The organism is Flagellimonas sp., assembly GCF_965215805.1.
Taxonomy (GTDB): Bacteria; Bacteroidota; Bacteroidia; order Flavobacteriales; family Flavobacteriaceae; genus Flagellimonas.
Genome location: NZ_OZ244124.1, coordinates 3,291,886 through 3,407,228, shown reverse-complemented (window position 1 = coordinate 3,407,228; position 115,343 = coordinate 3,291,886). Strand labels below are relative to the sequence as shown.

Genomic DNA, 115,343 nt, shown 5'->3' with positions numbered 1-115,343 from the left:
CCCCGCCCAGCATTTTTCGGGTCGAAAGATGAACAATGGTCAAAGTACCTTATGGGCTTCTTGGGTAATTAAGTCAGAGACAGAACGGATTTTCTTTAGTGGAGACAGTGGTTATTCCACCCATTTTAAGGAAATAGGGGAGGCCTACGGCCCGTTTGATTTTGCCATGCTGGAATGTGGGCAGTACAACAAAATGTGGCCGGATATCCACATGTTTCCTGAGGAGACCGCCCAGGCAGGAATAGACTTAAGAGCTGAAACCATAATGCCCATTCATTGGGGTGGATTTAAATTGGCTTTGCACTCGTGGACAGATCCCATTGAGCGTGTCACTAAAAAGGCCAAAAGTTTGGGTATTCCGTTGATTGCTCCGGAAATCGGTTCTATGATTGAGCTGGATTTGATTAAAAACCAGGAAGTTAAGCAGTGGTGGTAGAGCAAAATTGTGTGGATTGAGTTAAAATCCAAAAGTCGCAATCCAAAGTAGCTTCACTTCACGTATATAGGGCATCGCGCTTTATGGGAAATAGATCGCGAGAACACTAAACAACAAAATACCTATTCGCGTGAAACCAACCAGACAACCAAAATTCTTGGCGGTTTTACTTTTGGGGCTATTGTTTTCTTGGTCGATTCAAGCTCAAGAAAAACTGAGGTATACAGGCCCTTTTCAAGTAGCCAGCTTTGTAGGTGAGGTAGATTACACCTATCAGATTATTGACGGGGACACCTTACTCCAAGGTCCTTTTAGCATGAAGCGTTCCAATTTGGACGCCCTTTTGGACCAAAAAGACAAAACCTTCTCTTTTACCGGCGCTTTTGAAAACGGATTTCCCAACGGTCCATGGAACTTCCAGTTTGGAGAATTTGAATCAGACCAAAAAACCGAAGTGGTCGGATTTCAATATCGGGTCAATGTGGATGGGATCCAGCATCAGGCCCAAGGAGATATTCAAATGGGAAGACCAGATGGGCTTTGGATTATTTCCGAACAGCAAATTGAAGATTCAGAAGTTAAGGAAACCCTGTTCCGAAGCCAGATAACCTATAATAACGGTGTACCACAACAGAGTTTTAGAATTGAGGGCAAGCAAAGTACCTTGGTCGGTCGCTTTTTAAGGGATGGGCTGGCGCACGATAGCTGGACCTTGTTTGGGGATGAAAGCACAGAGACTTGGTCTTTTAACGAGGGCGTGCTTACCCAAATACGATTGGATGACACTACGATTGCTGTTTTCCAAGGTCCGTTCAAGGCCGCTAGAACCATTAATCTGGATAAGCGGTTCTCCAAAATTTTAAAGCTTCAATTGGAAAGGGAACAAGCTGAAGGATTAAGGGATGGAATCAACAAACTCCTGGCGGAAAATGCTGCGCACTATAAAAAATTGGATGATATCCTATCACAATTGGGCAAGTCCCAATTTTTACCCCTGTTTAAGGTAAAGGTTCCCTACTTTCCCTTGGATTCCTTGGAAAGAAATGGACTTGAGGCTATCCAAAAAGAGTATGGACATTCTTCCAAAGTGGCTAAGGGGTTATTGGAAAACACCCAGCTGAATCTGCTAAGGCGTTCGGATAGCGAAGCCCAGTTCTTGTATTCGGCAGTGGAAAAAATCAAGGCATCTTTCTTAGATCCACTGGATAAGGTTGTTCACTTTAGTGAGTTGGGAATCTTGGATTATTTGGATCGGGATTTACTTGCACAACGTTTGTTTCCAAATGGCAAACCTTCAACAACAATTGTCATAGACGAATCTGAAAGAACTTTTGAAGGCCCGAATGCCAATGACTTCAATTTTGAGGGCGAGGTGATGGAAGCCTTAGCTCAAATGTCATCTTATGCCAAAGTAAGTTTGGACCATATAGCCACCATTCTGTACGAAAAAGTAAAGAACGAGCAGCAGCAACAAGAATTTGTGGCCTTGGAAGAGCAGATGATAGCCCAAATCAATAGCCTAAACCAAATGGTGGATTCCTTGGATACTTCTGGAACCTATGGAACCGCCATTCTGCATATAAAGTCAATTGCGGAGAACAAATTAAATGCCTATTCAAGCTCAGCGGCTACTGAAGGAAAACTGGAAGAAGCCAAGCAATTGGTCCCTTGTCTGGAAACCCTTAAAAGTTTGTCCCAAAATTTGGCGGCCCTTCCGGAAAGGGAATTGGAAATTCAGGAAGCCTATAAGGATGCAGTTTGGAATCCTTTCATGGCCAATTTGATGGAGGAAGAAGTAAAGAAAAGGATTACTTCAGCCTATAGAAATGTCTTGATTCCATTCTTGGTGAATGAAGCCAGCGGTGAACTGAATTGCGATAAAGCGAAGAGCCTAGATCAGCTGTTTACTGCGCTTCATAAACGGATGTTGGAACTAAGGGAAGAAGACACCCATAAATTGGAACGTAAACTTCGCAAAGAAAAGAACCCGAATACCATTTTGGAATTGTTCAACCTTCAACCACTGGAAAACTAGCATGAAGTATTTTAGCAAACACTCCGGATGGATTGCGGCTTTATTGTTGGTAGTTTTCAACATACAAGCACAGGATGAACAGGTTTTACCTTCCGAATCCAAGTATAAAGACCCTACAACCAAGGTTTGGTTCAACACCTATGGCAATATCCGAATCTCAAAACGGTTATTTTGGGATGCCCAGACACATTTTCGTTTTGAGGAAACCGAGGACACTCCCTTTATAGGTCAGATAGGACAGATTTATAACCGACACGCCATTGGATACATCTACTCCAAAAAGGTGAATTTTAGCTTGGGTGGGGTGCTTAGGGTCAACTTCAATACGGATGAGGATTCCGATGATCGCCCTGTGGTTCCCGAATTCAGGATTTGGCACCAGTACCAATTTGCCATGCCGCTCTATAATTCCATGATTTATCATAGGTTAAGAATAGAGCACCGCTGGACCCAGGACTTTGCCGAAAACAGCGAATACATATTTAGAAACCGTTGGCGTTATATGTTTCGGGCCAAAATCCCGTTGAACAACTATAAGTTGGAACCGAAAACCCTATACGTTTCCCCAGAGGCAGAGCTTATTATGCAAAGCGGCAAGGCTGTCGTGGCCAGTCCCATGGAAGACCTGCGTTTGACTACCACTTTGGGCTATATTTTGACGCCCCGTTTGACCATTGCAGGTGGACTGATGTACTCCCAAGGGCAGACCCTTGACAATGGGGGAATCTACAAGCAAAGTTGGACTATGCGATTCCATGTTTACTTCTCACCGGATATCAGAAAAGTAAAAAATAAGCTTCCGGAGATCCATTTTGACGATTAGCAACGTATATGTTAGGAAGTCATTCAAATCCATCATGAAAAAAAGACTAAATCAACTCACCTACATCCTTTTTGGCCTTACCTTTTTGTTGGGCGGTTTTTATTTTCTGAAAACCAAGAATCTGCAAGAGGAATTGCTCATTAAAAACCAGGAGATTGAGGAATTGGCAAACGCTACGGAAATGGATGAGCCCAACTTATCTGAGATTGATGCCATGATTATAGATGGAGATGACTATTCCCAAGCCTTGGAGGCCTATCAAGAAAAATACGAAGAACATCTATTGTCCGAAGAGGCAGAATTGAAATTGCGAATCGCTTTGACGCAGAAAATGATGGCACTTAAAGCGCAGCCAAAGCAGAATGACGAAGTATTGGATTTACAGCATCAATTGGATTCGTTGACTACAATTCTTGAATCTGCACCTAAAGAGATTCACCAATATGACTCCCTTAATTTTGCTTTGGAAAAGTCCAAGGTTCAAATTGCGCGTATGCAAAAGCAATTGCGCAGAAAATCATCTGGAGAGTATCTTACGTTCACCAATAGCAAGGGAAGTTTAATGCACTACGTCGGTCAAGTAAAAGATGGTAAAGCCAATGGCTATGGCGTAGCCATATTAAACACGGGCAGCCGTTACGTAGGTGAATGGAAGGACAATCAGCGTCACGGGGAAGGGTCATTTTACTGGGCAGATGGACAGCATTACACAGGGTCCTACGTGAATGACAAGCGCTCAGGTAAAGGAACATACCACTGGCCCAATGGAGAAAAATTTGTCGGTCTATGGAAAGACGATGAACGCATGGGCGAAGGAGCTTTCTATGGTAAAAAAGGCGATATTGTGGCCAGCGGCGTTTGGGAAAATGATGAATTGGTCGTAACCAACAAGCCTTAAGAGTTTACTCTAAACATCCTGCAGTTTTCCTTTAATAGGAAATAGTAATCCTAACAGTTTAAAAATTTAAATGTAGGCTATTGATTTTTCATTTTAGCCATACGGGACTTGTTTCGGATTCATGAGGTTGACCAATGATATCCCGATAAAGTTCTGGCCTACGTGCATTTTTATACCTCCAACCGCCAGAAAGCGGGATTTTGTCTTTAGTGATTCGGGCTACTGTGATATCATCTTCAAACGATTTAACTTCTGATAATACCTCGCCGTACGGATCCAAAATCATGGAGTTGCCATTTTTTAAATGTTCACCATCGTATCCAATGGGATTTGAAAACGCATAATACACTCCATTGTCATATGCCCTGGCCGGAAGCCATCGCATTAACCAACCGCGACCCTTTGGACCATCGAATTCGACTCGTAGGGATGCTGGGTCTATATAACGATTTTTCCAAAACCTGTCCTCTACATAACCTCGCCCCGGCATATTGGAGGGCGTACAGCAGGTAACATGCGGTGCAAAAATCAGTTCGGCGCCCAAAAGGCTTGTTGCCCTTACATTTTCAATAACATTGTTGTCATAACATATCAGAATTCCGAATTTCCATCCCATTAGATCAAATACAGAGTATTCCGCGCCTGCGGCCATATGTTTACTTATAAAAGGATGTAGTTTTCTATACCTCGCAACAATACCGTTTTTGGTAACGCAGATATAGGTGTTGAAAATGCTGTCCCCTGACTTTTCCACCAAACCAGCTAGAATGGGAATGTCAAATTCAGTGGCAATCTGGATCAGTTCCGAAGTAGAAGAGCCGTTGGGAACTTCTTCTGCCAGCTCTATCATGTCTTTTCGAGAAAGATCTTTGGTAAACGTATAGGCTGTAACGCACATTTCGTGGAAGCTAATGATATCCGCGCCTTTGGATTTAGCCTTTTCGGTAAGCTTTCGAATTCGAGATAAATTATACACTTTGTCCCCATCTTTAGGCTGAAATTGTGCAACGGCAAGGTTTAGATTTTTCATTGTATTGAACTGTTTAAACCGCAATATTAGATTTATTACCCTCACCAAAATTGTACGAACCCGACAAATAATCCTAAGTCAGGCAAACAAGGTTGGTTGCCAGACGGTTAGTCTTGGCCACGTACTCTTTGGGAGTTAAGGAAGTAAAATCCTTAAAATCCCGAATGGAATGGGATTGGTCATAATACCCAGCTGTTAGTCCTATGGAAGTAAGTGTGGCGTAATCTGATTCTAGGTTCAAGAACCCCAAAAAGTTATGAAATCGAACAATCCGAAGGTACTCCCTGGGAGGCATTCCCAGATACTTTTTAAAAGCCCGCTGCAAGCTTCTTTCGGTATATTGGTAGCCTTTGGACAGTTGCCCAACTTTGGATTGACCCCTTGCATTTAGAATAGATTTTACGACTTCTGAAAATCGATAGTCCATGGGGTGGATGCCTTTTTGGATACAGCCCAGAAAATAAGCATCCAATAAGTCTACCTGCTGTTCGGCCTTGTAACAGGATTCCAATTGTTCTTGAAGTGTGGTAATTGATGAATCCAATACAGAGGTACCATATATGGTTTCCTGGCCCAATTCATAAGAGGGGATTCCGGTCAGCTGATAAAGTCCAGTAGGTTGAAATACCACTATGATTACCGAAAAATCCCCAAGCACAGCAAAGTTCTTGTTCGTTTTTATGCCACCAACAATAAAAGGGCCTCCTTGATTTTCAAATGAACCTTGGGCAAGTTTGGTTTCCCTCAATCTAAAGACCAAATTGGCATTCCCATCTGTAAAAAAGCGAAGCTGTTGCAAACCTACGGGACCCTGGACTCCATCAATAAAAAGGTAATGCTTGATTACTCGGGCCAGATGTTTGGATGGTGCTACTTGCATGCTATCGCAAAGTTAAAATAAACATTCAAGTGAAAAATATTGTTTTGTTATTGATATTCAGTAGTTTGGGTTTTATTCTACAGCATTTTTTCGTAACTTATAGAGGGACTTCCAAGAATGGTCCATTAATAAAAAACAGCGAAAAATGAACTTGCCACTATTCTTCAGTATTGTATTAGGTGTCATTCTCTTGGCGGGAATACGGATTGTTTTTGAATACAAGCGCGCCCTAAAATTTCGATTTGGGAAATATGTAAAAACCTTGCAACCTGGGTTCCGATGGATCATTCCCTTGGTTGAAACCATTCAGGTGGTGGATATTCGTGTAATTACTATCAATATATCATCCCAGGAGGTGATGACAGAGGATAATGTTCCCTCAAGTATTGACGGAGTAGTGTTTTTTAAGATCAATAATCCAGAAAAAGCGGTTTTGGAGGTAGAGGAGTACGATTTTGCGATTACCCAACTTTCGCAGGCAGCGCTTAGGGACGTTTGCGGAAAGGTGGAGTTGGATACCATTTTGTCCAAAAGGGAGGAAATGGGAAAAAACATAAAAAGTATTGTAGAAACCGAAACCCATCATTGGGGTATTGAAATCATTGATGTTAAGATTAAGGACATTCAGCTTCCTGAAAATATGAAACGAATGATGGCCAACCAAGCAGAGGCCGAACGTTCACGTAGGGCGAGGATTATTTTGGCCGAAGCAGAGGAGCAGGCAGCTGCCAAACTATTGGAGGCAGGGTTGCAGATAGATCGGTCGCCATCTGCCATCAAATTGAGATTGTATCAAACCCTTTCCAACATTGCTGCTGAGAAAAATTCGACCATTCTATTCCCTTTTCCAGAAGAGGTGCTACCCAGACAGACAGGACATTCAGAGTAGATCAAGCTGGATATTACCATCAATGTCCTGAAGTTGGCTATTAATCACTTCCCCAAGACCCAAGAATCGATACCTAACACCGACAACCCTGCCGACGCTTTGGTTGTAGCTTCCTGTGAAGAGGGATGCGTCTGCCGCAAAAATCTCGACCTGCTTATCCTTGACCCGAATTGTAATATCACGTGGCTGGGATAAATCAAGCCCCAATCCAGAAAGGTCGTGTTCTTTTCCGCTTAGGTATACATCGTTCATCATCACCCCCAAATCGGAACTGCAGCCGGGTATGGAAAAGGAAAACACCATCGCACCCTTGGTTCCCAATACAATCACATAGCTTTTCTGACATACGGCCCATTTATCCCGATACACATTTTGGAGGGAAGACCTAAGCACAAAATTATCTCCAGAAATCGAATCAAAATCCTGGACCAAATGGTAGGTGGTGTTTATGGGTTGTTCATTTTTGATTACTTCGTTATGGACGACTTTGGGAAACGAGAGTTTTCCATCATCGATTTCCTCAGCTGTTATATACTTGGGAATGGGTTGGTAATCCAAAGTACCCAACCACCCTTCGGATTTGATAAAGAGATCATGTTGCTTAATGGGCTTGCCATCCACCAAAAGTTTGGCCCTAAAATAGCCAGGAGAATAGTATTGGCCCGTGGCTTGGGTCTGTCCAGGTTTAAGACTTATGGTTTTGGTGGGATCCCAATACTGCTGAATGTGGATACTGTCTGAACTGATTTCACCTAAATCCAAATCGAAAACCACCGAGTTGGGAAGTCCTTTGGCTATGGGTTTGCTTTTGAATACGATGGATTCAGGATCAATGGTAGTGTTATCGTTACTGGTCCCTTTTAGGGAGAAAAACGAGATAAAGATCACAGTCATGACTGAAGCACTCAGCATGATCACACCAAGATTGGCATTGACCACCTTTAGCAACGGATGTTTTGTTTTGGATGGTGATGCACCCTTAAAATCCCGCCAATTTTCAAATCCTGCAAACTGGGCCAAAGTGTTTAATGTGGTTTTGCTGGGAGCACTCTGGTAATCGATTCGACCCCAAACCCGCTTTAAAGTAACCGGACTCAGCAGTACTTTGGTGCGCTGTTGAATGCGCTCGCTGAGCTCAATAAATACATCGTTGTGCCAATCTTGGGACGGGCCCCAACCTAGGCTTTCCTCAATTTGCAACAAACATTTCCGCACCAATTTTTCTTCCGGATACATGATTGGGATTTGTGGTGTAAAGATCACAAAAAATTCGCTGTCTGAACCGGAATGAATGAACTTGAACCAACTTGTTTTTGGATTTTGGCGCGCTTAAAGGAGCTTTGGAACATCAAAAAACATTCAGTCATGATTAAAACATTCCTATTGCCCGTTTTTTTATTGTTTAATCTCGTTTTTGTCCTCGGACAGAAGGTGGTTCCTTTGGATACGGTCCACTTGAAAGTCAATTCCAATTCCTTTATGTTCGAACAATTTAAGGGAGAGGAAACCATATATTTCAAAGGCGGTACCGTAGGTCTTAAGGATGTTTCCTTTTTGAATGGTACTATTGAATACGACATCTATATCACTGAAGACCGTGGTTTCCCTGGAGTATACTTTAGAATCAACGAGGATGATGCCGAGCAGTTTTACATCCGGCCACACCAATCCGGAAACGCAGATGCCAACCAAGCTACACCCGTTACCAACGGACTTGCCAATTGGCAATTTTACTTTGGCCCAAAATATTCCTTTCCGCATAAATACAACTTCGACACCTGGACGCATGTGAAGATTGTGGTCAATGACCGAAGGGCACAGGTATTTTTGGACCATTCAGAAACACCTCATTTATCTTGGCAGCTGTTCCACGAACCCAAAGCTGGAGAGGTCAGTTTTTCAGGCGGACTTTTCCGTGGCTTTCATATAGCCAATATCAAAATAGACCATCAAACACCAGTCATTGAGAATTTCAATCCAGGAACTCGGGAACCCATTGAAAATGTGATCAAGGAATGGACGGTTTCTGATAAGTTTGAGGAAAAGGAGTTGGACAATCTGGATAATATTGACGCCTTAATATCTCGCCTTAAATGGAACAAAAAGATATATGTGGAAGAAGGTGTTGCTGCAAATATAGCCAGGGTCGTTAAGCTTGATGGCGATGTTCCGGGAAATACGGTTATTGCCAAGTTGACCATTACTTCGGACAAAGATCAAATCAAACTTTTCGATTTTGGCTACAGCGACAGGGTGGTGGCTTTTTTGAACAACAAACCCATCTACAAGGGAAACAATCGCTTTCGAAGCAGGGATTATAGATATCTGGGCACCATTGGACTTTTTGATGCTGTTTATCTCGATTTAAAGAAAGGAAAGAACACCCTCCTGTTGGCTGTCTCCGAGGATTTTGGTGGATGGCTTGTCACTGGTAGGTTCATGGATTTAGAAGGGCTGAAAATCAAATAAATCAATCTTAAAACGCAATCATGAAATTAAAACTAAAATTGTTCAGCCTTTGTTTTGCCCTTACCGGGGTATGGATATCACATGCCCAAGATATGCTGGTGGCCACCAAGGTGAGTCAAAGGGCAAGCATTACCCAACGTATTGGCACCACGGATGTAACGGTAGTCTACCATAGCCCTTATGCCAAACAACGAACGATTTTTGGTGGCATTGTTCCCTACGATTTTGTTGTGGATGGGGTGGAATATCCATGGAGAGCCGGTTCCAATCAAAATACAACAGTAGAATTTACACACGATGTGAAAATCCAAGGTCAACCACTGGCCAAAGGAAAGTACGGACTGCACATTTTTGTAAAGGAAAACGAATGGGTTTTCATTTTTTCAAAGAATTCCGAAAACTGGGGAAGTTTCAGTTATAAGAAAGAAGAGGATGCCCTACGGGTGACGGCAACTCCTTCGATAAGTCCGTATCAAGAAAATCTGCGATACGAATTCAACGATTTGCAACCCCAGTCCGCCCATTTGGAATTAAAGTGGTCCACCGTAAGCTGCGGAGTTGAAATCTCCGTGGATGTCAATGCCAACGTGCTAGCGGACTTAAAGGTCAAAGAAGAAAAAACCGTGGACGATTACGTAAAAATAGCCCAATTGACAGTTGCTGTAGATCCCTCGAAGGTAGCAGAGGCATTGTCCTATGTAGACAAGTCCTTAGAAATTGGGGCAGAGTTCCGAAATACCATGCTTAAATCCCAGTTGTTGGCCCAACAGGGCAAAAATGCAGAGAGTAAAAAATATGAAGATCAGGCATTGTCTTTGGGGAAAGGGTTCCCTTATTTCTATTATTATCCGTTGAGCTTTATGTTGCTGGAAGGCGACATGCAAAAGACCTATGAACTCTTGTCGGAAATGCTTCAAAAGGAGCCCAACAATTGGATCGCCAATTTGGCCATGGGGGAATATTACATCAAAGCCAAAGATCAGGAAAAAGCGACCTTTCATTTTGGAAAGGCCTATGAATATGCAGGGGAGCGATCTAAAAATTACACCCGCTATATGTACCTGTCCAACAAGTTGATTCTGGAGCAATAGTTTTGTAACTTATTGGCTATCAATTCATCTTGTTGGCCATGATTAGGGCAGTTGTCATCTTGTTTTCTTTCCTGATGTCCCATGCATTGCTTGGACAAAACAACTATACGGCCCAAAGAAAGCAGATGGTGGAAACCCAGATAAAGGCTAGGGGCATAGATAACCTGGCCACACTTTACGCCCTTTTAAATGTACCCCGACACCTATTTGTCCCCGAGGATTTGAAAGCTTTTGCCTATAATGACAATCCTTTGCCTATCGGAAATGGACAGACCATTTCCCAACCCTATATTGTGGCCTATATGACCCAAGCACTACGATTAAGGAAGGACGATAGGGTATTGGAAATTGGAACTGGATCAGGATATCAGGCGGCGGTACTTGCCAAGATTGTGGATTCTGTTTATACCATAGAGATTGTTGAGGAGCTTGCCCAAATCGCCAAGCAGCGATTACGAAATTTGAACTATTCCAATGTTGTTGTAAGAAGAGGAGATGGCTATAATGGCTGGCCAGATAAAGCGCCTTTTGATGCCATCATGGTCACAGCGGGTGCTGAATACATTCCACAGCCTCTAATCGACCAGCTGAAAGTAGGAGGAAGGATGATCATTCCGGTCGGGCCACACAATCAAGTGCGGCAATTGGTCCTGATAACTAAAAAGAAAAATAAAGTGGTCAAAAGAAATGTGATGGCGGTACGCTTTGTTCCTTTTACACGGGAGGAGTGATATACTTCACCATAATTGATTTATTCAAACGTAGTTTAAATTTCAGTTAAACAAGTGTCATTGATTGAACGGATTATTTTATAACTTAACGCAATAAAACTAACTACTACTTGTTGTTTTGCCTTTAAAATCAGTGCATCGACCCAAGCTCACGACTGAGGATGCAAAAAGTCAACATGCGTCCAAATCTATTGGTGAGCCAAAATTTGAGGATTCCCAGTTATGGAAAGAATTCCAATCTGGAAGCGAAGCAGCATTTGCGCAAATCTATAGGGACAACGTTCCTTTACTCTACAATTATGGCCTAAAGTTGGTCAAGGACAAAAACTTGGTCAAAGACTGTATTCAAAATCTTTTTATAGAAATCTGGGATACCAAGCATCGTCTGGGAAACGTAAAGTCCATTAAATCGTATCTCATTAAATCGTTAAGGCGAAAGGTGATTTCGGAAACAGTCCGAAGCAGAAAGCTGTACGACAACGCAAAATTTACGATTGCTTCTGAACCAATTGTTCAGGCCAGGGCTCATAGCTTGGCAGAAAAGCAAGAATTTGATTTACAAAAACAGCATTTAAAAGAGGCTGTCAAAAAGCTTACGGATCGCCAAAGGGAAATCATCTACCTTAAATATTATGCCCTTTTAAGTTATGCTGAGATTGCGGAAATCATGTCGTTGAGCAACAAAGGAACGTATAAACTCATGGGAAGAGCGATACATTTTCTTAGAAAATATATGGGAGCTATCCCTTTGCTGATAGTGTCCGCTTTGCAGAATTGATTATCCCACCTTGTTATCCCACTCCTTTTTTTACTTTAATTGAGTTAAACTAATTAACTGTATAACAGATATTTATGTTTTCCATTGAAAAATTTCTCATTTTACATGGGGTACTAATCGCATTTTCGCTCTCTTGTTAGAAAACAACAGATTCTTTCTGCTTGATTCAAGATTAAATGAAGTACGCCAACTACACCGAAGAAGATTTCATCAAAGACGAGTACTTTCAAAAATGGGTGCTGAACCCAGATGAAATGACATCCAATTTTTGGCAGAATTGGATGACCGCCAATCCAGAGAAAAAAGAACTTGTCCAAAATGCGATACGATTCATACAGCTTATGGATTTTGACGAGGAAAATCTCACCGATGACGATTTTGATACCATGTGGCAAAATGTTATCCAACGGCGTAGGGATGGGGACAGGGTATTTGTTCCAAGACCATCTAGGGGATCAAAAAGGGGCTATGTGCTAAAAATAGCCGCTGTTTTTATCGGTTTGTTGGCAACCTCCTATATGGTGTATCAAATCGGATTGTTCAACAAGCAGGAGCAGGTGATAGAGTCAGATACCCCAGTGATTACCTTGGAGTTGGAAGATGGAACCATTAAGGTTTTGGACGATACTTCTTCAGGAATTATAACCAACACCAAAGGAAACCAAGTAGTTAACCAAAAGCAGAACATGCTTTTGTACAACAACGAAGGCAAGCAAGAAGCGGAAACACTTACCTATAACCAACTTTCCGTTCCCTATGGCAAAAAGTTTGAGTTGCTACTTTCTGATGGCTCCCATGTCTTTTTAAATTCTGGGTCAAAACTCAGATACCCTGTAAGCTTTTTAAAAGACAAACCCAGGGATGTTTATCTGGATGGGGAAGCCTATTTTTCTGTGGAAAAGGATCAGGCTAGACCCTTTACGGTGATAACGGATGACATGAACACCAGCGTTTATGGGACAGAATTCAATGTTTCCAGTTACAAAAATGAAAACAATACTTCCACGGTGTTGGTGGAGGGTAGCGTCGGTGTATACAAATCAAACAATGCTGAAGGGCAAAAACCCATTACACTGGTTCCTGGGGGGCGAGCTGTTTTTAAAGAGGGAGCCATAGCAGTGGATCAGGTGAATGTTCAGAAATATACCGCTTGGACCAAAGGAGAACTCTTTTTTGTGGATGATCGCTTTGAGTTGATCTTAAAAGAATTACAACGACATTTTGATGTAACCATTTCCAATGAATACCATAAGTTGGATGCAAAAAAGTTCACAGGGACTTTCTCCAAAGAATCATTGGATCAAATACTACGAATTTTTCAGGAGCATACTCCGTTTACCTATACCATCAATCAGGACACGAACACTATTATAATCAACAAGGAACAGGAAATTTTGTAGTGCTATTTCAGCGCACAAGAAAAGAGCTGACAAAAAACAACTAAAACTACTATCTATGAATTGAACACCCTAAGAACCAAAAAATCGGAAAGTGTTCCCGCACTTCCCGATTAAGATTTGATCTAAGTCGTAAGAATCAACAAAAATCAAACAAAATTATGAAAAAACTAATGAACTCATTGGTGAGATGTTCCCGCGTCTTACCGAAACTAGATCTCAAAATGAAATTTTCACTCTTGTTTTTCATGGTGGCCCTTTTTCAGCTAAAGGCAGAACCGAATTACTCGCAAAAAGTCAAGATTGATCTAGATTTAAAAGATGCTCCTATCTCCAGGATTATTGAGGAGATAGAATCCAAAACCGAATTTAAGTTCTTCTATAGCAGGGAGGAGCTGAATTTGGATCGGAAAATTGACATTAAGGTCAAAAGACAAGAGATACGCAAGGTGCTCGGTAAGCTCTTTCCTTATGGCAATGTCCTTTACAAAATAATTGATCGTCAAATCGTATTGACGAGGAACCAAGACGATGCGCCGACACCCAAGGCTCCAGCTCCAAAATTGGAATTACAACAAACGTACAGCCTTTCTGGTACCGTAACCGATGAAATAGGGGATCCGCTTCCAGGTGTTACAGTACAGATTGAGGGAACCAATCAGGGAGCGATTACGGACTTTTCAGGAAATTACGTGTTGCAGGCAGACCTTGATTCAGGCGACTACGTACTTATTTTTAGGTCGTTGGGCTTCACCACCCAAGAAATTACGGTGACCTTGGGCTCTCAAACCGACGTTACGAACGACGTTACCTTAGGTACCGACATTTTGGGCTTGGACCAAGTAGTAATTACGGGTGTAGGGGCTTTGACCGCCAAAAAGCAAATTGGTAACACCATTTCAAGTGTTGAGGGAACCGATATTGCAGCTTCAGGCGCTGTTGACATTACAGGGGCGCTTTCCGGTAAGCTAGCAGGGATTCAGGTGTCCCAAAACTCTGGAGATCCTGCGGCGGGTATCAGTGTTAGGTTGCGAAGTGCCAGTACCGTTAATGGTAGTTCCGACCCGTTGTACATTATTGATGGGGTTATTGTAAACAATAACTCTACCAATGTTTTGGATGTGACCAGTGTGGTACAGAACCGACTATCGGACATCAACCCTCAGGATATTGATAGGGTGGAGGTCATTAAGGGAGCCGCTGCTGCTGCCATCTACGGTTCCAGAGCGAGCAACGGGGTGGTTCAGATTTTTACCAAAAAAGGAAGATCAGGGAAACCCGTAATCAAGGTGGCCACCAGTGTCAATTTAAATTACCTGAGGAAGAAAAGGGAGTTTAATGAAGAACCCTTGGACTGGACATCCACCGATATCACGGACCTCAGTACAGAATCGGTTACTCGTTATGACTATCAGGACATGGTTTTTCAAAATTCCACTGGAACGGACAATTATGTTTCCATTTCGGGAGGTAATGAAAACACCGATTATTTTGCCTCGCTTTCGTACTTAAAGAACGAGGGAATCATGAAATCCACCGATTATGAAAGGGAAGGTGGTAGAATTCGCATCAATCAAAAATTTAATGACTGGGCATCTGCATCCGCTGGAATGTACTTTTCCACAAGCCACAGTAACGATGTCCCCAACGGAGGGTACGGCTTTGGGGTTTTGCAGACCATTCTTTTTACGAACAACACTATAAATCCAGCACCTGATGAAAACGGGAACTATCCCCAGATGACCTTTTACCCCAACATTCTGGAGTATTTGGAAACTTTCGATTTTCAACAGACCAACAACAGAACGATCAGTGATCTGCAAATCAATTTATCGCCAACCAAAGACCTTAAGATTAATTACACCTTGGGGTATGATAATGCAGAATCCAGAGGAACGAGGTATGTGCCCATTGGAACCACAACTGTGCCGTTGGGTAGTGCCAGTACCACCACGATCAGCACCAAGCTGTTCAACAGCGATTTGAATGCTTCTTATGATAAATTGATTTCAGACAATCTGAAATCAACCACCACAGCTGGTTTCTCTTGGCAGGCCGATGAAAACATCCTTCGTTCCATACAAGGAACAGGATTGGCCTTGGGCGTGCGAACCACCAATGGGGCGGCTTCCATCACCACCAATGAAAACCGCAGTGAGCGAACCTTCTGGGGAGGTTTCTTGCAGCAGACCTTCGGGCTGGACAACAAGCTCTTCCTTACAGGTGCTATCCGTTTGGACGGATCTTCGGTATTTGGAGCGGACGAGCGCAACCAATTTTATCCTAAGGCGAGTGCATCCTATCTAATTTCGGAAGAGGATTTTTGGATTGATAATCTGTCCAACGTGTTCAACAGCTTTAAGCTGAGAGGGGCATGGGGGCAGGCCGGTAACCTTACCGCCATTGGTCCTTTTGACAGATTGTCCAATTATGCCGCCATCAGCATTGATGGAAATTCAGGTTTAATTGCGCCAACCCGCCTGGGTAATCCAGATCTAAAACCAGAACGCCAAACCGAGCTGGAATTTGGTGTGGACATGGCCTTGTTTGATAATAGAGTGGGGTTGGAGCTAACCTATTACAAGCAAGATATTGAAGATCTTTTGTTGGCCAGGACCTTGTCTCCAAGTACAGGGGCAGGATCAAGGGTTGAAAATATTGGAACCATGACCAACCGAGGGTTTGAGGCCATGATCACGGCAACCCCTATCCAGACCAACAATTTTAGCTGGTCCATAACCGGAACCTATTCCTCCAATAGAAATGAGGTGAATGATATAGCCGGGGAGCAGTTTGGCATCGGGAATTTTGGATTCTCCGTTGCAAAGAACGGACAGCCTTTAGGTGTGTTTTACCAAGGCTTTTATGCCAGGAATCCTGATGGCAGTTTGCTCTTGACTCCTGAAGGATTGCCGCAACGGGAGAAAGGTAGTTTTGATGCTGACGGGAATCCTGTTCCGGAAAGGGACGCTAACGGACAACCTAGCGGTGCTAACCTAAGTAAGGTGATCGGGGATCCCAATCCAGATTTCATCGCTTCCCTGATCAATGAGTTGAAGTACAAGGATTTCTCCTTTAGAATGCAGTTGGATGCCGTTCAAGGAGTGGATATTTTGAGCTGGGATCAGCGGATGTTCTATCGCTTTGGAGGTGGCCCTGCCACAGCCGCAGAATTGCGGGGTGATGCAGTAAGGGGAACCGGAAGTGCCAATTTTGGTATCGCGGAATCCTATATAGAGGATGGTTCCTACATCAAGCTTCGGGAGATTTCCTTGGGCTATTTGTTGCGTGAGCCATTTACGGGAGTGGAAAGTTTCCAATTCTCCTTGACCGGACGGAACCTGTTCTCCATTGATGACTTTTCGAGTTATGATCCTGAGGTGAACATTGATGCCCAAAGCAATGGATCCAGAGGAGGGATTATGGGATTGATTCCCATCCCAGCGGTCATCAGGTTTGGTATAACAGCTACATTCTAATCCAAAAAATTGAAAGATGAAAAATATCAAGATATATACTATAGTAGGTGCTTTTCTAGTCGTTGCGGGTTTGTTTGTAGCCTGTGACACAGAATTTGAGAATCCCAATAACCCAACAGAAGATGTGGTCTTGCAAACCAAGGACGGACTCTTTGCCTTGGCCACGGGAATTAGACAATATTATTCCGTAACCGCATTGCGACAAGTGGTTGAAGCCCCTGGGATTACCACTAGGGAGCTTGGTGTTACCAACACCTTTTTGAATATTAATGAGTTGGCCAAAGGTGGGGCGGAACTACCTGCGGAAAGTGGTGGTATCACCAATCCTTGGGTGAATTTGCTAAGAGCCAAGGGAATGGCCGAATCCTTGATCGAGGGTGCCAATACCGTGGAACTCACAGCAGGTACCCGAAGTGGACTTCTGGCCTATGGCAATCTGTTCAAGGCCATGTGTTTGGGAGCCATGGTTCAGATGTTTGAGGAAGTGCCCATCAACAATGCCGCGGACGGCGCGGCACCTTTTAGTGATCGGGCTGCAGTGTTGGCGGAGAGCATAGCACTTTTGCAGGAAGCAAGGGATGAATTAGCAGGAACCGCAGTTTCAGATGATTTTGCATCCGCTGTTTTGTGGACGGATTTGAGTTTGACCAAGGTTATTAATGCACACCTGTCCAGATACCATTTATGGGCTGGGAATTATGCGGAATCCATAGCTGCTGCAGATGCAGTTTTGAACGATAGCGATGCCACCAATTCCATGTGGATTTTTGATGCCAACAACCAAAATCCCATTTGGAACAGAACCGTAAACTCTACGGATTTAAAGCCACAGACCAATTTTGGTTTGTTGGGCGCTTTTGTTCCAGAAGTGGGTGACGGGCGCATTGCCTTTTACTTAGGTGCTGATGCTGGCTTTGCCAATGACGATGCTGGAGGGCAGGCCATTAGCGAGATGTTGGGCTTTGCAGCCACCAATACGGCTCCGTTCCCTATTTATCTGCCTGGGGAAATGATACTGAACAAGGCGGAAGCCTATGCCAGACAAAATCAGCTGGGTAATGCAGTGACCCAAATCAATCTAGTACGTCAAAAAACAGACGATCCATTGGGGGTGAATGCCAACCTTCCTGCTTGGGGAGGAGACGCAGGAAGCCAATCCGAAGTAATGGATGAGATATATAAGAACCGGGCTATAGAATTGTTCTTGACCGGATTACGTTGGGGAGATCACAAGCGATTTTATCCAGATTTCTCCGTTCCGCAGGCGGCCAATACCACCAACGAGCGAAACAGGAATTTTTATCCATACCCAACCATTGAAAGGGAGAACAATCCGAACACACCGGCAAACCCTTCGATTTAAGAAAGATAAGTTTTGAGTAGTTAGTTTAGTTACTGTGCGGGGGCAACGATCCAGTTGTCCCCGTACAATTCCTGACTACACTAAACTGAATTCAACCAAAACAACGAACAAATGAAAGTCTTATCAGGTCTTGATGTTCTGACCCGGGACAAAAGTCTTCAGCAACAATATAAGGGCAAGGTGGCCCTGCTGTGCCATAACGCATCCGTGGATAGCACCTATACCCATGCCACCATTCGGTTTAAGGAAATGTTTGGCCCCCGATTTATAAAACTGTTTGGCCCCCAACATGGTTTTTCTACTGATGTACAGGACAATATGGTGGAGACCGACCATACCATACATCCCTATTTTCAAATTCCGGTTTATTCCCTCTATTCGGAAACGCGGATTCCAACGGATGAAATGTTGGAGGACATTGACCATATCTTTGTGGATCTACAGGACGTAGGCTGTAGGATCTACACTTATATCTACACACTTACCCTTTTGTTGGAGAAATGTGCCGACAAGGATATTCAGGTAATCGTACTGGATCGTCCCAACCCCATTAACGGGGAAGATATGGAGGGGAATCTGGTGGAAGCTGATTTTGTTTCCTTTGTGGGACTGCATCCCCTGCCCATTCGCCATGCACTCACCATAGGTGAGGTGGGGTTGATGCACCAAAAACTGTGGGCCAAGAAGAAAGCAAAGCTTGAGGTGATTCAAATGAAACATTGGGACAGGGCCATGTATTTTGAGGATACCGGCCTGCCTTGGTTTTTACCATCGCCTAATATTGCAAGGCCTGAGAGCACCATCACCTTTCCAGCCACGGTTTTTTTGGAGGGTACCCAGCTGAGTGAAGGTCGCGGTACCTCGCAGCCCTTGGAGATTGTGGGACACCCAAAAATTGAACCTTATTCTTTATATGACAACCAAATTTCCAAAAGCATAAAGGCATCCAAACTACAAGGATTTGAGCTGAGGCCCATAACCTTTTTGCCCACCTTTCAAAAACATGGGAACACGGTCTGCGGCGGGTTCCAAATTCATGTGACGGACAGGAAGACCTTTAAACCCTGGAGGGTAGGGCAGTTTGTGATCAGGGAGTTGTACCATGTGCTTGGGGAGGATTTTAAATGGAAACAGCCGCCTTACGAATACAACTATGACCAAAACCCCATAGATGTGATCAACGGTACGGACAAGCTCAGAAAATGGGTGGAACGCAATGATTCTGTTGCGGCGCTTGATGCTTTTGAACACTTGGAAGAGTACAAAAAGAGTTTTGAGGCCATCAAGCTGTATTAACAAATGATCATGGTTGGTAGGTGCGGGTAAAGGCCTTATCTTTCCATTGGCAAGAATCCAAATAACCCTTTTGCAGACCATGACATATTCACCCAAAGATGGATTTCCGTATTATCTGGATCTGGCTGGCAATTCCGATTGCCAGACCCTTTTTGCATCAACGGCCACGCTCTCATTTTTGGAAACGATCAGTGAGGAAAAGTCCACCTTCCGGTATGCGCCGGGCAAATGGAGCATCAAGCAGGTAGTGGGGCATATTGTGGATCATGAACGGATCAAAATGAGCCGTGCCTTTTGGTTGAGCCGTAACCAACAACTGCAACTTTGGGGGTATGATCAAGAGGCTTTGGTGCAAAACGCTAGGTTTGCTGAACAATCCTTCCAAGAACTGCTTACCGATTACAAAAATGTGAGAAAGGCCAGTCACAGTTTTGTGTGTTCCCTTTCCACAGAGCAACTGCAAATCAAGGGCAAGGCCAAGAATCAGGAGATATCCCTTTCCGATTTTCTACGAACCATTATTGGGCACGAGTTGCACCATATCAACATTCTAAAAGAAAAGTATCTGTAGCGTCTTTTGGGCTGCCATTGACTGCGGAAATATGCTTAATTTCAAGCGACGTTTTCAAATGGGAAAATTATGGGTGCTACACGAATCTTGATTGCCGGAATAGGAGGGGTGGGCGGCTTCTTTGGAGGCCTGCTAGCCAAACAGTTTGAGCATAGCCCGAGGGTAGAGGTGAGCTTTTTGGCTCGAGGTGCCCATTTAGAGAAAATCCAGGAGGCTGGCTTAAAGGTTATTGAGAGCGAGGAACAATTTGTGGCCGTTCCTAAACTGGCCTCGGACAATGCCAGTGAAATAGGCGAGGTGGACTACATTATTGTCTGCACCAAAAGCTATGATCTGGAGCAGACCATAGAACAATTGGCTCCCTGTATTGGCCCACAAACGGTGATCTTGCCCCTGCTCAACGGGGTGGACTGTAGGGATCGCATCCAAAAATTGTTACCCAACAATTTGGTGTGCGATGGCTGTGTGTACATTATTGCCCGCCTGTCCCGCCCTGGGGTGGTGGAGAACCTGGGTAACATTAAAAAGCTGTTCTTTGGGATGGAAGGTGGCTCCGATGCCCGACTATATGCCCTGGAGAACCTATTACGAAAGGCTGGGGTAGCGGTGACCCTGACCCCACATATTGAAAAGGTGATCTGGGAAAAGTTTGTCTTTATCTCCGTAATGGCTACGGCCACCACTTATTTTGATGCCCCTGTGGCCCCCATATTGGCGGATACCGACAAACGAAACACCGTAATAGCCCTGGTAAACGAAGTGGCCCAAGTGGCCCAGGCAAAGGGCATTACCATCTCCAGCAATATGCCCGAAAAAGTATTGGCCAAACTGGAAAGCCTGCCCGGTACGGCAACCTCTTCTTTACACTCCGATTTCCAAAACAAAAAAGCTTATACTGAAGTAGCGAGCTTAGTAGGTTATGTGGTTACCGTAGCACAACACTTTAGTGTTGGGGTGCCAACTTACCAGAAATTGTATACAGAAATCCAAGGAAGAGAGTAGTATGTTGGTTCAGCACTAGTGGTCACAAAAAACCTTGCACTTGTATTTCTGGCATATATTTTGTACGTTTACATGTACAAAATTATGTACATTTTAATCCGTTCTCATGAGAGCCATAACCATATCCGCTTTGCGAAAAAACATGAAGAAGCATTTTGACTTCGTCTCCAAATCTTTGGAGATCATTGTGGTGCCCAGAAGCAAAGAGGAAGATGCCGTGGTGATCATGCCGATCAGTGAGTACAATGCGCTGAAGGAAACGGAACATTTATTATCCACAAAGGCCAATAGGGAAAGGCTTAGGGAATCTATGGAACAAATAAATAATGGGGATTTGATCCAATACAACGAAGACGAAATTGAAGCCACCCCTGAATGAATATTAGTTTTACCGCCCACGGATGGGAAGATTTTGGCTATTGGCTGGAAACCGATACCGATACCGCCATCAAAATAAAGGAGCTTATTAGATCCGTAAAACAAAACCCTTTTAAAGGGTTGGGCAAGCCCGAGCCGTTAAGGCACGGGCTAAAAGGTTTTTGGTCTAGAAGAATTACCGGAGAGCACCGATTGGTATATAAGGTAACCGGCAAAAAGGGGGTTGACCAACAATGTACTATCATCCAATGCAGGTTTCATTATGATGAGAAATAGGGCACTACAGATTGTCATTCCTGCGACCGCGTGCCGCCAAAAGCTTTAGCGGTGGCGCAAAGCAGGAATCCATTGGAATAAGGTTTGGATTCCGCATCCCGTGCGGAATGACAATGGGCCTCCTAAAAAGTTTATCCCAAATGGCCACCTCTTCTTTACATTCTGATTTCCTAAACAAAAAAGCCGATACTGAAGTGGAGAGCTTAGTAGGTTATGTGGTTGAGGCGGCGGAAAACTTAGGCGTTGAGGTGCCAACCTACCAAAAATTGTTTACTGGGATTTAAAAGGACATTATTGTAGGAAATATTGGATAAATGAATAAGGGTTCATGGACTGGAGGAGTGTGATGTATTAGAGGACTACATATTTGTAGGAATTTTATATCTTTGGATTTACCTGACCAAATATGAATAATCCTTCCACAAACACTTTAGACGAAAGAGTATCTTGTGAACCGTTTCTTCGTTGGGCCGGTGGTAAAAGATGGCTTTTAAAGGATTTGACACGGTTTCTACCTGAGGGTGGATTCAACAACTATCATGAGCTATTTTTAGGTGGAGGAGCAGTGTTCTTTCATTTACAGCCAACAAAAACTTCGTTTCTTAATGATTTTAATCCTGAATTGATTCACACATATGAATGCGTAAAAGATGATGTTGAAAAAGTCTTAGAACATCTTAAAATGTTCAAAAACACTAAGGAGAATTATTATGAGGTAAGGGCGAAAAAATTTGCAGATGACTTTAAAAAAGCAGCGAAATTCATTTATTTGAACCAAACCTCTTTTAATGGCATTTATCGGGTAAATCTTCAAGGGGAATACAATGTGCCATACGGCTTTAGAACAAAAGATTTCATCGAAGAAGAAAACCTAAAGTCAATAAATAAAGTACTTAAGAATACTACCTTAAGAAGCGATGACTTTGCAAATTGTCTTGATAATATTCAAAAAAATGATTTAGTTTTTTTAGACCCTCCATACACAGTTGCACACAATAACAATGGTTTTATTAAATATAACCAAAAACTATTCTCATTAGAAGACCAATATCGTCTTCACGGGCTGTTATCTAAAATTGATGAAATAGGAGCCTATTACATTCTTACCAATGCGGCTCATGACAAAATTCGAGAGATTTTTGGTGATTCTAAAGCAATTTATGAATTGAGCAGAGCTTCTCTGATTGGTGGGAAAAATGCCAAGCGCGGGCGATATAAAGAATTGCTCATAACGAATATTGATTAAATGGCATTTTTAAAACAATTTGAAATTGACCAATTCAAGGATAAACTCGTGACTGATTTATCCACGTTGGGGAAACTTTATAAATCTAAAAAAAACAAATATGTTACCAAAAGTGTTGATCACTCCTTGGTTGATGGTTTGTTGAAAGAAGGATGGGAAGAGTTTGGCAGGCCGATGAAAACGAAGACCAGACTTCGTAAGGCCAAACCCCATAATAAAAAATTTGAAGACGATATCTGGTGTCAATTTTATGAGCTTGGATATAGGACATTAAATTATGACGAAAATTTTCTATTGCCATATGGTAAAAACCCCGAAGATAAAAAGCAGATTGATGTCATTGCTGTAGACGAAGAAACAATCTTTTTGGTAGAATGTAGGTCAAGCGAAAAACCCAAAAAAATAAGTTCTTTAAAAACCGAGTTTGAAGGGTTGGAAATACGTTTGAATGGATTCAAAAAATCTCTTGAGCAAGCTTTTGGAAGAGGTAAAAAAATCAAGTATTTATTCGCTACTCGAAAATTGAGAATTTCAAATGAAAGTGTTGAAATAAAAAGACTAATTAGAACAAGATCTTTTTATTACAACGATAACACATATGAATACATTAATAGTTTAATAAAAAGCTATAAAAGCGCTGCAAAGTATCAGTTGTTTGGATTATTGTTTAAAAATCAACTTATAAATAATGACAAGGTGGAGGTTCCAGCGGTGGAAGGTGATATGGGAGGAAAAAAATACTACATGTTCTCCATAGAACCTCATCTTTTGCTCAAAATGGGTTTCATATTACACAGAACTAAAGCTAATGAGTCCGAGATGCCAACATATCAACGACTTCTAGTTCCAAGTAGATTAAAAAACATAAGCAAATTTATTAACGATGGGGGCTTTTTCCCAAACTCAGTAATCTTAAACTTTGCCCAACGAAAGCACAAAGTGGTTTTTGAAGGTTCAACTCGATCTAGTGATTCGAAGTCCCGTTTTGGAATGTTGAAAATCCCAAACGCATATGCTTTGGCTTATATAATTGATGGTCAACATCGAGTATATGGTTATGCCGAGACAGAATATAAGGAAAGCAATACCATACCAGTTGTTGCATTTTTGGATCTTACAGCTACAGAACAGTTGGAGATTTTTATGGATATTAACCAAAATCAAAAAGCTGTAAGTTCAAGTTTAAGACTAACATTGGAAGAGGATTTATATTGGAACGCTGATAGGGTTGATTCTAGGCTTAAGGCATTAAGGTCAAGTATAATTAAACAGCTTGCAGAAGATATAAATGGATCATTATATGCTAAAATATCCATAGGAGAGGATGCTTCGGAGCTTGCATTTAGACCGTTTGCAACCGCTCTTGTGAAATGTGGTTTGTTACCAGCGGCCAAAGGCAATAATTACATTCCGGAGACTACCGAGCCAAGTTTTTATGATATAAGTAAGTTGGATCATAATAAAGAGATGCTGGCATGTAAAAAGAAGGTTGTTGAATTTATCAACCTATGTTATGGCTATGTCGAGGAAGAATTTCCGGATATTTTTGAAAATGAAAACTATATAGTCTCCAACAGAGGAACTTATGCCTTTATTAGCTTAGTTGGTAGCTTAAATGTATTTGAATATGAAGAAAAAAACCTTACTAAAAACTCATCTCCAGAAAAGAGATTTGAAGCAATAAAGAAGTATCTATTTGCTTTATTGAGTAGTTTGCAAGTACTTAATGAGGAAGAAAAGGAGACAATGTTATCATCATATGGTTCAGGGGCTGATACAAGATGGTTTAGATTTTATCAAAAACTGGTAAATGACAACTTTTCGGAGTATGAACCTGATGAATTAATTGATTGGAAGGAAAGACAAGATGATTCGCTACAAGAAGAAGGACGGAAATATGGAGTTGCGATTGAACAACACATGAAAAAAGTGATAATTCAAAAGTTAAAACAAATATTCGGTGATAATTGGGACATTGAGATAGGGAAAATTCAAAGAGATTGTGAAGCAAGGGCAAAACAAGAGATAGAAAGAATGTACAAAGAGGGATTAGGGAGACAAGAAATGCATTGGACGGAAATGTTTTTTATTACCGACTACAAGGATATCATTAAAAAGTATTGGACTGTGAAACCGAACCAGATTCCTGAAGATTTCAAGACCTTTGAAAAAGAATTTTCCATAGATGTAGGTCTAGGTTTTCATAGCAAAGAAGAAAAAATTAAATGGATTTCGGTTTTCAATTCTCACCGAAACAGATGGGCGCACGAGGGAACCAAAACCAAAAGACTCAATAAAGATGAAGTCGGATTTCTGAAAACTATTTATGATTTTTTTCATAAAAACTAGAATATTCAACCTACAACCTCCCCACCTCATCATCACTCAGGCCAGTTAACTCTTTAATGGTGTCAACATCATAGCCTTTGGCCATCATCTTCGTAGCAATGTCCTTGGCCTTTTGATTTTCGGCCCTTTTCTTTTCGGTATCGATCTTCCATTGTTCCAGCTCCTTTCTTTCGGGGCCTATAATTTCAAATAGGCCGGAATTTTTTATTCCATCCATAATGCCCTCGTCCGCAAAGCTGGCATAGTCGTCCTCGGTAATGATCAGGTGGTCTGCCACCTCAACATTGATCAGCTTGCCCACCTTGTACAAACGGTCGGTTACGTTCTGGTCTCCTTCGGAGATTTCCAAGGAGCCACTGGGGCGGTTGTGCACAAAGATCACTTTGGAGGCCAGTTTGTAAATGGCCATTCTAAACACATCTGGCGGGTCTACGTTTACCCTATTCACGGCACCCAGGGCAACCAGCTCAATAAACTGGATCTTGTTCTTGCCATTGAGCCCCACCACCCAAAAATGTTCTTGGTTGCGGCGGATCTTGTTTTCGCGCAGTAATATCTGCTGCATTACATGGTACACATCAACAGAATTTAAGACCTTAATCTTCTGTTCGTTGGTAAGATGGACATTCATACGCTACATATAAAATTTGTGGGGCATGCTGCGAGAGGTCAATAGCGCCAAAAAGATACAAACTATATACAACTTATTCGCACCTTAACTTGGGTTCCACAAAACATTTGTCAGGTCGAGCGCCCTGTCTACCAGCAGGCAGGTAGAAGCATCCTAAATTTAGCTGCTACCCATTGTTCCAAACTTTGGTGGTACCGTTCACCGCCGAAACCTCATAAAACTGCTCCTTAATGCCAGTGGATGTAAGCGTAATGGTGGCAAAGCCATTGAGCACCCTTAGATCCAACAACTTGGTTGGAGGATTGCTGTTGGGCATGGGGGTTTGGGAAAAATAGTCGATCTCTGGATTGGTCGTCCCACCGCTGTGCAATGATGTACCTTTTCCAAAGGGTATGGCACCATGGCCTACACAACGTAGTTTGGGACTCTCACCCGAGGGGCATGTATACCTGCCCGCCACAGATTGGTCATTATATACAATTCCATTATGGATATGGCCATAATACCAATAATCCGGAGCACGCCCCAGCGCGTTGATCACCTGGGTAAACAGGGGTTTTTTAACGCTGGTGCCATCATAGGTTGGCGGGGTAAGGTCTTTTCCATCCGCGGTCATACCTGTATGGTGCGTCATTAAGATGATTTTTTGCGAAGCACCAATGTTCAGGCCTTTGATGAAATTTATTTGGTTGGTATCGTACAAGGCACCATCCATGTACAGTTTGCTGCTATCATAAAAAGCGGTATCCAACCCAATAATGACCCAATTACCAAAGGTAATGGCAAAATAACTGGTGTTGTTCTGGTCTTTAAGGAACAAGGGATTGGCCAGGGCAACACCAAAATATCCGTTGGCACCATCATACATTTCATGGTTGGAGTTCAGGGTAAAATTTGCCTTTGCACTTCTGGGGAAATGTTTTAGAAGCTTGTTCATTTCTTCCTTTCCCAGACCCGCATAGTAAACATCGCCAAGGTGAAGGGTGATGTCCGCTTTCTCTTCGGGCGGTAGATTTTTAATGGCATTGCCCACCAAGGTAGACGGCGATGGAAATCCTTGATCGCTATAGTTTCCTGTACCCCAATCTCCCATAATGGCAATGGTAAGTTGATCCTGACCCGTAATGTTGGTGGTCACTGGAGTTGTGCCAAATGTGGCATCGGCTCTTCTGTCCCATCTGTAGTAGAGGTAGTATACCAGCGATTCTGTCCAATGATAATCCAATTGTGCGTATAGGGTTTCAAGATATAGCGTGCCATCCGGCGCCACAACACCAGGGCCATTGGTGACGTTTTCCATCCAAATGCCCCAGTCTTTTTTACGGATATCGGTACCGGGCATTCCCATGTATTTTAGAATTTCAACAACGGCCTCTGGCAGTTGGTGCAATAGGTAAAGTGCCGGGCCGTATTCAAGATTGCCGTCTGGCGGTAGCGGCTCATCCTTCATAAAATCTATAAAACGATTCTCACTTTCTTTAAGAAAAATCCAATCGGATTGAAGCGGATTATCGGTTATGGGAGCCTTTGGGTCAATGCTCAAAAGATCTTGGAGGAGTTGGTCGGATAATTCAGTAATGCTGGACATGATGAGTTGTTATGGGTTAGTAGTCAGTAAGTTAGAAATAAATACGAATAATCTTGTCTCATTGTAAGAAAAAAATGAAACCAATTTCTTGATGAATTCAGAAAATGCTATTTCCTATCCAGTGCTGCCAAAAGGACATGGGTGACACATACTGTCAAAAAAGCTAATCCCCTCATTGCTAGCCAAGCGGAAAATTACTGTATTTAGGGTACGGTTATTGCTCGGTTGTTTTCTCTTTTATCAAATCAAAAAACAATCAATATTTCCCTATGGATTTTAAAATTCCCAGCTTTTCGCTAGCGCTTTTGGCGCTCCTTTCCGCATGTTCCAATGACGATGACACCAACACCATTGATTCCGCGACCGAGATACATATCCCGGATCCCCAGTTTGAATCCAAGTTGATCAGTTTGGGCATTGACTCTGATGGCACTGTCAACGAAAAACTCCTTAAAACTGATGCCGCCCAAGTGGAGTATCTGGATATCTCCAGCCAAACCGAATCCGATGAAATTCATGACCTTACAGGCATTGAAGGTTTTACCAAATTGAAACGACTTTTTGCCATTGGCAACCGTCTATCCGCCATTGATCTAAGCCAAAACGTACTTTTGGACACTCTAGATCTATCCGGCAATGATCTGTCCGAAATCGATTTGAGCCAAAACAAGGCCTTGATCAAGCTGGATTTAAAAGTAAACGACCTGGAGGAGGTGACAGGGCTTTCCGCAGCGACTCAGCTTCAATGGTTAAACCTTTCCTTTAATTTTTTGGAAACCTATACCATAGAAAATCCAAGCTTGGTGCATATTTTGATCAGTAATAACCAACTGCAGACATTTGATACCAGTTTGGCGGTGGCTTTGGAAAGTATTTATGCGCGCACAAATAAAATTGCCCAATTGGATCTTACCCAAAATACCCTCTTGGAGACCATAGATATTGGGGACAACCAACTGACCCAGATTGAATTAGGGGATAAACCACAGCTCAGCTATCTGTCCTGCTTCAGCAATGAACTTACCCATTTGGACGTCAGCACTTTTGAAGCTCTGGACTACCTGAGCGCCAACCGAAATCCAGACTTATGGTGCATTACAGTAGGGGACGGGCAGTCCATACCCACACTAAAATTATCGGAATATCAGCAAACTAGTGAGGCCTGCGAGTGGTAGTAAGATCATGGGAATGGATTGGCGTTTGGGCAATTTCCAATATGAGGTTTGATTGATATAGGCACCCCTTTGGAAAAGAAATGTTATTTTACTGTAACAGTTTGATTTTTAGGGACTCATTAGTTTAACAACTAATAGACCACATCATGAAAAAATCCTGTTCCTGTTCCCCAACCCATTTTCTTTTTTGCACTTTTTTGACGATTCTTTTATTGGTATCCTCCTGTCAAAATTCAAAATCAAGTGAGATAATTGACACCGATGCCGCCATTGCCTATGCCGTACCAATGGACAACATCACTTTGGATGGGAATCTTTCGGAATGGCCTTCGGATATTAGCTCCTACCCAATCAAAAACGCTGAATTGGGCAAAGCTCCCAACAGTGAAAAAGATTATGACGGCAATTTTCGCATTGGCTATAATGCCGATCAGAGTGAGATTTATATTGCGATGGAAATTTCGGATGAATCCTTGGTGATAGAGTCCCCTGAGTTGTCTTTCTGGGACAATCAAGATGGATTGGAGCTGTATATCAACGAGAAAAGTTTAAAAACAGGATCTCCTGTAACCCAGTACAGCGAATACGGGAACGATCGCAATGCTTACGGGGCAAGAACTGCATGGGACAAGGTGGAGATGGCAAAAAATGTAACCGATACGGGAAAAACCGTTGAGTGGAAGGTAAAACTGGACCGAAAAATTGAAGAAGGCATGTCCTTGGGAATGGATCTGGTAGTGGTTGATAAAGACGAAGACGACAGCTTTACCTGGTTTTCTTGGGGCAGGGGAACGCAAAAAGTGGCAAACCCGGACCGATTGGGGAATGTAATTTTTATAGCAGATGCCACTGAAATTGGCTTGGTGAAAGGCAAAGTGGATACCTCTGGAGTGAATGAAACTCCTGTTCCCATTAGTATTAGAATGAGCAGTCTTGACAACGAGGACATGTGGGTGCAGACCGTGGTGGATTCCACAGGGAATTTTTCCATGCCCTTGCCTGTTGGGAAGTATCAAATAGAAGTGCCAACCAAAATTGTGCAAGTTGACTACCGATTTCACAGAATGGCACCAACAGCGCCTGTAACTTTTTCTTTGGGTAAGGATGGTCATGATTCAATTCCCACCTTGGAGGTCAAGATGCTTCCCGAACCTGACTTGATTCCAGACAAAGGGTTGCTGCATGATTTCAATGAAGAGTCCAAAAAACAAGTAGACCAGATTATTGAGGGCTATCAAGAGCATTACAATATTCCTGGTGTCTCGTTGGCTTTGATCAAGGATGGAAAAGTGGTGTATCATAAAACCTATGGGGTAAAGAATTCGGTGACCAAGGAACCCGTTGATGACAAAACCTTGTTTGAGGCCGCTTCCATTACCAAGCCTGTGTTTGCCTATGTGGTGCTACGATTGGCGGATCGTAACATTATTGACATGGACAGGCCATTGCATGAATATCTTCCATTTGAGCAGCTAGAGGAGTATCCGGAATATAAAAAGATGACGGCTAGACACGTACTGATCCATCGTAGTGGTCTGCCCAATTGGGGAATTGAAATGATTAATGAACCAGGAGAAAAATATGGCTATTCTGGAGAAGGCTTTGAATATCTAAAGCGTGTGGTGGTGAAAATTACAGGCAAAACCATTGAGCAAATTCTTAACGAAGAATTGATTGAGCCTAACGGATTGTACCATATGGAATTTAGCGATAGCGAAGCATTACGAGAGGTGGTATCCGATGGACACGTGGGAGGCCATCCTACCCATTGGGACATTCCACAATACGCTGGCATGGCTTTTAGCATGCATACAGAGGCCAAGGCTTTTGCCAAATACGCCCTTACCATTCTAGAGCGAAAAGGGTTGAAACCGAGTACCTATTCTGAATTTTTGGAGATTCACACCGAGTCAGAACCTGAATATTGGAATAATGCGGACAAGAAAGAGGGTGCGGGTCTCGGTATTTTTATTCGGGAAACGGATTATGGCAATACCTTTTACCACGGTGGAAACAATGGGGATTTCAAATGCCAATTTGAAATTTACGACAAGTTGGGAATGGGCTATATCATCTATACCAATTCTGATACTGGAAGCGAGCTTACCATAGATGCCTGGCAAATCTTTGGCGAGGGGAAAAAGCAAGAGAACTAGCTGTGTCTTAGGGTCTCATATTCTGTCATTAAATCCTTTTTTAAAAACTGGAAGGCCTTTTGGATTTGTGAAAGGGGAGAAGCCATGTTCATGCTGCTATTTTAACACACTAACAATTTTATCCTGATCCTCCGTGGTTTTAACGCCCACCACGATGCGCTCCACAATGTGCTTGGCCGTGGTCAAGGTGGATAGGTCGGTATAGATTTCCCCTGTCTGACCCGAATGATGTCCATGTCCTACCAATTCCATAAGATAGTAACTTTTGTCATCGTCCATGTTGATTGGGGTTTCAAAAATGATAGAAGGCTGTCCCAACTGACCTGTGCCATTGTGGTAGACTCCATCATCTGGGAAATCGTATTCCGAATAATACTCATTGTCATCGAACGCCACATTGATTTCAATTTTCAAAACAAAGGCATCCGAACGCTTAACAGAAGAAAGCAGCTTAAAATTATCGATCAAAGTTGCTCCCGTGATGGCATCGGGCAGGGGGTTATTGTTTGTGGGAACGTACATCCCATCTGTATAGACCACCCCTCTTTTATGCGACCAGACCGGTAGGGCATTGACCCGTCTATACTCCCCAACGGCATCTTTGTTCTCATCAAAAGTCTTGAAGTTTTCCTTGCTTCGGCCACCAAAAAACAATCCTTTAGCCGTTGCTTTTGTAACAAAAACGGTTTCCAGATAGTTTCCTTCGGAATCTTCGGTCCAAATGGCCATTTGCGGATGCCAATAATGCTCTGATCGTAAAAGGTCGATGCTGAGTTCAACTTCTTTTTCATTGCCCATTTCAACCACCAGGCACTCGGATAGATTGACCTCCTTTCCTGAACTTGCTTTTAGGTTGGCCCCATAGTCCATCATGGATTTGAAGGGCTTAAATTGATAAAATGCGGCTAAGAACAAAATAGCCAATACCACTGTTATCGGATACAATAGCTTGGATTTGCTATAGGTTTTTAGTGGTCGGAAATTATTAGTGAAATGGAATAGCACTCCGAGTGCGAAGAGTCCGCCGAAAACCGTATGCAAGGTTGCCACTGTTCGGGAGTATACTTGTAAATAGGAAAGTACTCCCGTAATCAATAAAACTAGAAAGCTCAGGGCGATGGACAGACTTATTATTTTTCGTAAAGTCATCTTTTTAATGGTAGATGTGCATAGGTATGGTCCCCAGTTATTTTTGGGGTACCATACCTGAAACAAATTAAAAATAATGCTACAAGAGTGCCTTGAGTCCTTTGATACGGTTGCTTAAATATTGTATCTGTTTGGCCTTGTTCTCCGGAAGTTGGAATTCGGCCAGCCTTTTGTTCAGCTTTTCTGCAATTTCTTTTTCTACCACCTTAACCTCTTTGATGATGATGTTCAGACTTTCTTCATCGTTTTTACCAATAATGCCATGAATATCATATGATTGGGCATCAAAACCATGAACAACGGATTGTTCCATACCCACTTTAAGGTCGATCAAGTCCAACCTTAGTGTACTGATGACCTTGGCCTCCCCAAACTTTGTTTTTGCGCCCCTACAGGCAGTGGGGGAGCACCCTGAAGTGGATTCTCCAGCGGTGGCCACTTTGCTTTCACAGCTTTTTGCCGACTTTTCTCCGTTTGTATCAGCAGTGGAGCAATTAGATTGGGCGAAAACCATATGGCTCATTAGCATTAACAACGCACTAAAGAAGATACTCTTGAAACTTAATTTCATAGTTGAAAACTTTTGATTTATAATTTGTTCTTCAACTATAGACGTGAACTTGAAAAAATGATGCAGGGAAATATGAAAATACGCCCATGAATGGTTAATCAGGGCACCCACTGGAATTACAGGCGGAATTCTGGTGGTACTCTAGGATACTTCCTTTTCCACCCTGTTTAACGTTGCAGCACTTCGAGAACAAGCCTTTCAGTTTTTTGCGTCCCCTTTGGATTTTGGATCTAACCGTTACGTAATTCATATCCAGTTTTTCCGCAATTTCCTTTTGGGGCATTTCCTCCAATTCAGAAAGTGTAAGAATGGAGCGATACTCTTCTGGAAGTTCTTGGATAAAAACGGTGACACACTTACTTAGCTCCTCGGCGGCACTTTCTTGGTCATATTCCTCGGTGAGCGCAAAAGTCTCAATATCATCCTCGGGAATTCGTTTTTTCCTGTAATAATCGGTTATGGTGTTTTTGGCAATGGTGTAGACCCAGCTCTTTATGTTCTCTACCGAATCCGTCTTTGTTTTGGAAAGTTTGTAAAAGACGTCTTGGGTGATATCCTCCGCATCTTCATGATTGTTCACCCTTTTCTTTACGTAGTAAAACAGAGGATTATACAGCTGATCTATTTGTGATTGCATTTCTATTAATATGATTGACAAACAAAATTATGATAAATGATGAAAGCACTACCAAGTAAAGCCCTTCTTTAGGAAGGGCTTTTGGTTTTATAATGTATGGTTGTACTTTCTATCAGCAGCATCCACCACCTACTTCCTGTAAGGTACCGCCACAACACGAAGTTGAAGCAGTCTCCCTTACTTGTTGAGTTGGTCCACAGCATCCGCCATCTTGGACTACATTACTTTCCTTTATTTCTCTAGTCTTCATTGTGATATATTTAAAAGGTTATGAATTTACTTTCACTTAGTAAGACGTAGGATTCAAAAATTGATGCAATTGCATGCTGAACAGATATTTATTATCTTGATAATGAATCCAGTAACCTCCAAATTTTTCAATAACCGCTCGTTAGGCCAGTAAGCATCTTTTACTTCAGATAAAGAGGTGCCAAATGTCATATTTTAAGAATAAAGAAATAGGGATTTTTATACGCTAAACACTAATGGTTATGAAAGTATATGACGATAAACATATCAAGAACATCGTATTCGTGGGAGCCAATAACAGTGGGAAGACCACCTTGGCCGAAACCATGCTTTTTGAGGCAGGTTTGCTCAATAGACGGGGCACGGTGGAAGGCAAAAATACGGTATCGGATTATCATGAAATAGAGCACCAGAGGGGTGCTTCTGTTTTTGCAACCCCTTTGCACACCGAATGGCGCAATTACAAAATCAACATCATTGACACTCCTGGTCTCGACGATTTTATTGGGGAGATACTTTCTTCTATTAGGGTGGCAGATACCGTTGTCACCGTGATCAACGCCAGGCATGGGGTAGAGATAGGCACACAGATTATTTGGAACCAAATAGACCTTTATAACAAACCCACATTGTTTGTAGTAAATCAAATAGATCATAAGAATGCCAGTTTTGAGGATAGCTTTAAGGAGATCAAGGAATTGGTTGGCAATAATGCCGTTAAAATCCAATATCCTTTGGTCATTGATGGGGCGCAATGCATTCTTGATGTGTTAAAAATGAAACTCTACAAGTTTTCGGCGCAAGGCGGAAAACCTGAAAAATTACCCATACCCGAGGATCAAAAAGCCTTGGCAGACCAATTGCACAATGAACTGGTAGAAAAAGCAGCAGAGAACGATGAGGACCTGATGGAATTATTCTTTGAAAAGGGTACCCTTAGTGAGGATGAAATGCGCCAGGGAATCAAGGCCGGTATGCTGAACCATGAACTTTTTCCTGTTTTCTGTGTATCCGCACTTCAAGATATGGGCAGTGGCAGGTTAATGGGCTTTATTGACAATGTGGCTCCCGCAGCTGCCGATTTAAAACCGGAACAAAGCGTGGAGGAAAAAACGGTTTTGCGTACAACGGAGGCACCAACAGCGCTTTTTGTTTTTAAAACGGTACATATGCCCAATTTGGGGCAACTAACCTTCTTTAAGGTAAAATCTGGGGTAATCAATGCAAATGACAAACTTGTTAATTCCCGCACTGGAGAAACGGAAATCCTGCATCAGCTCTTTATTATGGATGGAAAGAAACGGGAACCGGTTTCAAAACTGATGGTTGGCGATATAGGAGCCACGCTAAAATTGAAACATACCGAAACCAATGATACCCTGTACAAGCAGGGTCATCAGGTGACCATAAGACCTATAACCTATCCAGAGCCTAGAACCCGTAAATCCGTGGTTGCCCAAAAACAGGCAGATGAAGAAAAACTGAGTGATGCCCTGAAAAAAATACACAGTCAAGACCCTACGGTGGTTGTTACCTATTCCAAGGAGTTGAAACAGCTGATTTTGGGCTGCCAAGGCGAGTTGCACTTGGCAACTATTGGATGGACCCTCGAAAACAACTATGGGGTCAAAGCCGAATTTAAACAACCCAAGATTGCATACAGGGAAACCATAAAGCGATCTTCCACAGCCAATTATAGGCATAAAAAGCAATCAGGTGGAGCGGGGCAGTTTGCCCAGGTACATCTTAAAATTGAACCATGGTATGAGGGAATACCGGAGCCTGAGGGATTCAATATTCGGGGAAAAGAGGAAATGGCACTTCCCTGGGGCGGTAAATTGGTGTTCTACAACTGCATTGTGGGTGGAGTGATAGACCTGCGGTATTTGCCTTCCATCAAAAAGGGAATTCTGGAGGTAATGGAATCGGGTCCATTGACCGGTTCCTACATAAGGGATGTACGGGTAATGGTCTATGACGGAAGAATGCACTCGGTAGATTCCAATGACATAGCTTTTAAAATAGCAGGTGCGCATGCTTTTAAGGCGGCATTTTTGAACGCTAAACCTAAATTGTTGGAACCCATACGAGAGTTGACCGTAAAAGTACCTGAAGAAATGGTAGGTAGCGTAATGACCGACTTACAATCCCGAAGATCCATCATTCTTGGGATAGATAATGCGGACCGCTATCAGATTTTAAAATGCAACACCCCAGAGGTTGAGCTTTACGGTTATTCTACAAACCTGCGTTCCTTAACACAGGGCAAGGCTACGTTCAATTCCGTGTTTTCTTCTTTTGAGGCGGTTCCTGATAATATCCAGCAAAGTTTGGTAAAGGTTTAACCACAAGCTTTGGATTATAGCGTTGTACTGAAACCCTAGCTCAGATTCCGATGTCAATAGTTTAGAATGATCCAGTTGGCATTGGCTATAAATTGTTTCTCATCCACCGGGTTTTTGAAAACCAGGTAGAGTGCACTTTGCTCAACTGTGGGGCTCACAGGAATTTCATAGCTCTTGAAACCTTCATCGGACTCGTGGTAATACCCAAGGGCCGTACTGCCAATAACCGTACCTTCGGGGGAATCTTCCCGAATCTCTAGCATCCCCTTATAGTTGTAACCAGAAATATAGAAGGCTGAAAAACTAATACTTTTTAAGCCACTCAGATTGATGTTTTCAAAACCGATAAAACTGTCGTGCTTGATGGAGCCTACCAGCTCTGCACCTCCAGCTTCCCACTCCCCAACATCTTCACTGAGTTCGTCCGCCGCTTCCGCTTCCAGTTTGGAAGTTGTAAAAATCACCTGTGAGCTTGTGGCCAATTCGGAATTTGGAACCTTTTCGTTGCCCTGGTCCAAATAAGAGGCCATCAATACATATTTACCCCCACTTTCACCTTTCATATGTTCTCTAAACCGAACTGTCCCTGAAAGGGGTAATAAAGTTTCCTCCACGCTTTCATCGGGGCTCAGTGAAAGGATATAGTCCACCATTTTCCCAATTTCCTCAATATCCAATTGTGGATGGGCAGACATTAGGGACTCGCCCCAAACCCCTGAGCCTCCTTTTTTGACCCGGTCAATAAGGTAATTGCGGTCATCCGAGCTATATTTTTCGGCAATTTCCGTATAGCTGGGACCGTTAACCTTAACATCCACAGCATGGCAGGCAGCACAATCGGTGGCGTCCATGAGTACTTTCCCTTCGGGAACTACATTTTGTTGGTGTCCCAGAGTGGCTTTGATCATATCCTCACCTTCTGGAATATAGCTAAAGGTCACCTTGATTTGGTCTGCGGGGATGGTCCCATTATCGGAATTTCCATCCTCTGCATCATCGACCACAACCTTATAGGTCAGTTTTTTGTTATTGAAATACATGGAATCCTTGGGCTCAATCTGAATTTGAAGGTCTGGAGCCGTATTCCCCACCAAAATCTTGATGTTGGTCACATCAGAATTTCCAAAGGGGTCGGTTACCTTCAATTGTACATTGTAAAGTCCTGCCTCTTCAAAGGTGTGGACTGGAGCTTCTTCATTGGACTCCACTTGGGAACTGTTTGAAAAAAACCATTCATAGCTTAAAGCATCTCCATCATAATCTATGGAGGACGAAGCGGAAAACTCAACAGAAAGGGGAGCGGCACCTATTTCCGTGTTGGAGGTAATTTGTGCTACAGGCTTTAAATTTCCTTCTATGTAGGATATCTGACTCAAACGGGCATCCAGGTTTCTGGAGTTCCATTTTTGACCGTATTCCAACATATACATTTTTCCATCAGAACCGAAGATCATATCCATGGGGTGCGAAAACTCAGTACTGGGCATAAAGGGGTCTGCTTTTACATAGTTTTGGTCTTCGTCCAGTGTCACCACATAAATCCAGTCCCGCATCCATTCGTACACAAAAAGTTTGTCCTCAAAATATTTTGGAAATGTACTATCAGTTGCATTGGGATAATCTGAGGAGTGGTAAACCACCCCTGCCATGGGGTTTACCCCGCCTTCGCCCAACCAGGGAAACTCCTCCGAGCGGTCATAGGAATACCAAATCATGGATTCCTGGGCAGGGGGAAGTTCTTGTATTCCTGTATTGTTCGGCGAATCATTGATTAAATTGTTTGGGTCAAACTTAGGCCCGGATTCTTCCTTCGCAAAGTCGTAATCGTTGTACAGTTGATTGTTACCGCGGGTATAAGGCCAACCCCAAAAGCCAGCCTTTCTGGCCTGGTCAAATTCACCCATGCCCTTTGGACCACGGTCTTCGACTCCCTTACCAGCATCGGGTCCCACATCACCCCAGTACACGTAACCAGTTTTGGAATCAATATGGAACCGGAACGGGTTTCGGCAGCCCATTACGTAGATTTCAGGTCGGGTATTGGGTGTTCCTTCAGGAAAGAGGTTCCCTTTTGGAATGGAATACGTGCCATCATCCTCGGGTTTTATCCGCAAGATTTTACCGCGTAGGTCGTTGGTGTTGGCAGCGGATTTTTGGGCATCCCAAAGCGCCCTTCCTTCTTGCTCATCAATTGGTGCAAATCCTTGAGATTCAAATGGATTGGTGTTATCTCCTAAACCGATGAATAAATTTCCATCAGGTCCAAATTCCAAGCCACCGCCACTGTGGCAGCACTCACGTATTAGCGGAATCTCCAACAAGATTTTTTCGGAATCGAGGTCAAGGACATCATCTTTAAGGGTAAATCGGGAGACATGTTGTTCCACCTTTTCGGCGGACGAATAGAAGAGATAAATCCAGTTGTTCTTTTCATAATTTGGGTCCACCGCCATTCCCAAAAGACCATCCTCATTGCCATAAAACAAATCCAACTTGGCAATTACCTTGGTGGTGGCTGTTTTAAAATCGTATAGTTTAAGGCTACCTCTGCGTTCAATAAATAGAATCCCTCTACCTGGAAGTTCTTCCAGTTCCATGGGTTCATCCAGGTTAAAATCCAGGATTTTCTTGGTAAATCGGTTCTCCAGTGGGACCCTGTCGGTTTTGGCTTTACTGTAATCCAATGGGCGATTGCCCATGGCATAGTTTAATCCACCCATGAGATGCTTTAGAAAGGTTTCGTCCGTAAAAGTTTCATCTGTATGGCCCATGGCGGTGTAAAAAGCACGTCCTCCGTCATAATCATGATGCCAAGAAATGGGATGGTGCTCCCCGTGATTTCCACCTTCATAAGTTTTTTCATCAATCTCAATCAGAACATTGACATCTTTATTAAAACTCTTAAAGTTGTACCATTCATCTTCCTTGACCCAGGTACTATCCAACATTTGGGTGCTGGCGTGCGTTCTATCAATTACATTTAAGGTTGCCTGCTGTACTGCGGGATGTCCCATGAAATAGGCCCCCACCATTTTGTTGTACCAAGGCCAATCATACTCGGTATCCGTTGCGGCATGGATCCCTACAAAACCGCCTCCGGCTTGCATGTACCGTTCAAAATCAGCTTCTTGTGCGGTACTCAAAATGTCTCCAGTAGTATTTAGAAAGACTACTGCGTCATAATTTTTCAGGGAATCTTCCACGATGTATGACGCGTCCTCGGTGGTCACCACCTTAAGGTCGTTTTCCAAGCCTAATTTTTGGAGTGCAGCAATTCCCGCCTCAATGGATTCATGTCGGAACCCAGCAGTTTTGCTGAACACCAATATTTCTTTTTGTCTGTTGCCACATGAAATTGCGGTGAGAAGTGCAAGAATTGCTACTACATATTTTGACACGCTCATAGTCTTACCGTTCGAAATTTATTTTAAACAAGGAAAATTAAGCATTTATGGACTCTTTACTGTGTATAATTGCCCGTTGAAATATTTTATACAATGTGGGCCAACATAACATAATCCGTAAAGTCGATTCTTATTCTTTGGCGGTTCCGAAAATATTATCCCAGATATAACCATAGACTTCCGTTGGAAGTAGGGTTTTGCCATCCGGCTTCCCTTGGTCAGCATTATGTATAAAAACTGGATAATATGCCTCTGGAATATTGATGGCTCCATGAGATCCCTTGATCAAATCGGCATCCAGGGGAATCACATTGAACAAGCTCCTGAACCCAAGTTTTTTCTTGAGCAGTTTCCATCCAATTCGCGCCAGCATCATTTTTTTGTTGGGATCCGTGAACATTTCCACTGGATCATAACCTGGTTTTTTGTGGATGTCCACTGTTCTGGCAAAATCTGGTGCTTTTGCGTCGTTCAGCCAATAGTAGTAGGTAAACCAATATTCTTTTTTCGCAATTACCACTAGGTCGCCCGCCCGTTTATGATCTAGATGATGGTCCTTTTTACCCTCGGTATCCAGGACCAGTTCAATTTCCGGGCAATTTTCGAGGAGTCTTTTAACTTCTTGCAATTTGTCTTTCGCATTTACGTAGACATGCGCAATTTGATGATCGGCCATCGCGAAGGCATCGCTGACTCCTGGATCTAAAATTTCCAATCCATTTTCTTCCCTAACCTTTATGTATCCATTTTTTCGGAGCAATCGGTTGATGTGCATTGGCCCTTTAACTGGAGTGATGCCATATCCTGAAAGTACAATGGGGTCAATTCCCTTTTCTTCATAAAACCCAATTAGTTCTTTTAGAACCGTGTCCAACTCCTTTAGATGCTGATAAATGATGTCTTGATTATCATGCTTTTGCAACACATAGTCCAAATGTGGGAGATAAATGAGTTGCAAGGTGGGTTCATGCCAGGTATGCACCAATTTGGACGCTTCCGCGATCCATTGGGTGGACTTAATATTGGCCGTTGGCCCCCAAAAATTGAACAATGGGAAAGTACCCAATTTCTTTTGCAGTTTATCCCTTAGCTCTGGAGGACTGGAATAGCAGTCGGGGATCTTTTGGCCGTCCGCTCGATATTGTGGTCTTGGGGTCACGTTAAAATCGGAGTTGGAATACATATTATACCACCAAAACATATTGGAGCATGTAAAGTTGGGGTTGTGTGCCTTGGCCTTATCCCATATTTTTGGAGACTGCACCAAGTGGTTGGACTGCCGCCAAAGTTTGACCTCACATTCATCCTTAAAATACCAGCCATTGGCCACTATACCATGTTCACTGGGGTGTTTCCCAGTTAGATAGGTGGACTGGGCAGTACAGGTAACTGCAGGAAGCACTGGTTTTATCTTGGATAGCTGTTTGTTTTTAATCCACTGGGTCAAAAACAAATCTTGGTGTTGGAGTAGGGAAGAAGAGAGTCCTACAACATTGATGACCACGGTTTGCTTCATGTACTTCTTCTATTTAATCTTCCAATTGGTTCAAGACCCATTGCAATTCCCTTACTATAGAACTTGTTATGTCCGTTTGTAAATGCTCAGGTAAAATGGTCCAGGTATAAGTTTCAACCTCCAAATGGCTGCTATAGGGAACTTCTTTCCATAGGTCGAGGGCCTTGACAATGTCATTCTGGGTAGATTCCAGCACTTGAAAATCAGGAACAAAAATGGGGATGTGGAAATGCGCTCGGAGTTCCTTAAAATTTTCCTGAGCCATAGCAGTTATGCCTTCCTGAAGGTCAGGGTAATGGTCCAGAGTCCCACCCTTTTTCTGTACCACTGCTTGGTGCAGGTAAACAGGTTCGTCAAATTGTTGTAGGCAATCCTGCTGTTCTTTGATGGAAATATCAGGAGAACGTCTACTTTTAAGTGCTGCACTGATCTGTATTTTTCCGACTTTGATGCCTTGCTCCTGAAATTGTGCCATAACATCCTTTGGTTCCTCATAGGCCAATGAAAAATGGCAGACATCATAGCAGATTTGAATGTGCTCCAAAATGTGTTCACGAGCATCAGAAGTAGAACACTTAAGTTTTTCCTGCAGCGCCGCTATGCCTGTATTAAGCAAGTGTTCCTGATAAAAGGAAATGACTTCTTGGGTGTTTTCCAAAACCCCGTCCGGCTCCGGTTCAATATCGATATGTATGGTTTTACCTGTTTGGTTTTTGATTTTGACCAAATCTTCCACCACAGACATTAGGGATAGGGTAGCCTTGTTTTTCACCTCTTCAATCTGCTCTTCGGAATTGAACCAATACTTATAGGACAGGGGGGAGGTTGAAATTCCACCTTCCATACCTTCGGGAAGCAGGTGAGCTAGAATTTTCACCAGACTTTTGGTGTATACTACTCGGTCCGCAGTGGTCCAATCGGGGGTGTGGACCTGATCTTTTACGGTCACATGATGAAAATCCCCGTAAGGGAAACCATTCATTGTAAATACATATAAATTATGGGTATCTAACCAAGACTTAAATTGGTCCAGATGTTTCCCTTGAATCAATTCTTCAGCACTACGTCGTGATAAACGTAACCCGAGACCAAAAGCTTGATCATGGGAAACCATCTTTTTTACCTGCAAGCCATACGTTTGCAAACTGGCAAAGACCTCTTCCCAACTTTCACCTGGATGAATGTTGGTGCAATAGGTTAAATGTGCGTTTTGTTCAATTTGCATTATACTTCAAGTTTTTGCGCGCTGTAGTGCTTTACATAATTCATGGCCTCCAAGACTATTTCTTTGTCCATTTCATGGACTTCGAAACCATTGCCGATGGCGTTGAGCAACATAATGGTAAGTTGCCCGCCCAAATGTTCCCTAAATTCTTCGAGCCCTTGGAGGACTTGGTTCGAAAGCTCTGGGTGATGCAGTTCAAACCCTAATTTGACCATCAGATTTAAAATGCGATTAAGGGATGACTGGTCCAAATGTCCTTTTAGGTGGGAATAGGCACTGTCCAACGCAATACCTATTGCCACAGCTTCTCCATGACGCAACGAAAAATTGGATAATTGCTCCAATTTATGGGCAGCCCAATGTCCAAAATCCAGAGGACGGGATGATCCTTGTTCAAATGCATCACCAGAAGTTCGGATGTGCTGCATATGTAAATCTGCACATCGATAGATGAGCTCATCCATTGCTTCCATATCCCGATTGGCCAAAGCATCCGCCTCCATTTCGATCCACTCGAAGAAATCTGCATCCTTGATAAGAGCAACCTTGATGGCCTCTGCTATTCCAGCCCTCCAATCGCGATCGTCCAAGGTGGAGAGGAAAGAGGCATCATTAATAACAGCGTACGGATTGGCGAAACAGCCCGTGAAATTCTTCTTTCCATAGGTATTTATCCCATTTTTAACCCCAATACCCGAGTCGTTTTGCGATAATACCGTAGTGGGTATCCTAATATGTCTAACCCCGCGATGGGCAATGGCCGCGGCAAAACCTACAGCATCCAGAACCGCACCTCCGCCTATGGCAATGACATAGGAATGTCTGTCAATCCCAAATTGATTCACTTTGTCCAGAATGGTTTTGATGAGGGATTCATCATTTTTAGATGCCTCCCCACCTGGAATTTCCAATATATCTCCTTGAAGGGACATAGATTTGGCGTAGTACTTAAAGTAAGCTTGTATAGCCTGAAACAAAGTAGGGTGGGCTTGCTTGACTCCGCTATCCACAACCACAAGGGCTTTGCTTGTGTTCAAAGCATTTTCCGACAGTAGTTTCTGGAGGATGGTATTTTCCACATCAAAAATGTTGTGCGTAAACAACACCTTAAATTGAAAATTTACTTGAAACTTCTGTTCTAATGTTCTTTCCTTTTTCATAATCACTTTCTACATAACAAATTAGGTCACTGCAAATTTCTTGGCCAGGTATATGGACAATGGCAATAAACAAAGCGTGGCCAATCCCAAGTAGATGGAACCAAAGCCCGCTACATAACTTGCATTTAGGGGGATAAGTGACAAAACTCCAGTCTTTACTGCTTTTTTAATGGCTATAGGATGGTTATGTCGAATTGCCTTAAGTTTTGCCAAAAAGTTTACCCCATACCAAAGTACTATAAATATGGATGCTGATTTTAATGAAAAGTTAAAGTATCGGCTTATGAGCAAGATACCTGCCACTATGGTTGCATCCAATGCCATGGCAACCATGATAGCTCTTTTGTTCTTTCCTTGGCTTTCCTTTTGTGCTGTTAGAGTGATGGCCGCTACAAAGATTATGGGGAGTAATCCAATCCATAGAAAACCGGAAGGAATAGGCTGTACAATGCTCATGCCCAACAGAAGGTTAGCACCCCTGCATGCTCCCATATTCAAGGGCCCCATAACCAAATGGTGTTTACTGTATTTATCGTATAGTAGTGCCAACAAGGTAATCCCAGTAGCCAAGCCACCACTTAAAATTGATACCCCGAAAGCAGCAAGGATTCCGAATAAAAAAAGCAGGACGCCAAAGCGTTTGGCTTGTTTTAGGCTGACCTTTCCCGAAGGAATAACTCTTTCCGGCCTATGGATTTTGTCCTCCTCAATGTCAAAAACGTCATTAAAGACAATTCCTCCGCCATATAAACAGGAAGTGGAGAAAATTAACAGGCATAAATCCAATACAACATCCTGATTCCAAAAATTAAGGGTGAAGAGACCTGCTATGGCAACCCCCGCAATGATATCCGACATGGCGGTTACAATATTGGCTGGCCTGATCAGCTGTATAAACCCGGACCACTGCATGCACTAATTGCCGACGCTGTTTTTGAAATTGATTTCCTTGGCTTCCTGACCCCTTAGCACGCTGTTTCCCTGATGGAGATCATCTTGTTTTACAACATGATCCTGTTTCCAATCAGATTCGTTGAACTGCCCACTTTGACCATACACAGTTATTGCGTTTTGGTAACAAGTGAGGTGGATGTGATGTTCTGCAATGCCATTTTCTCTCATTAAGGCCGCAGTCCTAGGAACTGATAGCGGATCGCTTACGCCCCAATCCGCTGAACTGTCCACGATGATCTTTTCAGAACCGTAGGTATTTACAATATTCACCATACGCATCTTGCTCATCTTGGTTTTCGGGTAGATGGTAAACGCAGCCCAAAAACCTCGGTCGAGTACATGTTTTACGGTTTCTTCATTGTTGTGGTCTATGACCACCATATGCTCGGGAATGCCATGTTCCTGGATAACATCCATACTTCTTAGGGTTCCATTTTTCTTATCGCGGTGCGGGGTATGGACCATCACTGGTAGTTCAAATTCCTTTGCGAGTTCCAGTTGTAACCTAAAGTATTTGTCCTCGGCTTTGGATTGATCATCATATCCGATTTCACCAACGGCCACAACGCCTTCCTTGGCCAAAAATTGGGGCAGGATTTCCATGACCTGCTCCGCCAACTCCTCATTGTTGGCTTCTTTGGAATTCAGTCCGATGGTGCAATAATGCTTGATTCCAAATTGCGAAGCCCTAAAGCGTTCCCAACCGACCAGCATGCTAAAGTAATCCTTGAAGGATCCAACTGTGGTCCTTGGCTGTCCCAGCCAAAATGCAGGTTCAATCACGGCAACAATACCCGCTTTCCTCATCGCTTCATAATCGTCCGTGGTCCTTGAGACCATATGTATATGTGGATCTATATAGTGCATTAATTCAAATTTAATTCGTTCATTTTTCCTATGTTGTTCCAAAATTCCTCGTTCACAGTCTCATTCGAACTTAAAACGGTTTTTAGAGCATTTTTTTCAAATGCTTCAAGTTCCTTTTCCAAAATTAGTTGCTTGACATCTTCTCGTAAGTATTGATGTACCAGTCGCCAGACCTCAGGAGAAACTGTTCGCTTAGCCGCCCAACGCTCCTGGATATAATCTTGCAGCATATTAGCCAACTCTTTGTTTCTTCTTTTGCCTATATTTTGCACTTTGTACAGCGGTCTATCCATGAAAACTGCTTTTAGAATCATCTGGTTCCAAGCAGGGTCTTCCAGATAAGCAGCTGCAAAAGGATTTCCAAGACAAATGGCATCAAACACGTTGACCATATTGGTGCGGATTCCTTCCTTGACCTGCGAAGTGAAATCGGCTGCGTTGTCCAATAAAAACAGACTTTTATAAAGTGCCACCAACTCCTTCATCTCTGCAATTTCAAAAAAGCCCCGTAATACTTGTGCATCTTTGTTTGTGTCCAGGCCGCACACCAATACTGTCCGTGCCAAGTCCCGTTTAGTCCAATCCGTATTTCCAAACCCTGGATAAATGCTATGCAGTTCTTGAATTTCATTGGCATTCCATTCTGGGACATCATTGGCAATAAAACGTGAGGCTTTGCTAAAGAAAACGGGAAATTTCTTCACACTCTCTTTAACGGCCGCCGTTTTTGAGTTCAACCAATCTTGCTCTTCAGGAGACAATTTGCTTAAAACGCAGTTGGTAAAATCTAACTTTCTATCTCCCATTTTATCCTTCCCACCTTATTTTTAGTATAGATTTCTTTTCATTTTTTGGATTGTCTCCATTGATAAACTATGGAGACCAATGCTATAACCAAGCCCAAAAATTCCCGGGTACCTTCAAGGTATGGTTTTTCGTAGACCATTTCACCAAAAAGTTCGGATTTGTTTTGCACTTGTATCCAATCCACAAAATAGGGGATGTGTACCGCACTGTATATGGCTAGTCCGGTCATCATTAACAATAGGATGTTCCTATTGATGGCTTTAAAAACAAGATACAAATGAACCAATGCCACCACACCATAAATAGAAAACCAAAGCATTCCGTCCTTATCATTTAATTGTACGTAAGCGAAAGCTGCAAACAACAAAAACAAAATGACGTTGACGATTTTCCGTCCTAAGGATAATTTATCTTGATTTCCCATAACTTATTCAAATTCGATTTCGATGTCCATGCCAATTTAATTCTTATTTATCTTACTTTTCTCTCCTGCATACATTTTGTACATCATTGGTCCAGAAGGTTATTTTCTGATATTTTATTTAGGGTGTACCAGGCTTCCGTGGTCCAAAGTTCTTGACCGGAATTGCTCTTCAATGCCGGATTGAGGTGGAAATAGACCACATGGTTCTCTTTTAGGCCATCCACCGAAACAAACAGACGTTTTCTATCATCCGATACTTTGATTACCCTACTGGTTAGTTTTGTATGATCGAGTTTTGGACCTCCATAGGCCTCGGTGGGCAGGTAATACCATTGTTCCACCTCCAACACCTTGGACGTATCCACTTCATTGGCCAGGGGTGCTGTAAAATCTATTATAAAGCCATCCGATTTGGAGGTAATTTTCAACATCTCAAAGGTAGTCTCTCCATTGTACACCATCCGTTGCAATCCATAGTTAAGCTTCCCATAGTGCAACCAGTTTCCAGAAACCCCAATACCTCCAATGACCAGGGAACCATCGGGAGCCCATCGTATACGGTTGACCCCGGCTTCAATACCCTGGGTAAATCTAAACACGGCCCCTTGCAATTGACCGCCAACATCTTCGTAGGCCACACGTTTTATCCCCCCATGGGTGACCTCACCATGGATCAACTGTCCTTGGTACGGACCAACATCCAAATAAGTGGGTTCGCTGGGAGAGTTTCCAATTTCATCTTGGGGAAGCCACACCACTGGCAGTTTTTCAACTAGGTTTGCGGTGCCTTCCGGATCTACAGAGCGAGAACCATAGAACTCCCCATTTTGGATATGTACAATTTTGGAAGATGGCAACCAATCCCCTTGATTATCGGCTACAAAAAGCTCTTTTTCCTTGTTGAATCCAATACCATTTGGAGTTCGAAGCCCGTGGGCAACAAATTCCAAATCGCCATTTTCCTTGCTGATCTTTATTGTTTTACCCCGATCTGGAATCTGTGGGGATGCGCTGGCGCCGCCCGGTAGAATTGCTGTTGCCAAAGTAGCGTAGAAATGACCTTCGTTGTATTCCAGTCCAAAGGCGAACTCATGGAAATTATCGGACACCTTCCATTTGTTGCTGACCACTTGGTATTCGTCAATAAGTTCATCTCCATCGTGATCAATCAATTTGGTGAGTTCCTGTTTTTGGAGGACATAAATTTCATCATCCACCACTTTAACACCCAAGGGTTCCGCCAAACCAGAGGCTATTCTGTTCACGGTTATCGCCTTTGGGTCTCCTGAAAGGTAGTTTTTAATGGCGTAGACCGAACCTTCTGCATCCCAAGTACTAAGGATTAGGGTACTATCGGATTTAAAGTCCATTCCACCTACACGGGGTTTAAAATCATCCGGTCTGGCTTGGTACAACGTAAATGAAGGATGCACATCTTCCAATGGTTTTTTATCCCCAGGTTTTCTAAGTTCCTTATCCATTTCATCCGCTGACTTTGGTGCTTCGTAAGGAGTAGTCTCAGAAAAATGCGCTTCGGTATACGTCAATATTTCGTTGGGCAATAATTCGAATTGCTCATTGGCCTTGTTGAACCACTGGAAGGACAAACCAGCATCTCCGCCTCCTTGTTCAAACTCAATTCTGATTTCATGCACTCCCTTTTTCAAGTACATTTCACCATCTACAGCCTCTACCGCATGAAAACCGCCATTGTCAATTACAAGTTCCTCATCCAAAAACAAGTAGGAACCATCATCGCTCATCAATCTAAAATCGTAGCTGCCAGTCTGTGGAATGGTGATTTGTCCTTTGATAACCAATTTAAAGTTGGAATTGATACCACCAAAATCATCAGTTCTTATGATATGCAGGTTTTTAGCTATGGTTTTATTGACCGCTTTGGTATCATTTTCCTCCTCCCCAGCCAAAAACAAGTGCACTACCAAGCCGTTTCCGGATTTTGGTTTTACCTCTTCCTTAAAATCCAATGGAATGGATTCCGTATCCAATGTGAATTCTGCAGGAAGTTCGTCTTCCTCTTCATCTGAATCGGTATCCAAGGCCAGAATGTACTTTACCATTTCCTCCACATCTGCATCTGGGAGGTCTGGGTGGGCGGTCATCATTGCTTCTCCCCAAACTCCTTTTCCGCCAAGTTTTATCTTTTCCGAAAGAGAATTAATGGTAGCCTCGTTCATAGGGTATTTTTCAGCAATGGCCATGTATGAAGGACCTACTGTTTTCACCTCTTCATTGTGACAGGCTTTGCAATCACTGCCTTCGATGAGCCTCGCACCCAATGACATCTTTTTGGTGTTCTCCTCCAGGGCCAGCTCATTGCTGTTCTGCTCCAGTTTGTCAAATCCTGGGTGGAAGTAGGCACTAAGTGTTGTTTTGGGTTCTGTCAGCACCAAATTTCCCTTAACCTGAAGAATCTCACCGTCCTCAAATTCGATTTCTTCCTTAGTAATATTAGTAAACGAACCTGTTGTTGAATAATCGGTTTCATTTTGCAAGGAGGAGACCACGGTTTCCAAAACTATTTGGTAATCCGTTGCGTTGGAGACCTCAAAGTTGCGTTGAAGCCCACTTTTGCCACTTTCAGTAATATAGGTCGGCGTCTCAACCACTTGAATGCTTTCACCTTCAGGAGTCATGAGCAAATAGGTGAAGCTTACATTGCCATCGGTAAATTTATGCCCCTTATACTGTACTTTGGCTTTGGTCTGCTCGCCATTTTTGGTAAGGGCCCATTGCTCATTGTCCGATAAATAAGCATATCCCAAACTGGTGGGCTGGGGCCCATGTTTGGTGGTATAGACGGCTCCATCAAAATTTACCCCACCTTTCCACGCTTTGTACAAGGTTCCATCTTGGGTGTCATAGGCCAACCACATATTATCATGCAAGGCAGCCGTTACCATTCGAGGTTTTTTGTCCAAAACCGACCTAAAAACCCAGGTTTCCAATGGTCTTTTGTTTTTTTCAGTTTTATTGGAACAACTTGAAATTAATAGCACTGTAGAAAATACTAGGCTAAATAGGGCAATCGATTTTTTTCTTAATGTCATTTTGGCTGTTTAGAAGGTAGGTATTGGTTAAATCATAGGATTATATAGTAAGGCATGCCCAGAAGTTGATTTTTCAACTTGGGAAGTTAGCCAATTACAAATTTTTAATTGTGCACTATCAAACACTGAAAAATTTTATACAGGGTCTGTTGGGCCACAGCCAGAGTGTTAAAAAAACACGATTTAAGTTAAAACCCTTGCCTACTAAACACTTCAGTTTTGATTAGCCCCATGAAATGGTTAATTTTCAGCTCTTATCGATTATAAGGTTTCAATGAAAGAAAATGTACAGGAGATAGAACCTTTTTTGGGAGATGGCATAGTGTACCATGCAGACAAATGCCTCCCATTGGTTGACGCGGCCAAGAGAAATAAGATCAAATCCAAAATGCTGGCCCGACATACATACCCAGGAGACCGATTGGATGACAATACCCTGGGATTGAACAGCATTGGGTATTGGGATGCCCATGAGCCACAGGATTGGGGATTGGATTGGCATCGCAACGAAGGTATTGAATTCCATTTCTTGGAATCCGGTAGTATGCCCTACGCGCAGGAAAACAAAGAAGTCCTTCTAAAACCCAATTATTTAACCATCACGAGACCTTGGGAAGTACATAAAGTGGGTAATCCTTATGTAGGGATGGGTAAATTTTACTGGGTTATACTGGACTTGGGTGTCCGAAGACCCCATCAGGAATGGCAATGGCCAGATTGGGTTACCTTAACACCCAATGACTTGAACAGGTTAACCACCATCTTGAGGCAGAATGACCAATCGATTTTAAAAACCAATAGGGAGGTTCGTGATTGCTTCATTGCACTTGGGAAGGCCATTGATACCGATGAATTGGGTAGCAACGCCTCAAAAATAAGATTGCTCATCAATTATCTGTTGATTTTGATTCTGGATTTGGTGGATACAGATGACATTATTCTGAATGAGTCACTTACCGAGAGTTCCAGAAGTGTGAACTTTTTTCTAAAAGAGTTGGAAAACAGCCTTGCAGAAAACTGGACTATTGAGGAAATGTCCCAATCTGCAGGGGTAGGCGTTACACGGTTTACGTATCATTGCAAACAAATCACCAACCTAACCCCCATGCGCTATTTGATGATGCGACGCTTGGAGTTATCCAAAAAGATGCTCTTGGAAGAGGATGAACTCACTATAACCGAAGTGGCTTATCGAACAGGATTTACTACCAGTCAATACTTTTCGTCCGTCTTCAAAAAACATGAAAAGTGCACCCCTAACCAGTATCGACAAAAACATCTGGATTTGATTCTTTAGAACACTACTTCCTTTTTTTGAAAGCCAACTAAGACTTGGATGCTGTCAAGGATTTTCGAAACCTAATAATTCCCAAAGTTTGGAAGGTGGCAAACAAGGCCACCATTACATTGGTTATGACCATAAGCATTTTTCCTCCCAAGCTTGTTTCCGATGCCACTAAGGATAGATTGTAGAATCCGAGCAGTACGTATAAAATGTCCAATACTATGATGACCCATACGAGTATGACAGGCACTTTTTTTCTGTAGGCTGCAAACAAGACCACGGCTGCAAAAATGAACAATTGGATGGCCAAGGCCATAGGTTGTCCATTGGCCATTTCACTGAACGCCGTGACTGAGTTCCCCAACAATATGGTAAGCGTGGCCGTCGCCAAGGAGAAAAATCCGTTTGCTTTAAGTGCGGTTCTTAGCATTGATGTACCTTCCATTCCTTTTTGTTTTTATTGGCCAAGATTAAACCAAATTTGTGCACAAAGCGTATCCCTAAACTGAGAGTGACTCATTTAAAGGGTCATTTGGAACACTTGACAACTAAGGTCTTACCTTTGTTTTTCTAAATGAGGTGTAGCTTATTGATGGAACATTTAACTTCGCTCAGGTTTGACATTTGGTCCGTCCTATTGCTTTTTGGGATTTTGCAGGGACTGTTTTTGGGTATCCTTTTGCTGACAGGCTCCACTAGAAGGAAATCAAAATACTACCTCATTGCTTTGGTAGCAGTTGTCACTATCAACTTGCTCAATTATGTGATCATCCATTCCAGCTTGCATTTAAATGTACCCCATTTGGTAAACGTTAGCCTACCTTTGCTTTTTTTACTTGGTCCCTTATTCTTATTTTATGTGAAATCCGTTTTAAGCGAGGGGTTTGGGTTTAACGCTACTGACCTTCTGCACGGACTTCCATTTTTGTTGGCGCTTTTGTTTATGGCGCCATTTTTTATGCTGTCTGGTCCAGACAAAATCCAGTTGATTGAATCCCAGATAATTTCAGGACAACAAGGGTTGGATTTGGGTACTACAATATTCACGGTAGCCCAAATCGCGCAAAGTTTTATCTATGTTGTGTTAGCCTTAAACCTACTCAACCAAAGTTCCCATGAATCCAAGATGAAGAAAGATACCTTTAGACTGGAGTGGTTAAGGAAAATTACTTTTGGGTTTCTGCTATTTTGGCTGGTCGATTTTTTAGCCGTTGTCTGGTTTTTACAGCAGGGACATATTGATGTCAAGGCATACTATTTGAGCTTGTTCTGCTGCACCCTCTTCATCCACTTTTTAGTAGTTCTTACTATCAGGAACCACAAAGTCTATACGGAGGTACTTTTGGACAATCCAAGGGTGAAATATAAAAGTTCCAAGCTCGTGGAATCTGATTTGAAGAAGCATCTTTCTCAAATTGTAACTTACATGGAAGATGAAAAGCCCTACCTACTTCACGATCTAAATTTGTCCAAACTTTCAGAAGACCTTAGTCTACCCAAGCATGTGATTTCCCAGATTTTGAACGAGGAACTGGGCAAGACGTTTTACGAATTTTTGAATGAATATCGGTATAAAGAGGTAAGGAGCAGATTGACCAATCCCAAATACAACCACCTGACCATTTTGGCCATTGCCCTTGATGCTGGTTTTAGTAATAAAAACACCTTCAACAAAGCTTTCAAAAAGTTTTCGGGAACTACCCCGTCCGAATTTTTGAAATCCGCAGCCAACGCAAAAATGTAGCGTTAAAAGAGTCTTCATATACCAGATTTCCCTGTTTTGGGGGCCTATCGAATTATATTTTGTTCTGACGGAATTATCATTTCGACAGCTTTTGTTGCCTTCCTGCCCTTATTTCGCATCGTAATTCTAAATCAAAAGTTATGTTTAAAAAATATCGGATACTGAAATGGGTATCCCTGTTTATTCTTAGTTTAATTATTGTGGTTGTATCCTTTGGGTTTTGGTTCAAAAGCCTGATACCAACCAGAGATGTTTCGCTAACGTCCACTTCTGCAACGGAACTGGCATATTTGGTAAATGATCCTGTGCCGTACAGAGGCAAAATACTTGCGGTGGTTACCAGTGCTGATACCATGGGGAACAGTGATAAAAGCACCGGCTATGAGTTGACGGAATTGGCAAGGGCATATTACACCTTCCAGGCTAACGGTTTTGAGGTGGAAATTGCCAGTCCAGAAGGAGGAGAACCACCCGTGGTTATTGACGATGAAGACATGGGAGCCTTCGACTTCGCATTTTTGAACGATTCCATTGCCCAGCACAAAACAAGCCATACCATTCCAATGGACCAAGTAATGGTGGATGATTATCAAGCTGTCTTTTTTGCTGGAGGTAAAGGAGCCATGTTTGATTTTCCGAACAATATGGCCATACAAACATTGGTTAGAAACTATTATCAATCCAACAAAGTTATTGGAGCGGTTTGCCACGGTCCAGCGGCCTTGGTCAACGTTACCTTGGACAGCGGGCAGCATATCTTGGCTAACAAAACTGTTAGCGGATTTACCAATAAAGAGGAATTGCTTCTAATTTCCGATGCGGAGACCATCTTTCCTTTTTTGCTGCAGGATAAAATGGTGGAACAAGGGGCACAGTTCAATGAAGGAGTCATGTATTTGGACAACGTCAGCCATGACCAAAACTTGATAACTGGACAAAATCCATGGTCTACCTGGAGTGTGGCAGAACAAATGATTCAGCAAATGGGCTATACCTTAAAAAAGCGGGAAATCACAGCAGAGGAGAATGCCGTGCAAGTGCTACTAAAATTCCATGAGGTAGGAAAGCAACCTGCCAAGCAATTAATGGAGAATTTATTGGTTGATCAGAATAGACCATTGGACCGGGTGTTGATTGCCAAACATGGAATAATTGCAGCCATGAAAGGGGAGCTTGGGCAGTTCGCTGCACTTATTGGCTTGGTTTCGCACGCCAAAAAATGCGAAGCCAAAAGCGCGAAAATATAGCTACATTTGAGAAATTGGTTATTTGGGATTTTTAGATATACTTCTCGTAATTATTAGCAGTGCTGGCCTTTTGCATGGTACCATGTTCGCCTTGTATCTGCTGTTCTTCAAAAAGAAAAGAGCCTTGACCAATTCCTTACTGGCCTTGATCTTGATGCTGATGGCATTTAGAATAGGCAAATCGGTACTGTTGTATTTTGGCAATGATCTTGAGCCTGCGTTTATTTTCGCAGGCTTGGCCTTTTTATTGGGTATTGGTCCCATGTTGCGCTGGTATGTTAACGGAATGACACGCTCGGGGTTTACGCTACCGAAGTTTTATGCCTTGGAATTGGTTCCGTTTGCACTGGTTTTTCTGGCCAGCTTTTTTGTGGACAAAGCTTGGTTTGAGACAAACAATAAGGAAGTCATCATCATATTTGGGAGCATACTCATTTTTATTTATCTGCATTTGGCCTTTTACATCTTCATCTCCAGTCGGGTTTACAGGAAAATGGCCAAGAACTATTCCAAGGAGTCTAGGACCAAATCCCAAAAGGCCATTTTTACCTGGTTAGGTTTGTTGCATATAGGCTTGGTCATTATTTGGATTTCCTATGTATTGAACATTGTGGAAGATGCAGTACCCTACATAGTTGGTCCTATTATGTATTCCATGGTGGTCTATTTCTTGAGTTTTAAAGCATTTCAACTCAAGGTGACGGATATGGACGGAAATGCCTTTAAAAGGAACAATGATTTGGACCTATTTCATGAATTGACCCATCATTTGGTTGATAATAAGTTGTATTTGGAATCCAATGTTTCCCTATCCAGTTTAAGCAGCTTGGTGAATGTGAGTGCGCAAAAAACCTCTGAAGTCATTAACCAACATGCCCGGCAGAATTTCAATGACTTTGTTAATTTCTATCGGATTCAAGAGGCAAAGAAACTGCTTGTGGATAAGGACAACGAAAATTTTACGATATCCAGCATAGCTTTTGATTCCGGTTTCAGTAGCCTGTCCTCTTTTAACAGCGCCTTCAAAAAATTTGAAGGGCTTACACCTTCAGCTTTCAGGAAAACGCATTTGGCTTAAAAGCTATGAAGAAGATTCCCTGACAATGAGGTTAGGAGGGAGGATTATTCTTTTTTCTTTTCTTTTTGAATTTTGACCTACTTGCTCCAAGAACATTTGGGCGGCCTTCCTTCCCATTTCCAAAGGAGATTGGTCCATGGAACTTATGGGAGGGTCCATAAACTCGGTAAAAGGTTCGTTACTGAATCCAACTACGCGGATGTCGGATGGTATTTTAAAGCTATTATTCTTTAACCAAGTGATTGCGCCCAGAGCTCCGTAATCCGTGGATGAGAAAATGGCATCTGGCGGATTTTTAAGTGCCATCAGACTTTTAATGGCCTGTATACCGTCCTCTGCCGTACTGCTAATTTCAAAAACCAAATCTTGGTCGGGCTCCTTCCCGTGGTCTTTAAGCGCGCTTACATAACCTTGATACCTGTCTTGGTATATTTCCAAAGATCTATCACCCGAAAAATGGCCAATGCGGGAACATCCCAATTCAATTAAATGCTTGGTGGCCTGATATCCCCCTTGATAATCATCGAAAATTACAGAACTTACTCCGCTAATATCTTTCTTTCGGTCGAAGAAGACCAATGGAATACCTTTTTGTACCACCTCATCCAAGTGTTCTGTATTTCTTGTAGATCGGGAGACCGAAATCAAAATGCCCTCTACTTGGGCATTTAGTAAACTCTTTATGGTTTGTCCTTCCCGGTCCTCTTCTTCGTGCGATTGACTGATGATTACATGGTATCCCTTGGGATGGAGTTCTTCCTCAATTCCTCTTATAATGGTGGAAAAAAAACTGTGGTTGATATAGGGGACAACCACTCCTACATTATTGCTTTTCCCTTTTTTTAGGGCCAGGGCCAACTTGTTGGGCTCATAGTTTAATTCCCTAGCGGTTTCCAGCACTAATTTTTTTGTGGCCTTGCTAATTCTGGGGTTGTTATTAAGCGCCCGCGAAACCGTTGCCGCAGTGAGATTTAGCTGGTTTGCAATATCATAGATGGTTGTTTTATTGGCCATTTGATAGAATCCAAAAGTTCAAAAATGAAATGAATTGAACACTTATGTTGGGGGCAAGATGGCAAAAATATTTTGATTACGCATGGTAAATTGCTATAATTGTGTAATCGATTGCACAAAATACCTTGATGGACATAGGCCTTTGTTTCAAAAGATTATAATCTTTACCTCGTTACTGAAGTCAGAAATCAATTTATAATCCACTAAACCGAAATCGCCATGAATGACAAACAAACCAGAAGAAAATTTTTAACGGCAGTGTCCATGTTGGCCGCTGGAACTATGGTAGAAGCATCACCATTGAACTTTACATTTATGGGAAGAAAACTAAAAGTTGTGTTGGTGGGAACCGGAATAAGAGGTATCACATTTTGGGGGAAACGATTGGTGGATACCTATTCTGACACCTTGGAGTTTGTAGGTTTATGCGACCTTAATCCTGGCCGGTTGGCTTTTGCCAAAGACTACATGGGTGTAAAGTGCAGTACTTATTCCAATTTTGATCAAATGGTTCAACAGAACCAACCAGATCTAGTAATCGTTACCACAACGGACTCCACACATCACGAATACATCATTCGCGGTCTTGAGTTGGGGTGTGATGTGTTGACAGAAAAACCAATGACCACCGATGAGGACAAATGCCAACAGATTATAGATGCTGAAAGGAAACACGACAACAAGGTAATTGTTGGATTCAATTATCGCTGGATTCCTTACAACACCAAAATAAAGGAATTACTTCGGGAGGAGACCATTGGCAAAATAACCTCTGTAGATTTTAATTGGTACTTAAATACCTATCACGGAGCATCCTATTTTAGGAGATGGCACGGCCTGCGTCAGACTGGGGGAACTTTGTGGGTGCACAAGGCAACCCATCATTTTGATTTATTGAACTGGTGGTTGGATTCGGACCCCATGGAAGTATTCGCTTACGGAGACTTGGAGCATTATGGCAGTGCCAATGCATTTAGAGGAAACAATTGCAGGGATTGCAAACATGTGGATAATTGTGATTTTCATTGGGATATCACCCAAAGCAAAATGGACATGAACCTCTATGTCAACAACGAAAAGCATGATGGTTATGTTAGGGACAACTGTCTGTATCGGGAAGAAATAAACATCTATGATAAGATGTCTTCCCAGATAAAATATGCGAACGGAACCGTGGTCAATTATTCGTTAACGACTTATTCTCCTTTTGAAGGGTGGCGGATAGCATTCAATGGAACCAAGGGTAGGATAGAGGCATGGCACGACATTCCCTATCGCAAGGAAAATGCTTTGAGTCAAGAAGAGCTTCACGCTTTGGAAATGACTCAGGGCCTAAAGGAAGTGGAAGGGTACAAACCCATGATTCTCCATCATCTATGGAAAGACCATGAAACGGTACAGGTACCCATGGAAAGAGGGGGACATGGTGGAGGAGATAAGCGACTTCATGAAAAAATATTCAAACTTCCAAACACCCAAGACCCTTTTGATAGGGCCGCTGGGGTAAGGGACGGAGCAATGTCCATTCTTATTGGTATAGGGGCTAGAAAAAGTATTGAAAGTGGTCGCCCTATTAAAATAGCGGAGCTAACGGATCTAGAACCCCGGGAAAAAAGGTTGTAATGGAATGAGTAGGAGTGGGGTAAATCAATTATATTCTAGAGTTTCAGTTTATACCCTCTACGTTCCATCCAACCTGTAAATGCCGCAACAAGAAGCGCAAAAACAAAAGACACCAATAGTCCCGCATATCCGTTGTTGAAAATGTCAGGGAGTCTAAAGCCCAACAAACTACGAATCGGATATACCATATATGGAATCATGTAGCAGGTAAGGGTGGCAGTTCCCGCAGGGGAAATAAAGGTTGCCCATTTGGTTTTTTTCTTTACATCGGCCAAGTAATGAAACAAAATGAAGGCCAAAACCCCAATTCCGGTGCAAATGGCCAACCAGGATGGGGTGCCTTGTAATTTGGAAATCCCCCACATGGGTCTGGTAATCAATCCCAAGGCAATGTTTACAATCCCAAGGAAGGCCAAGACCAGGTACGCAGAATTTAATCGGGTAGCGGAATATTTTTGGAACAATAAGGTGGTCAACACTCCAGCTGATGTAAAAGCAGGTATGGTACCTTGGAATAGCACTGAGAAATATCGTAAAAATCCATCAGGGCCTTCCACTATTCCCTGTTGAAAGAGGACACATAGTGTATTGAACAGTATCCAGAGAAGAAGAATTATGATCAGATTTCCCTTGGAATACAGAAAAATCAGGGAGTTGGAAAGATAAGCCCAGCCAATAAGACCCAAAATGCCCCACCAGTGAACATGCATCCAATCCTCACCTGTAGCTCCACCCTTGTAAATAATTGCCAGAAAGATCAACAGGGCAGCACCGATGGCCCTAAAATGTGGATGATATTTTTTTGCGGTCGATGTTTTTTCCCAGTCAACCCAAACCAGGACAATGGCCAGCGTCATTAAAATGGTCCAGAAATCTTTTCCAATTAAGATGCCTTCGTCAAAAGCTACCTCATAGTTCATAAGGTAGAATCCTATTAGTAAAAGGGAAAAAGAACGAATGAGAATATGAACGGCAATGGATGATTTTGATTTTCCCTTGTCCATTCTGTTCTTAATTGCAAAGGGAATGCTAAGGCCTACGATAAACAGAAACAGCGGGAAAATAACATCTGAAAAACCCAAATAATCCTCATTGGCTGTGGCATGCGTAAGCCATTTGGGAACATTGGAAAGGGTCCAAAAGTCGTTTACCCAAATCATTAAGACCATGGTAACTGCCCGTAAAATATCTATGGATGCAAGTCGCATAAAATGTGATTTCCAACTGTAATTGTCAATTTGAAAGTATTGTTTTTTAAAAAATCTAAATTATTTTTTATCTGAACGGTATGTTTGTGAAGGTCAATCGCATGGTTTTCCCTTATCGGCGTGTTTCCACTCTAAATAGGGTGATTATCAAGTTTGTAGATTGGCCAAAAACATCTAATTTTCATCCACCTTAATCCCTGCAAAAGTTCAGTATTGAGTGCATTTTGGAACATAGAGAACAAGGTAAAGACCACGATTCCCATCCGATACCACATCATATTTTGGGTGGTCTATTTTTTGTTCAATTCCATCCGATGGGGTAGCTATTTTCACGATTATTGGTACTCCTTCAAATCCAATATGGTGGAGTTCCCGTTGCATATGATCATGGTGTATTTCAACATTTACTATCTCGTCCCAAAATTTATTCTATCCAAAAGATATAAAACCTATGTCCTGTTATTGATGCTTGCCCTTGGTTGCCATTATTTTGTTCGAGTAGGGCTGTCGTATTGGTGGGTTTGTGAAGTAATCTGGAGAGAGGCTGAGGGAATTCATGAACCCTTTGGGTTCAACCATATTGTGACTGTGGTTTTGGGCGAAATATACGTGATTGGGTTGGTCTCTGCAATCAAGTTCACCGTGGAATATGTGGTTCAATTGAACAAGAGCAAGCATTTGTTGGCCCTACAATCCGAAACCGAACTTAAATTTTTAAAGGCCAGGATACAGCCCCACTTTTTTTTCAATACCCTAAATAACCTTTATGCACTAACCCTGCAGCGGTCCAAAAAAGCAGCCGAAGTTGTTCTTAAGCTATCTGAGATCATGGAGTATGTTATCTACGACATAAACATGAAAAAAATCCCCTTGGCCAAAGAAATCAAATACATAAAAAACTATATTGAACTGGAGCGGATAAGACATGGGTATCAATTGAATTGTGATATCCAGACCGAGGGACAATTGGATGATGTGAAACTTCCACCCTTGCTGTTTTTACCTTTCGTGGAAAATTGCTTTAAGCATGGGCAATTAAGCGATGGCAGTATTTGGATAAAAATGAAATATGAAAGGGAGGGAGATTTACTGGTTTTTTATTTGACCAATGAATTTGACCCCACGGACTCGAGGAAAACCAAGGATGGCATTGGAATTGCCAATACGAGACGAAGACTTGAACTTTTATACGGAGAAACCTATGAACTTCAGACGTATCCAGAGAACAATCAATACCATGTTATGCTAAAAATACCTTTGGGATGAAAATCAATTGCTTGATTATAGACGATGAGCCCCTGGCTATCAGTATTTTGGAGTCCTATATCAAAAAACTGGACAATGTTTGCGTTGTAAATTCCTATACCAAGGCTACGGATGCGCTTTCAGACTTGGAACATGAAGAGATAGACGTAATATTCCTGGACATAAACATGCCGCATTTAAGTGGACTTGAATTTCTTGGAAGTATGCAAAAACAACCATTGGTAGTTATTACCACGGCCTACCGGGAATATGCCCTGGAAAGTTATGAGTTCAATGTGGTTGATTATTTGGTAAAGCCCATTCGTTTGGAGCGGTTTATGAAAGCTGTCAATAAGGTTTCTGAAAGGTTGATGGCCAGAAAGGATAGCGCGATAGGTAGAAAGGAGGTTGAAAACACCTATTTTTTTATTCGGGCCAACAAGAAAATGGTGAAGATTCTGTTCAAGGACATACTATTCATTGAAAGCTTGAAGGATTACATTAAAATAAACACATTATCAGGACATTACATTGTGTATCAATCGCTGTCTGGGATTATTGCCGAACTGCCAAAAAACAATTTTCTTAGGGTTCATAAATCCTATGTTATAGCTATAGACAAAGTCATGTCCATGGAAAGACACAATGTAGAAATTGGCACCAAGAACATTCCTATAGGTCGCAGTTATCTTAAATCTGCCAAGGAACGCATTTTGGCAGATCATGTGTTCAATCTAAAGAATGAAAACTCCAGCTCAATTTGACAGGGTTCTCATACATTTTTGAGGAGAAGTGTCACAAGAATAACTAGAATGGAATTGTCCGGGATGTGATTCTTGAAAAACGCGTAAGCCCTTTTCATTTGCGTTTTAACAGTATTGATGGAAATGTCGTTCTCCTTGGCAATCTCAGAATAACTCATATTATAGGCCACATAGGAAATGAAAATTTCCCTTCTAGCCGTTGGTAGTTTATCAAGCAATTCCCTAAGTCGTTGTTCATTGGAAATTTTGTTGGCCAATGCAAAGGGTTCCTCAAACTCTCTTGGGTTTAAGTTTTTAAGGATATCCACCTTCCGTTTTTTCTTTTCAATATGTTGGATGCTTAGGTTCTTTACAGCTCTAGTGGCATAGGTCTTAAAAGTTGCCCTAACGGCAATTTCCTTTTCTTTTTGGCAGTACCAGACAAAGAAATCCTGCACAATGTCCTTGGCAATGTCTTTATCGCCCACAACACCAAAAGCCACTAATGCCAGATAGGCATAATGCTCTCGGAACAGGCCTTCCAATGCTTCTTTTTTTTGAGTAGTGGTCTTCAATTCCTGGTTATTTACAAGATGTAAACGCTTACAGGGTTAGTGCTTCAAAAGTTAAATTTATACTTTTTTGTCAAAATCAAACCTGTAAAATTGGTGATTGTTCAAAAAAAGCATCAAATGTTGTCACCCTAAAATAACATTTCCTTAACAATATATATAGAACACTATATTATGTCCCATTCGGAAAAATTTATAGCGGCATTAAAACAAATTCAAAAAAATGGGCAGGTAAATCCTGAACTCAACTCATCTCTAAATGCCGAGGAAAAGGAACTTTTAGAAAATCTTTTGCAAAAGGGATTGGTAGACGAATCCTTGAAGTTTTTGGACCAGTTGGACATTGACAACGATTGGAACTTGGTTAAGAAACGCTTGGAGGCGATCAAGCCTATTCGTTCCATTGCTCCTTCGATTTTAAAATATGCTGCCATTTTAATTGGTCTTATAACCGCAACGTATTTCCTGTTTAACGCAAATCTCGATACCACTGAGGATTCCAATCCTGCAGATGTTATTACCCTAAAAATAGGAGGAGAGGATGTAAAGGTTATAGACCAAGGCGAAAATCAGGAAATTGTTGCTGCCAATGGTTTGGTGGTTGGCACCCAAAAGGGGGATATACTGATATACGACCAAAACGATGAGATTGAGGAATTGATCTATAACGAATTGGCTGTACCGTACGGCAAAATCTTCAATCTTGAATTATCGGATGGTACCATTGTGCATCTAAATGCTGGTAGTAGCATAAGGTATCCCATAAACTTTATCAAAAATCACAATCGAGAGGTGTTTCTTAGCGGCGAAGCCTATTTTAAGGTGGCCAAGGATGTTGATCATCCATTTATTGTTAGTGCGGGAGAAGTGGCTGTGGAAGTTTTGGGAACGGAATTCAATGTATCCTCATACGAGGAGGATACGGAAATAAACACGGTTTTGGTAGAAGGTTCCGTTCGTATGCGCGACGCGTCCATTTCGGGTCAAAACCTTATTCTGGAACCTGGCTTCAAAGGAGCTTTTAATAAGTCCGATCATACCATTGGCAAAGCAGCTGTGGATTTGGATCTGCATACAAGTTGGATCAAGGGGGAGTTGGTATTTAGAAAATCTGAGTTCAATAATATGATCAGAAAGATTGAGCGCAGATACAATGTCACCATAACCAACAATAAGGAAGAACTAAACCAAAAGAAATTTAATGCAAGATTTCATGTGGATATAGAGAGCATACACGATGTAATGCAGTCCATAAGCAATGTAACTCCCTTTGAATACACTATAGAAGCTAACGAAAACGTGATAATTTATTAACTAAACTAACTAAACTCTAAATGCCTATGAAATGAAGAAACCGTAAAAACCAAAAAAATCGGAAAATGGTTGCAACATCTTCCGATTTATGAAATGGACTAAATAATCTCAGTTCAAAAATTATTTAATAACCAAAACAAAAATATGAAAAAATGCCATAAAGGCAGTAGATTCAGCATTCCACTGCCTAAAATTGATTTAAAAATGAAACTTACAACCTTTCTACTTCTAGTTTCATTGTTGAAGATCCATGCCAGTTCGTATTCTCAGAACACCAAATTGACCTTAAAACTAGACAATGTAACTGTTGAGCAAGTTTTTGACGAAATCGAATCCATGTCCGAATTTCGATTCTTGTTTGAAAGTGAGCAGCTCAACTTAGACCGCAAAGTAAGCTTGGATGTTGAAAGTAAGGACATCAGGCATATACTAAGATTGCTTTTCAACAATACCAATGTTAAATATAGGACCCTCAACCGTCAGATATTGCTTTCTCGTAAAAAGCGCGATGGGATATCAAGTTTGGATACCAATGCCGAAACCGATGACGAAGAAATCGAACAGCGGCAAATAAATGGTAAAGTTGTGGACTCAAACGGCGTTCCGCTAGCAGGAGCCAGCGTTGTTGAAAAGGGTACCGTTAATGGTGCGCAAACAGATTTTGATGGTAACTATAGTTTGGAAGTTGCAGATGACGAAGCAATTCTTGTCATTTCCTATATTGGGTTTGCAACCAAGGAGGTTTCCGTAGGTCAACAAACAACCATTAATGTCACTCTTTCAGAAAGTACAGCTGGCCTGGAGGAGGTAGTTGTGGTGGGGTATGGTGCCCAAAGGAAGAGTGATGTAACGGGAGCCATAACATCAGTTTCAGGAGATGATGTAAATATTACCAAGGAAAGTAACGCCCTGAACGCTTTGGCGGGTAAGGCAGCTGGTGTGGATGTGAGCTTTGATAGTAACCAGCCCGGTAGTTCTCCCAGTATTTTGATTCGGGGTAGAAGCTCCCTTAATTTTTCCAATCAGCCCTTGTTCGTTGTGGACGGGATTCCTGTTTCTGGAGACCTAAGTGATTTTAACCCTAATGATATTCAATCCATAGAAATATTAAAGGATGCCTCTTCAGCTGCCATTTATGGTGCACGAGGTGCCAATGGTGTGGTCTTGATTACCACAAAAAGGGGTAAAGCTGGTAAGGCCCAGATTTCCTATGAGTCCTATATCGGATTTTCGGAGCCCTATGAAAACATTGATTTGATGGACTCAGATCAGTGGGTGGCCATGCGATTGGAGTCCCAACGGGCCGCGAGCGAGCAGGAACAAGGATTGGCCGCAGGGACTTTGCCAATCCCAACCTTGGCAGATGGTTTGGAAGCAGGACAACTGGAAGCCTTTCAGGCAGGAATAAACACCAATTTTCAAGACCTCATTTTTCAGAATGGCCTACAACAGAATCACCAAGTAGGTATCTCAGGAGGTTCTGAGAAAGTACGCTACAATGTTTCGTTGAACTATTTCCAACAGGAAGGAATCGTAAAGAATGCGGAATATGAAAGGTTGACCATGCGGACCAACCTGGATATGAATGTAACGGATAAATTAAAGGTAGGACTTTCACAACAGATCTCCTTTGCGGATAGGGATGATTTGAACGATGGAAGCACCCTTAATTTCATCTTTAGAAATTCACCGCTAACCCGACCTTTTGAGGAAGATGGGGTTACACCTACCACGGATCCATTGGACGATGGACTGATTTGGAATCCATTGAACGACTTTGTAGGCGGAAACTATGTTGACAACAACAAGACCTTTAGGTATTTTGCCAACATCTTCGGAACTTATCAGTTTAATGACCATTTAAAGTACACTTTAAATATCGGTCCTGAGTTTCGCATTGATAGGAACAATGATTTTAGGGGTACCCTTAGCTCCGTTAACCGAGGTGGACTGAACACTGCACAAAAGGATCTTAGAAATACCACATCGTTTACCATTGAAAACTTGATAAACTATAATAATACCTTTAACGAGGTTCATACTTTGGATGCCACATTCCTTTTTAGTGCCCAGGACATCAAGGACGATTTCACCACCTTGGCCGTAAGGGATTTACCATCCGAGTCGCAAACCTTCAACAATCTGGGGGATGCATCCGAAGTAACCAACAGGGATAGCTCGTTGGATACGGAGCGGTGGACTTCCTTTATGGCAAGATTCAATTATTCATACAAGAGCAAGTATCTATTTACCCTAACGGGGAGATACGACGGATCTTCCAAGCTTGCCGAGGGTAACAAGTGGGGCTTCTTCCCTTCAGGCTCCTTTGCTTGGAGAGTGAGTCAGGAAGATTTTCTACAAGAATCCCAGACCATTAGCAATCTAAAATTGCGATTGGGATATGGTACGGTAGGACGGAACCCCATTGACCCTTTTAGTACGCTGGGTGGACTTTCAAGAACCGAAGGATCTTTTAGCGATAGTCCAGCTTTTGGTTTTAGACCCAATGAAATTGCAAACCCTGACCTGAAATGGGAAATCACCACCACCTTTGATGCTGGAATTGATTTTGGATTTTACAACAACAGGATCTCCGGTTCTATAGATTATTATGTAGGGAATACTTCCGATTTGTTATTGGAAAGAACCATCCCAATCACATCTGGTTTTAACTCCGTTCTTCAGAATGTAGGGGAAACCAAAAACCAGGGTATCGAAGTTGTTTTGAGTACCGTAAACGTACAAACCGAAGATTTCACATGGAGCACTGATTTCAATTTCTCCAGAAACCGAAGTGAAATAGTGAGCCTATTGGAAGGTCAAGGTGACGATGTGGGCAACCGTTGGTTTATTGGAGAACAATTGAGTGTTTTCTACGATAGAGTATTTGATGGTATCTGGCAGTTGGATGAAACAGCTCAGGCAGGTTCGTTTCAAAGGGTTCCTGGAGATATCAAATTGGCAGATTTGAATGGCGATGGTGTCTTAAATGATGATGACAGGAAAATTATTGGTTACCAAGACCCACAATGGATTGGTGGTTTAACCAGTAATATAAACTATAAGGGTTGGGATTTTACTGTTGCCCTTTTAACCAGGCAAGGACATACCATAAGGTCCCAGGCATTTGGAAACAACAATTCGTTGTTTGGAAGATACAACAATGTGGATGTGAACTATTGGACACCTGAAAATCCAAGTAATTCCATCCCAAGACCCAATGCCAATCAGGAATCTCCCAAAGATGCCGGAGTGTTGAACTATTTTGATGGATCGTATGTAAGGGTGAGGAACATTTCCTTGGGATACAACTTTAATGAGACATTTCTCGATAAAATAGGTTTGCAGAGACTGAGGTTCTATGTTACTGCCCAGAATCCATTTTTATTTACCTCAAGTGAGTTGATAGACGGAATTGATCCAGATGTTGCGAATAGTGGCCCAACTACAAATTTCCCGGGCCGAAACTATTTGCCAAGTCCGAGAACATTCATCTTTGGACTGAGCACAACATTCTAAATAACAAAACCTAAAAAGAAATGAAAAATATAAAAGTAATCTTATTGATAATCGCCTCGTGCCTTTTTTCCTGTGATGATTATTTGGAAGAGGAGTTGACTGGCGGCATCACTGCTGATGGAATTTACTCCACCCCCGAGGGCATTCATTTTGGTCTGAACGCCACCTACGCGGCATTTACCGCCCTTATGGGAAATGATAATGGTGGATCAAACCGAGAAAATGGATGGACCTTGTTAACTCTCGGTACCGATACCTATACCAACGGTTCTGATGGAGGAAACAAATCCTTTAATAGATACGATACCGACCTGAATGCCAGCGCTGGTATTTTGCAGGCTGCTTGGGAGGAATTGTACGTAGGAATCAATACCGCCAACACAGTGATCAATAGAGCCCCTGAAATCATTAAGGATGCAGGGGAACTAAATCAAATATTGGCAGAAGCCAGATTTTTGAGAGGGTACTACTATTTCTGGTTGGTACGTCAATGGGGAGCCGTTCATTATTCGGCCGACGAAACCACAGGAGTGGAAAGTGAAGCCAACAGAACCCCTGTCCCGGAAATGTATTCCAGAATATTGGAGGATATGGAGTTTGCAGAGCAGACTTTGCCGGCTGTCCAAAATGATCAGGGAAGACCTACGTCTTGGGCCGCAAAAATGGCCTTGGCCGAAATTCATTTGACCCAGGGGAATTATGATCAAGCTGCCCAGTTAGCTGAAGAAGTAATTAATAGTGGGGCTTTTTCATTGGTAAGACCGGTGGAAAATTTATGGAACCTAGATACCAATGAGAATAACAGTGAATTGATTTTTTCCTTTCAATATGCGGATGATCCAAATTTTGATGGTTCTGGAAATCCAGCACACCTATTTTTCCTGATGGAGTATGACAAACTGGATGGGATGAAAAGGGATATCGCCAATGGAAGACCATGGAAAAGGTTCAAGCCAACCGACTATTTGCTGAATCTTTATGACATGGAAGATGAACGCTATGATGCAAGTTTTACATCGGTTTATTTTTCCAACAATCCGGATACTGCTCCTCCTGGAGTTATGGAAGGTGACACCGTGGTATGGCTTCCAAGAACACCATTGAGTCAGGCCGAAAAGGATACCAGACCGTTCTCAAGTCAGATATACAATCGGGATGAATTGACCGAACGTATCTTTCCAACTTCCAGAAAATGGGAGCAACCCAATAGGGCATCCGTAAACCAGCCAGAGGGAAGTCGCGATTTTATTGTATACCGCTTGGCGGAGGCCTATTTGATAGCGTCCGAGGCCAATGCACTTAAATCGGCACCAGACCAAACCAAGGCACTTCAATACTTGAATGAAGTGCGAATGAGAGCTTATAATGTGGACAATGTAGCTGCATTGCCTCCCATTGCTGCGGTGGATTTGGATGTGATTTTGGAAGAACGCGCCAAGGAATTTGCGGCGGAAGGTAAACGTTGGTTCGATTTGGTAAGAACAGGTAAACTCGTGGAACGCGTTCAGATGCATAATGCTGGGGGAGCACCCAATATCCAGGATTATCACGCATTAAGGCCCATTCCACTGACCCAGATTGATAGATCATCAAACGACTATCCACAAAATCCAGGGTATTAAAGATAATTGGCTTTTGAGTTAGTTAGTTAGTTTTAAGTTTGGACATGCCCTTTTCTTGGATAAAGAAAAGGGCTTTGTCAATTTAATATCAATAAAGATTTTATGCTTAGGCATTCATCAACATTTCGTTCCGTATTGTGGCTTTTTCTGATTGCGATAATCGGTTGTACTTCCACAGAAAGCCCAAAAGAGGCCAATACCGTTTTGTTCCAAAAGTTGGATAGCGATTTTACCGGGATTGACTTCACCAATAAGATAACGGAACGCTTTGAGTATTTTGAAAACTTTAGCTATGCCTACAACGGGGGCGGGGTGGCCATAGGGGACATCAATAATGATGGCTTGCAAGACGTTTTCTTTTCGGGTAACGAGGTGGAGGACAGGCTATACTTGAATAAAGGAGGATTAAGATTTGAGGATATCACCCAAAAAGCCAACATCAAACCTCATAAGGGATGGAGCAACGGTGTTTCCATGGTGGACATTAATTCAGACGGCTTTTTGGACATTTATGTATGCCGTGGTGGATGGCAGGATACCGATGAAAATCGCGGGAATCTACTATACATTAATCAGGGTGATGGCTCGTTCAAGGAACAAGCTTCCAATTTTGGGGTGGCGGATATTGGATATTCCACCCAAGCGGTTTTCTTTGATTTTGACAGGGATAGTGATCTGGACCTTTATGTGGTCAACAGGCCCAACCAGTTTATGCTCCCTATTGCGGAAGTTCTTAAAAACAAGCAGCAACCCAGCGATTACAATCGGGACAAATTGTATAGAAATGATGGCGGGAAATATGTTGAAATTGGCAGGGAAGTCGGGCTGGCCCATAATTTTGGGTATGGTCTGGGGGTAGTGGCTTCTGATGTCAACGGTGATGGCTTCACTGATATTTATGTGGCTAATGACTTTGATGAGGACGATTATTTATATATCAATCGGGGCGGCAAGTATTTGGAGGAACAGATTAAACAATCCACCAAACATATCTCCCTTTATTCCATGGGTGTGGATATCATGGATATCAACAACGACGGTTTGGAGGATATTTTTGTTACGGAAATGCTCCCTGCGGATCATAAACGGGCCAAGCAGTCCATGCCCTCCATGGATGTAGAAGGCTTCAACCAATTATTGGATTTGGGTTTCCATCACCAATACATGCACAATATGCTTCATTTAAACCAGGGAAATACCATGTTCAGTGAAGTGGGTAAGCTAAGCGGCATTGACAAAACCGATTGGAGCTGGGCAGGTCTAGCTTCGGATTTTGATAATGATGGGAACAAAGATCTGTTGGTCACCAATGGATACAAAAGGGATATTTTTGATAAGGATATTGAAAAGCGGCTTACCAAATTCTTTGAGCAAAACCGTCCCAAATTCCAATCTGCGGAAGAATTGATTGCCCAAAAGAGTGAGGAAATCATCAATTTGTACAAACCGATAAAGGAAGTCAATTACCTCTATAAGAATTTGGGAGAACTCAACTTTAAGAATGTTTCGGGCGACTGGGGCTTTCAGGAAAAGAGTTTTTCAAACGGGGCGGCGGTGGCTGATTTGGACAATGATGGGGATTTAGACCTGGTGATCAATAATTTGGATGACGAAGCCTTTGTGTTCAAGAATACCAGTTCCGATTCCAATACCGGGAATTATCTGAAAATCAAACTTATTGGGCCTCAAAATAATGCCACTGGACTAGGGGCGAAAATTACCTTGAAAATTGGGAAAGAACTGCAGTATCAAGAATTTAAGACCGTACGGGGTTACCTATCCTCACATGAGCCCATTGTCCATTTTGGATTGGGAAAAAATAGACTTATAGATTCCTTGACCGTAAGATGGCCAGATGACAAGGAACAGACCTTGGAATATGTGAGCCACAACCAAGCCATCACTTTGAATTATCAAAATGCAGGGGATACCTCAAAACAAAAAAAGACAGAAAGCCTCAAGCTTTTTGAAACCAGCGGACCGCATTTTGGGTTGGATTTTGAACATAGGGAGAATATATATAATGACTTTGCCAAGGAAGTGCTCTTACCTCATAGATACTCCCAGCTTGGTCCTGCATTGGCCACTACAGATATCAACAATGACGGACTGGACGATGTGTATGTTGGTGGAGCCATGGGTCAGGAAGGACAGATGTTTGTCCAACAGAAAAATGGGGAATTCTTATCAATTGATGGTCCTTGGAAGGGAAATAAGGAAAGTGAAGAAGTTTCGGCTATATTTTTTGATCTAAACAATGACGGGTTGGAGGACTTGTTCGTGGTCAACGGTGGGAATGAAGCCCTTAATGGAACTGAAACCCTAAAAGACAGATTGTACTTGAATCAGGGAGATGGAAAGTTCACAGATTCAACAGAACTTATTCCAGATATTGCCTTTAGTGGGGGAAGGGCCACGCCCTGTGATTATGATGGGGACGGGGATTTGGACTTGTTTGTTGCCGGTCGACTGGTCCCGCAAAAATATCCCTTGCCAGCATCCTCTTATCTCTATGAAAATAAAAATGGAAAACTTGTAGATGTAACCGATAACAAGGCCGTTGGACTGATGGATTTGGGATTGGTAACCGATGCGGTCTGGATGGACTATGACAACGATCAGGATAAAGACCTATTGGTGGTAGGAGAGTGGATGCCACTTACTCTATTTAAGAACGAACAGGGCTTCTTTAAAAAATCGAACCCTGAACAACTGGGCTTTGAAAATACAGAAGGCTGGTGGTATTCAGTTGAAGTGGCGGATTTCAACAAGGACGGGCATATGGACATCATTGCTGGCAATTTGGGATTAAATTATAAGTACAGAGCTTCTATTGAATCCCCGTTCATGGTATTCGGTTCCGACTTTGATAAAAATGGGAAGAACGATATCATTTTGGGATTTGAGGCTGATGACAAAGTGTATCCCGTACGGGGTAAGGAGTGCTCCTCTCAACAAATGCCCTATCTAAAGCACAAGTTTAAAACCTACAAGGATTTTAGTGGGGCTACCGTCTTGGATATGGTAGGCAAAAAAAGTTTGGAGGAATCCGTGCAACTCAAGGCAAGTACCTTCGCAACTACCTATTTTCAAAATAAGGGGGATGGTACCTATATATCAACCAAACTTCCAAACTTGGCCCAATTCTCGTCCGTAAATGATATTCAGGTTGACGATTTTGACTTGGATGGCAATCTTGATGTGATTCTGGCTGGAAACCTTTACACTTCTGAAGTGGAAACTCCTAGAAACGATGCCAGTTTTGGTACATTCCTCAAAGGAAATGGACAAGGGGATTTTTACCCATTGTATCCCCATCAAAGTGGGCTTTATATGGATGGAGATGTCAAAGATATGGCCAGCATAACCATTAAAGGGGAACAATACGTGGTGGTAGCCAATAACGATAGCAGCCTGAGGCTGATCAAGCTGAATATGGGAGTACGCTAAGATCAACATCCAACCAGATATTTGCCCTGTATTTGTTTATTACGAATCTTTTCGTATGTTTGTTACGAAATTATTCGTAGATGAAAGCATACACCAATAAAGAATTAGAGATTTTACTTGTTCTCTGGGATTTGAAAGAAGCTTCGGTACAGCAGGTCCATGAAGCTTTGGACTCCAACAAAGGATACACGACCACTCTTAAATTAATGCAGATCATGTTTGATAAAGGTCTGTTGGCAAGAGAGAAGGAGGGAAAGAAGCATGTCTACCGGGCCAATATTGAAAAGCAAGTGGCACAGAGCAATGGTATGCGGAATATGATTCAAAATCTTTTTGGGGGATCTACCTTAGGCTTTGCACAAAGTTTTCTGGGTAACGCCAAACCCACCAAAAAGGAGTTGGATGCCATTAAGGCCATGATCAAACAAATGGAGAAGGATGTTTGATTTGGATTTCACAAGACTGCTCGGTTTTTTGATTGATTCCCTCTGGATTGGAGCTGCTTCCTGGTTGCTTTTGATTATCTTCCTAAGGCTGATTCATCCAAAACACGGTAACCTTAGGTACTACCTTTCCTTGGCCGTTTTCTTTGGTTTTTTTGTTGTCCTGTCATTATCGTTTTTCACAAGTGATTCCATTTACAATTTATGGTTGAAACCCAGAGTAATTGTGGTATTGACAGACTGGGAAAATCACCAATATGGCCTAGGTATTTGGGATCGGATGCGTGTTTTTATGTTGGATAACACCCATTGGTTCATTGGAATTTGGCTGCTGGGAATACTGTTCTTTGGTTCCAAAATAGTACTTCACAAAAACCAGCTTAAATTTCACACAAACGGGGAACCTGATCATCAACTTGAATCTTTGGTTAACAATTTGGCCCAAAAACTCAATATCAAAAAAAAAGTTGACCTAAACATTATCCAATATATTAGCCATCCCTTTACCATGGGACATTGGAAGCCCATTATCTATTTTCCGTTGGAGGCGCTTACTGGATTCAGTAGAATGGAACTGGAAATCATTTTAATGCATGAATTGGTGCATATTAAAAGAAATGATTACCTGATCAATTTATTTCAGGTGTCGTTGGAGGTGATGTTCTTTTTTAACCCATTTGTTTGGCATATGTCCTCGATGGTCAAAAATGAAAGGGAGTCCTCTTGCGATCTTAAGGTCATTAACATGGGCTATAACAAAGTAGACTATGCCAAAACCTTGGAACTGTCGTATCAATTGCACTATCGACTGGCCTTGGCTTTTGGTAACCGCAATGTTTTATCCCGTATCAAATCTTTAACCACCTTTCATGTAGGGGAGAGCGGATATCAAAGGAAATACAAATTTATCTTTTCGTTCTTGGTCTTATTGTTTGTCGTTGTTTCGTTGGGCTTTGGTACTATGGCGAAAAAGAATCTCTCTCCCAACCTGATATCAAAGGGCACTAAAGTATATCCTTGGTTCCACATTGGGGATGACGGAGGTATAATTTTTCATCCCGATGAACACCGGGAATGGCACATCCATGAGGATGGTACCCAGGACTTTTACAAAGATGGCGAGTTACGGAACGATGAGTTGGCGGAAAACTTTGGTTACCAAGAGATAGACAGGGGAGATGTTATTGAAATTATTTATGAGGACAAATTGTTGAACCAGCAACATAAGGCCCGTAGAACCAAGGATATGGAACAATGGAAGCAATTTCTCCAAGAAGTTTTGGAAAACCATGGAGCAGGGAAGCCCGTAACTGAAGAAACAGTCAATACTTCCTTAAGAATGACGCCCTTTGGCGGTATATATGTATCTGGTGTAAAGGTTCCCGCTGATGCGGTGGAACATTATCGAGGTAAATATCCGGATGCCATGCCGTTGATTACACCTAGGCACTCCAATGAAAGTCAAGAGTTTCTTAAGGATATGATTCGTGAGCTACAGGAGGATGGATTGGTACATCAAAACTTTGATTCGGTACAAGTGGTTTTTCATATCCTAAAGGACCAACAATTGATGCTTAACCAACAAAATTTATCTGACAGGTATTCCAGTAAATATCTAATCTATCTGGAAGAATTTAGTCAGGGAATATTATACGATCAACAAGTGTATTATCTAAAATAAGCTACTTATCAATCCAAAAACTACAAACATGAGACTTGTCTTGCTATTAATCGCCCTTTTAGCATTGGGCTGTTCCGAAAAAATCAAAACCAATAACGAATCCGGTTATGTGATCCATGGTCAGTTAGCCCATTTTAAGGATAGTACGATGCTACTTTTGGATGAGCTCTCCCTATCAAAAACCATAGACAGTGCTTTAGTGATCAATAATAGTTTTACACTAAAGGGAAAGGTGGAAGAAACAGGTCGCTACCTGCTTAAAACAAAATATGACCCTGCAAATCCTGATGCTTTTAAGTATCTATTTTTCTGGATTGATAATTCAGACATAACCATCAAAGGAGATTATGAGAACTTTAGATATGCCAAAGTAGAAGGATCCAAAATCCACGAACTGGCTTGGGAATTTTCGTCTCCCCGTGCAGATTTGGACAAGAAAAGGGAAAAACTGGTAGATTCCATCCAGGCAAATTTAGGAGATAGGGATAGCTTGAGAGCTCAAATATTTCAAATTGATAGTATAACGAGTGCAATGTCCATGGAATTTGTAAGACAGAAGCCCAACAATTTAGTGAGTTTGGAACAGCTCACCTTTATCAACAATAAATTCTCCAAGGATGAACTGGGAAAAATCTATGATGGACTGGATGAGGAACTTAAGCAAAGTACCAATGGCCTGGCCTTAAAAAATTACATTGCCATTGATAAAATTGTAGAAGAAGGAGATAAGATGGTTTCAATGTCTGGAGAAAATCTAGAGGGTGAAAGAGTAGACCTTTCCAGCATCATTCCTCAAAACGAGTACACCATTCTCGATTTCTGGGCAGCCGGTTGTGGCCCTTGTCGTTGGCAGAGCAAACAGTATGCGGAACTCTATGAAAAATATCGGGAGAAGGGATTGGAAATAGTTAGTTTTTCCCTAGACAAAAACAGGAATCATTGGGAAGGCGCCTCCAAAGAGGACAATATCACCTGGATTAACATGTCCGATCTAAAAGGAATTACTGGCATAGCGCCAATGTCCTATGGTATAAGAGGTATCCCTAATAGTTTTTTAATAGATAAAAATGGAATCATAGTAGCCGAATTTTACGGATATGACAAGGACAAACTACCTTTTGCTGATGAGTTGACGGCTTTTTTTGATACTGACACCAACAATTAGCAGGGATGCTGTTCCCTAGGCCTGGGACAATGTCTTCATGGCGCATAAGATGAAAGACGTTTAAGCTTGCTTTTTCTTCTTACGGTTCATCACGATAACAATCACCAATACGATCAACGCAATGGGAATCAATGCCGCCATGGAGTAACCTATCAGGGTGCCCAAATTATAGGCAAAAGAATCGACAGAAGATCCACCGTTTTTATTGGAGATAATAAAGTAGCCTATTTGTTGATCCAGTTGTACCATGTCCTTGTAAAAGGCATCAAACCCTGAAGCGGGTACATGATCATCCTGATTTTTGTAATAGTAATCCAAAGTCAGAATGTTCTCTGATGCATCATAATTGGAACTAAAATCATAGTAGAAGTAATCTGAGTTAATGGTCACAGACTCTGCTTGTGCCCTGATATACTCCGGAAGCATAATTTTCACATGTTGCTTCCGCACCATGGGGTATGAAAGGGCAAACGGAGTTGTTCGTTCCAATTGGGAAGGCATGGTGAGTACCGAGGTGAGGTTGGTAGGGTAGATGGAGAGGTTGATGTGATTGGTATTTTCCAATGACGGTCTCCAAATAGAATCCAATTTATAGCGTTCCAACAAGGCAAACTCATTTTTCGCAGCATCGTCAATAATAGTTGGTGCTGCCAAGGAAGAAGTACTGCCGTATGTTTCCGTATAAAATGCCATTAGTTCTTGTGCAATAACATCATTGCTATTGTTTCGGAAAATGGCTCTCATAAAATCCGCTTCGCCATCGTAATAATGTGTGCGAACCTCTAGTTCTGCTCCTTTGCCCATTTCATCCAACTTAAAGGTACTAAAGGTTTCCACCAGGTTGTTCCTAAAGTCTGAAATGGTATCCATAGCTGTCATGTTCTGGTCCAAGACCAATCCATAGCGGTAGTCGGGCATGTATACATTGTCAAAAGCACCGGCTTGATCCGTTAGGGTGGGATCGTACCACAAAGTGGAACCGTTTTGGTCCACCACTTTTACAATACAGTGATCAAAAACTTTGGAAGAAGGTGGCAAAGTGGGGAGTATCTTCCTTAAGGAAGTGTTCACCAAAGTGGGATAGGCCTCAATACCCATATCGTTCAACATGGCGGAGAACAGTACACTTTTATCCTTACAGTCCCCAAACCGTTGTTCCATGACCTTGTTAGGCGAATTGGGTTTATACCCTCCAATACCGGAGTGAATGGCCAGATATCTCACTTCATTCTGCACAAATGCCAAAGCCGCTCGAATCCTATCGCCTTCTTTTTTATTGGTGTTTCTGATTTCGGAAATAACATCCTGAAGTTCTTGGCTCAAAGGTTCTTCAAAAGTGAAAATGTCCCTTCCCCACGCAATTACATCGGACCAAGAGTCGTATTCGGTAACCAAAACAGAGGCATTTTGAACGTACCATGTGGGAGTTTGTTCTTCCAAAAGAATAGCCGGTACATCCTCTTGGGCCCACGCATAGTGGTTAACTCCTGCCTTTACCTTACGAACGGGCTCCAAATCCGTATTGATTAACTGATAGTGCAATGGGTCTTTGCTAAAGGCATGAGCCGAAATCTTGTCTATGGGTTGAGTGGAATTTAGTACAAAGCTGGTAGAGAACTTACCTTTTTGAATAGGGTTGAAACCTTTCTTGCTGTAACAGTAAAGAACAATATCCCCGTTACGGACATCGGGAATATTGACAAAGGCCGAAATGGTCCCATCATAGATGTAGTTCTCCGCATTGGTTTCCCTTCTAGCGGTTTGAATGTCTTGCTCTCTTAGCCTATTGATCACCTCTCCGTTACGAATCACATCAATTCGGTGAAAACGCAGTTTTTGATAGGTGGGGTCATAATCCGCCACCACGCTCGAAATGTTTTGGATGCCACTGTATTCAACAGCTTTGGAAACACTTTTAATATAGACTTCCTCTCGGTCCATATGAATCTGTTCCGTGTACAACAAAACATGGGTGCCTCCACTTACTCCATTTTCAGGGGCTTGTGCATTGGGGTCGTGTTTTTCCTTAACGATCCAACTGGGTTCTGGGGTAATGGAAACTTGGCTATTGCCAAGATGGAAAGAAAGCAATAGCAAGGGTAGGATGAGGGATTTTCGCATAGGGTATTTGGTATGGGTTGATTTTGTTTTGGCAGCCTAAAATAGTAAACTATGAAGATTTTACTGACATTTATTAGCTAAAATGCCTTTAATTATTGCCGAAGAGCTATTGCCCAAACAGCTACTGGTAAAGGTTCAAGATTTGTGAAATCCAACGCAGCTATCGCGGTCGCTACCTTTTTAATTGCTATAGCCTATTGAAGAAGTACGCAAATCCATCTCATATGTCATTGCAATTAAGGCTGATTTGCCCCCAAAAAAGGCAATCACTACATTTATAGGATCAAAAACAATTCACGATGAAATCACTATCCACTTCCGTTCTATTTGTTGCCTTGTTGCTCAGCTTTTCATGCAAGCAAAAAGCCAAAACCGAAAGCACTCCTGAACCAACACCCTTAGAGGTAAAAGTAAAGGGAGTTGAAGTTGCCTATGCTTCAGATTCCACCAACCTGAAAGGGTATATTGCCTTTGATGAGAATAGTACAGAAAAACGCCCTGGAATACTTATTGTACACGAATGGTGGGGTCACAACGATTATGTACGGGAACGGGCCGATATGTTGGCCGAGCTTGGGTACACGGCCTTGGCCGTGGATATGTATGGAGATGGGAAGCAGGCCGACCATCCAGATGATGCCGGAAAGTTTGCGATGAGTGTTATGAGCAATTTACCCGAAGCCAAAGCTCGATTTAACGCCGCTGTAGAATTGTTAAAACAACATGAATCCGTAGATACGGAAAAACTCGCTGCCATTGGATATTGTTTTGGAGGAAGCGTGGCCTTGACCATGGCCAATAGCGGGGCTGACCTTGATGCTGTAGCAGCATTCCATAGTGGGGTTTCTCTACCTGTAATGCCAACCAAGGACCTAAAAGCGCAAGTGTTGGTGTGCAACGGAGCCGATGACCCGTTTATCAGCGCTGAATCCATTACGGCCTTTACCTCGGCCATGGATTCCATTGGAGCCAAGTACGAATACATTTCTTATCCTGGTGTAAAACATAGTTTTACTTCCAAAGAAGCAGATGCCAACGGCGAAAAGTTCCAGTTGCCCTTGGAGTATAATGCCGAGGCGGACCAAAAATCTTGGGCCAGTTTGCAAGAATTATTGGATCAAGTTTTTTAGGAACCGAACCCTATCAATACAACATATGGAATGGGAAGCTTGTTGAAACGGGCTTCCCATTTTTTATTGAAGAAATACTCAAATTTTGGTTGATGACAATTCAACCATCCATTGCGATGGTACAACATAAAGAGCTTCGGCAAACCTAGGCGATTATTGATTTTTGGAGGGTGTAAAACTCTAAAACCAATCATCAATGTCAACAACAGAAGTTTTTTCGATCGCCGGTATGATGGCAATGCCGATGTGGCTTTTAATGATCTTTCTTCCCAAGTGGAAGGTGACCCGCTTTTTAATAGACTATCGGGTAATTCCAATTCTACTGTCCTTAATATATGCGTGTTACATCATCTTGCACCTACAAACGGGTGGTAGTCTTGATTTTGGAAGTTTATCGTCTGTGATGTCTTTGTTTACTGAGGAAGACGCAGTACTGGCCGGCTGGGTGCATTACTTGGCTTTTGATCTACTGATAGGCATGTGGATGCTGAACCAAAACCAAAATTTGGGAATTCATCAACTCTTGATGGCACCTTGCCTCTTTGCCACCTTTATGCTTGGGCCGGTGGGCTTTTTACTCTTCATGTTATTCCGAACCATAAAACTAGGAAGGTCATGAACAGCGTAAAAGAAGTACTTGGTACTATAAAACAGCACAGTCCCATCTTGTTTGCTATAGGGATGTTCCACTTTATCCTTGCGGTCGTTTGTATTATTGGATTTTTTATTGATGACCGAATGTTGGTCGGAATCAATGTGTGGATTAAACCTCTCAAATTCTCCATTTCTGGAGGGATTTATATCCTCACAGCCGGTTTATTGTCCACTTTATACCCATTTTCCAAAAGAAAGCGAAACATTATAAACAATTTGGTGTCCTGGCCTTTATTGTTGGAAATTATTATTGTGGTCCTCCAAGCTTCCCGTGGGGTGCAATCGCATTACAACCAATCCAATCTATTGGATGGGATTCTATTTGCAATCATGGGCTTGCTGATAAGCATAGTGGTGTTCACTATGGTCTTTTATATAGTGGAAACCATCCGATTAAAAATGCAAGTACCCAGACCAGTACAATGGGGCATATTGTTGGGCTGGATAGTAGTGTTGTTTGGAAGTTGGGTAGGAGGCCAGATGATTGGACAAATGGCACACAATGTAGGTGTGGCAGATGGAGGTGAGGGACTACCCTTGCTCAATTGGAGCACTATTGCGGGTGATTTGCGCGTAGCCCATTTTTTCGGATTGCACGGCATTCAAATAATTCCTTTATTCGCATTAGCGGTCACCAGAAAATGGAAGGCATCCAAAATGGCCAAAAATATTGTAGTCATCCTTTTTGGATTATGTTATGCCTCTTGGATTGCATACACCTTTTATCAGGCCAAACAGGGCCTACCCTTGGTAGGGCTTTAAACCAATGATTCTATGGGGCTTTTAAACAAAACAAATCGGATAAAATATTTAGCCTTTAACGACCTATGGTTCATGTTGGGAGGTATTGTGCTCCTAAGCTTCGTAACGGATTTTCTATTTTCCGGTGGCTCTTTTGGTAAATGGCCGTTTGTTGAAGCCACCATCAATTGGAGTGTTTCCCTCATGTTTGCAACGGTCAATTGGTTGATCATTCGTACAATTCTTATCGCTTTGCGCAAAAGATACCCGAGTCTAAAGGATAATAAAAAACGTATCCCCTTGTTTTTCCTTTCCATAGTATTTACCGTACTAACCGTGGACTATTTGGGTAGTTCAATATTGGGCGTCATATTTGGCGACAGCTATAATCATCCGATCAGGTCAAGAATTGTGGTGCCCGTTATCTTGATCAGTTTGATGACCATGGCCATGTATGAGGCCATATATTATTATGTCTGGCTAAAGAAGTCCATCAGGGAAGAGGAGCAAGCTAAGCGGGCAATTGTACAGGCACAATTGGACGCATTGCGGAATCAAGCACAGCCTCACTTTTTTTTCAATACTCTTAACACGCTTCGCGATATCATAGATCAAAACACCAGGGAGGAAGCAAAGGAATTTGTGAATCGCTTGTCTGAAGTATACCGGTTTATATTGGACTCTGGAAATGCAAACCTTATCCCCTTAAAGGATGAAATAAAATTCGCGGAAGCTTATATCCATATACAAAAGGAGCGCTTTGGTGAAAATCTCCAAGTGGATTGGAATTTTTCTGAAGAAGCGAAAAAGCTGTTGATAATTCCCATGAGTTTACAATTGTTACTGGAGAACGCCGTGAAGCACAATGTTGTTTCCAAAGCCAAGCCCTTATGTATACATATTACTGTTGAGGATGGAAAATTGAAGGTCAGCAACAAAATACAACCAAAGTCCACCCAATTGCCAACCACCAAATTGGGGTTGAAAAACATTGAGCGGCGCTATGCACTTATATCAGAGCAACAGGTAACAATATCTAAAGCAAATGACCTTTTTGAAGTGATGTTGCCTTTGTTAAAGAATGACGATCAAAAAAATTCGCATGCAAATACTGATCATTGAAGACGAAGCCCGGGCGGCTAACCAATTGCAGAACTTGTTGCAAACCATAGCGTTTGAATATAACCTATTGGGAATCATGGACACCGTGGAAGAAAGTGTGGCCTGGTTTCAAAATAACAAGGCACCCGATCTAGTGTTTATGGATATTCAGCTTGCAGATGGCCTAAGCTTTGAAATTTTCCAGAACGTACAAGTACCTTGCCCCATCATATTCACCACCGCTTTTGATCAGTATGCCATTCGCGCATTTAAGGTGAATAGTGTGGATTACTTGTTAAAGCCCATACAGCAAGCAGACTTGGAACAGGCCTTGGATAAGTTTAAGCGCTCTACCCAAGAGCTTACCATAAGCCATGAAACGCTTCAAAACTTTTTGGCTGACATGCGTGTAGGCAGCCAGCGAGAGGGCATTCTGGTTAAAGAGGGTGATGGTTTTGCCCAACTTCGTATTTCCGATTTGTTGTATGCCTATTCCGAAGACAGCATAACCTTTGGGGTAACAGCTCACAAAAGGGTGATAATTGATGAGACCTTGGATCAATTGTATCCTACCTTGGATGCCAATCATTTCTTCCGAATCAACAGAAGTCAAATTGTGGCAAAGCCCTCCATTTTAAAAATTGAACGGTATTTTAACCACCGATTGAAGTTGGCAATAACCAATGCCAGGGATCAGGAGTTTATTGTTAGTAGACCCAAAACCAATGATTTTAAAAGTTGGCTGAATCGGTAGACATCCGCTTGTGATTTTTTCGGATGTATGGAATTAGGGTTCGGGCACTTTTTAGCACGTGGGGATATTGGAATTTCTTAAATACCATGCGTATAAATAATGGACACCTCCTGTAAATATTTTTTACAGTTTTGACCATATCTTATTGTTGACAGCAACATAATTAACTAATAATCAGTAAGTTGTAAATATGGCATACATATGGCTGTGGCAATTGCAAATTCCTATGGAATTTTTCCGGACCTCCTAATCAAAAGGTCCCATACCTCAAAAAACGAATATCATGATAAGGAACTATCTAAAAATCGCCTGGAGAAATAGCGTAAAACACAAGTGGATATTTTCCATCAATATTGTTGGGCTTGCCTTAGGAATTGCCTCTTGCTTGGTTATCCTACTTTTTGTGGTTGATGAGCTAAGCTACGATCGTTATAATGAAAAGGGCAATGAAATTGTGACTGTTGCCTTCAGGGCAAAGGTAAGTGGGGAAGAGATTAAGGAAGGTTCTATAATGGCTCCCGTTGGAAAGACATTGAAACAGGAATTTCCTGAAGTAGTGGATGCCACGCGAATTAGAAATGGCCATACTCCAAAGATTATTGTGGACAATCAAGCGTTCCGTGAGGACAAGTTCGCATTTGTAGATGCCAACTTTTTCAATGTTTTCACACTTCCGATCATTGAGGGGGACAACAGAACGCCGCTTAATGAACCCTTTACAGCCGTTATCACCAAAGCCGAAGCCCTAAAGCTTTTTGGAGCTTCCAATGCCATTGGTAAATCATTTTACGTAGATGGAAGCGAACAACCCTTTAGAGTGACCGGTGTTATCCAAGAGGTGCCGAGAAACTCACATTTTCATTTTGACATTTTTGCCTCTATGGAAGGGCTTGCCGAGGCCAAGAGTGATTCTTGGTTTGAGGGTAGTTTCTTTACCTATCTACTCTTAAGAGAAGGAACAGACTACAAAAACCTGGAGAGCAAACTGCCCAACATTTTGGAAAAATACATGGGCCCCAACATGCAAGAGGTGTTAGGCATGCCTTATGAGGAATTCATCAAGGAAAATCGGTTGGGATTTAAATTGTTCCCGTTGTTGGATATCCATTTATATGCAGACAATGCCGTCAATGATCAATTGGAGCAGGGCGGCGACATAAAGTATGTCTACATCTTTAGTGCTATAGCCCTGTTTATGCTGCTGATTGCCTGCATTAACTTCATGAACTTGTCAACGGCCACGGCAGCAAAAAGGGCCAAAGAGGTAGGTATTCGAAAAGTTTTGGGCTCCAACAAGAACCAACTGCTCTATCAATTTTTGGCCGAATCGTTTATTGCTACATTGTTTGCAATGCTTTTGGCTGCTATATTGGTGTTCTTTTCGCTACCTTATTATAACGAACTCTCTGGGAAGGAACTGGAGCTTTCCTTCCTTGGGCGACCTGTGGTTCTGGCGTCTCTTTTGCTCTTAACGCTTTTTGTCAGTTTGTTGGCGGGGAGCTATCCGGCTTTCTTTTTGTCGTCCTTCAAACCCATTGCAGCACTAAAGAATAAGTTCTTCGGAGGTGGTTACAATAGAGGTGTTCGAAGTGGTTTGGTGGTATTTCAATTTATCATTTCTGCTGGATTGATTTTGGCAACCCTTGTGGTCAACCAGCAAATGCAGTATATTCAAAATAAGGATATTGGTTATGAAAGAGATCAATTGCTTGTTATTCGGGAAGCATATCTATTAGGTAATGATCAGGCAGCTTTCAAAAATGAAATGCTGAAAAACCCCAAGGTAGCATCCATTACCCAATCTGCCTTTACACCAGCCGGGGATTCGGATGATAGTCAGACTTTGATTTCAAACGAGGGTCAATTCGTTAGAAGAATGCCTGTTTACAATATAGATGAGAACTACATTCCTACAATGGGCATGGAGTTGGTGGCCGGAAGAAATTTTTCCAAGGAGTTTGGTGCCGATTCAACAAACCTGATTATTAATGAAACCGCAGTAAAAGTACTGGGGCTTGGTGAAAACCCATTGGGTAAAACCATTACCGAAGGCAATAACAACACAAGAACCATAATTGGAGTGGTCAAGGATTTTCACTTTAAGTCCTTGCACCAACCCATAGATCCATTATTTATGATGTATGCACCTTATGGTGGATTGATTATCAAAGCAAAATCTTCCGACATGTCAGGCCTTATTGCAGATGCCAATACGCTTTGGAACGACTTTGGGAGTAGCGAGCCATTCGGATATACTTTGCTTGATGATTCCTATCGGCAGACCTATGTTAGGGAACAAAAAATGGGAACTGTGTTAAATGTCTTTGCGCTTTTGACCATTTTGGTTGCCTGTTTAGGTTTATTGGGCCTCGTTACCTTCACTGCGGAACAGCGCTTCAAAGAAATTGGAATACGAAAAGTTCTGGGTTCATCGGTAATCGAAATTGTTATGATGCTCTCCAAAGATTTTTCCAAATTGGTTTTTATCTCATTTTTGATAGCCTTCCCCCTTGGTTATTATCTAATGGGTAAATGGCTGGAAGGCTTTGCCTATCGCATAGCAATACCATGGTGGCTTTTTGTCTTGGCGGCATGCGTTACATTGTTGATAGCCCTTGGAACCATAGGATGGAAAAGCTTTCAAGCAGCGACCATGAATCCGGTCAAGGCCCTTAGGGACGACTAAAGGCTTCCGATAAACGTCGGTCGGGTTTTAAAAGTGATTTATAAGCTACAGGAAATAAGTGTCTCTAATTCTTAAGCGGATGGGAACCATGTGCTAGAGAAGCCATAATCATGATTTTTATTTCATTTGTTTTTTGGAATATCTACAATAGTTGTACTCTTGTTACATTCTAAAGATTGCAGACAAGTGGGAAAAACAAAAATTGGGATTATCAATGTATCTGATCGTGCCAGTCGCGGGGAATATGAAGATTTACCGGGTAAAGAGGTCAAACGGCTTCTGGACTTGTGGTTGGTCACCCCGTGGGAAGCCGCATATGCGGTAATTCCGGATGAACAGGATTTGTTGGAAAAGGAAATGATCAATATGGCTGATGAAAAGGGTTGTTGCCTAATAGTGACAACTGGAGGTACTGGGCCTGCTGTTCGCGATGTAACCCCTGAGGCAACTATAGCCGTCTGCGAAAAACTACTGCCAGGATTTGGGGAACGGATGAGGCAAGTGAGCTTGCAATACGTTCCTACGGCCATCTTGTCCCGTCAGACAGCAGGAATCCGTGGGAATACATTGATTGTCAATTTACCAGGAAAGCCCAAATCCATTCGGGAATGTCTGGAGGCTGTTTTCCCCGCTATTCCATATTGTATTGATTTAATAGAGGGGCCTTATCTGGAATCAAATCAGGAAGTTATGAAAGTATTTCGACCCGGTCAATGGTGAGGAATGCAGGAACGGCATAGCAGCTCATCCAGTACCAAAAAATGATACCCTTCTGCTTTTTGGACCCACCATAACGTCATTCAGATAAAAAGTGCTGAGTTTTGCCTATGAAAGCTTTACTTTCATGTATTGTTTAGCATGGGATTCAACTGCACTTTTTACTTTTTTCGGAGATTGAGCATCCTACTTTTAGTCGTGGGATTTGGGGTATTTCAAGCCAGTGCCCAAAAAAAGAACGCAGATTTCCGATATCATATTCGCAAAGCAACACAGCCAATCGTTATTGATGGCATAGTGGATGAACACGCTTGGCAAGAGGCCGATGTAGCGGATGATTTCTTTATGGTATTGCCCATGGATACCGGAAAGGCCAATGAACCTTCCGAGATTCGGATGACCTATGACGAAAAGAACATTTATCTGGCAGCTACATTTTTCAACAGTGTTCACGGGCAGTATTTTGTGGAATCCCTTAGAAGGGATTTTTCGTTTGGAAAGAATGATAATTTTTTGCTGTTCATGGATCCGTTTAACAATCAAACCACTGGTTTTTCCTTTGGTTCCAATGCCGCAGGGGCGCAGTGGGATGGTACCATGTTTGGCGGAGGCAGTGTGGACCTAAATTGGGATACCAAATGGATCTCCAAGGTAAAGCAGGACCCGGATAAATGGGTGGTGGAAATGGCCATTCCCTTTAAATCCATTCGCTATGAAGATGGCGTTACCGAATGGGGCATCAACTTTAGCAGGTTGGATTTAAAATCCAGTGAAAAATCCAGCTGGACCCCTATACCGAGACAATTCCCTACGGCCTCGCTGGCCTATACGGGTGTGCTGGTGTGGGATGCACCTCCACCAGCTCCCAAAACCAACATTTCGGTAATTCCGTATGTGCTGGGAGAGGTGGTTCAAGATTTTGATGAAGCAGACGACTTTGAAAAAAGGGTAGGGGGTGATATAAAGATCAGCCTAAGTTCTTCCTTAAACCTAGACCTGACTGTAAATCCTGATTTTTCCCAGGTGGAAGTGGACCGTCAGGTTACCAATTTGGACCGCTTTGAGTTGTTTTTTCCTGAACGTCGCCAATTTTTCCTGGAAAACGCAGACTTGTTTGCCAATTTTGGATACCCAACAATCCGCCCATTTTTCTCAAGGCGCATTGGATTGGGAGTTCCCATTAGGGCAGGAGCCAGATTGAGCGGAAACTTAAATGAAAAATGGCGCTTGGGCGTCATGGATATGCAGACCGCAAAGGTGGACGAAGAGGGTAGGCCAAGTCAAAATTTTGCAGTGGTCTCTTTACAACGTAAGATGTTTAGCCGATCTAGCCTTGGTTTTCTTTTTGTGGACAAGGAATCACTTCGATATCCACATGAAGCAGATTCATTGCGGACGTTGTTCTCCAAGTTCAATCGGAATTTGGGAGTGGAATACAATTTGGCCTCTTCCAATAATCTATGGACGGGAAAGGCCTTCATGCTGAAATCGTTTGCCCCAGGTCGTTTGAACGGAAATGGGATTACCCAGGCCGCACATTTGGAATACAAAAGCCGAATCTGGAACTGGGGCGTACAAGAACAATCGGTTGGAGAAAACTATACCGCAGAAGTTGGATTCGTTCCCAGGAAAGACTTTATCAATATAAATGCGTTTATAGGCCATACTTTTTTTCCAAAAAATGATGAAGGGAGGCTCGTGAGCCATGGTCCAAAAATCAATAGCAGCTATTTCCTAAATCAAAAATGGGAGCGTACCGATAACTTTACCGAACTGGAATACTTACTAAGTTTCCGAAATCGAAGCAGTTTTGAGGTTGGATTTGTAAATGAATATGTAGAATTATTGGCTCCGTTTGATCCCACGCGTTCAGGCAAGGATTCCTTGGCTACGGGAACCAAGCATCGTTGGAATGCCTTTCGAGTGGATTACGCCTCCAAACCGCAAAGTATGTTCACTTACACTGCTGGAGGCTATTTTGGAGGCTACTATCTAGATGGAAGACGCATTAACCTCAATGGAGAATTGGGATATCGTTTTCAGCCCCATGTGAGCCTCAATGCTAACCTCAGCTATAACCATATTAGTTTGCCAACGCCTTGGAACGATACCGAATTTTGGTTAATTGGTTCAGAGGTGGATGTAACGTTTACCAACACTTTGTTCTTTGCGACTTTGTTTCAGTACAATGAACAATCCAGAAATTTTAATCTGAATTCAAGGTTTCAGTGGCGCTATAAACCGGCATCTGACCTGTTCTTGGTCTATACCAATACGCAGTTGCTGGATCCCCGTGTCGGTAAAAGTTGGTCACTCACGCTAAAATTCACTCACTGGTTTAATTGGTGAAAGTTCTGTTCCAGGTTTTTATTTCCTTATATGGCAGATTTGCCAATCCTATATTTTAGGATAGGAATGGATTCTTATTTCGGAAGAGGCTTCGTTACAACATGTTTATCAGACATTTATCGAATATATTTCCAATTTTCACTGGTATCTTCAATCTTGTAGGTACTAATTGAATCCATGCACGCATATTTATTTCCAGGACAAGGAACGCAATTTCCCGGTATGGGAAAAGAGTTGTACGAGAGTTCAGCTTTGGCGAGGGATTACTTCGAACACGCCAATGAACTTTTGGGCTATTCCATTACCGATGTTATGTTTTATGGGTCTGCTAAAGATTTGAAGCAAACAAAACATGCCCAACCCGCAATTTTTCTTCATTCCTATATCCAGACCAAAATGCTTGGGGATAAATTTCAACCGGACATGGTGGCAGGTCATTCCCTTGGTGAGATATCCGCTTTGACCGCCGCTTCGGCAATGGACTTTGAATCTGCCATAAAACTTATCAGTGCCCGCGCCTCTGCAATGCAATCGTTGTGCAAGCTCGAGAATACAGGTATGGTTGTGGTAGTGGGTCTTTATGATGTGATTGTAAAAAATGTATGTAAACAAGTAGATGGCATTGTGGTACCTGCAAATTACAACACCTTGCAACAGGTAGTGATTTCTGGTGAAATGAAGGCCTTGGATGAAGCAAGTCAAAAACTGAAGCATGGAGCGGAGAGAGTGGTAAAACTGACCGTCAACGGGGCATTTCATTCCCCCTTTATGGAACCGGCAGTGGATGAATTTACCCAAGCTATTGAAAAAGCGCAGTTTAAAGAACCGATTTGTCCAGTCTATCAGAACATTGCTGGCCGTCCAGTGAGCAACGTAGCGGATATAAAGAAAAACCTCATAGACCAATTGACTTCTCCAGTAATGTGGCGACATGGTATCCTACACATGATTGAAGACGGTGCTACGGAATTTACTGAAATTGGGCCAGGCAAATTTTTGAGCGGCCTTGTTCACCAAATTGATAAGAAAGTAAAAACAAACCCTACTGTTGCACAGGAACCTGTGATTTAATTCTCTGTTAACCACAGCTATTCTTCTTAATTTTTATTTAGTAGCCCAATTTGCCGTAGGTTTCTGTCAATAAGAAATATCCTGTCAACTATTAAAAATCTTGGTTAAGTAACGATGTCATATTAGGCAGAAACGTTAAACTTTTGTTTTAGGCGGACAGTATCCAATGGTTTTATCGAAATAGAATGAGCCCGTAATTATCTGGTTCTTTTTCATTAGGTAAATTTAAATAGCGTATTATTATAGTAATCAATTACATATACTATAAAACCAGCTGGTATGATCAAAATCGCCTATATAGGTGCAGGAAGTTTACAGTTTGGACCCATCATAGTCCAAGATATTCTGATGAGTGATGTGCTTACAGGAGATGACCTGGAAATTCATTTGATGGACATTGAGCGTTCACATTTGGATCATGTTGTTGAACATGGAACCTATGTCAGTCAAAAGCTCTCGCGAAACGCCAAGATTTTTGCTACTACAGATAGGGATGAAGCTATAAAGGATGCCCATTTTGTTATCTGTGCCCTGGAAAAGGACCGAAATGTATACTGGTCCCAAGACTTTCATATACCCCGGAAGTATGGATTCAAACAAGTGTATGGCGAAAATGGGGGAGTGGGGTCGCTCTTCCATGCCTTGCGAAACATTAAAGTAATTATGGAACTGGCCCGCAGCATGGAAAAACTTTGCCCCAATGCCACGTTGCTCAACTTCTCCAATCCAGAACACAAAATATGTGAGGCCGTAACCCGATTGACCACTATTAAAACCGTGGGTTTGTGCCATGGTGTCTTTATGGGTAGGGAACAACTGTCCCAACTACTTGAGATTCCCTTGGATGACCTGCAAACCAAAGCTTGTGGTATCAATCATTTTACCTGGTTTCAAGAAGTCAAACGAAAATCAAGCGGAGAGGATTTGTATCCCAAACTCAAAGAAATTGAACTCCAGGGAGACTGGCTGGCCCAATGGCACGAAATTGCCTTGGGACGAATATTGTTTCGCAGATTTGGCCAATGGCCCTCGCCAGCATCCAATCATTATGGGGAATACCTTAGATGGGCAGAGGAATTTGTGATTCCCCAATTGCAATTTTTCTATGACCCGGCCGAAGGACATCCGTGGGAAAACAACCAAATTCCCGAAGGCGTGTATACGGTGGACCGTGTGGATTATGAAAGGGAATGGGCCAAGGATTGGGACAAGAAACTACTACCAGTTGGTTCCACCGAGGAAATCCAGTTGGAAAATGAGGATGGCAGTTTTAAAAGTTCAGGGGAAATAGCCACACTGATTATGGAATCTATAATTTCTGATAAAAAGCAGTGGCTTGAAGCCGTTAATATGCCCAATAAGGGCGCCATTCCAAATTTGCCCGATGAATTAGTGGTGGAAGCTCCTGCTTATGCTGATGCCTCTGGTATTAAGCTTGTATCCATGGAACCAATTCCTGAAGGGATTGCAGCAACCATACGCTTGCATGCCAGCATCCATCAGCTTTTGGTAGAGGCTTATCAGGAAAAATCAAAAGACAAACTGCTACAGGCCATTCTTTTGGAACCAACTGTTAATTCGTATCGAAACGCCGTTGACATGTGCAATGAAATGTTGGAATTGCAAAAAGAAGTTTTGCCGGAAATCAATTGAACTAGATGAACAACATCAATATTGTAAAAAAATAGATGGGTTTGGCGCTGTTGGACTGGGCCGTCATTGTAGGATACTTGTTGCTAAGTATTGGTATCGGTGTCTTTGTGGTCAAACATAACTCGAAGAACATCACCGATTTTTTTGTTGCGGGTCGCAATCTACCGTGGTGGCTACTGGGTACTTCAATTGCAGCAACCTGGTTTGCTACGGACGCTCCGCTTGCAGTAACAGCACTTGTCAGAAGCAAAGGTATTTATGGGAATTGGCTTTGGTGGTACCTAGGGACCGGGATCATGATGATGGTATTTTTCTATGCCAAATATTGGCGTAGATCAGAGATTTTGACCGATGCCGAGATGATAGAGCTCCGATACAGTGGTAGGTCTGCTTCCATTTTAAGAGGTTTTACTGCAGCTTTCTTCGGAATTTTCAAGAATTGTATTTCCCTCGGATGGATCATGTTGGCCATGCTGAAATTTTCCAACATCATGTTGGGATGGAGCGCAGAATTTGCGTTGGGAATCACATTGGCATTTGCCCTTTTACATACCTTGAGCTCAGGAATCAAAGGGGTGGTTATTTTGGACATGCTGCATTTTTCGGCTGGAACCATTAGTACCATAATTCTTGCGATTCTGGTTTTGGTCCAAATAGGTGGTCCAACAGAGTTGGCTGAGCAGATCTCAGCTCGGGCAGATGCTCCGGCAGGAGTAATGGATATGCTCCCTGATTTGTCCCATATTGGACCTACGGAGATGATAGCCTTTGTCTGTTTGATTGGGATTTTGTGGTTGGGGCAGGCACAAGGAGACGGGTATATTGTACAACGTTTGTTCTCTGCAAAGAACGAAAAACATGCCATTAAGGCTTCGCTTTGGTTCGCAGTGGCTGGGGTTGTAATTCTTACTTGGCCTTGGATAGTGGTGGGGCTGGGCTCTGTGGTAATACTTCCCATTTCAGAGGCATCCGAAGCACTATTGGCGGATCCCGAGTTGGCCTACCCCATGATGATCAATGAAGTTTTACCTGTCGGACTAAGGGGATTGTTGGTCGCAGCTTTTATGGCGGCCTTTATGAGTACAGTGGATACCCATCTCTGCTGGGGAGGCTCTTATATGGTCAATGATATCTATAAACGGTTTATCCGTCCCGATGGAAACGACAGGCATTATCTGTTGGTATCCCGAATCAGCATTGTGCTTTTGTTGGGGCTTTCCGCGGTGGCGGCCTGGCAGATGGATAGCATAGCCGGGGCTTGGATCTATATTATCGAGATTGTGTCCGGGATTGCCATAATTTTAATGCTGCGCTGGTTCTGGTGGCGCATTAACGCGTGGTCTGAAATTGCCAGTATGCTTTCCGCCTTGATTCTGGCCAATGGTTTTTTATGGATCAAGTGGATCCATGGTTGGGGATGGGTAAGCGATTCAGTTTTGGAGATGATAAATGGCTGGTATCATGAAGATGTAGCCTTGATACGTGCAACTGTGCTCCTGGTGCTGTGCACCGCCATCAGTATTCTGGTCACCTTTTTGACGAAACCTGTGGATAATGCCACATTATTGCATTTTTATACCAAAGTACGACCCAAAGGGTGGTGGGGACCTATTGCCAAACAGGTTCCCGATTTGGTGGATAGAAGTTCTTTCAAAGGTTCATGGTTGGGTTTTCTTTTCGGAGTTGTTTTCTTGAACAGTATTCTGTTCAGTGTAGGACATGCGGTTTTAGGGAGGTATGGAAGTGCTTTTATTTTAATGTTGGTTGGTGCAATTTGCGGTTGGCTCACTTTAAAATTTGTGGCATCAACCCAAACACAGGAAGCTGATGCGAATTCATAGATTCACTGATATCATGAAAATGGGGCAGCATGCCACTTCCATATTTTTGGATGAACTCACGATTAAACCGAATCTTCTTTTGTGCGCGGCTACTGGGAGTTCTCCTTTACCCTTGTATCAAGAGATTGCCCTGGAAGCTAAGAAAGACCAGGAGCAGTTTGAACAGTTACGGATTATTCCCTTGGATGAATGGATTGGTCTGCCTTCAGAAGAAGGTAGTTGTCATGCGTATTTGGAAGAACAGCTTTTGAATCCTTTGGAAATTCCAAGCAGTCAGTACTTCGCATTTAACCCGTTGGCAGAGAACTTGGAAGAAGAGTGTTTGCGAATACAAGCCATTTTGGACAAGCAAGGCCCCATTGACCTATGTGTCTTGGGATTGGGTAGGAACGGACATTTGGGACTTAACGAGCCATCCGACATTTTGCAGCCTCATTGTCATATTGCTGATTTAACGTTGGAATCCCAACAGCATCAAATGCTTAAAGGGTCAAGCCAAAAGCCCACTAGGGGAATAACGCTGGGTATGGAAGATATTCTGATGTCGAAACGGATTATCCTGCTGATTTCGGGAGAGGGCAAGGAGCAAGCTAGGGCTATTTTTTTTTCCAAGAACATACATCCGAATTGTCCCGCCAGTTTTCTTTGGAAGCACAACAATGTGGATTGCTTGGTGTTAGACTAAATCAGGGCTAAAGTTCTCGAATCTTCATATTGCGGAACCAGGCCTCAAAATACCAATTTTGGAGCGCAATCTTTCCGCTGGTAGCTTTGCCAAAACCAGGCGCATTCTTAAATCCTGATTCGGCTATTTTATCTTTCCAGTCTTGGGAGGTCAAATCTTCTTTGGCTGTGAGTTTTCCGTTGAGATAGAACTCGAGCCTGCCATCTTGTTGAACAATTTTAGCAGTATTCCACTGTCCTACAGGATTGGCTTCCACCGTATTTATTTGAGGGGACAAACTCCACAGGCAACCTGGTCTTTTGAGGGGAGTTTTGGTATCCATATGGGCAGGTTCCAACAGCTGGTATTCCGGTCCAGTCTGATAGGTGGCCGTATATTCAGGTGTCTCTTGCACATTAATAAATACGCCACCATTACCTCTTAAGGCCATTTGCCAGTCAAATACCAATTCGTAGTTTTCGTATACTTTATCCGTCACCAAATCCCCAAAGACTTTGCTTTCATCCGTAGCATTGCAGAAAAGATTGCCATCGCGTACTTCCCAAGCAGAGTATTGGGTAGAGTCGGCCTTGTTATAAAGATGCCACCCATCCAAGGTTTTGCCATCAAAAAGTAGTTCCCAACCCTGTTCTTTTTCCAATTCCAACAGTTGATTGTGTACTTGGTTTTCAGCGGCCAACTTTTTTGTCCGCCAAGCAGAGTCTTCAGTTTTTTTGTCAGTTTTGCAAGACGCTAAAAAGAGTGAGAAGAGTAAGGAAACTATAAAGGTGCTGCGCATCATTTTTTTGTTTTTCTAAATGTATGAATTCCGCTTATGATCTCCGTTCACAAATTCCCACTTTTTTGTTTTTGTTCCAATACATTCCCCTCATAGGGGGCAGTTTTCTGTGATTGTCATCCCGAAAACTACCTGCTAATGTATATTCAATTGAAGATGGTAAACCCTTTAATTAGAAAGATTATTTGGACTAATTCTGGGCTTCAATGGAAAAGTATTTGATCTACAGCTAGCCATCCGGGTTTTCCACTTTTTTTATGCCAATTGGGCAACTTGTCATAGGCCTCTGCTTTTATGGTGTAAAATCGATGGGATACCTTGTTAAAGGAAAACTCTACAGATTTTAGCTTTCTTCCCTTGGCATCACTTTTTGCAAAAGACACATTCTTTTTCAGTAGAAGTGTCAAGGAGTCTTTATTGTTGCCAGACCAAACCTCAATATTTTTAGGTGGGACAATCTCTCCATACTCGCGTATTCCATAGCTGACAATAATTTTTTCGGTTTCTGGCGGGTTGGCCCCAAAATCCATAGTGGCATGTAAGGGTTTTTCACTGAACCCGATCCATTGAAGCGGATCAATCCAATCATTTCCTTTGATGTCATCAATGAGCGTTAAGGCTCCTTTGCCAGATAAGTTGGGAGGTGGATTATACTTTAACTTCACGTCCACGGGAACATGCCCTTTATTAATAAATTCAAAAGTTTGCACCTCACTATCTTTCCAACCTTCTTTATGCGCATAGGTCTTTATGATTTTTGAATCCCCTAAGGGAAATGGTTCGGAATACACTGTAGATAAGCTATCCGGTTCCGATCCATCAGTGGTATATCTCACCTGCACACCTTTAAACTTGTGCTCAAGGATTATTTTTTCATTGTCAACCACATAATGTTTTTTCTGAGGTAGTACAGGTGGGGTTAGCTTGCTTTTGTCTTCCGCTGAAGGAACGTACCCCAACTCAAAATTTACTTCTGGCATGCTCTTCCTGTAAGGAATCAACATGGAATCTGTAATGGAAGTATTCCACAAATAAACCTCGCTCAAAGTTTCTATGGACTCTAAATCGTTCAAAACCTCCTCATTTATTGAAGTGCCGGATAGTGAAAGTGAAGTGAGATTTTTGAACGACGAACAGAGTTGAATACTTTCATTGGTAATGTCCGTATTGTTTAAATTAAGAAGTTCCAAATTCTCAAATTGGGCAATAAGCTTTAGGTCATTATCCGATATGGGTAGATTGGATAAGTTTAGATGGGTCAACTGCTCTTTGATTTTGGATAGCTCCTTTAAATAGTCAATTTTGAACGTGCTCCTTCCAAAAATGGTTGCCTCAATTGCGGGAGAGGAAATCGATTTTTGAATCACGTTTCTAAAAGGGCTGTTCAATTGTTCAAGCGTTTTCTTGTCGGCAAAACCAAAACTATACTCGGGTCCACTATTGAATTTTTCGATGATTTGGGAGGCAATACTATAAAGGCTGTCCTGGTCAGAGACTTCTGCTAGTGCAACTTCGGGATTTGCACCATGGCCTATCCATGCTTTCAACAAAGCAAGATCTTGTGCGCTTAGCTGTGTTTTACCTTCAGGCGGCATATGATCTTCATGTTCAATTGGGAGCAACGCTCTTTGTATAATGGCACTTTCATCAACATTATTGGCCAACCACAAGGGACCATTGTCACCACCTTTTTCTATACTTGCCAACGAAGAAAGGTCCAGTCCTCCTTTATGTTTATCCGGGTTATGGCAACTGACACATTTAGATTTTAATATCGGTTGAACCATGTTCGAGAATAAAGGTTGGGCAACATCAAATTCCTGCTCTTTGGCTTCTGTGAGTGGTTGTGTTATAAAATCCGATCCATGGGTTAGATTGGCCCCGTAATGACCAGCAACAATTACTGTGACAAAGGAGATGTATAGCACACCTTTATGTAGCCAAGTGCTATAATTGGTCAACAGTAGGACATAGCATAGATAACCCAGCGCAAGTCCTGTCCATTTATGCACAGCCATGGAAGTGGACCCATAACCTTCCAAATGCAAAAAAAAGCCCATGATAACCGCTATGGCGGTAGTCAATGCTGTTACCGACAGTAAAAACGTATGTATTTTTTCAAATGATGGTTCATCCAGGCTTTTTTTGAATAGACTTAAAATCACCAGGAGCACAATAAAGGCAACAGGAAAGTGAAGGGTCAATGGATGTAATCGTCCCAAAGGTTCCAACCAATAGGGAATTACCACATGCTCCTCAAAAATCAGCAATATTGTGGTCAAGGTCAATAGGCTAAAAACTATTGCCCTGCTTATTCTTTTAAATCTTAGCATTTATGCAATTATATCGTTAACAACGTGGCCATGAACATCGGTCAATCGAAACCTTCGACCCAAATATTTATAGGTAAGTTGTTCGTGATCGATTCCCATGAGATGTAAAATTGTGGCCTGGAGGTCGTGAACATGGACTGGGTCTTTGATGATGTTATAACCAAATTCGTCAGTTTCTCCATGGGTAAGCCCAGATTTCACTCCTCCACCTGCCATCCAAATACTGAAACATCTGGGATGGTGGTCCCGTCCATAATTGTCCTCGGTAAGTTTTCCTTGGCAATAATTGGTTCTACCGAACTCTCCACCCCAAATCACCAAGGTTTCATCCAGCAATCCTCTTTGTTTCAAATCTTTGATCAGTGCTGCGGACGCTTGGTCAACATCCTTAGCTTGAATGGCCATTTCGTTGGGAAGATTTCCATGCTGATCCCAACCCTGATGATACAACTGTACAAACCGAACCCCGGACTCTGACAATTTTCGAGCCAGGAGACAGTTGGCGGCATAAGTTCCCGGAATCATGCAATCCGAGCCATACATTTTGATGATATGATCAGGCTCTTTGGACATGTCGGTCACCTCTGGAACTGCAGTTTGCATGCGATAGGCCATTTCGTATTGCTTTATTTTTGTATGAATCTCGGGATCTCCAAACTCTTGATATCCTTGTTCGTTTAAAGCTGCCAAATGATCTAACATGGTTCGCCTACTTTTCATGTCTATTCCGTCTGGATTGTTCAAGTAAAGTATGGGGTCCTCACTTGCACTGAACTGCACTCCTTGATGAATGCTATCCAGAAAACCATTGGACCATAGTTTGGAGTATACGCCCTGGCCATTTCCTTTACCTCTGGATAATAGCACACAATAGGCTGGAAGGTTTTGGTTTTCGCTTCCCAGGCCGTAACTCATCCACGCACCCATGCTGGGCCTGTTGCCCTGTTGCGCACCCGTTTGAATGAACGTCAATGCGGGGTCATGGTTTATCGCCTCGGTATGCATTGTTTTGATGACACATATATCGTCTGCTATCTCACCAATGTGCGGAAATATCTCACTCACCCATGTTCCTGCTTTACCGTACTGTTGGAATTTAAATTTGGATCCAACCAAGGGGAATCGTTCCTGATTGGATGTCATTCCCGTAACTCTTTGCCCTTTTCGTATGGAATCCGGTAAGTCCTCGTTGAACATCTTATTGAGCAAAGGCTTATAATCAAAGCTTTCCAATTGCGAAGGTGCCCCATTTTGGGTAAGCATAATAATCCGTTTTGCCTTGGAGGCAAAGTGTTTGATGCCCAGGGGCAGCTCATCAGAATCATTCTGCCCACCTTTGAATAAATCCGGAAGCAATAAAGAGCCAAGCGCTGCACTTCCCAAACCTAAAGCTGTTTTCCCGAGAAAGTGCCTACGATTGATATTTAGTCTGTTTTCAAAAAATTCTTTTTCCATATCAGCGAATTAACTTCTGGTCATTGTTTCTTCCAAGTTGTACATGGTATGGATAACCTGCATTAAAGAAGCTACAGAGATGGCATCCCTGTTCTTTTGGGCAGGATATTCCCCAACGTTTATAAATTCTTCTGCAAGTGCCGGATTTTTGGTGAAATGCTCCTTTTGTTCTTTCAGGTAGTCCACCAATAATTCCCGTTCCTCATTTTTGGGCATTCTGCAAACAACACGCCTGAATGCCGTTGTTACTTTCTCATCATCAGTAAGCTCTTGGCCACTCAGTTTTTCAGATAGTACCCTTGCAGATTCGAGCACTGTAGGGTCATTTAAAATGATCAAAGCTTGCAAAGGGGTACTTGTAGTCAACCTTCTAACCTCACATTGATCCCTGTTGGAGGCGTCAAAGGTTAGCATTGTTGGCGGTGGTACCGTACGTTTGATAAAAGTGTACATCCCCCTACGGTAAATGGCCTCATTGTGATCTTGAATATACTCTTGAAGCAATCCCCTCCCAGATGTTGCCTGTTCCCATATCCCTTCGGGCTGATAAGGTTTTACGCTTTCCCCACCGATTTCGGTGTTCAATAAACCGCTACTGGCCAAAACCATATCGCGACTCATTTCAGCATTTAATCGCAAACGGGACATGCGGGAATAGAATTTATTTTCTGGGTCTTTCCTTAATTTTTTATTGGAAACAACCGTGGATTGAGTATATGTGGAAGACATTACGATGTTCTTCACCAATCTTTTAACATCCCAGTCCTTTTGAAAATCCACAGCCAACCAATCCAGAAGTTCGGGATGGGTGGGTAGGTCTCCTTGCATACCAAAGTCTCCTGAGGTTCTAACGATTCCCTTTCCGAAAAACTCCTGCCAAATTCTGTTCACAAAGACGCGGCTAGTCAGGGGATGCTCGGGGCTCAATAGCCATTGGGTCAAGCCCAGTCTGTTCTGATCGTATTTTTCTGTGTCAAATGCCAATATCGATTCCGGGGTATCAAAGGAAACTTCCTCTCCCTTGGCATCATAAACCCCGCGGTCTAGAATGTGGGTGGTTCTAATATCTGCTGAATCTTTCATGACCATTACATCCACAGGATAGGGTGACTTATTGTTGACAAATGAAAGAACACTGTCAATCAATTTATTGGTGATCTTCATGTTCGGAGGATCCGCGAACGAAGCATCAATGGTACCATAAAGTCCTTTTTCAGGAACTTTGTCAAAAAAGGCGAACGTACTGTAATAGTCCTTTTGGGAAATAGGGTCGTATTTGTGGTCATGGCATTTGGCGCATTCAAAAGTCAGCCCCAAAAAGGCCTTACCAAAGGTATTTGTGCGGTCCGTGACATATTCAATACGATATTCTTCATCTATGACCCCACCTTCTTGGGTAATTTTATGGTTTCTATTAAACCCAGTGGCCAAAATGGCCTCAATGTTATTTTCTGGAAGTAAATCCCCAGCCAATTGCCAGGTCAAAAAAGTGTCAAATGAATAGTTCTCGTTAAATGCGTGTATCACCCAATCTCGCCAGGGCCACATGGTTCTCAAGCCATCATCTTGGTAGCCGTGGGAGTCTGCATACCGTGCGATATCCAACCAATGTACTGCCATTTTTTCGCCATAATGCTGGTTGTTCAAAAGCTGATCTACCATTTTCTCATAGGCATCCGCTGAACTGTCATTTAAGAATGCATCCTGCATTTCCAAAGTGGGAGGGAGACCAATTAGATCAAATGACAACCGTTTTAAAAGACGTGCTTTATCAGCGCGCTCATTGGGTTTGAGCCCAAGCTCCTCTAGTTTTTTTAAGACGAAGAAATCCAAATCGGATGTTGGCCACTCACCATTTTTTACTGCTGGTTTTTCAGGAAGTGTTGGCGGTGTAAATGCCCAATGCCTTTTGTACTCGGCTCCTTGTTCAATCCATTTTTTAATGAGCTTCAATTCATGGTCGTTCAACTTCAGGTTTGTTTCCAAAGGAGGCATCAATTGGGTTGAATCTGGTGAGGTGATTCTTAAATACACTTCAGATTCTTCCGGTTTTCCGCTAACGATTGCAAATTTGTTGGCGTGGTCTTTTAGGGCCGCATATGCACCTTCTTTTGTGTCCAATCTTAAATCCGCTTCCCTTTTGTTCGCATCTGGTCCATGACAGGCAAAACATTTATCTGAAAGTATGGGGCGGATATCAAAATTGTAGTCAATTACCTTGGGCATTTTCTTGTCCGCAACACTGCCATAGTCCGATGCACTGTCCCTGCATGAAGTACAAATGGCCAATAGTAACAAAACACCTATGAAATTCTGGGTCTTCATTTATATTCGCTCTAGTTTAATGGGATAAGATTTGTTCGCGTTCCACTGGCAGATATATAGGTTTTTATCCTCATCCACACAGACGTCATGACAATGGTTGAAAAGTGGCGTGTCCTGGAGAATCAATTCCAGTGCTCCATTATTATAAACGGGTTTTGTTCCTCCAGGATTGGATACGACTTTGTCCTGCTTATCCAATATGGTTACAAAGCCAGAGTCCGGCATCCGCTCCAAATACTTCAATCTGGACCAACAAACACCTGAGTAGATGTTTTCACCATCAATTACCGGTCTGCATACATACGCTCCCGGAAGAAAGATGGTTGATAAGTATTCTCCATCCAAGGTGAATCTCTTAAAGGAATTATGCATCCTAGAGGTGCACAGTAAAGTGATATTGTTTGGATCTCTATCATCTATGGCCACCCCGTGCGCATTGTTCAATTGTTCATCGTTATGACCGTTTCCACCAAATTTTCTAATGAACTCCCCTTTGTGGTCAAACTGTAAAATCCAATCGGATCCATAGCCATCAGACACATAAATATCCCCGTTGGGAGCAATGGCGGTTTCAGTAGGGCGGTAGTTGTCCTTTTCTTTGTAAACACCAATTTTTCTAGGGTCTGGTAATTCCATCAAAAAAGTACCATCAACGGTGGTTTTTGTAACTCTGCCACTACTTGGGTCCGTAATGAACAACACATCCTCAGCACCTTCTTTAAAAAGCGTTAATCCATGTCCAGACTTGTATTCATGTCCCCACGTTTTTAGCAGTTTCCCAGATTTATCATATATAATGATATTGTTTTTGGTCTCATCCGTAATCATGATCAACCTTCCTTTGGAGTCCAAGACCATTTCATGACAGTTTAGGACAGGGGTGGTATTGGGGTCTAAGTTTCCCCATGATTTATGAACCCTATACTTGAAATCTCCGTGACCAATTATCTGTTCATGCAACTTGGGTTTTGACAAAATGGTAAACCCTTGTGTTGGAATTGAAAGTGCCGCGGTGGACAATGCAGTTGTTTTTATAAAAGACCTTCTTGAATGCTTCATTTTAAGTGGTTCTTAAAAAAGTATGGGTATGGTATTATTTTACCGCCCAAGTTATTGAGCATTCCATTTATTGGGGTGGAATTATTGTCCAAAGAGGTGGAAAAAATGCCTTACCGGGGTATTTTATCTCTTTGGAAGGTAATACGAAGGAGGATTCCCGAATTCCTTCTTAAACGATTTACTGAAATATCGATTATCGTTGTAACCTACTCTGAATGAAATTTCTTTTAAAGAATAATCGCCCTCTTTAATCAAATTCATGGCGGTGGAAAGCTTGTGGAAGTTGATGTATTCAATGATGGATTTACCAGTTATGGCCTGGATTTTTCGATATAATTGGGAACGCCCAATGCCCAATTCAGCGCTAAGTCGGTCCACCGAAAAATTGGCATCCTCCATGTTTTCATCAATTATGGAGTTCACCTTGTCCAGATATCTATCCTTCCTTTCATAGTCAGGTTCTGAATTGTTGGCAAGGTCTTTTTTCAACTTTTTAAGCAATAGCTTTCTACCCTCCAGTAGATTTTTGATTTTAAGTTGTATTTCTGAAATGTAGAATGGTTTTTGGATGTAATCATCCGCCCCAGTTGATAAGCCAGTAATTTTATTTTCCGCTCCTGTTTTTGCGGTTAAGAATAACAAGGGAATATGGGCCGTCAACTCATTACTCTTCAGCTGATTCGCCAATTGAATGCCATCGGTTTCCGGCATCATGATATCACTAATAATAATGTCGGGTAAGGTGGCTATGGCCATTTGCAGTCCTTCTTTCCCATTGGTGGCCTCAAGAATCTGATATTGTTCTTTTAATTCGCCCTTTATGTATTTTCTAATGTCCTGATTGTCCTCAACAATTAATATCAGGGTTTTACTGGAATCAATATGGGAAAGGCCATTGGTTATTATCGAATTCTCCGTTTCGTAATTCTTGTATCCCACAGGTATTTTCACCCTGAAATGACAGCCCTTTTCTGTACCATCCAATAGTTGTATGGAACCTTTATGCAACTTTACCAGTTCTGCTGTAAGTGCCAGCCCAATTCCACTGCTATACCCAAATTCGGGGTTTTCATCCAATTGATAAAATCGCTCAAATACTTTATCCCGATACTCCAAGGGAATTCCAATTCCATTGTCTATGACATTGATTTCCATGTCGCCCGAAGTTGCTTCCCCTTCTGAATCAGTATTCATGTCCATAAATCTTACAGATAACTTAATGGCGCCTCCTTCAGGGGTATATTTAAAAGCATTGGAAAGAAGGTTGGTCGCTACTTTTTCAATAATATCAATATCAAAAAACAAGGTTCCGAAATCTGTTGGGTGCAGGTACTCGTAGTTGATTTTTTTCTCTTTGGACCAATAGGCAGAGGATACATTTATGTTGTTGAAAACGGAAAGATCCTTTTGAGGGGAAATATGAAGCTTTTGATTGTTTTCCAATTTTCTAAAATCAAGAATCTGATTTACAAGCTCTAAAAGACGGGTACTGTTGCGGTACATCATCTCCAGAACGTTGTTGTTCGGTTTTATTTTTTCCCTAATGTATTTATCCAGGGGAGATGCGATGAGTGTTAGCGGGGTGCGCAGTTCATGGGAGATATTGGTGAAAAATTTCAATTTCATTTTTGCAACTTCTTCAAATTGCAAAACGCGTTGTTTTTCTATTTCAAATTTAGATCGGGTCCGTTCTCTTTTGATAATGAGCCATATCATTATACCAAAAAGGGATAGAAGTAGGATGGACCCCAGCACCCGAACCCATAACAATTCCCAAAATGGGGGTTTTATTAAAACGTCAATTTTAGTGGTACTATCACTCCAGATACCATCTTCATTGCTTGCTTTGACCAAAAACGAATAACTGCCCGATGGAATGTTTGTGTAGGTGGCTTTTTGGTTCGTATGCGCTTGGGTCCAATCCTCGTCATAACCGTCCAATTTATAGGCAAACTTGCAACGCCCATTGTTGTTGTAGTTGATGACCTGAAACTCAAATTCGAATTTCCTATCATCATAGTTTAATTCGATTTTTTCCTCCACCTCAATATTTTTGGTGATGTATTTGCTATGGGGTTTGACCAGCTCATTGTTTACCCACAATTTTGAGATATAAAGTGGAGATTCCACACTACTGGCCTTAACTTTTTCTGGGTCGAATATCATTGAACCGTTGTCGGTGGAGAAAATGAGTTCTCCAGAATCCAATGCCAAACTTGAAGACAGTATTTTATGGGAGGGGAGTCCATCTTGTTCGTTTAAAATGCGGACTTCGTTGTTGGTTTCGTTGAATTTGACCAAGCCATTTAGGGTTCCGACCCAAAAATTCCCTTGCGAATCCTGTTCAATTGAATTGATGATTTTATCCTTGATCAGGGGATTTTCAATTTGTGTAAAGGTGTTGGTGGTATGATCCAATTTGCATAACCCTGCGCTTGTTCCAATCCAAAGGGTGTTTTTGTTGTCTTCAAAGATTTCATTGACAAAATTATTGCTGACCGTTGATTTGTCACCAATTTTGTGCCTATAGTGAATAAACTCATTCCCGTCAGGATTGTATTTTTTCAATCCATCTCCCTGTGTGCCTATCCAAATGTCACCCTTTGAGTCTTCAAATATGATCGAAGCATGATGAAAATAACCAATACCACTGGGAACATGGGGATCACATTCGTAATGGGTCATCTTGTTGGAATCGGGAAGGTAGTGGGTAACCCCCAAAATTTCCCCGGCCCACAATTCACCTGGACTGGATAGCAGGGCGGCACTGGGCATCGATATTCTTGTTTTTTGTAGGATCAAGTCACCCATAGGGGAAAACTGATAATAGTTTTGGGTGTCGATAACCCATACATTTTGATTTTGGTTGGTTGCAACAATGGGTCTACCGTTGAATTTTGTTTGCAATCTTTTCAGTTCCCCATTTTCCAAATTGTAGATGAAAATGTTATCGCCTTGGGTTAACCAATAATTTACATCGGTTTTAGCTATGGAAGCCTGAGTTATCTCTTTTGCGAACTGCTTAAAAGCAGTGGTTTTTTTCTCGATAAGGAAAAAATTCCCCAAGGCATCCAAAACCCAGGTTACGTTCTTATTTTTTTTATGGTAGATATTGTTCAGGGCAAAATCTCCTTCAGGATAAAACAAATTGCCCAAGTCCAAGGTTTGGAGCACATTAAAATTGGAATCGGTAATATGGACACGGTTACCGCTGGTAAACCAGCATATCCCGTTACTTTCCTTTTTGACTCTGCTTAACCAGTTGTTGGATAGGTCGATTCGGGAGAAATTGTTTTCAGATTCATAAATGGAACCCCCATTATACGTGGTAATTAGTTGGCCATTAAAGAAGGCCAGCTCAAAGTGATTTTGGGATTCTTTTGGGGTGTCGTTGAAAATACGTCTAACCTTTTGGGTGTCTTTGTTAAAAATGTTCAGTCCTTTCCAAGTGCCCACAAAAAGATTCCCCTCTGTGTCCTCTTCCAAGGCCAGTACATTGTTGTGGCTTATGGTCAAAGAGTCCGTTGCGCTATGTTGAAAGGATTTGAAAGTGTTTGTTGAGCGATCCATTAGGTTAAGGCCACCACCATCTGTCCCTACATAAAAATCATTGTCCCTAGTTTCATAGATGACCTTTATTTCATTAAAACTTAGACTTTTTGGGTTTTGCTCATCATGTATAAACCGCTGAAAACAATCACAGTTACGATCGTATTTTAAAAGCCCTCCGCCATAGGTGCCTATCCATAACGTTTTTTGCTGGTCTTCGTACAGATAGGAAATGTGGTTATCCGTGATACTTGTATGATCATTTTCGTTTTTTATGTAGTTTTTATAGGTGCTTCCATCATAACGCCATAAGCCATTCGTTGAACTTATCCATACGAAATCATAAGAGTCTTCCAAGATTGCATTTGTAGAGGTCTCAATGGGTAATTTAAAATGGGTGACTTCAAAATCCCCTACAAACTTTTGGGCAGAAACAGACCCAAGACAGAAGAACAGAAAAAACGGGATACAAATCTTGATGTTCTTGTTCGAAAGGAATTCAAAAACTGCTTTTTTGAAGTGGTCTCCAATCAGGAATTTATTCAGAAAGTATGCGAAAAAGTTCATTTTAAAGGTTGTTGATCCTGTTCGGGCGCCATATCATAGAAAGCGTTTGGGCTTTAGCTATTGACCGGTTAAATTACCAAATTTATAAAGAAACGGGTCTTAGGTTGAAGGTCAAAAGGTGGTTGATAAAAGCGTTGGGAGTCTTAAACATTCGGTTTGGGTACCAGGATACATTCATTGTATTGAACGAACTTTGAATGGCTGATTTATCACGAAATTGAACAAGCGTCAAGCAGTAATCCACTGATGCTAAGTCTCTTTTTGGCGTCTCTACCCATACTTTATTCTTTTAAACAGCGTTACATATAATGTAACGTTAATGCGCTAATTACTAGGACACTATAAATTAGCCCTGTCTTTGGTAATTCAAGCTATAAATTTTCATCACCCCATTTAAATGGATAATTATGGCCCTAATCACCTCAAATCGCTTTGCTGACCACACTTTCAAATTAAAGTTCACTTACAATTGCTTGATCACATCAACGAAATTGGTGTTTTTGTTCATGCTGTTGAGCTGCAACAATTCACTGGAACCTGTGTTGCCGGAAGAAGAAAATAACGACCCAGACAATGAAGTTATTGAGGGAGATGTTGCCCTTATTTATCGAAATCAATGTGGAGGATGCCATGGGCAAGACCTAGGCTCATTTGTGGAACGCGATTGGACATATGGCAATGCTTCGGAAGATGTCATAGAATCCATAACAGATGGGTATGCGGACAATGGTATGCCAGCATACGGATCTGCTCTAAGCGCACAACAAATTGAGGATTTGACCAACTATATCCTTACCGAGATTGACGGAAAAACAAAAGCGATGTTGGAGGAAGAGAACCCCGATTTGTCGGGTTTGATTTCTTCCAATGACCTGACATTTCGATTGGAAACCCTAACCGACGAGATTCCTGGTATTCCTTGGGGCATAGAGCAATTGCCCAATGGTGAAATATTGGTGACCGAACGTGGGGGAGGACTATATTTGGTAAATAACGATAAGCAATTGATAGAAATTGGCGGTGTCCCAGCTGTTGCTTCGCAAGGGCAGGGTGGAATGTTGGATGTGATTATACATCCCGATTTTGAAAACAATGCCTTGGTATATCTGTCCTATTCGCGTATTAACCCATCTAATGCCTCCGAGCGGACCACAGCCGTGGCAAGAGGTAGACTGGAAGGCAACAACTTGGTTGATGTGGAAAACATATTTACGGCCCTTCCGTATCTCAATAGTTCCCATCATTATGGCTCAAGATTGGTATTTGATAACAATGGCTACCTATATGTTTCTGTCGGTGATCGCGGAAATAGGGATGCCTACCCCCAAGAATTGGACAATGCCCATGGAAAAATACACCGCATCCATGACGATGGCCAAATCCCACCGGACAACCCTTTTTATAATACATCCGGTGCGATTACTTCCATATTTACCTATGGCACACGAAATCCACAGGGGATGACCTTGCATCCGGAAACAGGTGCGCTTTGGGAGGGCGAGCATGGCCCTCAGGGGGGTGATGAAATCAATATTTTGGAAGCTGGGGAAAACAATGGGTGGCCGGTTATTTCATATGGTATCAATTACGATGGTACCACATTCACTGATCTTACCGAGCTAGCAGGCATGGAACAACCCGTATATTACTGGACTCCATCCATTGCTCCCTGCGGAATGACATTTGTGTCCAGCGATTTTTATGGAAATTGGAAAAATGATCTGTTCGTTAGTTCGCTCAAATTTGAATATCTCCATCGTTTGCAAATGAATGGCAACACAGTGGTTGGCCATGAAACCCTATTGGATGGTATCGGTAGGGTACGCGATGCACAAATGGGAGTAGACGGATATCTGTACGTTGCTGTAGAGGGCCCTGGTAGACTTATACGTCTGGTACCTGAGCAATAGTAGCCCTTTTTGTTGAAGTTGCATGTCGTGTTTACCTTACAAAATTGATAGGTTTGAGTGCTTTGCAACAGGTATGTAAATAGTCATTGATTCCAAATTACAATTCTGGAACAGGGTAATTGTCACATTGTCTTTTTTTAACCGTCTTTGGTAGTAAATGTTAGCTGTTAAAACTTACCGACTATTAGGTACGTTGTTCAACAACGGTTAACAAAATTCTTCAACCATAATCAACGCAATATGGCAAATGGTAAAATTCCCATATATAAATTGATGGTAGTCCTGCTGCTCTCTGTATATGGTTGCGGTAGGGATAGTGAAAGTAAAGGTTACAGATTAACAGGGCATATTGATGGCACTCCCCAAGACACAAAAATCTATTTATTCAGTATGGAATTGCAATCAAACATAGATTCTGCCATGGTCAAGAACGATGAATTTATCATGAAAGGAAAAATAGACCATCCGACCCACTGTGTATTGATCATTCCCGACCAGAACAAGTATTCCGACCTAATTATTGAAAATACTGAAATACGTTTTGAATCAACCTACTCAGACATCTATTTTCAGAAAGAGGTGACCGGTGGTCCCGAACAGGATCTCAAAAATAAAATGTGGGAACTTACCGGAAAATATGATACCAAGTACTTGAAAATTGGAGATAGTCTTTCCAAAAACTTGTTCACAGATGAGCTTCACAAAAGTGAACTTGTCCGTAGGTATGAAAAAAATGTTGCCAAATCAAAGGAGCTGATGAGAAGTTTTATTGTAAAAAATCCCAATTCTTATTTCACCTTGGACCTATTGTATAGAAACAGAAAATTCATATCGAAAGATACACTTGAAAAAGTCCTATCTAAACTTGACTCTAAACACCAAAATCTGCCAGATGCATTGGCCTTGGACAGATATGTTAAGGGCAACGAAATTGAGTTAAAAGAAGGAGACATGTTTGCCGATTTTGAAGGTATTTCGATGACTGGTGAGCCAATAAATCTATCCTCCCTAAAAGGAAATTACATTTATCTGAGTTTTTGGAGTCGAGGGTGCAAACCTTGTCGCTTAGAAAACAGGTTTTTCAGCAAAAATTTTAAAACCATTCCAAAGGAATTGAAAATTGTTAGTTTTTCAATCGATAAGGATAAAAAAGTCTGGGAGATGGCTTCTAACGATGATGGTATTAAATGGACCAATATATGGGCAGCAGGAAATAGAAATGATAGCATTGCAAAATTGTACAGTGTTCAAGCCCTACCAAAATCATTTTTAATTGACCAAAATGGTATAATCATTGATAAAATTGAAGGATATAATGAAGGTTTTTTTGAATCCATTTTAGAAAGGATTGCATCCAACTGATGAATTGAAAAACATCAACTTGGAACTAGTCCACAAATTGTTCTGCGTACTTATGAATGTATCTATATATCTTTCCTTCCGGATAAATAGACTCAATATGCGAGTCGTTGCTTACAATAAACACGCCTAGGTTTTTTTCCCTATGAATGTCCATGCTGGATGACACTCCCCAATATTCTCCAATATGACCCATCCATTTTCCGCTGAGTACTGTCCAGATAAAGCCTACCTTTTTGTCGGGAACCTTAATGGTAAACATTTGTTGTACCGTTATTGCTTGCAAGACCCGAACCTCTCCGAAAGCACCCTCGTTGAGCATTGCTATCATGAAGTTGGCCATATCTGCGGTAGTACTTCTTAGTGCGAATGCGGGGTAGTGGGGCGCAGAATATTGCGGGATAAGCTGCCCTTCAAAATACAAGGAAGCAAAATCTGTGGTAGGTGAAAGGTCTGCAATTTTAAACGCGCTGTTATGCATTTGCAAGGGGGCGAAAATATGTTCCACACAATAACTGTTAAAGTCCATTCCACTGATGGATTGGACCAGGTAGCCCAAAACTGCAGCTCCTATATTGCTATACTGATAGGAGGTTCCTGGGGCATTGTTTTGCCAGCTATTGGGCTGAAAATTTGGATTGTTGGGAGTGAGGTAATCCCGCAACCAAGGATAAATGCCCGGTGCATTGGCAGACTCAAAGGTGTTGTTGAAATTTGGATCTTCTGCATTGGTAGGCCATGATAGGCTAGAGGTGTGGGTGAGCAACATCCTAGCGGTAATCGGGGTATTGGGGAAATTTGGATTGCGAAGAGCGAAAGGGATATAGGTATTTACATCTTCATCAAGATCTAAAAGTCCTTGTTCCACCAGCTGCATGACGGCAACGGCTACCACGGTTTTGGAGACGGAGGCAAGAATAAAAACGGTGTTTTCATCTGGACGCTCGGTGGTGTTGAGGGTTTTAAAACCGAAGAAATTTTCCCAGACCACTTGGCCATCTTTTACAATAACAGCAGCAATGGCCGGGGCATTTTCCTGTATCCGTTCCTCCTCAATTAAAGTGTTTAAAGAGTCCTGATCAATGGTTTGGGGAAGCTCATCATCCTCGCTACAATGCCAAAAAAGCATGGCTATGCCAAGAATAAAAACCGATTTTGTAAAATGGTGTTGCACTTTGTTGGGTTGCTTTGGTTAAAGAGTACCATACGTTGGAATGGCCCACTTGTAAACCAACAAATTTTGTGCCATGAAGAATTACGCAGTTTGCTATCCGCTAGGTATTTGTATTATCTGGCAGTAAGGTTAAGCTCTTTTTTTAAAATGGTTCTGAATCGGGTTCCACTCAAATAATGGTCCTCCAATAATTTGCCATCATGCAATAAATTGAAAACCCCAAAACCTGAAGGTGCCATTTTAGCTTCGTCTACGGTTTCTATTTTGGAAACTTTTATATCCACTCCGTGGGCCATTGCAATGTTAAGTATGGCTGTTACTGACTTTTCGCTCCAAGGACACTGATCTGCATAAAGTAGATGCCAGCCTTTGTATTTTCCCTGTTGCTTGGTCCAGTTGTGAAATTTTGGTTTTTCGCTTTTGTCGTTCCAAGTTTTATGCAGAAGTTCAAATCGGTCCTTGACCTCAATCTGCTGAAAGCCGTTTTTCTCAAAAAGGGTCTTATTGGCCAACCAACCACCTTTGCTGGTCATTACACATAACCCATCAAGCCCTAAGGCTTTGGCTTCTTTTTCCGCATCTAGAATAAGCAATGAACCATACCCCTTACTTCGTTCTTTTTTAGAGTAAATGTAGGTGCAATGGATGAACATATGGCTGTCAGCATCTAATGGGCGCCAAGCATATTTTGCAGGCACATACTCCATAAATCCAATCATCTTGTCCTCATCATTCTTGAGTATCTTTATTCGTAAGCCTTCCTTATAACGCTTTTCATACCACTGGGCCTTATCCTTAAATCCCTGTCTTTTCGTGTCTTTTATACAGAAGAAAGTCTCTTTTTGTGCGTTTTCCGGTGTTACCTCCACTAATTTCATAGTATTATTTTTTGGAATTTATGAAACTAAAAATGCCATCCCAGTTTAAGTGAGATTTCCGGGATTAGGAGGGGCGTTTCATATAGACTTTGATCTACCCTTACTTCTTTATCTCCGGCAATTCGGAGATGCACAGCGGCCCAAGGGTTTAGATAAAAGTTCTTGTGAAATTTCCACACATATCCGCCACCCAATGTAAAAATGGTGTTGTTGTATGCTGCTGTTTCCAATTTGGCATCGGTTTGTATGGTGGCGTCCCAGTATTCCAATCCAGGGCCAATCCACCAGCCTTCAAAACCAGGTTTGAAAAAGTAATCCACAATAGCCGCGTAGACTTTCATTTCATTATTGGTAAAACCGTCTTCAAGGATAAAACTCGGGGTTTCAATTTTTGTAATTACCGCTCTATATCTAAAGTGATCATGGCCAACCCATACGGAACCATAATATCCTTCAAATAGGTAGGGCACAGCATCCAATTCAAATCCTACGGTTGTTTTTTTTGCTTGCACTTCGGCATCTTGCCCATATGTGGACATGACCAACAGTAAAGAAAAAAGTAATGGTAAAACTCTCACGACTTTAAAGATTTATAAGCCTTAAAAATATTCTGGAAAACTATGGCTTACAATGATATATATCAGCTTGTTACCTGATTTGGTGTCGATACAGCTTTCGATAGATCCTTATTAGTGGAGAAAGGTAGCAGGGAAGCCAGGTCAACTTTAGGACTATTGTAATTTCAAAATCGCAGTGTCATTGTTGAAACTTTTGTTTAAACCTAAAATTTCATGGTGAAAAAAATTCAAATAAACTTGCTAATTTGCATTGGGTTTTAGAACACTTGACTTTATATGAAATTAAAGGAAAAAATAACGATTGAAGATATCAGGGGAGAGAAGTTTAAGCTTAGATTTTTAGAGCCTGAAAGCCCAAAGAAAGCCGCTTTTACACACTATCTGCATAATCATAAAAATGGTGTTTCCCAGTGTTATGAGCGTGATGCCATTGAGTTTGTGAGGAATCTTTTGGAATTAAAGAATCCACAAAATGAAATAACGAATATAGCGGCAAAAGAAGCACTTCAATATTATTTGTCAAATTTCAAGAGTACGGTTCCTTTTCCAGCACCAAAGAAACCTAAATTTAAGTTTATTGATTTGTTCGCAGGTATTGGTGGTTTTAGGTTGGCCCTACAAAATTTGGGAGGTAAATGTGTCTTCACCAGTGAATGGGATAAATATTCCAAAAGCACTTATGAAGCAAATTTTGGAGAAGAACCCTTTGGCGATATCACCAAGGCCGAAACCAAAAGCTATATTCCTGATGATTTTGATGTTCTCTGCGCAGGATTCCCTTGTCAGGCCTTTTCGATAGCCGGTAGGCGTGGAGGTTTTGAAGATACTCGGGGAACTTTATTTTTTGATGTTGCTGAAATAATTAGAAGTAAAAGACCCAAAGCGATTTTCCTTGAAAACGTTAAAGGTTTGGGAAGTCACGATAGAGGAAGAACCTTGTCTACCATACTTAATGTTCTTAGAAATGAACTTGGATATTACGTTCCGGAACCTGAAATAATTAATGCAAAAGATTATGGGGTTCCCCAAAATAGAGAAAGAATTTTTATTGTTGGATTCAGACAGGATTTAGAGATTACGGACTTTAAATATCCGAAGCCAACCAACAAAACCAAAGTTTTGGAAGAAATCCTGGAAGAAGAGGAAGTATCTGTAAAGTATTATTTATCAGATACCTATCTAAGGACGCTCCGTCTACATCGAGCCCGACATGAAAGCAAGGGGAATGGTTTCGGATATGAAATAATACCCAATGAGGGAATAGCCAATGCTGTTGTCTGTGGAGGAATGGGTAGGGAAAGAAATTTGATAATTGACGATAAACTGACCAACTTCAAACCCGTTACCAACATTACCGGAGAGGTGAATCGTGAGGGGGTTCGAAAAATGACTCCAAGAGAATGGGCCAGGTTACAGGGTTTTCCAGATAAATTCAAAATTGTAGTTTCTGATGCACAAGCCTATAAACAGTTTGGTAATTCCGTCGCTGTTCCGGCCATTCAAGCCACTGCAAAAAAGATTATACAACATTTGAATAATAGCCATTAGGGTGCTCTTCGTCCGAAGCGAACCACGTAATATTAAGATCGTATTTCTCCCTAATATTTCTAATTGTCCGAGTCCAATCCCTTATACCTGCAATTCCTTGTAAAATTGAAGGAGAAAATTTGACATTTGGAGAATTTTCAAAAAGGACCCTAAGCTTTTGATAGCCGCTAGATTCTGAATAGACCAATTTCATAACTTCGGAATCAAAGTCATCTTTAAAAAATGATTTTTTAGCCTGATTACAGGAAGAACATAAAGTCCAAAGATTGTCATCAATGTTTGTGCCACCCCAATCCACTGGTATTTTGTGGTCCACATGAAGTTTAACACCATCATTCGCTCCCTGACCACAGGATTGGCACCTATGTCCATCACGGTTCCTTATTCTATAAAGGTCTTTACTGGTTAGGCCACTTCTTCGGGTTTGTTTTGAATACGCTCCAATTTTGGTAATTACATAGGAGGAAGACGACGTATCATAATCATATTCAATGATGTCATCCTGTTTCAATTGTCGAATAACCCGCGCCCAATCGCTTATTCCTCCGATTTTTCTTAATTCTTCTCCGGAATATGCCTTTAAACCGTTTTCTCTGATATGATGGTAAATCCTTTCTCTTGCGCTCATCAAATATCCATTACAATTCAGCTATTGGGATTTTAGATCTATTGGGTATTTCCTCAAGTAGAGTCATTGCAGTGTTTAATTGCCTTTTTCTTTAATAAGCTCTATCTACATGGGTTATGTTGGGTAAAGATTCCGAGGAAATATTTTCTCTTGCCCAAGTTTCTTGACTCTAATATCTATTTTCTCTTTGATATTCACAAAGTAAAGCTGGTAAAAAGTTGGTTGCAGAGTAGCAGCGAAAGGACATAAGAGCCTTATTGTCACTAAGTATTGCCCGATTCTGCTTTAAAAAGCTAAAATTCCTGAGGGTTTCTAGGGATTTTTCACAACGATTTTTTGTGTTCGTTTCCTATTTCGTAGTACTCCAGAGTATTGATTTCCTGTGATTTACTTTCTCTAAATAAATACCCATAAGTGGGTATTCCTATTAATTAGTTTCAAACATAGTTTTAGCCAAACAAAACCACTTAGTTATGAAGAGAGCAACTGCTATTTTGATTATTATTTGTTTGCTAACAGGTTGTGGAGGAGTAAAATCACTGGGAGACGGTGCGTATTTAGCCAAGTATGATGCCGAAAAGAGAGGTGCTTTGATTTACAAAGATCGCAGCGGTAAGGTATTTACAGTTTCGGAGGTACAACCTGACGTAGCAATAAGCTCAATTCTTCAATTAAGCAGTAATCTAAGCCAGGGAGAAACATTTACTGCCGAACAAACGGTTAACATTACTAGAACAGTCGCTCAACTTGGTGAAAGAACCGAGGCCGTTAATATTCTTCGAGATGCTTTACATAGGCTCTCTGAGATAAGAAATAATAGCGGGACGATTGATAAAGAGACCAAGGAAATATTTGAAAATATTCTTTCTACAGTAAAGGAAATAATATCCACAGATAGGATAAAGGCTGAAACGGAGTTAACCCAAAGTAAACTAGAGCTTCAGCGGTTACTTACCAACTAAAAAACAATTAAAATGAAAATCTCTTACAAACCTATTTTCTTAGTGTTATTCTTGTGTCTTGATTGGTCCATTAATGCACAGAACGTTTCTGCAAATGACGGCTATTACAATTATTTAGGTTACGAATTTTTTGCCCAAGACAGGCTAAACATTTTTAATTCAGGTGACCCAAAGTCCAGGATTACTATATTACCAGATTTTGATATTCGACCGGAACTGGTAAAAGTTTACGACGAAATTGGAAATGAAATAAAGGGCTCAGCTGACATATTACATGATCAACATGCAAACAAAAAATATAGTTTCAAAGTTGTTGTGAATGTCGCTTCACCAATAATACACCATAAGGAGAAATTTCTTATTCTTGGCTATGTTCTTAATATGGCAGACAAGAAAATTATTACGAGGCATTGGATAAGAATATTAGTTGGGAAGAGAGCTAGATACTTAAACATTCTTGGCATTAAAAAAATATTAGGATGGCATAGGACTTACAAGTATGTTCCAAGGTACAGGGAATTGATTATTGACCTAGAAACTCAATTAAAAGATGAAATACTTGAGTACAGTTTTGAACAGGTATCTCCAAGGCAGATTTCTGGTTCACTCAGCATTGGAGGTGATTTAAAAAGTAGTTTAGGTTATAATAATGCCTCCCTCGGCTCACAATCCTCAATCGAATTTGTAGGCTCTGGACTTAGTTCAAAAGAAGCGAAGTTGTTGCTTCGTGGAGATTTCAATTTAACATTGAATATGATTCTGAGACTTAACAAAACACAGTTGGCGACTACAAATTTTGATTTGAATAATTATGTGTCGGCCTTCTCTGAAGAATTTTATAAAAGTATTACCAAGCAAAGAAGAAGGAAAAGAGGTTTTTTATTCTTTAAATCAAAATCTAGTTCCTTAAGTAAGTTTATAACACAAACGAGTAATTCGGGTATTACTTCTACCTCCAGCATAAATAATTCTATTTTCCTTCGTGATGTTGAGAGTGACTTGATTCTAAGAAGTCTGGAGGGTTATGTTTATAAGCCTTTCATAGAGAATGTGTCTCGTTCCTCAGCCCTGATGGATGAGGTAATAAGAAATCATGAACAAGCCAGGGTTGCTGCAGTTGCTCGTGGTGACAATAACTTGGCAAATGCACATGAAAAATACATTCAATACCTTGAAAGCCTTAAGAACAGAAGGGATAATCAAAACTTGGAAAACAATGCTTTGGAATCACTACTTTCAGCTCTCAATAATGGTGAAGGTTCTGGCGAAGCGGCCGCAGGCACAGTAGCCGCCAAGTCCAATCCATATCTTGCAGCAGCAATTTTTTTATCAAAAGGGTTGGTATTTGAAAATGAATCAAATAGTGGAACCTTTTCTTATACTTCGTTACGGCGTCACGTATTTACTCAGCAAGAAAATAAAAGTTTTAACGCACAATTATCTACACAGGTCAATAATTCTCATGTGATCGCTAAATCATATTTCCCTGAAATTGAATTGTATGATGAGTATTTGAATGAAGATGAAGTAATTGGTGTAAAATATGATGACAGTCAGTCCAGGTATCAACCAACTAATAGTGATGCAGATAAGATTACTGCAAAAACATTTGAAGAATTTATAGAAGTAAATCTTGCAAGAGGAAATAAAGAATAAGATTGAACGTAAAAGGTAATGGAATACTGTTTTGGTGAACCCGCGAAGTAGGGGAGGTGAAAGTGTATGAAATGGCCTAAGCCTAAATTGTTAATAAAAACCGCCGAAAATACCCTTAAATAATAGAAATACCCCAGAATTTCTAAGGTCTTTCTATAATGATTTTCTTCAATCATTTTCTATATCGCAATACCTCAAAATATTGATTTCCTACAACTTACTTCCCCCAAGAAAATACCCTTTAGTAGGTATTGAATAGTGCGTTTTCGAAAAGTAATTTTAAATATTTAAAACCAAGCAAAGATGAAAAAGATATCATCATTATTATTGATTTTGGCATTGGCCGTTCTTAGCAGTTGCGCAGGTCTTAAAAGTAGTTTTGACCATAGCTATAGTTCAGCGAGAAAAAAAGCGGGAATAGTTAGAGTGCCTCAATACAAATCTGGACAAGGGACGCTTACATGGGCTCATTACGATGCTACCAAAAGAGGTTCAATGATTTATGTTGACGGTAATGGGAACGTTAGAATTTTAGCAGAAAATCCACCAGATGCAGCAATCCAGTCAATAACTGAGATTTCGGCAAAAGTAGGAAGTGTCGAAGGTGTAGAAAACATTGAAGCTGCTTTGAAAACTCAAAGGAGCATTGCAGAACTTGGAAAGAGAACCGCTGCGGTCAATATGATGCGTGATGCTTTATACAGATTAAATGAAATGTATTATTCTTCTGTTGACAGGGCTGACAAGATTATTAAAAGACGTGAAGAATACATGAAAGTATT

The 115,343-nt window shown here is 41.9% G+C and carries 88 protein-coding genes (2 of these 88 only partly in view); 55 read left to right on the top strand and 33 right to left on the bottom strand.

The annotated features are described in order from the left end of the window. The 4 genes from ACOOE0_RS15030 to ACOOE0_RS15015 form a co-directional block, all read left to right on the top strand. Positions 1–436, top strand: the 3' portion of a protein-coding gene (locus ACOOE0_RS15030; protein ID WP_420399725.1) for an MBL fold metallo-hydrolase. The gene continues 698 nt to the left of window position 1, outside the view; the window shows 436 of its 1,134 coding nt (coding positions 699–1,134); its start codon lies beyond the left edge, outside the window; its stop codon occupies positions 434–436. A gap of 130 nt (positions 437–566) precedes the next feature. After that, complete coding sequence (locus tag ACOOE0_RS15025; protein ID WP_420399724.1) at positions 567–2,471, top strand: hypothetical protein; 1,905 nt, start codon at positions 567–569, stop codon at positions 2,469–2,471. Between the two features lies 1 nt (position 2,472). After that, on the top strand, positions 2,473–3,294 hold the full coding sequence (locus ACOOE0_RS15020) for a DUF2490 domain-containing protein (RefSeq protein WP_420399723.1): 822 nt from the start codon (positions 2,473–2,475) through the stop codon (positions 3,292–3,294). Between the two features lie 34 nt (positions 3,295–3,328). Continuing rightward, entirely contained in the window at positions 3,329–4,192 is an 864-nt protein-coding gene (locus tag ACOOE0_RS15015; protein WP_420399722.1) for a hypothetical protein, read from the top strand. A gap of 88 nt (positions 4,193–4,280) precedes the next feature. Here the strand turns inward: ACOOE0_RS15015 and ACOOE0_RS15010 are convergent, their stop codons facing one another. Together ACOOE0_RS15010 and ACOOE0_RS15005 are read right to left on the bottom strand one after the other, a co-directional pair. Then, positions 4,281–5,222, bottom strand: coding sequence for a nitrilase family protein (locus tag ACOOE0_RS15010; protein WP_420399721.1), 942 nt, complete (start codon positions 5,220–5,222; stop codon positions 4,281–4,283). A gap of 73 nt (positions 5,223–5,295) precedes the next feature. Continuing rightward, entirely contained in the window at positions 5,296–6,102 is an 807-nt protein-coding gene (locus tag ACOOE0_RS15005; RefSeq protein WP_420399720.1) for an AraC family transcriptional regulator, read from the bottom strand. A 145-nt stretch (positions 6,103–6,247) separates the two neighbouring features. Between ACOOE0_RS15005 and ACOOE0_RS15000 the strand changes: the two genes are divergently transcribed. After that, positions 6,248–6,991 carry a slipin family protein gene (locus tag ACOOE0_RS15000; RefSeq protein ID WP_420399719.1) on the top strand — a complete coding sequence of 248 codons (744 nt, stop codon included), beginning with the start codon at positions 6,248–6,250 and terminating at the stop codon, positions 6,989–6,991. Here the strand turns inward: ACOOE0_RS15000 and ACOOE0_RS14995 are convergent. Further along, a complete protein-coding gene (locus tag ACOOE0_RS14995; protein ID WP_420399718.1) occupies positions 6,983–8,227 on the bottom strand; it encodes a hypothetical protein in 1,245 nt (414 codons plus the stop codon). The genes ACOOE0_RS15000 and ACOOE0_RS14995 overlap by 9 nt on opposite strands. A gap of 129 nt (positions 8,228–8,356) precedes the next feature. On the opposite strand from ACOOE0_RS14995, the gene ACOOE0_RS14990 reads away from it, so the two are divergent. The 15 genes from ACOOE0_RS14990 (at position 8,357) to ACOOE0_RS14920 (ending at position 25,417) form a co-directional block, all read left to right on the top strand. Further along, positions 8,357–9,460 carry a hypothetical protein gene (locus tag ACOOE0_RS14990; protein WP_420399717.1) on the top strand — a complete coding sequence of 368 codons (1,104 nt, stop codon included), beginning with the start codon at positions 8,357–8,359 and terminating at the stop codon, positions 9,458–9,460. 20 nt (positions 9,461–9,480) lie between these two features. Next, a complete protein-coding gene (locus ACOOE0_RS14985) occupies positions 9,481–10,551 on the top strand; it encodes a DUF2911 domain-containing protein (protein WP_420399716.1) in 1,071 nt (356 codons plus the stop codon). A 38-nt stretch (positions 10,552–10,589) separates the two neighbouring features. After that, positions 10,590–11,282 carry a protein-L-isoaspartate(D-aspartate) O-methyltransferase gene (locus ACOOE0_RS14980; protein WP_420399715.1) on the top strand — a complete coding sequence of 231 codons (693 nt, stop codon included), beginning with the start codon at positions 10,590–10,592 and terminating at the stop codon, positions 11,280–11,282. A 133-nt stretch (positions 11,283–11,415) separates the two neighbouring features. Further along, positions 11,416–12,060, top strand: coding sequence for an RNA polymerase sigma factor (locus ACOOE0_RS14975; protein WP_420399714.1), 645 nt, complete (start codon positions 11,416–11,418; stop codon positions 12,058–12,060). 176 nt (positions 12,061–12,236) lie between these two features. After that, positions 12,237–13,460 carry a FecR family protein gene (locus ACOOE0_RS14970; RefSeq protein WP_420399713.1) on the top strand — a complete coding sequence of 408 codons (1,224 nt, stop codon included), beginning with the start codon at positions 12,237–12,239 and terminating at the stop codon, positions 13,458–13,460. Positions 13,461–13,681: 221 nt separating this feature from the next. Then, positions 13,682–16,936 carry a SusC/RagA family TonB-linked outer membrane protein gene (locus tag ACOOE0_RS14965; RefSeq protein ID WP_420399712.1) on the top strand — a complete coding sequence of 1,085 codons (3,255 nt, stop codon included), beginning with the start codon at positions 13,682–13,684 and terminating at the stop codon, positions 16,934–16,936. A gap of 16 nt (positions 16,937–16,952) precedes the next feature. Then, on the top strand, positions 16,953–18,299 hold the full coding sequence (locus ACOOE0_RS14960) for a RagB/SusD family nutrient uptake outer membrane protein (protein WP_420399711.1): 1,347 nt from the start codon (positions 16,953–16,955) through the stop codon (positions 18,297–18,299). A 111-nt stretch (positions 18,300–18,410) separates the two neighbouring features. Continuing rightward, positions 18,411–19,595 (top strand): exo-beta-N-acetylmuramidase NamZ domain-containing protein, encoded by a 1,185-nt coding sequence (locus ACOOE0_RS14955; RefSeq protein ID WP_420399710.1) that lies wholly within the window; start codon positions 18,411–18,413, stop codon positions 19,593–19,595. A gap of 79 nt (positions 19,596–19,674) precedes the next feature. Next, entirely contained in the window at positions 19,675–20,166 is a 492-nt protein-coding gene (locus ACOOE0_RS14950) for a DinB family protein (RefSeq protein ID WP_420399709.1), read from the top strand. Positions 20,167–20,235: 69 nt separating this feature from the next. Further along, complete coding sequence (locus tag ACOOE0_RS14945; RefSeq protein ID WP_420399708.1) at positions 20,236–21,168, top strand: ketopantoate reductase family protein; 933 nt, start codon at positions 20,236–20,238, stop codon at positions 21,166–21,168. A 106-nt stretch (positions 21,169–21,274) separates the two neighbouring features. Further along, on the top strand, positions 21,275–21,547 hold the full coding sequence (locus ACOOE0_RS14940) for a type II toxin-antitoxin system Phd/YefM family antitoxin (RefSeq protein WP_420399707.1): 273 nt from the start codon (positions 21,275–21,277) through the stop codon (positions 21,545–21,547). After that, positions 21,544–21,822, top strand: a complete 279-nt coding sequence (locus tag ACOOE0_RS14935) for a Txe/YoeB family addiction module toxin (protein WP_420399706.1) — start codon at positions 21,544–21,546, stop codon at positions 21,820–21,822. The genes ACOOE0_RS14940 and ACOOE0_RS14935 overlap by 4 nt, the downstream gene beginning before the upstream one ends. 140 nt (positions 21,823–21,962) lie before the next feature. Next, positions 21,963–22,106 carry a ketopantoate reductase family protein gene (locus ACOOE0_RS14930; RefSeq protein ID WP_420399705.1) on the top strand — a complete coding sequence of 48 codons (144 nt, stop codon included), beginning with the start codon at positions 21,963–21,965 and terminating at the stop codon, positions 22,104–22,106. A gap of 122 nt (positions 22,107–22,228) precedes the next feature. Continuing rightward, positions 22,229–23,068, top strand: coding sequence for a DNA adenine methylase (locus ACOOE0_RS14925; RefSeq protein ID WP_420399704.1), 840 nt, complete (start codon positions 22,229–22,231; stop codon positions 23,066–23,068). Continuing rightward, the gene (locus ACOOE0_RS14920) at positions 23,069–25,417 is read left to right on the top strand and encodes a DGQHR domain-containing protein (RefSeq protein WP_420399703.1); all 2,349 of its coding nucleotides are present in this window, start codon (positions 23,069–23,071) and stop codon (positions 25,415–25,417) included. A 10-nt stretch (positions 25,418–25,427) separates the two neighbouring features. Here the strand turns inward: ACOOE0_RS14920 and ACOOE0_RS14915 are convergent, their stop codons facing one another. Both ACOOE0_RS14915 and ACOOE0_RS14910 read right to left on the bottom strand, forming a co-directional pair. After that, entirely contained in the window at positions 25,428–26,048 is a 621-nt protein-coding gene (locus ACOOE0_RS14915; protein WP_420399702.1) for a JAB domain-containing protein, read from the bottom strand. Positions 26,049–26,214: 166 nt separating this feature from the next. Next, the gene (locus ACOOE0_RS14910; protein ID WP_420399701.1) at positions 26,215–27,636 is read right to left on the bottom strand and encodes a metallophosphoesterase family protein; all 1,422 of its coding nucleotides are present in this window, start codon (positions 27,634–27,636) and stop codon (positions 26,215–26,217) included. A gap of 269 nt (positions 27,637–27,905) precedes the next feature. Between ACOOE0_RS14910 and ACOOE0_RS14905 the strand changes: the two genes are divergently transcribed. Together ACOOE0_RS14905 and ACOOE0_RS14900 are read left to right on the top strand one after the other, a co-directional pair. Then, positions 27,906–28,811, top strand: a complete 906-nt coding sequence (locus ACOOE0_RS14905; RefSeq protein WP_420399700.1) for a leucine-rich repeat domain-containing protein — start codon at positions 27,906–27,908, stop codon at positions 28,809–28,811. Positions 28,812–28,957: 146 nt separating this feature from the next. Continuing rightward, positions 28,958–30,967 carry a serine hydrolase gene (locus tag ACOOE0_RS14900; RefSeq protein WP_420399699.1) on the top strand — a complete coding sequence of 670 codons (2,010 nt, stop codon included), beginning with the start codon at positions 28,958–28,960 and terminating at the stop codon, positions 30,965–30,967. A 96-nt stretch (positions 30,968–31,063) separates the two neighbouring features. Here ACOOE0_RS14900 and ACOOE0_RS14895 read toward each other — a convergent pair whose 3' ends face one another. The 4 genes from ACOOE0_RS14895 to ACOOE0_RS14880 form a co-directional block, all read right to left on the bottom strand. Further along, complete coding sequence (locus ACOOE0_RS14895) at positions 31,064–32,116, bottom strand: DUF4405 domain-containing protein (protein WP_420399698.1); 1,053 nt, start codon at positions 32,114–32,116, stop codon at positions 31,064–31,066. Positions 32,117–32,195: 79 nt separating this feature from the next. Then, on the bottom strand, positions 32,196–32,687 hold the full coding sequence (locus ACOOE0_RS14890) for a hypothetical protein (protein WP_420399697.1): 492 nt from the start codon (positions 32,685–32,687) through the stop codon (positions 32,196–32,198). Between the two features lie 94 nt (positions 32,688–32,781). After that, complete coding sequence (locus ACOOE0_RS14885; RefSeq protein ID WP_420399696.1) at positions 32,782–33,324, bottom strand: sigma-70 family RNA polymerase sigma factor; 543 nt, start codon at positions 33,322–33,324, stop codon at positions 32,782–32,784. A 112-nt stretch (positions 33,325–33,436) separates the two neighbouring features. Then, positions 33,437–33,574 carry a hypothetical protein gene (locus ACOOE0_RS14880; protein ID WP_420399695.1) on the bottom strand — a complete coding sequence of 46 codons (138 nt, stop codon included), beginning with the start codon at positions 33,572–33,574 and terminating at the stop codon, positions 33,437–33,439. 241 nt (positions 33,575–33,815) lie between these two features. Here ACOOE0_RS14880 and ACOOE0_RS14875 point away from each other — a divergent pair, with 241 nt between their 5' ends. Continuing rightward, on the top strand, positions 33,816–35,918 hold the full coding sequence (locus ACOOE0_RS14875; protein ID WP_420399694.1) for an elongation factor G: 2,103 nt from the start codon (positions 33,816–33,818) through the stop codon (positions 35,916–35,918). Positions 35,919–35,971: 53 nt separating this feature from the next. Here the strand turns inward: ACOOE0_RS14875 and ACOOE0_RS14870 are convergent, their stop codons facing one another. From ACOOE0_RS14870 to ACOOE0_RS14830, 9 genes are all read right to left on the bottom strand, one after another. Further along, on the bottom strand, positions 35,972–39,322 hold the full coding sequence (locus ACOOE0_RS14870) for a ThuA domain-containing protein (RefSeq protein ID WP_420399693.1): 3,351 nt from the start codon (positions 39,320–39,322) through the stop codon (positions 35,972–35,974). A 130-nt stretch (positions 39,323–39,452) separates the two neighbouring features. After that, positions 39,453–40,838: an alkaline phosphatase family protein gene (locus ACOOE0_RS14865; RefSeq protein ID WP_420399692.1), complete on the bottom strand. Its 1,386-nt coding sequence runs from the start codon at positions 40,836–40,838 to the stop codon at positions 39,453–39,455. Positions 40,839–40,851: 13 nt separating this feature from the next. Further along, positions 40,852–42,063: a metabolite traffic protein EboE gene (eboE, locus tag ACOOE0_RS14860; RefSeq protein ID WP_420399691.1), complete on the bottom strand. Its 1,212-nt coding sequence runs from the start codon at positions 42,061–42,063 to the stop codon at positions 40,852–40,854. Beyond that, on the bottom strand, positions 42,063–43,223 hold the full coding sequence (locus tag ACOOE0_RS14855) for a 3-dehydroquinate synthase (protein ID WP_420399690.1): 1,161 nt from the start codon (positions 43,221–43,223) through the stop codon (positions 42,063–42,065). Before ACOOE0_RS14855 ends, eboE begins: the two co-directional genes overlap by 1 nt. A gap of 21 nt (positions 43,224–43,244) precedes the next feature. Then, on the bottom strand, positions 43,245–44,135 hold the full coding sequence (eboC, locus tag ACOOE0_RS14850; RefSeq protein ID WP_420399689.1) for a UbiA-like protein EboC: 891 nt from the start codon (positions 44,133–44,135) through the stop codon (positions 43,245–43,247). Between the two features lie 3 nt (positions 44,136–44,138). After that, on the bottom strand, positions 44,139–45,044 hold the full coding sequence (locus ACOOE0_RS14845; protein ID WP_420399688.1) for a TatD family hydrolase: 906 nt from the start codon (positions 45,042–45,044) through the stop codon (positions 44,139–44,141). Then, the gene (locus ACOOE0_RS14840) at positions 45,044–45,850 is read right to left on the bottom strand and encodes an EboA domain-containing protein (RefSeq protein WP_420399687.1); all 807 of its coding nucleotides are present in this window, start codon (positions 45,848–45,850) and stop codon (positions 45,044–45,046) included. The genes ACOOE0_RS14845 and ACOOE0_RS14840 overlap by 1 nt, the downstream gene beginning before the upstream one ends. A gap of 38 nt (positions 45,851–45,888) precedes the next feature. After that, positions 45,889–46,275 carry a transmembrane 220 family protein gene (locus ACOOE0_RS14835; protein WP_420399686.1) on the bottom strand — a complete coding sequence of 129 codons (387 nt, stop codon included), beginning with the start codon at positions 46,273–46,275 and terminating at the stop codon, positions 45,889–45,891. An 83-nt stretch (positions 46,276–46,358) separates the two neighbouring features. After that, the gene (locus ACOOE0_RS14830) at positions 46,359–49,244 is read right to left on the bottom strand and encodes a PA14 domain-containing protein (RefSeq protein WP_420399685.1); all 2,886 of its coding nucleotides are present in this window, start codon (positions 49,242–49,244) and stop codon (positions 46,359–46,361) included. A 376-nt stretch (positions 49,245–49,620) separates the two neighbouring features. Between ACOOE0_RS14830 and ACOOE0_RS14825 the strand changes: the two genes are divergently transcribed. Further along, complete coding sequence (locus ACOOE0_RS14825) at positions 49,621–50,643, top strand: helix-turn-helix domain-containing protein (RefSeq protein WP_420399684.1); 1,023 nt, start codon at positions 49,621–49,623, stop codon at positions 50,641–50,643. 28 nt (positions 50,644–50,671) lie between these two features. Here the strand turns inward: ACOOE0_RS14825 and ACOOE0_RS14820 are convergent, their stop codons facing one another. Continuing rightward, positions 50,672–51,076, bottom strand: coding sequence for a hypothetical protein (locus tag ACOOE0_RS14820; protein WP_420399683.1), 405 nt, complete (start codon positions 51,074–51,076; stop codon positions 50,672–50,674). Positions 51,077–51,223: 147 nt separating this feature from the next. On the opposite strand from ACOOE0_RS14820, the gene ACOOE0_RS14815 reads away from it, so the two are divergent. The 3 genes from ACOOE0_RS14815 to ACOOE0_RS14805 all read left to right on the top strand — a co-directional run bounded on the left by ACOOE0_RS14815 (position 51,224) and on the right by ACOOE0_RS14805 (position 54,700). Next, positions 51,224–52,375 carry a helix-turn-helix domain-containing protein gene (locus ACOOE0_RS14815; protein ID WP_420399682.1) on the top strand — a complete coding sequence of 384 codons (1,152 nt, stop codon included), beginning with the start codon at positions 51,224–51,226 and terminating at the stop codon, positions 52,373–52,375. 140 nt (positions 52,376–52,515) lie between these two features. Continuing rightward, a complete protein-coding gene (locus ACOOE0_RS14810) occupies positions 52,516–53,622 on the top strand; it encodes a type 1 glutamine amidotransferase domain-containing protein (protein ID WP_420399681.1) in 1,107 nt (368 codons plus the stop codon). A 22-nt stretch (positions 53,623–53,644) separates the two neighbouring features. Continuing rightward, positions 53,645–54,700 carry a helix-turn-helix domain-containing protein gene (locus ACOOE0_RS14805; protein ID WP_420399680.1) on the top strand — a complete coding sequence of 352 codons (1,056 nt, stop codon included), beginning with the start codon at positions 53,645–53,647 and terminating at the stop codon, positions 54,698–54,700. Positions 54,701–54,703: 3 nt separating this feature from the next. Here ACOOE0_RS14805 and ACOOE0_RS14800 read toward each other — a convergent pair whose 3' ends face one another. Then, positions 54,704–55,714, bottom strand: coding sequence for a LacI family DNA-binding transcriptional regulator (locus ACOOE0_RS14800; RefSeq protein ID WP_420399679.1), 1,011 nt, complete (start codon positions 55,712–55,714; stop codon positions 54,704–54,706). A 219-nt stretch (positions 55,715–55,933) separates the two neighbouring features. Here ACOOE0_RS14800 and ACOOE0_RS14795 point away from each other — a divergent pair, with 219 nt between their 5' ends. Next, positions 55,934–57,337 (top strand): Gfo/Idh/MocA family oxidoreductase, encoded by a 1,404-nt coding sequence (locus ACOOE0_RS14795; protein WP_420399678.1) that lies wholly within the window; start codon positions 55,934–55,936, stop codon positions 57,335–57,337. A gap of 35 nt (positions 57,338–57,372) precedes the next feature. On the opposite strand, the gene ACOOE0_RS14790 is transcribed toward ACOOE0_RS14795, so the two are convergent. Further along, positions 57,373–58,545 (bottom strand): heparan-alpha-glucosaminide N-acetyltransferase domain-containing protein, encoded by a 1,173-nt coding sequence (locus ACOOE0_RS14790; protein WP_420399677.1) that lies wholly within the window; start codon positions 58,543–58,545, stop codon positions 57,373–57,375. A gap of 213 nt (positions 58,546–58,758) precedes the next feature. Here ACOOE0_RS14790 and ACOOE0_RS14785 point away from each other — a divergent pair, with 213 nt between their 5' ends. Beyond that, a complete protein-coding gene (locus ACOOE0_RS14785; protein ID WP_420399676.1) occupies positions 58,759–59,811 on the top strand; it encodes a sensor histidine kinase in 1,053 nt (350 codons plus the stop codon). Then, complete coding sequence (locus ACOOE0_RS14780; protein WP_420399675.1) at positions 59,808–60,554, top strand: LytR/AlgR family response regulator transcription factor; 747 nt, start codon at positions 59,808–59,810, stop codon at positions 60,552–60,554. The genes ACOOE0_RS14785 and ACOOE0_RS14780 overlap by 4 nt, the downstream gene beginning before the upstream one ends. Before the next feature lie 8 nt (positions 60,555–60,562). Here the strand turns inward: ACOOE0_RS14780 and ACOOE0_RS14775 are convergent, their stop codons facing one another. Further along, the gene (locus ACOOE0_RS14775; RefSeq protein WP_420399674.1) at positions 60,563–61,108 is read right to left on the bottom strand and encodes a sigma-70 family RNA polymerase sigma factor; all 546 of its coding nucleotides are present in this window, start codon (positions 61,106–61,108) and stop codon (positions 60,563–60,565) included. Between the two features lie 171 nt (positions 61,109–61,279). Between ACOOE0_RS14775 and ACOOE0_RS14770 the strand changes: the two genes are divergently transcribed. The 7 genes from ACOOE0_RS14770 (at position 61,280) to ACOOE0_RS14740 (ending at position 74,299) form a co-directional block, all read left to right on the top strand. Continuing rightward, entirely contained in the window at positions 61,280–62,419 is a 1,140-nt protein-coding gene (locus ACOOE0_RS14770) for a FecR family protein (protein WP_420399673.1), read from the top strand. Positions 62,420–62,623: 204 nt separating this feature from the next. Next, the gene (locus tag ACOOE0_RS14765) at positions 62,624–65,938 is read left to right on the top strand and encodes a TonB-dependent receptor (protein WP_420399672.1); all 3,315 of its coding nucleotides are present in this window, start codon (positions 62,624–62,626) and stop codon (positions 65,936–65,938) included. 20 nt (positions 65,939–65,958) lie between these two features. After that, on the top strand, positions 65,959–67,560 hold the full coding sequence (locus tag ACOOE0_RS14760; protein WP_420399671.1) for a RagB/SusD family nutrient uptake outer membrane protein: 1,602 nt from the start codon (positions 65,959–65,961) through the stop codon (positions 67,558–67,560). A gap of 102 nt (positions 67,561–67,662) precedes the next feature. Beyond that, complete coding sequence (locus tag ACOOE0_RS14755) at positions 67,663–71,010, top strand: VCBS repeat-containing protein (protein ID WP_420399670.1); 3,348 nt, start codon at positions 67,663–67,665, stop codon at positions 71,008–71,010. 80 nt (positions 71,011–71,090) lie between these two features. Then, the gene (locus tag ACOOE0_RS14750; protein ID WP_420399669.1) at positions 71,091–71,456 is read left to right on the top strand and encodes a BlaI/MecI/CopY family transcriptional regulator; all 366 of its coding nucleotides are present in this window, start codon (positions 71,091–71,093) and stop codon (positions 71,454–71,456) included. Beyond that, a complete protein-coding gene (locus tag ACOOE0_RS14745; RefSeq protein ID WP_420399668.1) occupies positions 71,449–73,134 on the top strand; it encodes a M56 family metallopeptidase in 1,686 nt (561 codons plus the stop codon). Before ACOOE0_RS14750 ends, ACOOE0_RS14745 begins: the two co-directional genes overlap by 8 nt. 28 nt (positions 73,135–73,162) lie before the next feature. Beyond that, positions 73,163–74,299, top strand: coding sequence for a redoxin domain-containing protein (locus ACOOE0_RS14740; protein ID WP_420399667.1), 1,137 nt, complete (start codon positions 73,163–73,165; stop codon positions 74,297–74,299). Between the two features lie 60 nt (positions 74,300–74,359). Here the strand turns inward: ACOOE0_RS14740 and ACOOE0_RS14735 are convergent, their stop codons facing one another. Further along, on the bottom strand, positions 74,360–76,420 hold the full coding sequence (locus tag ACOOE0_RS14735) for a DUF3857 domain-containing transglutaminase family protein (RefSeq protein ID WP_420399666.1): 2,061 nt from the start codon (positions 76,418–76,420) through the stop codon (positions 74,360–74,362). Between the two features lie 299 nt (positions 76,421–76,719). Between ACOOE0_RS14735 and ACOOE0_RS14730 the strand changes: the two genes are divergently transcribed. From ACOOE0_RS14730 to ACOOE0_RS14675, 12 genes are all read left to right on the top strand, one after another. Beyond that, on the top strand, positions 76,720–77,550 hold the full coding sequence (locus ACOOE0_RS14730; protein ID WP_420399665.1) for a dienelactone hydrolase family protein: 831 nt from the start codon (positions 76,720–76,722) through the stop codon (positions 77,548–77,550). A 196-nt stretch (positions 77,551–77,746) separates the two neighbouring features. Continuing rightward, on the top strand, positions 77,747–78,169 hold the full coding sequence (locus ACOOE0_RS14725; protein ID WP_420399664.1) for an ABA4-like family protein: 423 nt from the start codon (positions 77,747–77,749) through the stop codon (positions 78,167–78,169). Next, positions 78,166–78,966, top strand: coding sequence for a hypothetical protein (locus ACOOE0_RS14720; protein WP_420399663.1), 801 nt, complete (start codon positions 78,166–78,168; stop codon positions 78,964–78,966). The genes ACOOE0_RS14725 and ACOOE0_RS14720 overlap by 4 nt, the downstream gene beginning before the upstream one ends. A gap of 12 nt (positions 78,967–78,978) precedes the next feature. Next, entirely contained in the window at positions 78,979–80,067 is a 1,089-nt protein-coding gene (locus ACOOE0_RS14715; protein WP_420399662.1) for a sensor histidine kinase, read from the top strand. Further along, positions 80,048–80,800 carry a LytR/AlgR family response regulator transcription factor gene (locus ACOOE0_RS14710; RefSeq protein WP_420399661.1) on the top strand — a complete coding sequence of 251 codons (753 nt, stop codon included), beginning with the start codon at positions 80,048–80,050 and terminating at the stop codon, positions 80,798–80,800. Before ACOOE0_RS14715 ends, ACOOE0_RS14710 begins: the two co-directional genes overlap by 20 nt. 283 nt (positions 80,801–81,083) lie before the next feature. Then, positions 81,084–83,486, top strand: a complete 2,403-nt coding sequence (locus tag ACOOE0_RS14705) for an ABC transporter permease (protein ID WP_420399660.1) — start codon at positions 81,084–81,086, stop codon at positions 83,484–83,486. 186 nt (positions 83,487–83,672) lie between these two features. Beyond that, entirely contained in the window at positions 83,673–84,206 is a 534-nt protein-coding gene (gene mog, locus ACOOE0_RS14700) for a molybdopterin adenylyltransferase (protein ID WP_420399659.1), read from the top strand. A 195-nt stretch (positions 84,207–84,401) separates the two neighbouring features. Further along, positions 84,402–86,552, top strand: a complete 2,151-nt coding sequence (locus ACOOE0_RS14695) for a DUF5916 domain-containing protein (protein WP_420399658.1) — start codon at positions 84,402–84,404, stop codon at positions 86,550–86,552. 177 nt (positions 86,553–86,729) lie between these two features. After that, on the top strand, positions 86,730–87,623 hold the full coding sequence (fabD, locus tag ACOOE0_RS14690) for an ACP S-malonyltransferase (protein ID WP_420399657.1): 894 nt from the start codon (positions 86,730–86,732) through the stop codon (positions 87,621–87,623). A gap of 279 nt (positions 87,624–87,902) precedes the next feature. Next, positions 87,903–89,276: a hypothetical protein gene (locus ACOOE0_RS14685; RefSeq protein ID WP_420399656.1), complete on the top strand. Its 1,374-nt coding sequence runs from the start codon at positions 87,903–87,905 to the stop codon at positions 89,274–89,276. Positions 89,277–89,311: 35 nt separating this feature from the next. Continuing rightward, positions 89,312–91,117, top strand: coding sequence for a sodium:solute symporter family protein (locus ACOOE0_RS14680; protein ID WP_420399655.1), 1,806 nt, complete (start codon positions 89,312–89,314; stop codon positions 91,115–91,117). Continuing rightward, positions 91,104–91,802, top strand: a complete 699-nt coding sequence (locus ACOOE0_RS14675; protein ID WP_420399654.1) for a galactosamine-6-phosphate isomerase — start codon at positions 91,104–91,106, stop codon at positions 91,800–91,802. The genes ACOOE0_RS14680 and ACOOE0_RS14675 overlap by 14 nt, the downstream gene beginning before the upstream one ends. A 7-nt stretch (positions 91,803–91,809) precedes the next feature. On the opposite strand, the gene ACOOE0_RS14670 is transcribed toward ACOOE0_RS14675, so the two are convergent. The 6 genes from ACOOE0_RS14670 to ACOOE0_RS14645 all read right to left on the bottom strand — a co-directional run bounded on the left by ACOOE0_RS14670 (position 91,810) and on the right by ACOOE0_RS14645 (position 103,868). Continuing rightward, positions 91,810–92,583, bottom strand: coding sequence for a 3-keto-disaccharide hydrolase (locus ACOOE0_RS14670; RefSeq protein WP_420399653.1), 774 nt, complete (start codon positions 92,581–92,583; stop codon positions 91,810–91,812). A gap of 200 nt (positions 92,584–92,783) precedes the next feature. Then, on the bottom strand, positions 92,784–94,913 hold the full coding sequence (locus ACOOE0_RS14665) for a chitobiase/beta-hexosaminidase C-terminal domain-containing protein (protein ID WP_420399652.1): 2,130 nt from the start codon (positions 94,911–94,913) through the stop codon (positions 92,784–92,786). After that, on the bottom strand, positions 94,914–96,368 hold the full coding sequence (locus tag ACOOE0_RS14660) for a DUF1501 domain-containing protein (protein WP_420399651.1): 1,455 nt from the start codon (positions 96,366–96,368) through the stop codon (positions 94,914–94,916). 9 nt (positions 96,369–96,377) lie between these two features. Then, positions 96,378–98,693, bottom strand: coding sequence for a PSD1 and planctomycete cytochrome C domain-containing protein (locus tag ACOOE0_RS14655; protein WP_420399650.1), 2,316 nt, complete (start codon positions 98,691–98,693; stop codon positions 96,378–96,380). Beyond that, positions 98,694–99,752: a 6-bladed beta-propeller gene (locus tag ACOOE0_RS14650; protein ID WP_420399649.1), complete on the bottom strand. Its 1,059-nt coding sequence runs from the start codon at positions 99,750–99,752 to the stop codon at positions 98,694–98,696. A gap of 123 nt (positions 99,753–99,875) precedes the next feature. Continuing rightward, entirely contained in the window at positions 99,876–103,868 is a 3,993-nt protein-coding gene (locus ACOOE0_RS14645) for a hybrid sensor histidine kinase/response regulator transcription factor (protein ID WP_420399648.1), read from the bottom strand. A 473-nt stretch (positions 103,869–104,341) separates the two neighbouring features. On the opposite strand from ACOOE0_RS14645, the gene ACOOE0_RS14640 reads away from it, so the two are divergent. Together ACOOE0_RS14640 and ACOOE0_RS14635 are read left to right on the top strand one after the other, a co-directional pair. After that, complete coding sequence (locus ACOOE0_RS14640) at positions 104,342–105,778, top strand: PQQ-dependent sugar dehydrogenase (RefSeq protein ID WP_420399647.1); 1,437 nt, start codon at positions 104,342–104,344, stop codon at positions 105,776–105,778. Positions 105,779–106,018: 240 nt separating this feature from the next. Further along, a complete protein-coding gene (locus tag ACOOE0_RS14635; protein ID WP_420399646.1) occupies positions 106,019–107,140 on the top strand; it encodes a DUF4369 domain-containing protein in 1,122 nt (373 codons plus the stop codon). Between the two features lie 25 nt (positions 107,141–107,165). Here the strand turns inward: ACOOE0_RS14635 and ACOOE0_RS14630 are convergent, their stop codons facing one another. The 3 genes from ACOOE0_RS14630 to ACOOE0_RS14620 all read right to left on the bottom strand — a co-directional run bounded on the left by ACOOE0_RS14630 (position 107,166) and on the right by ACOOE0_RS14620 (position 109,767). Beyond that, the gene (locus ACOOE0_RS14630) at positions 107,166–108,311 is read right to left on the bottom strand and encodes a serine hydrolase domain-containing protein (RefSeq protein WP_420399645.1); all 1,146 of its coding nucleotides are present in this window, start codon (positions 108,309–108,311) and stop codon (positions 107,166–107,168) included. A gap of 113 nt (positions 108,312–108,424) precedes the next feature. Continuing rightward, on the bottom strand, positions 108,425–109,189 hold the full coding sequence (locus ACOOE0_RS14625) for a GNAT family N-acetyltransferase (protein WP_420399644.1): 765 nt from the start codon (positions 109,187–109,189) through the stop codon (positions 108,425–108,427). Positions 109,190–109,215: 26 nt separating this feature from the next. Next, on the bottom strand, positions 109,216–109,767 hold the full coding sequence (locus ACOOE0_RS14620) for a hypothetical protein (protein ID WP_420399643.1): 552 nt from the start codon (positions 109,765–109,767) through the stop codon (positions 109,216–109,218). Positions 109,768–110,043: 276 nt separating this feature from the next. Between ACOOE0_RS14620 and ACOOE0_RS14615 the strand changes: the two genes are divergently transcribed. Continuing rightward, positions 110,044–111,315, top strand: a complete 1,272-nt coding sequence (locus ACOOE0_RS14615; protein ID WP_420399642.1) for a DNA cytosine methyltransferase — start codon at positions 110,044–110,046, stop codon at positions 111,313–111,315. On the opposite strand, the gene ACOOE0_RS14610 is transcribed toward ACOOE0_RS14615, so the two are convergent. Beyond that, entirely contained in the window at positions 111,287–111,943 is a 657-nt protein-coding gene (locus tag ACOOE0_RS14610) for an HNH endonuclease (protein ID WP_420399641.1), read from the bottom strand. The genes ACOOE0_RS14615 and ACOOE0_RS14610 overlap by 29 nt on opposite strands. A 473-nt stretch (positions 111,944–112,416) precedes the next feature. Between ACOOE0_RS14610 and ACOOE0_RS14605 the strand changes: the two genes are divergently transcribed. From ACOOE0_RS14605 to ACOOE0_RS14595, 3 genes are all read left to right on the top strand, one after another. Further along, positions 112,417–112,905, top strand: coding sequence for a hypothetical protein (locus ACOOE0_RS14605; protein WP_420399640.1), 489 nt, complete (start codon positions 112,417–112,419; stop codon positions 112,903–112,905). Between the two features lie 12 nt (positions 112,906–112,917). Further along, positions 112,918–114,561, top strand: a complete 1,644-nt coding sequence (locus ACOOE0_RS14600; protein WP_420399639.1) for a hypothetical protein — start codon at positions 112,918–112,920, stop codon at positions 114,559–114,561. 303 nt (positions 114,562–114,864) lie between these two features. Next, positions 114,865–115,343, top strand: partial view of a hypothetical protein gene (locus ACOOE0_RS14595; RefSeq protein WP_420399638.1) — the 5' portion only. Its footprint extends 334 nt past the window's final position; only the first 479 of its 813 coding nucleotides appear in the window; the start codon lies at positions 114,865–114,867; the stop codon falls past the right edge of the window.

Bases quoted from the DNA above. Each gene is read 5' to 3' on its own strand.
- ACOOE0_RS15020 (WP_420399723.1), top strand. From the start codon at position 2,473: ATGAAGTATTTTAGCAAACACTCCGGATGGATTGCGGCTTTATTGTTG.
- ACOOE0_RS15015 (WP_420399722.1), top strand. From the start codon at position 3,329: ATGAAAAAAAGACTAAATCAACTCACCTACATCCTTTTTGGCCTTACC.
- ACOOE0_RS15010 (WP_420399721.1), bottom strand. From the start codon at position 5,222: ATGAAAAATCTAAACCTTGCCGTTGCACAATTTCAGCCTAAAGATGGG.
- ACOOE0_RS15005 (WP_420399720.1), bottom strand. From the start codon at position 6,102: ATGCAAGTAGCACCATCCAAACATCTGGCCCGAGTAATCAAGCATTAC.
- ACOOE0_RS15000 (WP_420399719.1), top strand. From the start codon at position 6,248: ATGAACTTGCCACTATTCTTCAGTATTGTATTAGGTGTCATTCTCTTG.
- ACOOE0_RS14995 (WP_420399718.1), bottom strand. From the start codon at position 8,227: ATGTATCCGGAAGAAAAATTGGTGCGGAAATGTTTGTTGCAAATTGAG.
- ACOOE0_RS14990 (WP_420399717.1), top strand. From the start codon at position 8,357: ATGATTAAAACATTCCTATTGCCCGTTTTTTTATTGTTTAATCTCGTT.
- ACOOE0_RS14985 (WP_420399716.1), top strand. From the start codon at position 9,481: ATGAAATTAAAACTAAAATTGTTCAGCCTTTGTTTTGCCCTTACCGGG.
- ACOOE0_RS14980 (WP_420399715.1), top strand. From the start codon at position 10,590: ATGATTAGGGCAGTTGTCATCTTGTTTTCTTTCCTGATGTCCCATGCA.
- ACOOE0_RS14970 (WP_420399713.1), top strand. From the start codon at position 12,237: ATGAAGTACGCCAACTACACCGAAGAAGATTTCATCAAAGACGAGTAC.
- ACOOE0_RS14965 (WP_420399712.1), top strand. From the start codon at position 13,682: ATGAAATTTTCACTCTTGTTTTTCATGGTGGCCCTTTTTCAGCTAAAG.
- ACOOE0_RS14960 (WP_420399711.1), top strand. From the start codon at position 16,953: ATGAAAAATATCAAGATATATACTATAGTAGGTGCTTTTCTAGTCGTT.
- ACOOE0_RS14955 (WP_420399710.1), top strand. From the start codon at position 18,411: ATGAAAGTCTTATCAGGTCTTGATGTTCTGACCCGGGACAAAAGTCTT.
- ACOOE0_RS14950 (WP_420399709.1), top strand. From the start codon at position 19,675: ATGACATATTCACCCAAAGATGGATTTCCGTATTATCTGGATCTGGCT.
- ACOOE0_RS14945 (WP_420399708.1), top strand. From the start codon at position 20,236: ATGGGTGCTACACGAATCTTGATTGCCGGAATAGGAGGGGTGGGCGGC.
- ACOOE0_RS14940 (WP_420399707.1), top strand. From the start codon at position 21,275: ATGAGAGCCATAACCATATCCGCTTTGCGAAAAAACATGAAGAAGCAT.
- ACOOE0_RS14935 (WP_420399706.1), top strand. From the start codon at position 21,544: ATGAATATTAGTTTTACCGCCCACGGATGGGAAGATTTTGGCTATTGG.
- ACOOE0_RS14930 (WP_420399705.1), top strand. From the start codon at position 21,963: ATGGCCACCTCTTCTTTACATTCTGATTTCCTAAACAAAAAAGCCGAT.
- ACOOE0_RS14925 (WP_420399704.1), top strand. From the start codon at position 22,229: ATGAATAATCCTTCCACAAACACTTTAGACGAAAGAGTATCTTGTGAA.
- ACOOE0_RS14920 (WP_420399703.1), top strand. From the start codon at position 23,069: ATGGCATTTTTAAAACAATTTGAAATTGACCAATTCAAGGATAAACTC.
- ACOOE0_RS14915 (WP_420399702.1), bottom strand. From the start codon at position 26,048: ATGAATGTCCATCTTACCAACGAACAGAAGATTAAGGTCTTAAATTCT.
- ACOOE0_RS14910 (WP_420399701.1), bottom strand. From the start codon at position 27,636: ATGTCCAGCATTACTGAATTATCCGACCAACTCCTCCAAGATCTTTTG.
- ACOOE0_RS14905 (WP_420399700.1), top strand. From the start codon at position 27,906: ATGGATTTTAAAATTCCCAGCTTTTCGCTAGCGCTTTTGGCGCTCCTT.
- ACOOE0_RS14900 (WP_420399699.1), top strand. From the start codon at position 28,958: ATGAAAAAATCCTGTTCCTGTTCCCCAACCCATTTTCTTTTTTGCACT.
- ACOOE0_RS14895 (WP_420399698.1), bottom strand. From the start codon at position 32,116: ATGACTTTACGAAAAATAATAAGTCTGTCCATCGCCCTGAGCTTTCTA.
- ACOOE0_RS14890 (WP_420399697.1), bottom strand. From the start codon at position 32,687: ATGAAATTAAGTTTCAAGAGTATCTTCTTTAGTGCGTTGTTAATGCTA.
- ACOOE0_RS14885 (WP_420399696.1), bottom strand. From the start codon at position 33,324: ATGCAATCACAAATAGATCAGCTGTATAATCCTCTGTTTTACTACGTA.
- ACOOE0_RS14880 (WP_420399695.1), bottom strand. From the start codon at position 33,574: ATGAAGACTAGAGAAATAAAGGAAAGTAATGTAGTCCAAGATGGCGGA.
- ACOOE0_RS14875 (WP_420399694.1), top strand. From the start codon at position 33,816: ATGAAAGTATATGACGATAAACATATCAAGAACATCGTATTCGTGGGA.
- ACOOE0_RS14870 (WP_420399693.1), bottom strand. From the start codon at position 39,322: ATGAGCGTGTCAAAATATGTAGTAGCAATTCTTGCACTTCTCACCGCA.
- ACOOE0_RS14865 (WP_420399692.1), bottom strand. From the start codon at position 40,838: ATGAAGCAAACCGTGGTCATCAATGTTGTAGGACTCTCTTCTTCCCTA.
- eboE (WP_420399691.1), bottom strand. From the start codon at position 42,063: ATGCAAATTGAACAAAACGCACATTTAACCTATTGCACCAACATTCAT.
- ACOOE0_RS14855 (WP_420399690.1), bottom strand. From the start codon at position 43,223: ATGAAAAAGGAAAGAACATTAGAACAGAAGTTTCAAGTAAATTTTCAA.
- eboC (WP_420399689.1), bottom strand. From the start codon at position 44,135: ATGCAGTGGTCCGGGTTTATACAGCTGATCAGGCCAGCCAATATTGTA.
- ACOOE0_RS14845 (WP_420399688.1), bottom strand. From the start codon at position 45,044: ATGCACTATATAGATCCACATATACATATGGTCTCAAGGACCACGGAC.
- ACOOE0_RS14840 (WP_420399687.1), bottom strand. From the start codon at position 45,850: ATGGGAGATAGAAAGTTAGATTTTACCAACTGCGTTTTAAGCAAATTG.
- ACOOE0_RS14835 (WP_420399686.1), bottom strand. From the start codon at position 46,275: ATGGGAAATCAAGATAAATTATCCTTAGGACGGAAAATCGTCAACGTC.
- ACOOE0_RS14825 (WP_420399684.1), top strand. From the start codon at position 49,621: ATGAAAGAAAATGTACAGGAGATAGAACCTTTTTTGGGAGATGGCATA.
- ACOOE0_RS14820 (WP_420399683.1), bottom strand. From the start codon at position 51,076: ATGGAAGGTACATCAATGCTAAGAACCGCACTTAAAGCAAACGGATTT.
- ACOOE0_RS14815 (WP_420399682.1), top strand. From the start codon at position 51,224: ATGGAACATTTAACTTCGCTCAGGTTTGACATTTGGTCCGTCCTATTG.
- ACOOE0_RS14810 (WP_420399681.1), top strand. From the start codon at position 52,516: ATGTTTAAAAAATATCGGATACTGAAATGGGTATCCCTGTTTATTCTT.
- ACOOE0_RS14800 (WP_420399679.1), bottom strand. From the start codon at position 55,714: ATGGCCAATAAAACAACCATCTATGATATTGCAAACCAGCTAAATCTC.
- ACOOE0_RS14795 (WP_420399678.1), top strand. From the start codon at position 55,934: ATGAATGACAAACAAACCAGAAGAAAATTTTTAACGGCAGTGTCCATG.
- ACOOE0_RS14790 (WP_420399677.1), bottom strand. From the start codon at position 58,545: ATGCGACTTGCATCCATAGATATTTTACGGGCAGTTACCATGGTCTTA.
- ACOOE0_RS14780 (WP_420399675.1), top strand. From the start codon at position 59,808: ATGAAAATCAATTGCTTGATTATAGACGATGAGCCCCTGGCTATCAGT.
- ACOOE0_RS14770 (WP_420399673.1), top strand. From the start codon at position 61,280: ATGTCCCATTCGGAAAAATTTATAGCGGCATTAAAACAAATTCAAAAA.
- ACOOE0_RS14765 (WP_420399672.1), top strand. From the start codon at position 62,624: ATGAAACTTACAACCTTTCTACTTCTAGTTTCATTGTTGAAGATCCAT.
- ACOOE0_RS14760 (WP_420399671.1), top strand. From the start codon at position 65,959: ATGAAAAATATAAAAGTAATCTTATTGATAATCGCCTCGTGCCTTTTT.
- ACOOE0_RS14755 (WP_420399670.1), top strand. From the start codon at position 67,663: ATGCTTAGGCATTCATCAACATTTCGTTCCGTATTGTGGCTTTTTCTG.
- ACOOE0_RS14750 (WP_420399669.1), top strand. From the start codon at position 71,091: ATGAAAGCATACACCAATAAAGAATTAGAGATTTTACTTGTTCTCTGG.
- ACOOE0_RS14745 (WP_420399668.1), top strand. From the start codon at position 71,449: ATGTTTGATTTGGATTTCACAAGACTGCTCGGTTTTTTGATTGATTCC.
- ACOOE0_RS14740 (WP_420399667.1), top strand. From the start codon at position 73,163: ATGAGACTTGTCTTGCTATTAATCGCCCTTTTAGCATTGGGCTGTTCC.
- ACOOE0_RS14735 (WP_420399666.1), bottom strand. From the start codon at position 76,420: ATGCGAAAATCCCTCATCCTACCCTTGCTATTGCTTTCTTTCCATCTT.
- ACOOE0_RS14730 (WP_420399665.1), top strand. From the start codon at position 76,720: ATGAAATCACTATCCACTTCCGTTCTATTTGTTGCCTTGTTGCTCAGC.
- ACOOE0_RS14725 (WP_420399664.1), top strand. From the start codon at position 77,747: ATGTCAACAACAGAAGTTTTTTCGATCGCCGGTATGATGGCAATGCCG.
- ACOOE0_RS14720 (WP_420399663.1), top strand. From the start codon at position 78,166: ATGAACAGCGTAAAAGAAGTACTTGGTACTATAAAACAGCACAGTCCC.
- ACOOE0_RS14715 (WP_420399662.1), top strand. From the start codon at position 78,979: ATGGGGCTTTTAAACAAAACAAATCGGATAAAATATTTAGCCTTTAAC.
- ACOOE0_RS14710 (WP_420399661.1), top strand. From the start codon at position 80,048: ATGCAAATACTGATCATTGAAGACGAAGCCCGGGCGGCTAACCAATTG.
- ACOOE0_RS14705 (WP_420399660.1), top strand. From the start codon at position 81,084: ATGATAAGGAACTATCTAAAAATCGCCTGGAGAAATAGCGTAAAACAC.
- fabD (WP_420399657.1), top strand. From the start codon at position 86,730: ATGCACGCATATTTATTTCCAGGACAAGGAACGCAATTTCCCGGTATG.
- ACOOE0_RS14685 (WP_420399656.1), top strand. From the start codon at position 87,903: ATGATCAAAATCGCCTATATAGGTGCAGGAAGTTTACAGTTTGGACCC.
- ACOOE0_RS14680 (WP_420399655.1), top strand. From the start codon at position 89,312: ATGGGTTTGGCGCTGTTGGACTGGGCCGTCATTGTAGGATACTTGTTG.
- ACOOE0_RS14675 (WP_420399654.1), top strand. From the start codon at position 91,104: ATGCGAATTCATAGATTCACTGATATCATGAAAATGGGGCAGCATGCC.
- ACOOE0_RS14670 (WP_420399653.1), bottom strand. From the start codon at position 92,583: ATGATGCGCAGCACCTTTATAGTTTCCTTACTCTTCTCACTCTTTTTA.
- ACOOE0_RS14665 (WP_420399652.1), bottom strand. From the start codon at position 94,913: ATGCTAAGATTTAAAAGAATAAGCAGGGCAATAGTTTTTAGCCTATTG.
- ACOOE0_RS14660 (WP_420399651.1), bottom strand. From the start codon at position 96,368: ATGGAAAAAGAATTTTTTGAAAACAGACTAAATATCAATCGTAGGCAC.
- ACOOE0_RS14655 (WP_420399650.1), bottom strand. From the start codon at position 98,693: ATGAAGACCCAGAATTTCATAGGTGTTTTGTTACTATTGGCCATTTGT.
- ACOOE0_RS14650 (WP_420399649.1), bottom strand. From the start codon at position 99,752: ATGAAGCATTCAAGAAGGTCTTTTATAAAAACAACTGCATTGTCCACC.
- ACOOE0_RS14645 (WP_420399648.1), bottom strand. From the start codon at position 103,868: ATGAACTTTTTCGCATACTTTCTGAATAAATTCCTGATTGGAGACCAC.
- ACOOE0_RS14635 (WP_420399646.1), top strand. From the start codon at position 106,019: ATGGCAAATGGTAAAATTCCCATATATAAATTGATGGTAGTCCTGCTG.
- ACOOE0_RS14625 (WP_420399644.1), bottom strand. From the start codon at position 109,189: ATGAAATTAGTGGAGGTAACACCGGAAAACGCACAAAAAGAGACTTTC.
- ACOOE0_RS14615 (WP_420399642.1), top strand. From the start codon at position 110,044: ATGAAATTAAAGGAAAAAATAACGATTGAAGATATCAGGGGAGAGAAG.
- ACOOE0_RS14610 (WP_420399641.1), bottom strand. From the start codon at position 111,943: ATGAGCGCAAGAGAAAGGATTTACCATCATATCAGAGAAAACGGTTTA.
- ACOOE0_RS14605 (WP_420399640.1), top strand. From the start codon at position 112,417: ATGAAGAGAGCAACTGCTATTTTGATTATTATTTGTTTGCTAACAGGT.
- ACOOE0_RS14600 (WP_420399639.1), top strand. From the start codon at position 112,918: ATGAAAATCTCTTACAAACCTATTTTCTTAGTGTTATTCTTGTGTCTT.